Here is a 107590-nt window from a genome sequence, read left to right as displayed (position 1 = left end):
ACAAGGTGGTGGCCAGCACCGGGTCGTCCTTGGGCGCCGGCGGCAGCGGCGCGCAGGACAACAGTTTGAGCGTGGCGCGATGGGCGGTCTCGGCATCGACATGACGCACCAGCGGCCAGATCAGGGTTTTGTACAGGCTCATGATACGGGCTCCATGGCGCGCAGCGGCACGCTGTCCAGCGTTTCAAAGGCGAGCGCGGGATAGACGGTCTCGCGCATCAGGGATATGGCGCGCACCGCGAAGGGCAGATCGAGCGGAATGGCGGCGACCCGGGCCGCAAAATCTGCCGGCAGCCGGTCCGGCTGCGCATAGCGGGCGACGGTGATGTGAATCAGATCATATGTGTTGACGCCACCGGGTGGCGGCGGCACGCCGGCCGCCATGCGCCGGCGCAGATCCCAGACCGGTTCGGCCGGTTCGGCCATGGCGATCACGGCCGTCGGCATGGCCCGCAGCGCGGTGAAGCGCAGGGTGAAGGGGGCATGATCGGCGCACCACTGTTCCAGCGTGGCCCGCGAAACCGCCGCGACGGTTGTCCAGAAGGCATCCTTGTCGAAATTACTGCGCACCGGCGCCATGCTGTAGAGCGACAGATGCAGCGTATCCGGCGGCGGCAGATGCAGCGGCGCGGCACCGCCGGCGGCGGCGGCCAGCGCAGCGGTAACCGGCGCGATGGCGGCCTGTGTCGCCGCATCGGCGAGGGCGAACAGCGTGTAGGAGATCGCCGGCCGGTTCCACAGCGGATCGGCGACGAAGCCGTTCATCACGCCAGCTCCGGGAAGACATGACGGCCGGTGGCCGGATCGAGCGGCAGTTTTTCGACGCGATGGACCGCTGCAACGGGAAGCGGCCCATAGAGATGGGGGAAGAGATCGTCGTTGCGCGATTTTTCCCATTTCAGCGGCGCCGTCAGCACCGCGGTATCGACGGCGAGCAGCAGCAGGCCGGCCAGGCCAGCATAATGCTTCGCGGCCGTGTCGGCCGCCTGCTGCGCCGTGGAGAAATGTATGAAGCCGTCGCGGATATCATGGGCCGTGCCGGTAAAAGCGCCGGCCGCCTGTGCCGCCGCCCAGTCGGATTCGGTGATGATGCGATAGATCGTGGTCATCGGCATGGGATAGCAGAAGCATTTATGCCCGTCACCCGCGGGCTTGACCCGCGGGTCCCATTTTTGAATGGGATGCCCGGGTCAAGCCCGGGCATGACAGGGAAAGTGTTCACTTCGTCCGCCTCGCGGTTTTCTCGAAGCTGCGCAGACCCGCCATGCCGAGCATGGCCAGCACCAGTTCGAACAGGCTGTCGGTCTGGATCGCCGGCGGCTGCAGGCCCGGCGACCACAGCGCCGCCGCCCAGAGGAACAGCGGATGGCCGATATAGGCCCAGCCCACGGCAGCCGCACAGATCCAGCCGACCGCAGGCCGCCAGCCGGCGACGAAAACCGAACGATGCGTCGCCTCGATCTTGTTCAATTCGTGCTCGAACTGACGCACGAAGGACTGTTCAATCGTGGGCGTCATATGACGCTCCTTTCGTCACGGTTTCACATGCCGCGGTGAAGCGGCGGTTCGTGCGGCCTGCAGCGTTCTCCGGCCATCGGACCGGGCGCCGTCGCCGCCGCGTCATCCGGCCGCCAGGATTACGCCTGAGCGGTTGTCGGAGACGGGAATGGCTGGGCCGGCATCTGCGATGCGTGCAGCGCTGCACGCTGTCGCGAGCGCCAGCGGCCCGCGATCAACCCGGATAAAGCCTCCTGAAGCCTTCAGTGACCTTGCTGAGGATTTCGGGGTCGCGATTCTTCCAGTAACGCGGGTCGCGCATCAGCCCGACCAGCTGATCTTCGCTGAGTGCGGCATCGCCGCCGCGCTCGGCCTGGTTCAGTTTCGGATCGCCGTTCTGCATCATCGCCTCCAGGGCGAGGACGCCTTCGTAGGACGACGCGAGCGCCTGGAAGACCGGCGCCGGCAGGTTGCGGCTGCCCCAGGCCTCCAGCACACGGGCGGTTTCGGCATAGCGCTCCGGACTGCCATAGCGCTGCACCAGCTTGTCGCGTTCGGCACGGCCGCGGAATTCGCCGGCCAGCCGGTGCAGCTGCGGCGCCACATGATCGCAGGCCAGGTCGTAGACCAGCTGGGCCTGGGCCGGGGTGAAGCCAGCTTCATGCAGGCGGCGGTTGACATCTGCGTCGGGCCAGACGGCAGGATCCTTCAGCGCGATCTGGTAGGCGTCCGGCGTTTCCGGTACGCCGAGCGCGCGGCGGAAACGCAGATGGGCTTCATCGTCGTCATCGTCGCCGGGCACGGCGACGAGGCCTGCCAGCTTCTGCTCCAGCGCACGATAGGATTTCAGCAGCAGGTCGACGCGCAATTCGCCGCTTTGCGGATCGCGGAATTTCTCCGGGATGGCCCAGGAGTCGTTCGCGGCGCCATCATCGTTGCCGGCTTCGCCATTCAGCAGACTTGTCGTCATATCCAGTCCTTTCCGTTGATCCCGAAATGTTCCGAAGCGGCACCGGTCAGGCGCCAAGCTGGCCGCGCGCCACCAGTTGCGCGATGTAGGCGGCGAGATGACGCTGGCCTTCCAGATGTCGCAGTTCGGCATCGCCGATATCGGGCGCCGGCCGCCGGTCGATGGTGATGCGGCGCAGATGACCAAGCACCCGCTCGCCATCCAGGCCACGGAAGCAGCGCGCAAAGGCCGCCGTCAGATCGCCGTTCATCGGTTCGTTGATGCTGTCGCTCATGTCTCGGCTCCGTTTGCGCTGGCCAGCTGCGGCAGCAGTTGCGCCAGTTGTGTCGGCAGCGCGGCAACAGGCCCCGCCTCGCCGGCTTCGATCAGGAATTCACCGGGCACACCAAGCGTGCGGCCGAGCCAGCGCACCACGCTTAACGCGTCGACGGCCTGCTGCGCCGCCGGCCCGAGCATCTGCAGCTGCTGCAGCCAGCTCAGCACGCCTTGCACATCGCCCTGGGCCTGCAGGCGCGCCAGCGGCGACTGCTGCACCAGCGTCACCTCGCGGCCATCGAGTGCAAAAGGCGGGATCTCCCCGCGACGCTGCAGGATCGCCAGGCTGCGCTGGACAAGCGGGAACAGTAGTTCCGCCTGAAGCCGGCCAAAGGTGGCGCCAAGCTGGCGCGCCATCGCCGCCGAGCGTTCCAGCACTTCGGTGGCGGTCATGCGCGGCCCGTCGATCTGGCCGAGACTGTCGGCCAGCAAAGCATGGCGAATGCGGCTGCGCAGATCGTCGAGCACCAGTTGCGAGATATCGAAGCGACCGGGCGCGGCCAGCGGCGTCAGGCCCGAAGACCCGACCGCCTTGGGGATGATCGCGCCCGGCACCAGCTTCACATTGGCCGGATTGAGCACGCCGTCATCGTCGGCCTGCCAGATGCCGGTCACGGCGATCGACGCGTTTTTCAAGACAAGCTCCACGACTTTATTCGCGGTCTTGATATCGGGCAGCGCTTTCATCACCGGCGAGCGGCCATAGGTTTCGCCCGGCGCCTTCAGCCAGCGGAAGGCGATGAAGGGCGCATAATCGAAACGGCCGCGCGTGAGCAGGCTGGCCTGATCGTCGAGCGCGATGTCTTCGAGCAGAGCGGCAAAGACATAGCCATGCATCGGCGTCGGCGCGGGCAGCAGACAGTCCAGCACCGCCAGCCGCGCTTCGGGGTCGCGCTGGCGCCGCGCCGCGAACCAGGCCTGCCGTTCCAGCGCCGGATAACGCAGGGCCAGATGGTCCAGGCTGTAGTCTTGGCGCCGGAAGACCGTATCGAGCCGACCGCCGATGCCTTCTTCCAGCACTAGATCGTTCAGCGGCACCGCGGAGAAGCGGAAGGCGCTGACCTCACCGAGCGCTGCTTCCTCGCAGGCCAGACAGGCGGTGCCGGCCACCACCAGATCAAGAAACGCCTGATGAAGCTCGACACTGAGATTTGATTTGTCGAATTGCGCCTGCAGCAGGGCGGCAGCTTTATCGAGTTCCGCAGCCATGGCGCCATGCTCGGCTTCCGGCACATCGCGGCCCGGCTGGAAGGCAAACCAGCGCGACCATGGCGGCGTCAGTTGGGATAACAGGGCTGCGGCAAGCTGCTCGGCGGCATCGGCGGCCGTGGCATCGAACAGCCGCTCGTTCACGCGGCCGCCACCGGTATTGAAACCGGCCGCCGTGCCGGGACGACGCAGCGGCAGCGCATAGTCGTAGCAATCCTGCCACAGGGCATCCCAGCTGCTGCGCTGGCTGCGCGCGCGACTGTGACGGCGGCGCAGCGCCTGCGGATCGAGCAGGGTCTGCAAGGGATCGACGGTGGCGCCGGCTGTGGAGACAGGAGTGATCGACATGCGGCTCACTCGCCCAGCAGGCGTTTCGCGGCGGCGGGGGCGCCGCCGGCGACGTTGTCGTCCAGGCCGCGCCAGGAGGTGGCGATGGTTTCGCCCTGGGACCGGCGACGGCGCTCGCGCGCGGCGCGTTCGGCGATCTCGGCCTCGCTTTCACTCGGCGGCGGCGGGGCCGGGATGGGCGGCGGCGGCGGCGGTGACGGCGAAGAGAAAATCCCACCCATGTTGCAGGCCTTTCGCTGGCTGGCACCGGTCCATATCGGCGCCAAGTTGCTTAAATGTTCTTTCTGGAGTCAAAATAGAACGAAACAAATCCATAATCAAGGGATATTTTCCGCAACTCAAGAAAAAGTTCCCACGGTGTTCTGATGGACCAGCAGTGCAGCCCAATCAGGCGCTTGACCGTCTCGACACAGGAGAACGGCAGCGGCGGTGCCAGCCGGCGCGGCGGATCCAGCACCGGCACGGTCAGCGCGCACTGGCCGCGCGCCCGCAGATGCGCGGCCAGGTCGGCCTGCGGCGACCAGCCGGAAAAGCTTCGGATTTCAAGGCGATGAGAGAGCGGATCGATTCCGATCCAGCCATCATCCAGGGCCAGATAGGCGAGGCAGTGACGGAAGCCGGGCTTGAGCCGGCGCAGCTTGGGCAGCCGGGTCTCCTCGAGGAAAACCACCACGGCACGGTGGCCTGCGGTTGGCCCTGTCGCAGACGACACGAGTGCCGGACGGGCCATTTTCGCCCGATTTTCCGCAATTTGTTTCATATCCAACCCTGCTACGATAGGAACAGAACAAAAATTCTCGTTTCTTTAGACCCTTATATTCCTATATTGTTCTCATGTCAAATAGGTTTAGTGAGAATATTCCTGTAGCCAAAACCCTGAATTTACAAGACTATCGTCCCATGCTGACTCACCGGGCAATATGGGCCGCTATTGACGGCTTGGCCGAACGTTACGGCCTGACTGCGTCCGGACTCGCCCGCAAGGCCGGGCTGGATCCGACCACCTTCAACCGCTCGAAACGCACCTCTCGCGATGGCAAGCAGCGCTGGCCGTCCACTGAATCGATCGCCAAGGTGATCGAGGCCACCGGCGCCAGCGTGCCGGAATTCATGGACCTGCTGATCGAGACCGGCGGTGTGGCCCGCAGCACGCAGCGCGTGCCGCTGATCGGCCTGGCCCAGGCCGGCAAGGACGGTTTCTTCGACGATGCCGGCTTCCCGATCGGTGAGGGCTGGGAAAAGGTGCCCTTCCCCGAACTGGGCGACAGCCAGGCCTATGCCCTGGAGATCAGCGGCGACAGCATGCTGCCGGTTTATCGCGACGGCGACATCGTGATTGTCTCGCCGGCCGCCAGCGTGCGTCGCGGCGATCGCGTGATCGCCAAGACCGTGCAGGGCGAAGTCATGTGCAAGATGCTGGCGCGCCGCACGCTGACCCGCATCGAACTCGCCTCCTTCAATCCCGAATTCCCCGAGCGCGCCTTCGACGTGCAGGACATCGCCTGGATCGCCCGCATCATCTGGGCCGCGCAGTAATCCATGTCGGATTCTCTGGCAGCCGCACTCGGCCGGCTGCCGGCGCTGGTCGCCGGCGGCGGTTTCGCCTGGTGGTTCGAGAACGGCCGGCTGGAAAAAATCTCCGCCGATGCCGCTGCCCGCCGCGTCCGTGCCACGCCGCCGCTGCTGGTGCATGGCAGGGCGACTGCCACGCGGCTAGGTGTCGAACCCTTCCCGGCCTATGACCTGCTTGATCTCTTCGCCTTCGTACGGCCGGCGCGATTCTGCCTGCCGACACCCCATGGCCTGCTGGCGCGCCTCGAGCTTGACGCCGCCGACGATGAGGAAGCCGCCCAGTATCTGCACCATGCCGCGCAGACCCTGCTGGAAGAATTGCCGAAGCAGCAGCCGCGTGCGCTGAAGCGCAGCGCACGTCTCGCGCAGACACTGCAAAAAGCCGGCTGGCCCTGGGCCATCTATCTGCTCACCGCGCTGGGGCCCGAAGCTTCCAGCGTGCCGGCCGGCGGTTTCGGCGGCCTCGACATCTGGCAGGAACTGCCCGAATGGGTGGATTACGCGCCGCCGCCGCCACCGGATACGCAGACGGTGTCGCCGATGGAGGCGCGCGAGCGTCTGGCCCGCCTGCTGGGTACGACATCGGAGCTGCGCGAGACCCAGGCCGATTATGCCGCCACCACCGCGCAGGCTTTCGCGCCGCGCGAAATGATCGGCATGCCGGAAACCGTGCTGGCCGAAGCCGGCACCGGCATCGGCAAGACGCTGGGCTATATCGCACCCGCCAGTGTCTGGGCCGAGAAGAATGGCGGCACCGTCTGGCTCTCCACCTATACCAAGAACCTGCAGCGCCAACTGGATCGCGAACTCGACCGTCTGTTTTCCGATCCGGCCGAGAAGGCCGCCAAAGTGGTGGTGCGCAAGGGCCGCGAGAATTATCTCTGCCTGCTGAATCTGGAGGATGCGAGCCAGGGCGGCGTCGCGCGGCCCCAGGATATCGTGCCGCTCAGCCTGATCGCGCGCTGGGCCGGCGCCACCCGCGACGGCGACCTGGCTGGCGGCGATTTTCCCGCCTGGGCCGTCGACCTGCATGGCCGCAACCGCACGCTGGGACTGACCGATCAGCGTGGCGAATGCATTCATGCCGGCTGTCCGCATTACCGCAAATGCTTCATCGAGCGCAGCGTACGCAAATCGCGCAAGGCCGAGATGGTGATCGCCAACCACGCCCTGGTGATGATCCAGGCCGCGATGGGCGAGGATGAGTCGCAGAAGCCGCTGCGCTATGTCTTCGACGAAGGCCACCACCTGTTCGAAGCCGCCGACGGCGCTTTCGCCGCCCATCTGACCGGTATGGAAGGCGTCGACCTGCGGCGTTGGCTGCGTGGGCCGGAAGGCGGACGCCGCAGCCGCGCCCGCGGCCTGGCCAACCGCATCGGCGACCTGGTGGCGCAGGACGACCGCGGCAAGGCCATGCTGGATGCCATCGTCGAGGCCGCGCGCTGCCTGCCCGGCGAGGGCTGGCTGGCGCGTCTGGCCGAGGGTAATGCCAATGGCAGTGGCGAAAAGTTTCTGGCCAAAACACGCCAGCAGATACTGGCGCGTAGCGCCCAGCCGGACAGCCCCTATGGCCTGGAATGCCCGACGCGCGAGCCGGTCGAGGGCCTGATAGATGCCGCGCTGACCTTTGCCCATGGCATCGAACGTCTGCTTGAGCCGCTGAACGGCCTGAGCAAATCCTTAAGCGACATGCTGGCCGATGAAACCGCCGAACTGGACACGGCGACGCGCAGCCGCATGGAAGGCGCCGTGCGCGGCCTGCTGCGACGCAAGCTGACGCTGGATGCCTGGCGCAGCATGCTGCTCGACCTGCAGACCGAAACGCCATCGACCTTCGTCGACTGGTTCGGCCTGGAGCGCATCGACGGCCGCGATCTCGATCTCGGCCTCTATCGCCATTACCTCGACCCGATGCAGCCTTTCGCTGCCGCTGTGCTGAAACCGGCCCATGGCGTCGCCATCACATCGGCGACCTTGCGCGATATCGCGCCGATGAAAACCGATGCGGCGCCGGAAGCCGCCTGGGCCAGTGCCGAGATCCGCAGCGGCGCGCGCCATCTGCCGCAACCGGCCCGCCGTGCCGCCTTCCCCTCGCCCTTCGACTATGCCGGCCGCACCCGCGTGCTGGTAGTGACCGACGTGCGGCGCGATGCCATGGACCAGGTGGCCGCCGCCTATCGCGAACTCTTCTTGGCCTCCGGCGGCGGCGGCCTGGGGTTGTTCACCGCGATCTTCCGCCTGCGCGCCGTGCAGAAGCGCGTCCTGCGGCCGCTGGCCGAAGCCGGCCTTCCGTTATACGCACAGCATGTCGATCCGCTGGATAACGCCACGCTGGTCGACATCTTCCGCGCCGAGGAAAACGCCTGCCTGCTGGGCACGGACGCGATGCGCGATGGTGTCGATGTGCCGGGCGCGTCCTTGCGCCTGGTCGTCTTCGACCGCGTGCCCTGGCCGCGGCCCGACCTGCTGCACAAGGCGCGCAAGGCGGCTTTCGGCGGCCAGGCCTATGACGATCTGTTGACCCGCCTGAAGCTGAAGCAGGCCTATGGGCGACTTTTGCGGCGTGCTGACGATTACGGCGTCTTTGTTGTGCTGGACGCGCAGCTGCCCTCCCGTCTCCTCTCTGCTTTTCCGGCCAGCGTCGATGTACGCCGCGTCGGAATCAGGGACGCCGTGGCGGAAACGGCGAGCTTCCTCACATCGATGCGCGCCGGCACTGGCGAAGCGCAAAATCTCGCCTAAACTGGCAGCCATCCTTTCGCCGCATTCGGCCGCTAGTCGAAGCGCTCCCCGTTCCGAAGGCTTGTTCCGCATGTCGACCATCACGCCCCAGAATGCCCTGATCTATGCCATGGTCATTGCCGCCGTGGCCGACGGGAAGCTGAAAGACTCCGAAATCAACGCCATCGACGTGGCGGTGCGGCATCTGCCGATCTTCCGCGGCTACGGTCTCGACGCCATGCAGGTGGCCGTGGGCGACTGCGTGGCGCTGCTGGATCAGGAAGACGGCGTCGATGCGGTGCTCGGCCTGGTCAAGGAGGCCCTGCCGGCCGACTGGGTGGAAACCGCCTATGCGCTGGCCTGCGATATCGTCGCGGTCGACGGTCATGGCCGTCAGGAAGAACTGCGCTGGCTGGAAATGCTGCGTCACGAACTCGGCGTCGAGCGCCTGCATGCCGCTGCCATCGAGCGCGGCGCCGGCGTGCGCTACAAGCGCCTGCCGCACTAAAAATTCCGGAGACTATTCGGCGGCGGTCTGTAGCGCTGCCGTCGCCAGCGCGCTGCCCTGCGGCACGATCAGCGGAATGGCTTTCGCGCTGATCCGGGTCGCGGCTGGCAGCACAGCGGCAATATCGCCATCGGCCTGCACCGGTTCGCCGGCCTTGCCATGGATGACAATCTCGCGTCCACGCACCAGCTCGATTTCCGGCAGCTTCTGCAGCAGGCCAAGGGTCATCGCCGTTGTCGCGCGCAGCGCGCCGATGCGGCCGCCCATGCGGAACAGGCAGACCTCGAAGGCCGGATCGTCCAGCCGCGCATTGGGCGAGCAGATAAATTTCCCGCCGTAGAAATGGCCCTTGGCGATCACCGCCGAGGCGCAGTCGTAATCCTTGCCATCGATCGTCAGGCGATATCCCGGAACCTCGTACTGCACGAGCTGGCGTAAGGATTCGATCACATAGGAGGCCTTGCCGAGCCAGCGCTTCAGCTTCGGCGGCAGCTTGGCCACCACATGGGCGTCGAAGCCGACGCCGGCCATGATGGTGAAGAGCCTGTCATTCACAAAGCCCGGCCAGATCATGGTCTGCGGTCCATGCAGCACCGCCTGCATCACGCTGGGCGGATCGAGCGGCAGGCCGATTTCCATCGCCAGCACATTGGCAGTGCCCAGCGGAAAAATCCCGAGCGGCGCGCTGCGCTCCGGCAGACCATTGGCCACTTCGCCAATCGTGCCGTCGCCGCCGGCCGCCACCACCGCATCGTATTTCTCGGCATGGCCATCGGCGGCAAAGAGTTCGGCATCGCCACGTTTGCCGGTGGGCCGGAATTCGACCGCACAGCCGGCATCTTCCAGCAGGTCGAGATAGGCCTCCAGGCGATGGCGTTTCCGCCGCCCGGCCGTCGGGTTGTAGATCACCAGCAGACGGCGACGATAGGACGCAGGGACGGAGGAGCCGGACATGGCGGCCCGGATAGCAGATTTTCCGCCCGGGCGTCAGCCATGGTTTTGTGACAGTCGGGGCCGTGGCCCGGTCAGCAGCGCATACCAGAATATGCTAAGCCGGATGCATGACATGGTATGCGATTCGGCTCCTGCCGCTGCTCCTCCTTATACTGGCGACACCGGCCCGGGCCGCCGAACCGGCGCTCCTGCCAGCCGTGCTGGACGGCGACACCATCAAGATCGCCGGGGTGAACTACCGCCTGCATGGCATCGACGCTCCCGAAAAAGCCCAAATCTGCCAAAGGGATGGCCATGACTGGCTGTGCGGCCAGGAGGCGGCGGCCTATCTGCGCGGCCTGATCCGCGGCCGGGCCGTCACCTGCGCAGAGAAGGACCGCGACCGCTATGGCCGGGTGGTGGCCATCTGCTATGCCGGCGGGGACGACCTCAACCGGGCCATGGTGCGGGCCGGTCTGGCCTGGGCCTATACGGCTTACGCCCCGGATTACGCCGATGCCGAGCTGGAGGCCCAGATATTAAGGAATGGCATCTGGGCCCCCACGGCCACCGCCCAGCCGGCCTGGGACTGGCGGCGCGACAGACGGCAAAAACCGGCCCGAATCCGGGGTTGACAGCCCCTTGGCCCCGGCTATAGTGCGCCCCTCGAATTCAGGCGGTGCCGGACGGCCGGCGCTGCCGCTTTCTTATGGAATATCAAGATGTTCGCAGTGATCAAGACCGGCGGTAAGCAGTACAAGGTGGCAGCGGGCGACGTGCTCGAGGTCGAACTGGTGGCTGGCGAAGCCGGTGCCAAGATCGAATTCAACCAGGTTCTCGCCATCGGCAACGGCGCCGACGTCAAGCTCGGCAAGACGCTGAGCGGCGCCAAGGTCATCGCCGAAGTGGTCGGTCCGACCCGTGGCCCGAAGCTGGTCATCTTCAAGAAGCGCCGCCGTCAAAATTCGCGTCGCAAGAACGGTCATCGCCAGCATTACACTGCGGTGAAGATCCTCGAGATCGCCGCCTAAGCGCGCGCTGAACAGTTTAAGGAGACAGTTCCATGGCACATAAGAAAGCTGGCGGCTCTTCCCGCAACGGTCGCGACTCAGAGTCCAAGCGCCTCGGCGTCAAGAAGTACGGCAGCGAAGCCGTTGTCGCCGGCAACATCATCGTCCGCCAGCGCGGCACCAAGGTGCATCCGGGCAAGAATGTTGGCATCGGCAAGGATCACACCCTGTTCGCCACCGCCGATGGCAAGGTCAAGTTCCACGAGGGCAAGGGCAGCCGCTCGTATGTTTCGGTGCTCCCGCCGGAGGCGTAAGTAGACGCGCCTTTCCCGCAAGCATCACAATCGATCAAGGGGAATGGCGCAGGCCATTCCCCTTTTTCTTTGCCCTTACTGACAGACCGATATCCAGATGAAGTTCCTCGACCAGGCCAAGGTCTATATCGAAAGCGGACAGGGCGGCCCCGGCTCCGTCAGCTTCCGCCGCGAGAAGTTCATCGAATATGGTGGACCTGACGGCGGCAATGGCGGCAAGGGCGGCGATGTCTGGGTCGAATGCGTCGATGGCCTCAACACGCTGATCGACTATCGCTACCAGCAGCATTTCCGCGCCGCGCGCGGTGGCCATGGTTCCGGCCGCCAGCGCTCGGGTGCCAATTCCGATGACGTGATCCTGAAGGTGCCGAAGGGCACGCAGGTTCTGGCCGAGGATAACGAGACCCTGATCGCCGATCTGACCGAGATCGGCCAGAGAGTATTGCTGTGCAAGGGCGGCGATGGCGGTTTCGGCAACGAACATTTCAAATCGGCCACCAACCGCGCGCCGCGCCGCGCCGATCCCGGCTGGCCCGGTGAGGAAAAGTGGGTCTGGCTGCGTCTGAAACTGATCGCCGATGCCGGCCTGGTCGGCCTGCCCAATGCCGGCAAATCGACCTTCCTGAGCCGTGTCAGCCGCGCCAAGCCCAAGGTTGCCGATTATCCCTTCACCACACTGAAGCCGCAGCTCGGCGTGGTGAAATCGAACGACCGCGAATTCGTGCTGGCGGATCTGCCCGGCCTGATCGAAGGCGCCGCCGACGGTGCCGGCCTCGGCCATCGCTTCCTCGGCCATGTCGAACGCTGCGCGGTGATCCTGCACATGCTGGACGGCACCGCTGAAGATCCGGTGAAGGACTGGAAGCTGATCCGCAAGGAGCTGAAGGTCTATGGCGCAGACCTCGACAAGAAGCTGGAGATCATCGGTCTGAACAAGATCGATGCGATCCCGGCTGATGAACTGAAAGACAAGATCGCCAAGCTGAAACGCGCCGCGAAACGCCCGGTGCTGGCGCTTTCGGGCGTCACCGGCGAAGGCGTGCAGGTGGTGAGCGACGCACTCTATGCCATCATCGCCGAAGCGCGCGCGGCCGAGAAAGCGCGGATCGAGCTCGAGGCCGGCGAGGATGAGTAACGGCCTCGGCAAGGCCAATCTTCTTGAGGAGAGCCGGCGCATAGTCATCAAGGTCGGCTCGTCGCTGCTGGTCGATGCCGAGAAGAACACGCTGCGCGATGCATGGCTGACCGCCCTGGTCGAGGACATCGCGAAACTGCGCGCCGATGGAAAAGAAGTGCTGGTCGTCTCGTCGGGCGCCATTGCGCTCGGCCGGCGCATTCTCGGCCTCGAGGCGAAAGCCATGCGACTGGAGGAAAGCCAGGCTGCAGCCGCAGCCGGCCAGATCCGGCTGTCATCCGCCTGGCAGGACGCGCTGGCAAAACACAATCTGAAGACGGCGCAGCTGCTGCTGACGCTGGGCGACACGGAATCGCGCCGGCATTACCTGAATGCCCGCGAGACCGTGAACACGCTGCTGAAACTCGGCGTCGTGCCGGTGGTGAACGAGAACGACACCGTGGCCACTGCCGAAATCCGCTTCGGCGACAACGATCGCCTGGCCGCCCGCGTGGCCCAGATGATTTCGGCCGATTGCCTGGTGCTGCTGTCGGACATCGACGGACTCTACACCGCCGATCCCGGCCTCGACGCGAATGCGAAATTCCTCACCGAGATCGAGGCGATCACACCGGAGATCGAAGCCATGGCCGGCGTGTCGCGTTCCGGCCTCGGCCGCGGCGGCATGATCACCAAGATCGTCGCCGCCAAGATCGCAGTCGGCGCCGGCTGTGCCATGGTGATCGCCAACGGCAAACACCTGCATCCGGTGCAGAGCATACGCGACGGCGGACGCTGCACCTGGTTCCATGCCCATTCGACGCCGGCTGCCGCGCGCAAGCAGTGGATCGCCGGCCATCTCAATCCGCAGGGCACGCTGACGCTGGATGACGGCGCGGTGAAAGCGCTGCGGTCCGGCCGCTCGCTGCTCCCCGCCGGCGTCACCGCTGTCGACGGCCGTTTCCAGCGCGGCGATCTGGTCCGCGTCTGCACCCGCGACGGCACCGAGATCGCTGTTGGACTTTCGGCTTATGCCGATGAAGATGCCCGTCGCATCAAAGGCCACAAATCCGGCGACATTGAAGAGATTCTCGGCTACCGTGGCCGCGACGAAATGATCCATCGTGACGAGTTGGTACTGCGATGAACGTCCAGAGTTCTATCTCATCTGACAGCACGGCCCTGATGGCCGAGATCGGTCGTGCGGCGAAAGCGGCCGCCGCGATCCTGAGCACCGCCAACACGGCGCAGAAGAATGGCGCACTGCTGCATGCCGCCAAGGCACTGCGCGCCAGCGAGGCCGCCATCCTGGCCGCGAATGCGGAAGATGTGGCGGCTGGCAAAGCCAAGGGCCTGACGCCGGCCCTGCTCGATCGCCTGACCCTGAGCGCCAAGAGCATTGCCGGCATCGCGCAGGGCCTGGAAGAAATCGCGGCGCTGGCCGATCCCGTGGGCGATGTGATCGCCTGCTGGACCCGGCCCAACGGCCTCAAGATCGAACGCGTGCGCACGCCGCTGGGCGTGATCGGCGTGATCTATGAAAGCCGGCCCAATGTGACCGCCGATGCCGGTGGCCTGTGCCTGAAAGCCGGTAATGCCTGCGTGCTGCGCGGCGGCTCGGAAAGCTACAAATCCAGCAAGGCGATCCATGCCTGCCTGGTCGAAGGCCTGCGGCAGGCTGGCTTGCCCGAGGCGGCGATTCAGCTGGCGCCCACCACCGACCGCGCCTTCGTCGGCGCCATGCTGGCTGCGCCGGAGTATCTCGATGTGATCGTGCCGCGCGGCGGCAAGTCGCTGGTGGCACGCGTGCAATCCGAGAGCCGCGTGCCGGTCTTCGCCCATCTCGATGGCAATGTGCATATCTATGTCGAGCACAGCATCGAACTGGTGATGGCCGAACAGATCGTGCTGAACGCCAAGCTGCGCCGCACCTATGTCTGCGGCGCTGCCGAGACGCTGCTGATTGAGCGTGCTGCCGTCGCTACGCATCTTAACCGCCTGGTGCAGGCTCTGCTGGATGCCGGCTGCGAAGTGCGCGGCGATGCCGATGTGCAACTCGCCGATCCGCGCGTGAAACCGGCCACCGAGGCCGACTGGGCAACGGAATATCTGGATGCCATTATCGCCGTGAAGGTGGTGGAGGGCATTGACGACGCCATTGCCCATATCAGCACCTATGGCTCGCATCATACCGACGCCATCCTGACACAGGACGCGCAAAACGCCGCGCAGTTCATGAGCCGGCTCGACAGCGCCATCCTGCTGCATAATGCCTCGACGCAGTTCGCCGATGGCGGCGAGTTCGGCATGGGCGCCGAGATCGGCATCGCCACTGGCAAGATGCATGCGCGCGGCCCGGTCGGCGTGGAGCAGCTCACCACCTTCAAATATCTGGTGCATGGCACCGGCCAGATCCGGCCCGGTTGATCGAGCAATCCGGCGGGCGCGGCGCATGATCCCTCCTCTTGGTTCGCGCCAGCGCCTGCGCATCGGCCTGCTCGGCGGCTCGTTCAATCCCGCCCATGCCGCCCATCGCGAGATCAGCCTGACGGCACTGCACCGGCTGAAGCTGGATCAGATCTGGTGGCTGGTCAGTCCGCAGAATCCCCTGAAAAGCCGCAGCGGCATGGCGCCCCTGGGCAAGCGCCTGGCCCAGGCTCGGGCCACCGCCGCCCATCCCGCCATCCGGGTCACCGCCATCGAGGATACTCTGGGTACGCGCTATACCGCCGACACCCTGCGACGCCTGCGGCTGCATTATCCGATGGCGCAGTTCGTCTGGCTGATGGGCGCCGACAACCTGGCGCAGTTCCACCACTGGCGCGACTGGCAGGATATTGCCGGGCAGATGCCGATCGCAGTCCTCGACCGGCCGGGTTACAACCTGACCGCGCCGCAGAACCCGGCCGGACAGTGGCTGTCCCGCTTCCGCGTCCCGCGCCACCAGGCCGTCGCCCTGGCCGCCATGCCGGCGCCGGCCTTCCTGCTGCTGAAATCCAAGCTCAACCCCTTGAGTGCGACGGCGCTGCGGGCGAAGAATAGACAATAGGGAGAACGGCCATGAACAGCTATCTCGTGTCTTACGACTACGGCTCTGCCGGCCTCTGGGCCATCGTGAAAGCCCCGGACAAGGCGAGTATCGCCAAGCGCTTCCCCAAGGTCGACATCATGGAAGACAAGCCGGTCTCGATGACCGCAGTGGAATACGGCAAGCTCATCACCTACGACCTCAATGGCACGCTGCCGCAATGGCTGGCGGAGCTTGAGGTGAAGTAACCCTTACGAGACCTTGATGACCACCTTGCCGGTGGTCTTGCGCGACAGCAGCGCCTGCATCGCCTGCGGCACCTGGTCGAGCGCAAATGTACCCGAGACATGGGGCTTCAGGCGGCCCTGTTCGTAGAGCGCCAGCAAGGCGGCAAAGTTGGCGCGATTCTTCTCCGGCTCGCGCGCGGCAAACGCACCCCAGAAAACGCCGACGATGCTGCAGCCCTTGATGAGCGCCAGATTGGCCGGCGCTTCCGGGATGCGGCCCGAGGCAAAACCGATCACCAGCAGACGACCATCCCAGTTGATGCAGCGCAACGACTGGTCGAAGGCATCACCGCCGACCGCGTCATAGATCACATCGGCGCCGTTGCCACCGGTGAGTTCCTTCACGCGGTCCTTGATGCTTTCGGTGCTGTAGTTGATGACATGGGCGGCGCCATACTCTTTCACGATGGCGGCCTTCTCGTCGGAGCCGACCGTGCCGATCACGGTGGCGCCGAGTTCGCGGCCGAGTTCCACGGCATTCAGGCCGACGCCGCCGGCAGCACCATGCACCAGCAGCACCTCGCCCTTTTTCATGCGGCCGCGATCGACCAGTGCATGATAGGTCGTGCCGTAGGTGATGGGAAAACCGGCGGCTGTCTCATACGGCATGCTGGCCGGAATCTTGAACACATTCCCGGCCGGACACTGCACCTGCTCGCCGAAAGCGCCGCTGCCGGTGGTGGCCATGACGCGGTCGCCGGCTTTCAGGTCGCTGACCTTCTCGCCCACAGCCACAACCTCGCCGGCGCATTCCATGCCGGGCGCAAAGGGGAAGCTCGGCTTGAACTGGTATTTGCCGGCGATCATCAGCGTGTCGGGGAAATTCAGGCCGGCGGCATGCACCTTGATGCGCACCTCTTTCGGGCCGAGCGCCGGCAGCGTCAGATCGTCGAGCACCAGGCTCTCCGGGCCGCCCCAGGCCTTGCACACCATCGCCTTCACAGTGATTGCCGACATTGCTGAACGCTCCCTGGCTTTATTATTCTTATGCTGCAGATACAGAAATGGCGCCGATGTGAACCGGCGCCATTTGCAATCGCTGTGGTCTTACTTCGGCGACATGACCATGGTCATCTGCCGGCCTTCCATCTTGGGCGTCTGCTCCATCTTGGCCTTTTCGCCAAGATCGTCGCGCACGCGATCAAGCAGTTTCATGCCGAGTTCCTGGTGGGCCATTTCACGGCCGCGGAAGCGCAGCGTCACCTTGACCTTGTCGCCTTCCTCGAGGAAGCGCACCATCGCCCGCATCTTCACGTCATAGTCATGCGTGTCGATCATCGGGCGCAGCTTGATCTCTTTGAGTTCGATGATCTTCTGCTTCTTGCGCGCCTCGGCGGCCTTCTTCTGCTCCTCGTACTTGTACTTGCCAAAGTCGAGGATCTTGCAGACGGGCGGATCGGCGGTGGGCGAAATCTCGCAGAGATCGAGGCCGGCTTCTTCAGCCAGACGCAGCGCTTCGCGGATCTGGACCACACCGCGGTTCTCGCCTTCGGCGTCGATCAGGCGCACCTGGGGGACGTCGATCTCGTGATTAATACGCGGGCCGTCGGATTTCGGGGCCTGCTGGGTATTCATTGGGGGACGGGCTATGACGCGCTCCTAAAGTAGTTACAACAAAATCAGTAGGTTAAGGCGAATGCAGCTAGGGTCAGCCCTGGGGCATCCGTGCCTCGGCCGACAATCTAGCAATCGCCTCGGCCAACGCAATGGTTTCCTGCTGCTCCGTGCCCAGACGCCGCAGCGTCACGGTGCCCTGTTCGGCTTCCTTTTTGCCGACCACCAGGATCACCGGCACCTTGGCCAGGCTGAGCTCGCGGATCTTGTAGTTGATCTTCTCGTTACGCAGGTCGGTATCGACCCGCAGGCCGGCGGCATCGAGCTGGTCGGCCACCTGCTGGGCGTAAGCATCGCAATCCGAGACGATCGGCGCGACCACGGCCTGTAAGGGAGCCATCCAAAGCGGGAGACGGCCGGCATACTGTTCCAGCAGGATGCCGATGAAGCGCTCGAAGCTGCCCAGGATCGCGCGATGCAGCATCACCGGACGATGGCGGGCGCCATCAGCGCCAACGTAATCCGCATCCAGGCGCTCGGGCAGCACGAAATCGACCTGCAGGGTGCCGCACTGCCAGTCGCGGCCGATGGTGTCGCGCAGCACAAATTCCAGCTTCGGGCCATAGAAGGCGCCCTCGCCGGGATTCAGCGTGTAGTCGAGGCCCGATGCGACGCAGGCATCCTTCAGCGCATTCTCGGCCTTGTCCCAGGTCTCGTCCGAGCCGGCGCGCTTGGCCGGGCGGTCGGAGAACTTCACCTTGATCTCGGTGAAGCCCATGTCCTTGTAGATCGATTGCAACAGGTCGCAGAAGATCTTGCTCTCCGAGATGATCTGGTCCTCGGTGCAGAAGATATGCGCGTCGTCCTGGGTGAAGTTGCGCACGCGCATGATGCCATGCAGCGCGCCGCCCGGCTCGAAGCGGTGGCAGGAGCCGAACTCGGCCATACGCAGCGGCAGGTCGCGGTAGCTCTTGAGGCCCTGGTTGAAAATCTGCACATGGCAGGGGCAGTTCATCGGCTTCAGCGCGAAGATGCGCGCGTCCGGATCGGCCGCATACTCGCGCAGGCCCTCTTCATTCTCCGCGATATACATGCTTTCGCGGAACTTCTCCCAGTGACCCGAGGCCTCCCACAGCTTGCGGTCGACCAGCTGCGGCGTCTTCACTTCCAGATACTTCGCCTTTTCCAGGCGCTGGCGCATGTAGCGTTCCAGAGTCCGATACAGCGTCCAGCCCTTGGGATGCCAGAACACCATGCCGGCGGCTTCTTCCTGCTGATGGAAGAGACCCATTTCCTTGCCAAGACGGCGATGGTCGCGCTTCTCGGCCTCTTCCAGCCGCTTCAGATAGGCGTCGAGTTCCTTCTGGTCGCGCCAGGCGGTGGCATAGACGCGCTGCAGCTGGCGATTGTTGGCATCGCCGCGCCAGTAGGCGCCCGAGACCTTCATCACCTTGAACACCGGCGGCAGCTTGCCGGTGGAGGGCAGATGCGGCCCCATGCAGAGGTCGAGCCAGCTGTCGCCCTGGCGATAGACCGAAATGGCTTCGCCGCGCTTGGCAATTTCCGCCACCCATTCGGCCTTGTAGGTCTCGCCGATGGACGTGAAATAATCGACGGCCTTCTGCGGTTCCCATTCCTCGCGGCTGATCGGCAGGTCGCGCTTGACGATCTCGGCCATGCGCTGCTCGATCTTGCCGAAGTCTTCCGGCGTGAAGGGCTCGTCGCGCACGAAGTCGTAATAGAAGCCGTCGTCGGTCGACGGCCCGAAGGTGATCTGGGTGCCGGGGAACAGCTCCTGCACCGCCTGCGCCATCACATGGGCGCCGTCATGGCGGATCAGCTCGAGCAGCTCGGCCTCGTTCTTGTCCTTCAGCGTCACGATCTCGAGCTTCACGTCGCGCGTGATCGGCGTCTTCAGGTCCTTGAGCACGCCATCCAGGCGGATGGCCAGCGCCGCCTTGGCCAGGCCGGCGCCGATGCTGGCCGCCACATCCGCGCCGGTGCTGCCGGCCGTGTAAGTTCGCACGCTGCCATCGGGCAGGGTGACGCGGACTTCGGCAGCAGAAAGGGCAGAGCTGGACATGATTTAGCGGACCTCCAAGGGGGCGCAGCCTAGCCGCCCCACTCCCCCTGTCAAGCCAGCGCCCCGGTCGATTCCGGGCCGATTCCGGGCAGGCAAACCGGGCATTGCCGCTTTCGGCGGCAGGGTGGCCCGGCCTGCGGAATCCCCGCGGCGGAATTCGCTGGGCCGGCCGGCCGAACCATGCTGGCATAGCCTTCGCATAACCGGACGGGGAAACCGTCATAACAGGGGGCTTAATCATGCGTATCCGATCCATTCTGGCTGCCACGCTGGCCGTCACCGGCCTGGCCGCCGTCAGCCTTGGCGCACCGGCGGCTTTCGCCGGCGCCACCTTCGATGCCGTCAAGGCCAAGGGCTTCGTGCAATGCGGCGTGAACGGCAGTGTCGCCGGCTTCTCGGCGCCGAACAGCCAGGGCCTGTGGACCGGCATCGATGTCGATATGTGCCGCGCCGTGGCCGCCGCCGTCTTCGGCGATTCCAGCAAGATCAAATACACCGCGCTAACGGCGCAGCAGCGCTTTGTCGCCCTGCAGTCGGGCGAGATCGACGTGCTGACCCGCAACGTGACGCAGACCCTGCTACGCGACGCCTCGCTCGGCCTGCGCGAAGCCGGAGTGAATTTCTATGATGGCCAGGGCTTCATCGTGAACAAGAAGCTGGGCGTGAAGTCGGCGAAGGAACTGAACGGCTCGACCATCTGCGTGCAGCCCGGCACCACCACCGAGCTGAACCTCTCGGATTACTTCCGCAAGTCCAACATGACCTTCAAGGCGGTGGTGATCGAAAAGGTGGACGAGAATATCGCCGCCTTCAGCTCCGGCCGTTGCGACGTTTACACCACCGATGCCTCGCAGCTCGCCGCCGTGCGCGTCACCGCACTGAGCCCGCCGGATGATTACATCATCCTGCCCGAGCGTATTTCCAAGGAGCCGCTCGGCCCCATGGTGCGCCAGGGCGACGACCAGTGGTACCAGGTGGTGAAATGGGCGCTGCTGGCGCTGAAGGAAGCCGAGGAACTCGGCATCACCCAGCAGAATGTCGACGAGATGCTGAAAAGCGAGGATCCGGTGATCAAGCGCTTCCTCGGCGTCACGCCGGGCTATGGCAAGGCGCTTGGCCTCGATGAGAAATGGGCTTACTGGATCGTCAAGCAGATCGGCAATTACGGCGAGAGCTTCGAGCGCAACCTGGGCAAGGGCAGCCCGGTCAAGCTGGAACGCGGCCTCAACGACCTGTGGACCAAGGGCGGCCTGATGTACGCCATCCCGCTGCGGTAAGATCCGCGTCGCTGTGCCGTCGCGTCAGGCCTTTTTCTCCTGCGCGGCGGCCAGTTCGGCATCCTTCGCCCGTATCCGCGCCAGCGCCGGGCGCTGGGCGAAGCGCTCGATATAGGTCTTGATCAGCGGTGTCACCGGCACAATGCCAAAGCCGGTGGTCCAGGTCAGCGCCATGCCCCACAGGATATCCAGCGCGGTGAAGCGCTTGCCCAGCATATAGGGCCCCTGCGAGAGCTGCTCGTTCAGCGTCTTCATCACCAGGTCGTAATCGCCATAGGGGCTCATGCCCGGCGGCGCCGGTTCGCGCTTCAGCGCGCGGTCGACCAGCGCCGGCTCGAAACACGAGCCATAATAGGCCATCCAGCGCAGGTAAGGCCCGCGGTCGGGATCGTCGAAGGCCGGTGCCAGACCGGCCTCGGCGAACAGGTCGGCCAGATAGATGAAGATCGCCACCTGTTCGGTGATCAGCGCATCGCCATGGCGGATCGCCGGCACCTTGCCCATCGGATTGACGCCGAGATAGGCGGGCTGGCGGTTCTCGCCGGCCTTGAGGTTCACCACCTGCAGATCGTAGGTGGCACCCAGCTCTTCCAGCAGCAGCAGCACGCCGGCCGAACGGCTGTTGGTCGCATGGAACAGCGTCAGCTTGCGCCTGTCATTCACGGATCTGTCAGGCATGGCGAACCTCTCAACCGTGATCGGGGAACAGCAGCCTCGTATAGACGCGGATATAGGCGTCGCACATCGCGTCGATGGTGAAGCGCTCCGACACATGACGGCGCGCCCGTTCGGCGATGGCGACGCGGCGCGTCGGTGTCAGCTTGAGCGCCTCGTCCAGCGCATCGGCCAGCGCATCGGGATCGGATGGCGGCACCAGCCAGCCGGTCTCGCCCGGCAGCACAGTTTCGCGCGAGCCGCCGTGATCGGTGGCCACCACCGGCTTGCCCATCGCCTGCGCCTCGACGGCGACGCGGCCGAAACCTTCGGGGAAGGTGGAGGCCGAAACCACCACATCGGCCAGCATATAGGCAGCCGGCATGTCCTTGCCGTCACCCGGCATGCGCACGCAGCGATCGAGGCCGAGCTGCACGATCAGACCCTCAAGGTCGGCACGATAGCCTTCGCGCCCCTGGGTATCGCCGAGCAACACCGCGGTGAAATCCTGTTTGCCCTCATGGCGCTCAGCCAGCTTGGCCAGCGCGCGCAACAGCACAGTATGGCCCTTCCAGCGCGTCAGCCGGCCGGGCAGCAGGATCACCGGGCGGCCGTCAACCAGGCGCCACTGCTGCTGCAGGTTGGACAGGCGTTCGGGATAGATGCGGCCGGGATCGAATTTCGCCAGATCGATACCGCGCGGAATGGTGACCAGACGGGCGCGCGGCACGCCGAAGGCCTTGTTGGCGTAGTCGGCGACGAAATCGGAAATCGCCACCACCATGTCGCCCTTGGCCATCGGCCCGGCCCAGAACTTGCGGAACCAGCTATGCGACTTGTAGGCATTGTGGAAGGTGGTCACCAGCGGCACGCCGCAGCGCTGCGCCGCCAGCCGCGCCGACCAGGCCGGCGCGCGCGAACGCACATGCACCAGATCGACCGGCAGGCTGCGGATCAGCGCTTCCAGCTTCGCGGCATTCTTGCGGATGGTGAAGGGATTCTTGCTGGCGACCGGCAGGGTGATGTGTTTGGCCCCGGCGCGCTCCAGCTCGCGCACCATCGGCCCGCCAGCCGAAACCACATAGGAGACCCAGCCGGCCCTGGCCAGCGCCTTGGCAGTATCCACGGTACCGCGTTCGACGCCGCCGGTGACCAGCGCCGGCAGCACCTGCATCACGGCGGGCGGTCTTCCCGGGTTATGGGTATTCAGGGTAGAAAGGGGGGTGTCTGGCATTGCGGCTGAAAGACTCGAGGCAGGCCACTATAGGCCGCCTGCCGGGTAGCGCAAAGCCGGGCCTGTGGCAAGTGAGCGGGGGGCGGGCATGCCTGCATTTGGCAGATTTGCACTATGTGTCCTGGTTTCGAGCCTCGCGGTGGCGACGGCCGCGGCGCAGACGACCGGCAAGAATCCCTCCCATGCCGACATCCTGCGCGGTTTCGATGCCGCCGCCTTCTGGGCCAGCCGCGAGGATGTCGATTACGGCGGCACCTACAATCCCACTGGCATGGTGATCAAGTGGCAACGGCCGATCCGCTACCGGGTCGAGGGCCTGCAGTACAATGCCGACGCGATCAAGGTGGCGGTCGACGCCCTGACCCGCATGGGCGGGATTGCCGGCATCAATGTGCAGGAGGCCAAGACCGAAGCCGAAGCCAACTTCACCTTCGTCTTCCGCGACGTCGCTGTATTCACGATGCCGAACGGTCGGCGCGCCGGCTGTTACAAGACGCCGAGCTACAATGCGTTGAGCGGCCAGATGGCCAAGGCGGTGCTGCAGGTCAACCTGTCCTTCAAAGGACTGGAACATTGCATCATTCATGAGACGCTGCACGGCTTCGGCCTGCTGAACCATCCGCACAAGCTTCACTCGGTGCTGAGTTACTACACCACCAGCTTCGTCCATGACCTGACCGAAGCGGATATCGTGATGCTGCAGACTCTGTACGATCCACGCATGAAAGCAACGAGTTCGCGGCTGGCTGGCCTGATCCTGGCGGACGGGATCATCGAGGAAAAACGCCGCGCCCTGAATCCTGCCGCGCCGCCCAAGACGGACTCCACGGCGATTTTCCAGGCCGCCTTCGCCGATCTGGAAAAGACGGCCGCCACCGGCAATGTGCGCGCGCACCTCTATCTGGCCGAAGCCTATCGCTTCGGTCTCGTCGTGCCGCAGGACGGGGCGAAGATGCAGCAGAGCATCGACCGTGCGGCCGCCCTGCCCGAGATCGCCCAGCGCTTCGACGTCGCCTATGCCCTGGCCGCCGGCCAGTTTGTGCCTCAGGACGAAAGCCGTGCGGCGGCACTGTATCGCCGCAATGCCGAGACCGGCCATATCGTGTCGCAGAACAATCTCGCGGTGCTGCTGCGGGACGGCAAGGGCGTGACACAGGATCTGCAGGAGGCCCTGATGTGGTTCACCATCGCCGCCGGCAAGGATTACAGCCTGGCCGAACGCAACCGCCAGAGATTGCTGCCGCAGATTTCCGAAGAGGATCATGCTGCCGCGACCCGGCGCGCGGCAGCATGGAAACCCGGACCATAAGCCGCTAGATAAGACGGCATGAGCGGATACGCCATGGGGCAAAGACTGCAGTGATGCGGCATATCAGGGTTCTGGCCCGGTTCGTCATATTGGCAGGCGGCCTGTGGATCGGCGCCGTCGGCATTGTCGCGGCGCGCACCCCTGCGCCATCCCCGACGCCGTCCCATGAGGATATCCTGCGTGGCTTCGATGCCAGCGCGCTGTCGGCCAGCCGGGAGGATACCGCCTATGGCGGCAGTTACGATCCGGTCGGCATGATCGTCAAATGGCAGAAGCCGATCGTCTACCGGATCGAAGGCCTGCGCTCGCGGCCGGATGCCATTACCCTCGCCATCGCCACACTGAGACAGCAGGCCGCGTTGGCCGGCGTCGAAGTCCGCCCGGCCGCCGCACCCAGTGAAGCCAACTACACCATCACCTTCCGCAATGTCGCCGCATTCAATATCGGTGACCGCAAGGCGATCTGCTACGCGACTTATAATTTCGATACCATCGGCCATATGCAGTGGGCCGCGCTGCAGATCAATCTGGCGGCGCCCAGCCTGGAACGCTGCGTGCGGCACGAGGTTCTGCACAGTTTCGGCCTGCTGAACCATCCGCATCGCCTGCATTCGGTTATGAGCTATCAGACCGGCGACCAGGTTGCCGATCTCACCGAGGCCGATCTGGTGCTGCTGCGCAGCCTGTATGATGCGCGCATAACCCCGGCCATGTCGCGGCTGGCGGCCCTGGTGACGGTCGACGGCCTGATCGAAGCCAACCGCCGTGCCCTCAATCCGGCGGCGCCGCCAAAGACCGATTCCGCCCCGGTGCTGCGCGATGTGATCGCCGATCTGGAGCAGGCCGCGGGCGGCGGCAACGTGCGCGCGATGATGTATCTCGCCGAAGCGGCCTGGCAGGGTTATGGCATGCCGAAGAATCCCGCCCGCATGACGGCCCTGATCGACCGCGCCGCGACGACCCGGGATGTGGTGTCGCGCTTCGATCTGGCTTTTGCCTTGGCCAGCGGCCGTTATGTGCCCAAGGATGAAGCCCGCAGCGCGGCCCTGTACCGGCGCAATGCCGAGGCTGGCCATACGGTTTCGCAGAGCAATTTCGCCCTGATGCTGGTCAATGGCGTCGGTGTGCCGGTGGACCACACCGCGGCGCTAATGTGGTTCACGCTGGCCGCCCGCGGCAACAACGCCATGGCCGAACGCGGTCGCCGGTTGCTGACGCAAAGCCTGCCGCCGGAGCAGCGACAGGAGGCCGCCCGGCGCGTGGCGGCATGGAAACCGACGCCATAAGCCGCTAGATAAGACGGCATGACCGAAACCCAGTTCCTGACCCGCCCTGACGGTACCCGGCTCGCCTATGCCGCCACGCCGGCCCGTGACGCCGGCGGCCCCGGAATCCTGTTCTGCGGCGGCTTCCGCTCCGACATGACCGGCAGCAAGGCGCTGGCACTGGAAGCCGCCGCAAAGGCGCGTGGCGCCGGCTTCGTGCGCTTCGACTATTTCGGCCATGGCCAGTCCGATGGCGCCTTCCTCGACGGCAGTATCGGTCGCTGGAAAGAAGACACCCTGGCGGTGCTCAAGACCCTGTGCAGCGGGCCGCAGATGATCGTCGGCTCCAGCATGGGCGGCTGGCTCGCCACGCTGGCGGCGCTGGCACTGCCCGACAAGGTCGCGGGGCTGGTGCTGATTGCGCCGGCGCTGGACTTCACCGAAGACCTGATGTGGGCCGGCATGAGCGAGGCGCAGCGCGCCGCGATCCTGCGCGATGGTGTGCTGCGCGAACCTTCGCAGTATTCCGACCAGCCTTACGAATATACGCTGAAGCTGATCACCGAAGGCCGCGACCACATGATCCTGAAGGCCGGCATCAGCTTCGACAAGCCGGTGCGCATCCTGCAGGGCATGGCCGACCCGGATGTGCCCTACCAGCATGCGGTGAAAACCGTGGCCGCCTTCCAGGGCGCCGATACGCGGCTGACCCTGATCCGCGATGGCGATCACCGGCTGTCGCGCCCGCAGGACCTGGCCTTGCTGATCGACACGGTGTGGAGCCTGCTGTGAGCGATGTGGTCATCGAGACCGTGCGGCTGCGGCTGCGTCCGCTGCAGCTTGAAGATGCCGTCGCCGTCTCGACGCTGATGACACCGAATGTCAGCCGCTGGGTCGCCACCTGGCCCAGCCCCTACAGCATCGAGGCCGCAACCCAACGCCTCACCCGCGCCATCGCCGGCAACACAGAGGGCACCGCCTTCAGCCGCGTACCCGAGCGCAAATCAGATCATGCCATGATGGGCTGGTACGGCATCGCCGTGATCGATGCAGCCGAGCGCATCGGCAGCATGGGCTACTGGCTGGGCGAGGCCTTTCATGGCCAGGGCTACCTGTCGGAATCGCTGGCACCGTTTGTGGCGGCGGCGATCTCTGCCCTGCAACTGAAGCATCTCGATGCCGGCGCGCAGGTCGACAATCTGGCGTCGCGCCGGGCGCTGGAGCGCCTGGGCATGCGCTTCACCGAAGAACGCATGGACCAGACGCCGATCCGCCCCGATCCCGAACTGGTCGCCTTCTACAGGCTGGACTGCAGCGCCTTCCGCGTCTAGCGCGTCTTGAAGAAGCTGACCATCTGAGCCAATCGCTGGGCCTGCTGCGCCAGCGATTGCGCTGCCGCCGTGGTCTCCTCCACCAGCGCGGCATTGCGCTGGGTCATTTCGTCCATCTGGCCCACAGCGGTGTTGATCTGATCGAGGCCGGTGGCCTGCTCGCGCGAGGCTGCGGCGATCTCTGCCACAATGTCCGTCACTTTCTTCACGGCACCAACGATTTCGGTGAGACTGCCGCCGGCCTGGTTAACCAGAGCCGCACCAGTCTTCACCTGGGCATTCGATGTGGTGATCAGCGCCTTGATGTCTTTCGAGGCATTGGCCGAACGCTGGGCCAGGGCACGCACTTCCTGCGCCACCACGGCGAAGCCCTTGCCGGCCTCGCCCGCACGCGCCGCTTCCACCGAAGCATTCAAGGCGAGCAAGTTGGTCTGGAAGGCAATCTCGTCGATCAGGCCGACGATGTCGGCGATCTTGCGGGCGCTTTCCTCGATCTGCGTCACCGCCGTCACCGCATTGGCCACCACATTGCCGCCCTTCTCCGCGGTATCGCGGGCCGCTGTCGCCAGCTGGTTGGCGGCCGAGGCATTGTCAGCATTCTGCTTCACCGTGGTGGTGATCTCATGCATCGATGCGGCGGTTTCTTCGATGGAGGCAGCCTGCGACTCGGTGCGCTGTGCCAGATCCTGGCTGCCTGTGGAGATTTCCGAAGAAGCCGCATGCACGGCACCGGCCGTCTGCGTCAGTTCGCCGGCAAATTCGCGCAGACGGCCCGCCGTGCCGTTGACGCTGGACTTCAGCGCCCCGAACACGCCGCTGTAGTTGCCTTGTACGTTGCGGGTCAGGTCGCCGCCCGCCATCGCGCCCATCACATCGGCCAGTTCGCCGGTCATGGTCTGCAAGGTGGCGGCCAGACGGTTGAGGTCCTTGCTGGTAGTGAGGAAGAAACCGTCCTTGCCAGATTCAGAAATGCGGCCGCTGAGATCACCCTCTGACACCTTGCCGACCAGATCGGCGATCTCGATGCCCGCCGCCCGTTCACGCGCTTCGCGCTCGGCACGGCGGCGTTCGTTTTCCTCGCGCTGGCGGGCGATGTCAGCCTCGGCCTGCTCACGGGCGATCATGTTGTCCTTGAACACCTGCAGCGCGGTCGCCATGGCGGCGATTTCGTCACGGCCCGTCGCCTGCGGCACGGCGGCGGTCAGGTCGCCGCCGGACAGTTGGGTCATCGCGCCGGTCATGCGACCAAGCGGCGATGAAACTTTGGTGATGATGATCCAGACCGTCATTGCCACCACCGCGGCGGCGACGGCAAGCAGCATCTGCATGATCACCAGGAAACCCTCATAGGCGATCTCAGCGGCGGCATATTCCGCTTTCGCCGCCACCAGCTGCACCGAGATCAGGTCGCCGATCGCCCCGGTCACCGCATCGATGGCCGGGTACATTTCCTGTTCGACGAAGGTGACCAGCGCCGCCTTGTCATTGGCGCTAACGATGGCCTGCAGTTTGTCGACGGCGCGGTCGGCGGGCGTAAACAGCCCGCGCGCCTTCTCCACCAGACGAGCCTCGTCGGCAGTCAGCTGGGTTGCGGTATAGACCTGCCATTTCTGCTTGATAAGGACGCGCGCCTTGGCGATTTCGGCCAGGCCGGTTTGCGGCGGCACCGTGCCGGCACGCATCTTGTGCGAGAGATCGACGATTTGTACCGCATAGGCGTCGGAAATGTCCTTGAGGTCACTAAGCGGAACGACGCGGTCGGCATAGATACTCGCCATGGCCGCTTCGGTGCGGCGCAGCGCCAGATAGCCGGCCACCGCGATGACCACAATCACCAGCAACATGGCCAGGATGCTGAGAATCAGCCGCAAACGGATTGTCATGTCCCACCCCAAACAGATTGTTTGCACGCGAAACTAGTTTCACTTCGCGACACTTATATGTCTAAAGAACAGAAAACCGGGCCGACTGGCTATGGCACTCTTGGATCGGTACGGGGAGGTTACCGAATTTCAATATCCGCCAGCGCCTTCAGCCCTTCGCGGTAGGTTGGGTATTTCAGCGTGACGCCGAGATCGCGCTTGATCTTGTCATTCCGCACCCGACGGCAGTCGGCATAGAAGCTGGCCGCCATCGGCGACAGTTTCGCCTCGGCGAACGGCACTTCCGGTGGCGGCTCGATCCCCAGCAGCCCGGCGGCATAGGCGATCACCTCCTGCGGCGGCGCCGGCTCATCGTCGGCCAGATTATAGATCGCGCCGGGATCGGGATGGCGCATGGAGGCGCGCAGGGTTTGGGCAATATCCTCCACATGGATACGGCAAAAGACATGGCCGGGCTTGATGACCCGGTGCGCCGTGCCGTTGCGCAGGCCTTCGAGCTGGTTGCGCTTCGGCCCGTAGATGCCGGCGAGCCGGAACACATGCACCGGCACGCCGCGGGTCCGGTGCAGGTCGAGCCAGGCGGCCTCGGCTTCGGCGCGACGTTTGCTGCGCGCCTGCGTCGGGTTGACCGGCGAGGCTTCATCCACCCAGCCGCCCTGCGTATCGCCATAGACGCCGGTGGTGGAGAGATAGCCGAGCCATTTCAGATGCGGCAGTTTGGCGATAGCGGCGGCATGCCAGCGCAGTACCGCGTCGGCTTCCTCTTCTGCAGGTACGGAAATCAGCATATGCGTGGCGGGCGTCAGCACCGAGGCGTCGCTCAGCGGCGTCACGCCGTCGAAGACATGGGCATCGTAACCGGCGGCGGCGAGATTGGCGGCCTTCTCCAGGCTGCGGCTGGTACCGATGACGCCCCAGCCCTCGCGGCGCAACTCGGCCGCCAGCACACGGGCGCTGAAGCCCAGACCGAAACAGAACAGCGTCGCCATCCCAGGAATCCCATGCCTTGATTTTGCCACGGCCGAGCGCCACTCTGCCGCGCCATGATCGCATTCCGCAAGATAGGGCTTCTGACGGCATTCGCCAGTGTCATGGCCATGACAGGCGCGCTGCAGGCGCAGCCCTCGCCCTCGCGCGTGCTGGAAGACCAGAATTACCAGGACTGCCTCAGCCTGATGCGGCGTAATCCGGAAGAAGGTTTCGCCCAGGCGCAGACCTGGCAGGCGACCGGTGGCGGCCTGCCGGCGGCCCATTGCGCCGCCCTGGCGCTGGTGGAGATGAAGCATTACGGCGATGCCGCCGACCGGCTGGAACAGCTGCTGCCGCAGGCCGAGAAGCAGGCGCCGCATCTTTCGGTGGCGCTGCTCGACCAGGCCGCCAATGCCTGGCTGCTGGCCGACCAGCCGGACCGCGCAAAGAAGCTGCTGGATATCGCACTCAAAGTGGTGCCCGACACGCCCGACCTGCTGATCGATCGCGCCATGGCCCATGCGGCGCTGCAGGACTATACCGCGGCGCGCACCGATCTCGATCGCGCGCTGGTCGTGGCGCCGCTGCGCGAGGATGCCATGGCGCTGCGCGCCGCCGCCCGCCGCCAGACCGGCGATCCGGCCGGCGCGCTGCAGGATGCCGAAGCCGCATTAGCCATCGAACCGCGCATGCCGGAGGCTTTGCTGGAGCGCGGCATTCTGCGCGCCGATGCCGGCGACAAGCGTGGCGCGCGGGCCGATCTGCTGCAGGTCCGCCTGCTCGCGCCCGATACCGCCGCCGCGGTTACGGCCGGACAGTATATCGAGAAGATCGACGTCAGGCAGTAAGGCGCCGCAAGGCCTGCGCCGCCTGTTCGCGCACGACGGCGGCTGAATCCTGCGACAGGCGCTGCAGCACCGGCAGCACCGCCGCATCGCCGCTGTTGCCCAGCGCAACGCAGACATTGCGTACGAACCGGTCGCGTCCGATGCGCTTGACCGCCGTGGTGCTGAAGCGGGCGCGGAAACTTTCATCATCCAGCCCGGCCAGATCGAGCAGCGTCGGTGCGTCCAGTTCGCTGCGCGGCTGCAGGCTGATCTCCTGCGCGGTGCTGGCGAACTTGTTCCACGGGCAGACGGCGAGGCAGTCGTCGCAGCCATAGATGCGGTTGCCCATCACATCGGCGAATTCAGGCGTGATCACGCCATCGTATTCGATGGTGAGATAGGAAATGCAGCGCCGCGCATCGAGCTGGTAGGGCGCCGGAAAGGCTTTGGTCGGGCAGATGTCGAGGCAGTTGGAGCAGGTGCCGCAGTGATCGGCTTCGGCCGCGTCGGGCGCGATGTCCAATGTCGTCAGAATCAATCCCAGAAACAGCCAGGAGCCGAAGTCGCGCGACACTAAATTCGTATGCTTGCCCTGCCAGCCGATGCCGGCGGCGGCCGACAGCGGCTTTTCCATCAGCGGCGCGGTATCGACGAAGACCTTCACGTCGCGGCCGGCCTCGCGATGCAGCCAGCCGGCCAGACTCTTCAGCTTCTTCTTGACCACCAGATGGTAGTCGCGGCCCTGCGCATAAACCGAGATCGCAGCGCGGTCCCTGCGCGCCAGAACCTCGAGCGGATTGCGGTCCGGTCCGTAATTCAGGCCCAGGGCAATGATGCCGCGCGCCTCGGGCCAGAGCGCATTGGGATGGCGGCGGCGCTCGGCCTTGTCTTCCAGCCAGAGCATTTCGCCATGGCGCTTGAGCGCCATGAATTCATCCAGCCGCTGGGCCAGCTCGGGTCCGATGCGGTCGGCGCTGGTGAAGCCGACCGCATCGAATCCTTCGGCCAGGGCGCGCTCACGGATGCGCGCCTTGATATCCGTCTCAGTCGGCGAGCGCGGCAATGATCGCGATCTCGACGCGGTAGTCCGGGCCGGCCAGCTTGGCCTCGGTGGTGGCACGGGCCGGCGTGTTGCCCGGCGACACCCAGGCATCCCAGGCGCTGTTCATCTCGGCAAACGTGCCCATGTTGCTGAGCCAGATGGTGGCCGAGAGGATGCGGGTCTTGTCGGTGCCGGCTTCCTTCAGCAGCTTGTCGATCTGGCCGAGGATCTGCTCGGTCTGGCCCTTGGTGTCGGCCTTGTTGTCGGCAGCCACCTGGCCGGCGAGATACACGGTCTTGCCATGCACCACGGCCTGGCTCATGCGGGGACCGACTTCGATGCGACGGATGCTCATATTCGATAGTCTCCTAAAGGGTTCAGAAATCCAGATCGGCGTAATGCTTGGGCGGCGGCAGGCCGGGAATGTGATCGGCCAGCAGCGGCCGGAACGAGGGCCGCGACTTCACCCGCGCATACCAGTCATGGGCGCCGGGATAATCAGCCCAGGGCACGTCGCCGAGATAATCGACGCAGCTCAAATGCGCGGCGGCGGCGATATCGGCGAGGCTGAAATCGTCGCCGGCCAGCCAGTTGCGCCGCTCGGTGAGCCAGGCGATGTAATCCAGATGGATCTTCATATTCTGGTGCGCGATGCGGATCACGGCGGATTCCGGATGGCCGCCGCCGAGGAAGCGCTTCATCACCTTCTCGAAGACCAGCGGCTGGCTGACCTCGGGGCCGAATTTGTGGTCCCACCAGGCGACCAGGCGGCGGGTCTCGGCGCGGCCGGGCGGATCGAAGCCGAGCAGCATCTTGTTCGGGTAGACCTCGTCGAGGTATTCGCAGATCGCCTGGCTGTCGGCCAGCACGCGGCCGTCATGCTCGATCAGCACCGGGCCTTCGCCGCTCGGGTCCATGGCGAGGAATTCGTCGCGCCGCTCCCAGACCTTCTCGACCTCGAGATCGAATTCCAGGCCCTTTTCCTTGAGCAGAACACGGACTTTGCGGGACTGGGGCGACAGCCAGAGATGGTACAGCTTGCGCATGGGCGCGGAGTTTAGTCGTATTCGCCCAAGCGAAAAAGATTCCGGCCATAAAGAATTGGGAAAAAACGCCAAATGCCAGAGCAGCAAAGCAGCAAAATCACCATCTGGGGCCGCATCACCTCGCTGAATGTGCAGAAGGTGCTGTGGGCCGCCGACGCCCTGGGCCTGGCGTATGACCGCATCGACTGGGGCGGCGCCTTCGGCGGCACCGATGCGCCAGAGTTCCGTGCGATGAACCCCAACGGCCTGATCCCGGTGCTGCGCGACACCGACGGCAGCGTGCATTGGGAAAGCAACAGCATCCTGCGCTATCTCGGCGCGCGGTACGGCAGCGAAACCGCGCTGTGGCCGGCCGATCCGGCGCTGCGCAGCCAGGCCGACCGCTGGATGGACTGGACGCTGACCCTGCTGGACAAGCCGATGGTCGTGCTGCTGCTGGGCCTGATCCGCGAGCCGGCCAAGGCCGACCTGAACGAGTTGAGCAAGGCGGAAGCCCTGCTTACCGATTACTGGACCCGGCTGGATGCCCATCTGGCGACCCGGCCCTATGTCGCCGGCGACCGCCTGACCCTGGGCGACATCCCGGCCGGCTGCCAGTTGCAGCGCTGGACCGGTTTCCCGCTCACCCGGCCGCATCTGCCGCATCTGCTGGCCTGGCACGAGCGGCTGAAAGCCGAGCCGGGCTACCAGCGGCATATCATGATCCCGCTGACCTGACGGGCAGGCCTGGTTCCGGCCAAGTCGGTCCGGTTCAGGGCCAATTGGAGGCCAGTTCGGGCCGGTTGAAGACCAGTTCCGGCCCATTGAGAGCCAGTTCTAGCCAATTGGAGGCCAGTTAAGGCCAGTTCTGACCCGGATTTTCGCCCCAAAAGCCCGGATTTGTGCGAGTTCCGGGATTTTGACCCGCTTTTCTGCATCAAACACCCGGTTTTTGCCAAAAGCGCACGCCAGCGTAAACAGCCCTTCACCATGTCTGGCGGGGAAATCCCGGCATTCCGATTCACGATGGACAGCAGCACAGAAAAGAACAATAATAGAACATACTGCCGGGTTTTTCAAGCCCGCGCGCCTGTCTTCGATGCCCGGGAGCTGCCATGCCGCTTGCCATCCGCCCCCTGACCCCCGAGCTGTGGCCGGCGCTGGAAGACCTGTTCGGCCCGAACGGCGCCTGCAACGGCTGCTGGTGCATGTATCCGCGTATCGGCGCGGACTACCGCAAGCGGCCGCGCGACAGGAACAAGGCCGACCTGTGCAGGATCGTGAAAACCGGTCCGCCGCCCGGCCTGCTGGCCTTTGACGGCGATCTCGCCGTGGGCTGGTGCCAGCTGACGCCGCGCGCAGCGCTGACCTGGTTCGACGCATCCTCGCGCATGAAGCGCGTGGACGACGCGCCGGTCTGGGCGATCTCGTGCTTTTTCATCCGCAAGGGCCATCGCCGCACAGGCGTGACATCGGCGCTGATCGCCGCCGCCGTGACGGCCGCGCGCCAGGCGAAGGCCCCGGCCCTGGAAGCCTATCCGGTGGATGCGGAGCAAAGCCGCAGCACGTCCTATACCGGCTATGCCAGCAGCTTCCTGCGCGCCGGCTTCACCGAAGTGGCGCGGCCATCGCCATCGCGGCCGATGATGCGGCATATGCTGAAGACGGCTGCAGCGAAGCGCAAAACCGGATAAGCAGCCCTCATGATCGCTGCCTGCCCCTGCGACTCCAACCTGGCCTTCACCGCCTGCTGCGCGCCGTTTCTGGCCGGCGCGCCGGCGCCCACGGCGCTGGCGCTGATGCGCTCGCGCTATACCGCTTACGCCCGCGGCGATTTCGCATATCTGGCACGCACGCTGACGCCGGAGCATCGCGGCGGTTTCGATCCGGCGGAGATGCAGGCCAGCGCCGCGCAGACCGAATGGCTCGGCCTGGAGATTCTCGACACGGTGGCTGGCGGCACGAACGATGCGGAAGGCATCGTGGCCTTCGCCGCGCGCTTCAGGGCACAGGGCCAGGTCCGCGTGCTGCAGGAACGCTCGCGCTTTCGCCGCGAGGCCAGCGAAGCCAGGCGCTGGGTCTATGTCGACGGCGATGTCGAGACGCAGCCAGCGAAAAAGACCGGCCGCAACGATCCCTGCCCCTGCGGCTCAGGCAGGAAGTTCAAGCAGTGCTGTGGCAGGGCATGAGACGTTTTATCTTTGGTCCGTCACGTATTCCGCTTCTGCGCGCGCAGCGTCGGCAAACCAATTCCCGTTGAATCGAAGCCGCCATCCACCGCCAAAACTTGTCCGGTGATGTAACCGGCCTGGTCGCCGCAGAGGAAGCAGATCGCGTTCGCCAGTTCGCTCTCCAGGCCATAGCGGTTGAGCGGAATATGGTCGTGATAGTCGGCGCGGATTTCCGGCGTGTGCACGCCTTTCGCCATCGCCGTATCCACCGGGCCCGGCGCCACCGCATTGACGCGGATGCCGTATTGCCCGAGTTCGGCCGCCTGCTGCTTGGTCAGATGCGCCAGCCCGGCCTTGCTGGTGCCATAGGCGACGCGCAGCGTGGACGCCCGCAGGCCCGAGATCGAGGTGATATTCACAATGGCGCCGCCGCCCGCATCGCGCATGATCGGCGCCACGGCCTGGGTCATCAGAAACGGCCCGGTGAGATTGACCGCCATGACACGGCTCCAGTCCTCCAGCGTCACCTCGAGGATCGGCTTGAACACGGCGATGCCGGCATTGTTGACCAGCGCATCGATGCGGCCGAAATGTTTGTGCGCGGCCTGCACGGCGCCCTGCACCGCCTTTGGATCGGACACATCGGCGATGAGTGCCAGGGTGGCATCGGGCGCGCCGAGATCCTTCACGGCGGCCTGCAGCGTATCGTCCAGGATATCGAGCAGCGCCACGCGCCAGCCATCGGCGAGAAAGCGTTTTGCCGCCGCCAGGCCAAGACCGCGCGCCGCGCCGGTGATGAGCGCGACGCGGGATGCGCCTGCTGTCGTCTGCGATGGACCTGTCACGCCGCTCTCCCCGCTCTCGTTTCTTGCTTGGGGCGAGCTTAGCGCGCGGAGGACCGCGCCGGCCAGTCTCCAGGGCTATGGGAACAAGAGCGGCAGGAGGCCTAGTCCTTGCCGTGCTTCTGCGCGCGATCGCGTGCTGCCAGCAGCGACTGGATGCGGCGATGCACCTCGACGGGCTCGTAGGGCTTGCCCAGCGACGGCCCCTCCTCGCAGAGTTCGCCCGCGGCTTCCGCCTTCTTCTCGCCGCCCGAAGTGATGATCACCTCGATGCCCGGCCGGTTGGCCCGCACCCAGCGCGCCAGGCCGAAACCGTCCATCTCGCCCGGCATCCGCACATCGGTGAAGACCACGTCGATCTGCGCGCCGTTTTCAAACAGCTGGATCGCCTCGCGGGCATTGCCGGCCTCGATCACGGTGTATTCGCAGTCCCGCAGATACTGGGCGATCGCCATGCGCACCAGAACCTCGTCTTCAACCACGAGTACGACGGCAGCAGGGGACTCCGCCGGCGGGCGTTTGTCGGGGGCCGGGGTCATGGGCAATCCTCTCGCGGGCATGGCAACCGTAAGCCGAAGGGAACCCCTGTATGACGGAATGGTTCCGCTCTGGGGATGGACCGCCGTCCGCGTCGTCAAAACCGCCAATTTCGCCGTCTTTGCTGGGCTGCCTCTGTACTTTTTGCGGTTTCTCTGCTCTGACAGGCTATCCGCAATAACCGAGACTCACTGCCACATGGCCTTTAAAGAAACCAGCCTGCTCGACCGCATGGATGCCGCGGCAAAAGCCCGCCAGGCCCTGCTCGAAAAAGCCCAAGCCAACGACCCGACCCGCGATCCCGGATTTGCCGCCCGCCAGGCCGCCCGCGCCGCCGCCAATGCCGAGCGCGAAAAAGCCACTGCCGAGCGCCGCGCCAAGAAGCAGGCCGAAGCCGCCGCCAAGGCGGTCGCCGATGCCGAAAAGCGCCGCCTGGCTGCCGAAGCCAAGGCCGTGGCCGATGCCGCCGCCGCCGAAGCGAAAAAGCCGGTGGTGCGCAGCGAAGCCGAACTGAAGGCGGCGCGCGACGCGCGCTATGCCGCCCGCAAGGCGCGCCAGCGCTGATGCCGACCCGCTGATCTCCCGCGCGGGAGATCAGCCTTCCTTTTCATGAGATGCAGTAGCGACCGTCCGCGGCCGCAGGCCCGACCTGCGGCGTTGACCTCGTCCTGCCGCGGCCTATGCTCGTCGGTGGTCTCCAAGGGAGGAACCCCATGACATATAAAACCGTCGCCACGCTCGCCGCTGCTGCGCTGCTCAGTCTCAGCCTGGCCCTGCCCGCCATCGCCCAGACGGCGACCCCCGCCACCCCGCCAGCCAAGGCCGACAAGGGCACGGCCAAAAAAGCAGAGAAGACCGACAAGGCCGCCAAGCAGAAAGCCGAAAAGACACCGGCCAAGGGCATGGAGCAGGGTCAGAAGAAGGGCATGGACAAGGGCCAGAAGAAAGGCATCGAAAAGCGCAGCTGAAGCCCTGCACCGGCAGCGGCGGTCAGGCTGCCGCTTCCGCCAGCGCCATCATGAAGGGCGGCAAGGGCCGCGCCTGACTCAGCAGCCAGCGTCCCATCGCGCCGGCCACCTGTCGCACGGCCGGCCGCACGCCCATGCGATGGCGCCAGTCAGCCAGCCGCGGGGCGAAGTTGTCATCGATCGGCGCCCCCATGCGATGACCGAAAATCTGCGCCATGAAAAACGCGATATCGGCATAGGTGTAATCCGCGCCCGCAAGCCAGGGCCGGCCATCGGACAGCAGACCCTCCATCTGCGCGTAATACGCGGCGCAGGCAGCACGCGCCGCAACGGCCGCGGGATCGTCGGGGATCTGCTGCAGGCCCATCAGGCGGATGACGGCTGGGAAATACACCTCATCCGATTCATGCTCCAGCCGCCGCGCCCGTGCGCGCGCCGCGATGGCGCGCGGCCAGAGCGCCGCCTGCGGCTTCAGGTCTTCCAGATACTCGAAAATCTGGGTGCTGTCGTAGAGTTCGAGATCGCCATGAACCAGCACCGGCACCTGGCGTTTTGGATTGATGCGCAGCACCGCCGGATGCTTGGGCTCGTAGAGGGCCTTCATCTCGAAGGGCACCATCACCAGATCGAAGGCGGTGGCCTTTTCATGCAGCGCGATCTGCACTTTCGCGCCGAACATGCTCAAAGGCCCGGAATACAGCGTGATATCGCTCATGGTCATCTCACCCGCGTAAAATCCATCACCCAGTTGCATTCCCAGCTGATACCGTTGTCGCGCGAGTAATCCTGCGCCCAGACCGGCGCGATCTCGTTCACCGTCCAGCGATAGCGCACCTTCACGGCAAAGCCTTCATCGGTGTCGTCGCCGAGGAACACACCGCGGCGGATGCCGTCGGCGCCGGTCTCGAAGCGTCCGGCCACCGGCGGCTGCAGCAGGCCGTTGGAACTGCTGACCCACCAGATGCGCCAGGCGGCGGCGTTGATGTCGTAGAGCCGCATGGTGAGGCCGGAAAAGCCGCGCGACGGGAAATGAATCTCCTCGATATTGGAAATGCCATCCAGATATCCGCCGCACTGGCTGCGGCCCTCGAAGACCTCCCAGCTTTGCGGATCATCCTGGTCGAGGCCGGCGAAGCGCTGCTTCAGGCGGCGGTTCACCAGGGTCCAGCGGCCGTAGAGAAAATCGAAATCGGCGCGGCCGCTGCTGACGACCGTGCCGCCAACCACGGGCGCGTCGTTGCCATTGGCGATACGGCCGGCGATGGCGAGATGCGGATAGGACATGGCCTGTGCTTTCATCAGATGAGTCATGGCTTCAGCCCCGTGAATTCAGCCCGCGCGCTTGGCATAGCCCATCGCCTCGACGATCAGGCCATCGCGCACGCGCATGATGTTGACGCCGCGCAGGGCCTCGGTGGCGGCCGGCCCGAAGACATAGCGCCAGCGGATCACCGCGCGTTCGCCGGCGACGAACACCTCCTCCTGCTCGAAATGGCTGTGCGTCTCGGCCGCCAGGCCCTGCCAGTTGGCCAGCGCCGCATCGCGACCATAGAGCAGCGCGCCGTCCGGGGCCGGGGTTATGGCTTCAATGACGCAGGCCTCGGCCACCAGGGGGGCGATGGCGGCGGGATCGCGCTCGTGGAAGGCGCGGTTGAAACGGTCGATCACCGCCGCCGTCTGCTGCGAGACAGGGTCGGGGGAGGCCAGAACGGCGGCGGTGAAGACGCCCAGAGTCCGAGAAGACTGGGGGGCGGGTGAAGACTGGGGGGCGGCGGGGGTCATGTCGTTCATGGCGGAGGCTCCCTTTTCTTTATGGGCCGCAGCCTAGTCTCCTATTCCTGACAGCCAGTGTCAGGTATTTCGGCTATACTCGAAAAATGCGTGCGAGCCGGCTGATCTCGATCCTGATGCTGCTGCAGACCCGCGGCCGGATGACGGCCGAGGCGCTGGCGGGGGAATTCGAGGTCTCGGTGCGCACCATCTACCGCGATGTGGATCACCTGAGCGCTGCCGGCGTGCCGATCTATGCCGATCGTGGTCCGAGCGGCGGCTTCGCGCTGCTGGATGGCTATCGCACCAAGCTGACCGGTATGACGCCGGCCGAGGCCGAGACGCTGTTCCTGGCCGGATTACCCGGCCCCGCCGCCGAACTGGGCCTGGCCGAGATCATGGCCACCGCTCAGTTGAAGCTGCTCGCGGCCCTGCCGCCGGCGCTGCAGCAGCAGGCCGAGCGCGTGGCAGCGCGCTTCCATCTCGATCCGCTCGGCTGGTTCCGCGACAGCGACGCGGAGGCGACGACGCATTTGCGCGCGCTGGCCGATGCGGTGTGGAACAGCAAGCGCATCCGCATGACCTATAAGAGCTGGCAGAAACTGAGCGAGCGCGAATTGCTGCCGCGCGGCCTGATCCTGAAATCGGGCCAGTGGTATCTGGCCGGCCAGACTATCGAGAAGAAAGGCAGCAAAGAGAGTGCCGGCGCCATGCGCTCTTTCCGCGTCGGCGGCATCCAGGCGCTGACTGTGCTCGGCACGGATGCCAGCCTGGCGCTGCCCAGGGATTTCGATCTGGCGGCCTGGTGGACGGAGTCGGCGAAACGCTTCGAGGCCGAGGTGTTCCGCGGCACGGCGGAGCTGCGCATCAGCCCGCGCGGCCTGCGCTGGCTGCGCAGCATCGCGCCGCCGATGCATGAGGCGGCCCTGCGCACGCTGCAGCCGGCCGATGCGGAAGGCTGGCACCGCGTCAGCATCCCGATCGAGGACACCAAATTCGCCGCCGGCCAGATGCTGCGGCTGGAGGCGGAGGCGGAAGTGCTGGAACCGGCGGAGTTGCGCGCCGCCGTGATCGGGCTGGTGCGGGATCTGGGCAAGATCTACGGATAGGCGCGAGCCTCCCGGCGCAGTGGCTGCAGACCGGGAGGGACGCCCGCGACGACATCTGGATGGGACGTTATCCCACGCGCGTCCCAAGGCCAGATGACGCGCACCGGCGCAAGGTCAAGCTGCGTTGTCGGTGGTCGATCAGCGGTTGGGACCGATGCCGTTATTCTGCGGCAGGCTGGTGCCCTGCGACGCCATCAACGCGAAGGTGACCAGCGCCGCCATCGGCAGAGGCTGGGACTGCGCCTGCGGTTTCTGCGGTTTCGCTCTGGTTTCCACCGGCATTTGCACGGCGGGCTGTACGACGGTAGCGGGGGCAGCGGGGGCAGCGGGCGCGGGTGGTTCACCGGCCGGCGCAGCAAGCGCAGGCAGCAGAAGCAGGCCAGAGAGCGCAACGCCTCTGAGCAGTACAAGACCGGTTTTCATGGCAGGCCACCCCGCAAGCGGTGAATGACCTGATGACAACCCGGGCGCCGCGCGAAGGTTCCGCGAGGCGCGACGGTATTTATTTCAGTTCGCCAACCGCTCGATGATCAGGTCCATCAGGGCGCGCAGACGCGGCAGGCGCCGCAGGTCGCGGTGATAGCCGATGTAATGGGGCCGGTCGGGCAGCGGTTCGCCGAGATCGAGCGCCACGATGCCCGGCGTCGCATCGCCCACCGGCCGCGGCAGCACGGTATAGCCCGCGCCCCAGGCGCACATCTGCGCCTGCACCGCCAGGTTGTTGCTGCTGAATCCGGCCATCGCATGAGGTAGCGCGCGCTGCAGCCACAGCACATCGGGCCGTCCGGCATAGGCTTCATGCATGGTGACGACACGCAGGCCGGCGCCATCGCCAAAGGCCGGCACCGCACTGCCGACGGGCGCGTAGAGTGCATAGGGCACCATGACCAGGCGACGCCCGATCACTTCGGGCTCGTCGAATGGCCGCATGCGTATCACCAGATCGGCCTCGCGGCGCGGCAGACTGTAAAGCCGCGCATCGGTCAGCAGTTCGACCTTGGTCTTCGGATAGCGCAGGCCGAATTCCGACAGCACCGGCGCCAGCATGTAGATGGCGAACCAGTCCAGCGTGGAAAGACGCAGCTGGCCGTCGATGTCATGGTCGCCGGCGGCGAGCTGGCGTTGCGCCGCCAGCGTCTCGGCCTCAATGCGTTCGGCATATTTCAGCAGCGTGCCCCCCTCGTCGGTCAGCACGAAGCCATCGGCGGTGCGCTGGAACAGCACATGGCCGAGCGCCGCCTCCAGCGCGCGCAGGCGGCGCCCCATGGTGGGCTGGGTCTGGCCGATTTTACGCGCCGCCGCACCCAGCGTGCCCGCGCGGGCAATCGCCAGAAAAATCCGCAGGTCGCTCCAGTCCAGGCCGGGAGTCATTCCATGCATTTATGCATGGGCATCGTGCAATATCAATAATTTCCAAACATCAATGGCGGGCGCATTCTCGGGCCAAGGACAACACGCACCCGGAAAGGACCTGCATCATGACCCGCCTGACCAACAAGACAGCCCTCATCACCGGCGGCACCAGCGGCATCGGCCTGGAGACCGCCCTGCAGTTCGTGGCCGAGGGCGCCCGCGTCGCCGTCACCGGCACCAATCCCGCCACCATCGAAGCGGCCCGCGCCGCTTTGGGCCCCGGCGTGCTGATCCTGCGCGCCGATGCCGGCGATGTGGCCGGCCAGCAGGACATCGCCCGTCAGGTGCAGCTGGCCTTCGGCAAGCTCGACATCCTGTTCGTCAATGCCGGCGTTGCCGACTTCCGCCCGGTCGAACAATGGGACGAAGCCGGTTTCGACCGCTCGGTCGCGATCAATCTCAAAGGACCATTCTTCCTGGTGCAGGCGCTGCTGCCGGTCTTTGCCGCAACAGCCTCCATCGTGCTCAACACCTCGATCAACGCCCGCATCGGCATGCCGAATTCCAGCGTCTATGCCGCCAGCAAGGCGGGCCTGATCGCGATGGCGCGTACGCTGTCGGGCGAATTGATCGGCCGCGGCATCCGCGTGAATGCCGTCAGCCCCGGCCCCATCTCGACGCCGCTCTATGGTAAGCTCGGCCTTTCCGAGGCCGATCTGAAAGGCATGGCCGACGGCATCCTGCAGCAAATCCCCGCCAGGCGCTTCGGCGCCGCCTCCGAGATCGCCAAGGCCGTGGTCTTCCTTGCCTCGGACGAGTCCGCCTTCACGGTCGGCAGCGAACTCGTCATCGACGGCGGCATGAGCAATCTCTGAACCTTCCCCACAGATCAAAAAAAGGAATATCCCATGCGCCTTTCCATGCCGCGCCGCAGCCTGTTCACCGGCGCCCTTGCGCTTGCCGCCGCCAGCACCATCGCCATGCCGGCGCTGTCCGCCGACCAGGGCATCGCCTGGCCCAGGAGTTTCAAGGCGCAGACCATCGCCACCAACGGCACCACCATCCATCTGCGCGTCGGCGGCAAGGGGCCGGCCGCAGTGCTGCTGCACGGCTATGGCGAGACCGGCGACATGTGGGTGCCGCTGGCCGTCGAACTTTCGCGCGACCACACGGTGATCGTGCCCGACCTGCGTGGCCTCGGTCTGTCTGCGAAGCCGAAGACCGGCTTCGACAAGAAGACCCAGGCCCATGATGTGGCCGGCGTGCTGGATGCGCTGAAGGTATCCGACGCCGACCTCGTCACCCACGATATCGGCAACATGGTGGGCTATGCCTTCGCTGCCCAATATCCGCAACGCGTGAAGAAATTCGTGCTGATCGATGCGCCGGTGCCGGGCATCGGCCCGTGGGACGAAATCCTGAAACATCCGCTGCTGTGGCATTTCCGCTTCGGCGGGCCGGATATGGAGCGCCTGGTGAAGGGCCGCGAGCGCATCTACCTGGATCGTTTCTGGAACGAGTTCTCGGCCAACCCGAAGCGCTTCACCGAAACCGCGCGCCAGCATTACGCCAGGCTCTATGCGATGCCGGGCGCCATGCATGCCGGCTTTGCGCAGTTCGCCGCCTTCGACCAGGACGCCATCGACAACAAGGCGATGCTGGAAAAGAACGGCAGGCTGAAGATGCCGGTGCTGGCGCTGGGCGGCGAGAAGTCGTTTGGCGGCACCATGGCCGTGGTGATGCGGGCGACGGCCGATAACGTCACGGAAGGCGTGGTGCCCGACAGCGGCCACTGGATCATGGAAGAGAATCCGAAGGCGACCACCGCGATGGTCAGCGCCTTCCTGCGCCAGTAACCGTCAAAGACGAATACCAACCGCCGCCGGCGCCCGATCACGCGTCGGCGGTATCGTTTTCCCAGCCGCCATCTTTTGCGTTCAGCGTCCCGCGCGTGATCACGGCATCCTGCGGCATCACATCGGCGGCGGCGTAATCGGCCTTGTCCTTCAGTGCGGCATAGAGCGGCGTGAAATCGGGCCGCGTCGCTTCGAACAGCTCTTCAAAGCTTTTGATGACGAAATAGGTCTTCTGAAATGTGTCGATGCGGTAGCGCGTGCGCATCACCCGCATGAGATCGAAGCGCACACGGTTCGGTGCGTCCGCGTCGAGGCAGAAGACGCTTTCGGTCTTGGAGGAGAGAATGCCGCTGCCGTAGATGCGCAAGGAGCCGTCGGCCTGTTCGATCAGGCCGAATTCCACCGTGTACCAGTATAGCCGCGCCAGGTGATGCAACGCGTTCAGACCATTCGCCTTCAAACCACCCTTGCCATAGGCTTCCATGTAATCGGCGAAGACCGGATTCATCAGCAGCGGCACATGGCCGTAGATGTCATGGAAGCAATCCGGCTCCTGGATGTAATCGAGCTGCGCACGCTTGCGGATCCACCAGGTGACCGGGAAGCGCCGCGCCGCCAGATGGCTGAAGAACACATCGTCGGGCACCAGCCCCGGCACGCAGACGATGCGCCAGCCGGTCGCCTTCTCCAGCACATCCGAAAGCCGTTCGAAATCCGGAATGCCATCCGCGGCCATGCCCAACCCGGTCAGACCGTCGAGGAACTGCTGGCAGGCGCGACCGGGCAGCAGGGCCGCCTGGCGTTTGAACAGGTCGCGCCAGACCGCGTGATCCTCGGCCGTATAGCGATGCAGGGGCTGCGGATGGGTGAAATCGGCAGCGATCTCCAGGTCTCCATCGCTATTTGGGTCGATGTCGCGGACAGCCATGGCGGCCTCCCGGAAGGATGAATGTCTTCCGAGGATATCGCCGTTTTCACGCAATATCCGCGCGATATTCGGTTTATTTTCGTCATATGCGCAATCTTCTGGCATATTATTCCTGAAATTGCAGGAATCACGCATGACCCCGGATCTGGATGTTTTCGACCTGAAACTGCTCTCGGCCCTGCAGGGCGACGGCCGGCAGCCCAATGCAGCCCTGGCCGAGGCGGTGGGGCTCTCGGCCAGCCAGGTGAGCCGGCGGCTGTCGCGCCTGGAGGAGGACGGGGTGATCGCCGCCTATGCGGCGCTGCTGAATCCGGAAGCGGTCGGCCTCACGGTGATGGCCTTTTCCAATATCTCGCTGGAACGCCAGGCCGAGCAGATGGATGCGTTTGAATCAGCCGTGACGCGGTTTCCCGAAATCCAGGAATGCTATTCGGTGACCGGCGAGGCCGATTTCGTGCTGCGCATCGTGGCGAAGGATTTAAAAAGCTTCGCCGATTTTCTATCGCAGCATCTGCTGCGCGTGCCGGGCGTGCGCGCCGTGCGCAGCTCCATCGTGCTGCACACCATCAAGCGGACGACGGCGCTGCCGCTCACACCATAACCGTCATGCCAACGCGCAGCGGGGGCATCCACGTCTTGCTTTCAAAAAGAAGAATCGTGGATGCCACGCCCAAGGCGTGGCATGACGAGTGGATAGGTCTGCAGCGCTGGATGGCCGGGACAAGCCCGGCCATGACACTCGATCTTTGAAATTCTACTTGTTCAGAAACGCCGGCGTCGCCGACGAAATCAGCAGTTCGGTCAGGCCGGTCATGGCTTTCTGCACGCGGTCGAAGCCGACCGACTTCACGATCTTGGCCTCGTCCATATAGAGATCGCGGTTGATCTCAAGCTGCAGCGTATGGATGCCGGCATCGCGGCGCGCGTAATGCTGGGTGATATAGCCGCCGGCATAGGGCTTGTTGCGCGCCACGCCGAAACCGCAGGATTTCAGGTAATCCTCGACGCGATCGACCAGCCGGCCGGCGCAGGAGACGCCATGGAAATCGCCCAGCACCATATCGGCGCGGCGCATGCCGGCGTCGGGCATGTTGTTGCCGCCGACGCTGGGCATCGAATGGCAGTCGAGCAGCAGGGCCACGCCGTGATGCGCCTTGGCCTCGGTCAGCAGGGCCTCAAGCGCATCGTGATAGGGCCGCCAGCAGGTCTCGACCCGGCGTTCGGCTTCGGAAAACGGAATCTTGCCCTTGTAGATTTCCATGCCGCCGGCGACGACGCGGGCGATGGTGCCGAGCCCGGCGCCGATCTTGCTGCTGTCGGTGACCACATGCGGCGGCAGCGGCGTATCGAACATGCCGGGATCGAGTTCGTAGGCGGCGCGGTTGGGATCGCAATAGGCCCGCGGGAACAGCGCTTCCAGCAGCGGCGCGCCGAGCGACGGCCCCGCCTTGTAGAGATCGTGGATGAAGGCATCCTCGGAGCGGCGCAGCGACAGCGCGTCGAGCTGGCTGAAGGCCTTGAAGCTGGCCGGGTAGATATCGCCCGAATGGGGCGAGGACAGCACCAGGGCGCTGCGTCCGGCCACCGGCAAAGTCACCCGGATCGGCGGATCGTTGGGGAATTCCGGATCGGGCTGGAACCGGCGGGTTTTGAGCGTGGCGCTGCTTGTCATTCGGACCTGGAAAGCTGCCGGACGGGGAAATCCCGGGCCGGCCGGATACTGGGGCAACTGGCAGGAGAATATGGGGCATCCGGGCGGGACTTGCCAACCGGCGTCGCAGCCATTAAAAGCCAGCCGTCCGGTCGACCCCTGGACCCGACGGTTTTCCCTGAAGACCGGCGGTTGCGCGTAATGGGCGGTTAGCTCAGCGGTAGAGCACTACCTTGACATGGTAGGGGTCACAAGTTCGATCCTTGTACCGCCCACCACGCGCCGGCCCCGGCCCTGGCACTCACCCCTTGCTAGTCCTCGCACCGCTTTCTATAAACGCGGGCCACAGGCCTGACCGGGCTGTTTCGAGCCGGCGGTGAACAGGGGATTTTCCGATATGGCGCAGGATGTTGCCGCTGCCTTGATTGCGTTTCTGCGCCAGATGGACCCGAGCAACGCCAGCGATCCGCTGCTGACGCCCGAGGTCGACCTGATCGACGGTGGCTATATCGACAGCTTCGGCATGGTGGAGCTGATCGCCTTTGTGCTGTCGACCTGGAATGTCGATCTCTCCAGCGCCGATTTCTACGATGGCCAGATGCGCAAGGTCTCGGGCATCGCCGCCGCCATCCAGTCCAAGGCCGGCTGAGACCATGGCTGCCGCGCTGTTCCGGGTCAAATCCACCGTCGCCATCCCGGCGCATGGCCGCGACCTGGTGCGCTATGCCGCCGCCTATATCCACCCGTCCGTGCGCCGGGTCTGGATCGAGAATGAGGCCTGGTGGCTGGAAAGCGCCGAAGACCTGGGCCAGCAGCAGGTCGATGACGGCTTCGCCATCCTGTGCAAGCGCTTTGGCAATGTCGAACTGCCGCCGCTGATCCCCAGCTTCACCCTGCCGGCCCCGGACACGCTGACCAAAGCCGTGTCCGAGATCGATCCGGCCCTGTTCCAGCCGACCGCGCCGGGCCTGTTCATCCTGCGGCCGCCCTACAGCGACCTGATGCGCTTCCTCGACTGGACGCTGATGTGGCGTTTCGCCCGCGCCTTCAGCGCGCGCGACGAGATCTATCCGAACGTCATCCCGATCGAGCAGCTGGCGCTGACCCAGCATCTGCGCGCCTTCCCCGAGCATCTGCATTTCATCTCGCATCTGACCGAGGACCTGCAGGTGCTGGATGCCTTTGCCGCGCGGGCACGCGCCTCGGTGCAGAACACGCAGCCGGCGGCCGGCGAACTGGCGCCGGTGGCGCTCGTGCATAATCCCTCCACCTGCTACCACTGCTATGCCGCGCGCACCGGCACCCAGCTGGCCGGCAACGAGGCGGTGACGGCGGTGACGCGCTGCCACCGGTATGAATCGGCCAATCACAGCGATCCCGGCCGCCTGATGGAATTCACGCTGCGCGAGATCGTCTTCCTCGGCTCGGCCGATTACGTGCGCGAGACGCGCGAGACGTCGATGCGCATGATCCAGGACTGGGCCACCGCCTGGTCGCTCTATGGCGAGCTGCTGCCGGCCAACGATCCCTTCTTCACCGACGATTACGAAGCCAAGGCCGTGCACCAGCATCGCCTGGCGATGAAATACGAATACCGCGCCGTGCTGCCGGGCACCGGCAAGACCCTGGCGGTGCTGTCGTCGAACCTGCATTCCGCCACCTTCGGCAAGGCCTTCGATATCCGCGTCGACGGCATGCGCGCCAATACCGGCTGTCTCGGCTTCGGCCTCGAACGCCTGGCGATCGCCATCGTCATGCAGCATGGCCTCGATCCGGCCAAGTGGCCCGAAGGCCTGCGCCGCGATCATGCCGCCTGGCGCGCCGCCGACGCGCTGCAGCAGTAACGCCGCATGACCCTGCCGCATCTGCGTCCCGCCACGGCCGAGGACTGCGTAGCGATTGCCGGCTGGCTCAACGATCCCGCCACCAACGCCCTGCTGTCCTCCAACCTGCGCCAGGGTGGCATCACCGCGCAGGCGCTGACGCTCGGCCTGCGCCGGCGCGACCAGCAGTGGACGGTCTTCTCGGCCGACGCGGACACGGCGCCGCAAGGCCTGATCGCGCTGGACAGCATCGACAGCCATGACCGCATCGCCAATCTGTGGTTCGTGCTCGGCGATGTGACGGCGCGCGGGCGCGGCCTGACGCCAGCCGCCATCGAAGCCTTCTGCATGCACAATCCGGCACAGCTTCATGTGGTGACAGCCTGGATCGTCGAGGGCAACACGGCGTCCGTGCGCTGCCTGGAGAAAGCCGGCTTCCGCCATGTCGGCCGCGTCAAAGAAGGCGTGCGCATGGATGACGGCTGGCGCGACCGCATCCTGATGCAGCGCGTCCTGGAACAGGCCTGATGGATCTGCTGCTGCACACCGGCGGCATCCTGATCACGGCGGCGCTGGCCGCCGTGCTGCCAGCCTGGCCGCGCCGCCTGCTGCTGCTGCTGGCCGCCGCGCTGCTCTATGGCGCCATCGACTGGCGCTTCCCGCCGCTGCTGGCGGCGATCATTCTCGCCACCTGGCTGCTCGGTCTGTGGCTCGGCGCCAAGCCGCGCGGCATGGGCGGCATTCTGCTGGCTGTCGCCGCGGTGCTGTCGCCGCTCGCCGTCTACAAATACCTGCCGGTCTGGCTCGACGGCCTCGACCAGCTGCTGCCGGTCTCGGGGCTGAATTTCGGCGGCTATGGCGCCGTGCTGGTGCCGGTCGGCCTCAGCTTCTACAGCTTTGCCTGCTGCGGCTATCTGATCGACGTGCATCGCCGCAATTATCCGGCCGACCGCAACCTCGTGCGGCTGGCGTTGTTCGCCTCCTTCTATCCGACGCTGCTGTCGGGTCCGATCGAACGCTATCCGCAGCTGGCCAAGCCGCTGTGGGAGTTCCTGCGGCCGACGCCGGAGATGGTGCTGAACGGCCTGCTGCTGATCGCCTATGGCGTCTTCCTGAAAGAGGTGGTGGGCGACCGTCTCGGCGGCGTGGTGGACAGCGCCTACAATACCGGCGCTGCCGGCGGCTGGAGCAATGCGCTGGTCGCCTTTGCCGGTTTCGTGCTGCAGCTGCTGGCCGATTTCGGCGGCTATTCGATGATCGCGGTCGGCGCCGGCAACCTGTTCGGCGTGGCGCTGACGGTAAATTTCCGCCAGCCCTTCTTCGCCCAGACGCTGACCGATTTCTGGCAGCGCTGGCATATCTCGCTGACGCGCTGGATCGGCGACTATGTCTATCGCCCCACCGCGCTGCTGCTGGTCAAGCACACCAAATGGACGCGCTGGTGGAAGGAGGCCGTCGCCTCCTATGTCACCTGGATCACCATGGGCCTGTGGCATGGCGCCGAAGGCACCTATCTGCTGTTCGGCGCGCTGCAGGCCACGCTGATGCTGACACACAAGGCGCTGCCGGCCCTGCCGGGCGCACGCGATGCCGCCTGGCGCCGCAGCCTCAACATCGCCGCCACCATGATGGTGGTGGTGATCAGCTTCGGCATCATCCGCGCCGCCTCGCTCGGCCAGTATGGCGAGCTGCTCGGCGCGCTGGTGACGCTGGCGCCGGCCACCGCCAAGATCGACATCTCGCGCACCGCGCTGATCGGCGCCGTGCTGATGCTGGCGGTGGAAGCCGTGATTCATTTCCGCCCCGGCTTCCGCTTCACGTCTGTTACACTGCGCGCGGCACTGATCTTCGGCTTTGTGGTGGCCACGGTCCTGTTGGGAAATGACGATGCCCGGAATTTCATCTACTTCCGGTTCTGAGCCGATGCGTCCGACACTCAAGGGCCCGGCAACGCGGCGCCAGGTCGGCATCGCCATCGTCACGGTGGCGCTGGCGCTGGCGATCTGCGACCAGCTTTATGGCCTCGTCTTCGACCGGCTGTTCGCCGCCTCGTCCTTCAATCCGGCGGCGCGCGTGCAGAGGTCGGGTGCCGAGACCGTGATCCTCGGCGCGTCCGGCGCGCATTACGCCCTCGACCCCGTGGTGATCGGCGGCAAGACCTACAATGCCGCCGAAGACGGCCAGAGCGGTTATTACGTCGCCACGCTGCTGAACGTGCTGCCGGCTGGCAGCGTGCGCCGCGTGATCTACGGCTTCGACCCAGCCGATGTGATCAGCGGCCTCAACGGGCCGAATGTCAGTCACCTGGCGCGCTTCGCGCCCTTTGCCACGCTGGACCCGCAGTTCGAGGCCTGGGTGACCGGCGGCAAGCTACTGGCGCGGCTCAAGCTGCGCTCGGGCTTCTATCGCTATCGCGGCATCGGCGCGACCGCGTTGCGCGGCCTGCGCCAGCCGATGCAAGCTTCTGACACCGGTTTCCAGCCGCTGCAGGGCGCCATGGCGCGGCCGGTGTCGGATCCGATCACCGGCGGACCGGTCGCGCAGCCCTCGCCCTCGGGCCTCGCCATGCTGGAGGCCATCGCCACTGCCGTACGCCGTCACGATGCCGAACTGGTGGTGGTGATGACGCCGATGTATCGCTACGACCGCACGCGGCTGACGGAAATGCAGCCGGTCAACGATGCCATGCGGCAGAGTCTGGCCGGTGTGAAGAAACTCTGCGACCTCACCGCGCCCGACGATCCGCGCCTGGCGGATGTCTTCGATAATCACCAGTATTACCGCGATGGCGCCCATACCAATGGCCCCGGCGCCCAGGCCTATTCCGCCATCATCCGCGACCAGATCGCGGCGCGCTGCTTCCGCTAAGCTGCAGTCTTACGGCTTCGGCAGCGTGGCGAGATATTTTTCCACCACCGGACCCCAGGTCTTCGCGCCGTTGGTCCCAAAAAACAGGCCGTGGCCGTCCTTGCCCCAGGGACCGAGCGCGGTGAACTGCGCCTTGCCGCCGGCGGCGGTGAACTTGTCGTACATGGCTTTCGATAAGGCCGGCGCGAAGAAGGTGTCGTTTTCGGTATAGACCCAGAGCATCGGTTGCCGCGCCGTGGCGCCATAGCGGCCGGCCGCCTCCACCAGCGCGTCGGGCGTGCAGTTGGTGTTGGGCTTTTCTTCGGCCCAGCCGCCGCGGCCGCCGGCGAAATTGATCAGCCCGGCGATGCCCTGCGGATTGCGGCTGGCATAGGCGATGGTGGCCCAGCCGCCGGCCGACTGGCCGACCACCAGCGTGCGGCCCGGTTGCACGTAAGCAAGCGTCGTCACGTAACGCACGGCGGCATCGATATCGTCGGCACTGGCCAGGCCGGCATGATGGAAATTCGGCCGCGAGCAGCTGCCGTAATTCTCGACCCAGTCGCCGCCGGTCTCGCCATAGCCGCGGCGCAGCGGAAAGGCGACCACATAGCCGCGCTGCAGGAACCACTGCGCCACTTCCGACTCGCAGCTGGATGGCTTCATGGTCGGACGCAGGGAGGCCTTGGCCGGGGAACCATGGTTGATCACCGCCACCGGCGCCGGCGCATCGCCTGGCGGGCGGCAGCTGCGCAGCTGCAGCACCTGCTGTTTCTGCTGGCCTTCGACGAAGGACCAGATCCAGTGCAGCTGCATACGGGCGGGGCCGTCCGGGGCGGCCTGGGGTCCGATGGCGATGGTCTGCGCGCTGGCCGAGGCCGTCAGGACAGCCAGCAGCGGGATTACAACCAGGGCGTAGAGCAACGGGCGCATCGGCGGTCCCCCCTTTGCCGCGCAGTGCTATCACAGATGGCAGCCGGCGACCATTACGGGAATTGGATCGCCTCCTATTCGCCAAAAAACCCGGAAAACTGGGCTTTTTCATTCAGAAAAAATTAAGCATACTGATCCGACAGTGGGCAGGCAGGCCAAGGGTCAAAGGCCGAGCCATTGCGGGGAAGGTCACAGCATGGCGAGTGAAGCGGCAGCCGTTCCGGTGGGCAGCGTATTCATTGAACATTCGCGCTTTTTGCCCGGACCCGCGCGGGCGCGCTGGCGTGTCGAACGCATCGTCGCCCTGCCGAACCTGCCCGAGCATGCCGCCATCCGAAAACTGGAGTCCGGCGGCGAAGAGCGCCTGATTACCCTGCAGGCCCTGGTCCAGAGCGGCAAATACACCCGGGAAGTCGAAAATTCACACGCATAATCAAGATTTTAGGTTTTAGGAAACGAAACAGGGAATAGCATACGGCCCAATTCTCATCTAACGGGTCGTCTGAGCGGCCCGCCGGGGGCCGATCATGTTCCGTCATTCGCTCAACCGCCTGCTGCTGGCCATCATCCTGTTGCTGGGCACCGTCGGCCTCGTGGTCACCCTGGTGCAGATGCGCGATGCCCAGCTGGCCGCCGCCGAAAAGGGCAAGATCCTCGCCCTGGCCCGCGCCGACCGGCTGCTGTTCGATGGCGTCGCCAATTTCCGCGTGCAGCGCGGCCAGGCTCAGGCCGACATCCTCTCGCTGGATAATGGCCGCGCCGCGATGGAAACCATCAAGGCGGATTACGCCAGGCGCTATGCCAGCGTGCAGCAGGCCTTTGTCGGCCTCGACGTCCCCGACCAGGCGAAGCTGAAGGCCGCCATCGCCGAGCAATGGAGCATTGTGGACGGCAAATTCCCCAGCCTGCTGGCAGAAGGCGACAAGCCCAAGGCCAGCCGCGCCATCGCCAACACCAACGACTGGTACAATTCCACCACCGGGCTGATCAATGCGGTGAACGCCACCTCCGCCGTGGTGAGCAACGAAATCCGCATTCTCGATCCGCTGATCGCCGAGCTGGTGCAGGTGCGCCGCCTCGCCTGGCAGATCCGCGACCGCTATGGCATCCAGTGCTCGATCCAGCGCCAGAACATCAACACCAACAAGCCGCTCGACGACACCCAGCGCACCACGCTGCTGCGCAATCGCGGCATCGTGCAGGCCGGCTGGGAAGGCCTGGAGGACCAGATCAGCCGCAACGGCGTGATGCCGTCGATCCTGAAAGCCGTGCGCGATGCCAAGGCCGCTCATGACAAGGCGCAGGCCGGCATCGATGCGGTGGTCGCCAAGCTGGATGGCAGCGGCAACCCGGTGATGAGCCCGAACGACTGGAACGCGCTCTGCCAAGGGCCGTTCGAGCAGATCGTCGGGCTGGCCTATATCGCGCTGGATGAAGCGATCGCCTATGCCGACCGCGAACAGGATGCTGCCGAGCGTCGCCTGATGACTGCCGGCGCCGCCGTCGCCGTGGCGCTGCTGCTGGCGCTGGTGGGCATTGTGGTGCTGCGCCGCCGCTTTGCCGGCCCGGTGCATCGCCTGCTGGTTTCGGTCGACGCGCTGCGCCAGCGCGATTACCACACGCCGGTGCCGCCGGCGCAGAACCCGGATGAACTCGGCCGCATCACCACCGCACTGGAAGGCCTGCGCGAAAGTGCGGGCCAGGCCCAGCGCCTGGAAGCGGAAGAGCGCGATCGCGTCACCGCGCAGCAGCGCGCCCAGGACGAAGAGATGACCCGCAACGAGGCGATCAGTCGTGAGATCGCCGCCTTCTGCACGGCGATTGCCGCCGGCAAGATCGACAGCCGTATCGACGAGACGGGCAAGAGCGGCGTGTTCCTCGACCTGTCGCGGCAGATGAATGGTCTGGCCGCTACACTGGACAATGTGGTGGGCGAATTCACCGCGGTGATGGGTGGCATGGCGGAAGGCGAGGTGAACCGCCAGGTCAGCGGTGCCTATGACGGCGCCTTCGGCCGCCTGAAAGATGCCGCCAACCGCATGGCCCAGCGCCTGCGCGAGATCGCCGCCCAGCTGGGCGACAGCACCAACGCCGTGCATAACGCCTCGTCCGAACTGATGGCCGGCAACCAGGATCTGGCCAGCCGCACGGAAAGCCAGGCCGCCTCGATCGAGGAAACCGCCGCCTCCATGCACGAGATCACGGCAACCGTGAAACAGAATGCTGACAACGCCCAGGCCGCAAGCCAGCTCGCCACCATGGCGCGCGACACGGCGGAAAAGGGCGGCAGCGTGGTCGCCAATGCGGTCACCGCCGTGACGCAGATCGAGGACAGCGCCAGAAAGATTTCCGATATCATCGGCCTGATCGACGAGATCGCCTTCCAGACCAACTTGCTCGCCTTGAATGCTTCGGTGGAAGCGGCGCGTGCGGGCGAGGCTGGCAAGGGCTTTGCCGTGGTGGCGCAGGAAGTGCGGGCGCTGGCACAGCGCTCGGCCAATGCGTCGAAAGACATCAAGGGCCTCATCGCGACATCCAATGCGCAGGTGAAGACCGGTGCAACGCTGGTGAACCAGGCCGGATCGTCGCTGACCGAGATCGTCGCCGCCGTGAAGAAGGTGACCGATATCGTGGCCGAGATTGCCGCGGCCTCGCGCGAGCAGGCGACCGGGCTGGACCAGATCAACACCGCCGTCGGCCAGATGGATGAAATGACGCAACGCAATGCAGCACTGGTAGAAGAAAATACAGCCGTAACCCAGTCGATGGCAGATCAGGCCGCACGGCTGGCCGAGCTGGTGCGATTCTTCCGCATCTGAGACGACGCGGTAACCATAATGGGTTAATGCAGCGCCTTCGCCGCACCGCAGGATGATCCGTGCGCGGACCACACGCACAGGCCGGCGCCCATAGATGTTTCCTATCGCCTTATCAAAAAATCATTACCCGCAGATTTGATTTACTGATTTTATGACAGCGCTCGCCCTGCGGGCATGCTCCGTATCGTCTTGACCAGCGTCAATAATTTTGCCCCGAGGGACCTCATGCTGATCGGCCGCCTGCCGCTCGTCACCAAGATCACGCTTGTCGTGGCCACCCTGATTGTTCTCACGGCCGCCGCAGTTGGCGGCGCCGCCATCTGGCGCATCCGCGGCGAACTGGCCGAACAGGTGATCCAGCGCCAGAACAACAGCCTGCGCACCCTGGCCGTGCTGGTGCGCAAGAGCTTCCCCGATACCAAATTCGATATCGATGCCCAGGGCCGCGTCGGCCGCGTGACCATGACGACGATCCCGGATTTCGACAATCACGACATGATCGACGAGATCGGCAGGGTGACTGGCGAAACCGCCACCGTTTTCCGCTGGCAGGATGCCGAGCAGGACTTCTTCCGCAAGACCACCAATATCATCAATGCCGAAGGCAAGCGCGCGGTCGGCACGCCGCTGGGCAAGGGCAGTGCTGCCTATGGCCCGGTGACCCAGGGCCGCACCTATCTGGGCGAGGCGGTGATTCTGGGCAAACCCTATTACACCGTCTATCACCCGATTTATGACTCCGCCGGCAAGGTCAGCGGCATTCTCTATGCCGGCGTGCTGAAAGAGCGCATCGACGCGTTCGGCGATCATATCGCCATGAACCTGCTCGTCGCCGGCCTCATCGCCATCGTGATTGGCGGCGTGATCGCCGTGCTGCTGACCCGGATGCTGCTGCGGCCGCTGCCGAAGATCGCCGGCTGGACCGGCGAACTGGCTGACAACAACCTGCGCATCGAGATCGGCTATCTGGATCGCGGCGACGAGGTCGGCAAGCTGGCTCGCGCCGTCAACGCGCTGAAGCAGACCTCGGTCGGTGCGGCGCGCGCCGAAAGCGGCCTGGAGAATGTCACCGCCAATGTGATGATCGCCGACGAGGACAATGTCATCGTCTATTGCAACCGCGCAGTGATCGCCACGCTGAAGACGGCAGAATCCGACATCAAGCGCGACCTGCCGCATTTCAATGCGGAAGACCTGATCGGCAAGAAGATCGATATCTTCCACAAGAACCCGGCGCATCAGACCGCCATGCTGTCCAGGCTGAAGGACACCTACCGCACCCGCATCACGGTTGGCGGCCGCAGCTTCGACCTGATCGCCAATCCCGCCGTCAACAAGCGCGGCGAACGCGTCGGCACCGTGGTGGAATGGGCCGACCGCACCGAAGAGATCCGGCTTGGCAACGAGGTTGTGGAGCTGATCGAAGGCGCCACCGACAAGGGCTTTGCCGAGCGCGTCGATGTCAGCACCAAGAGCGGCTTCATCAAGGCGCTGGGTGAAGCGATCAACACCATGTCCGACAAATGTCAGGCGATGACCGGCGAGATCGCCACCGCGATCAGCGCCATGGCCGGCGGCGACCTGACCCACAAGCTGTCGCGCGACTATCCGGGCATCTTCGGCCAGCTGAAAACCGGCGCCACTGCGCTGTCGGAAAAGCTGCGCGATTTCGCCGGACAGCTGAACGATACGGCGCGCACCGTGCGCGATGCCTCGGGCGAAATCTCCAGCGGCAGCCAGGATCTGGCGAGCCGCACGGAAAGCCAGGCGGCCTCGATCGAGGAAACCGCAGCGTCGATGCATGAGATCACGACGACCGTGAAGCAGAATGCCGACAACGCCCAGGCCGCCAACCAGCTGGCGACAGCGGCGCGCGATACCGCCGAAAAGGGCGGCAGCGTGGTGGCCAATGCGGTGACGGCGGTGACGCAGATCGAGGAAAGCGCCCAGAAGATCAGCGACATCGTTGGCCTGATCGACGAGATCGCCTTCCAGACCAATCTGCTGGCGCTGAATGCCTCGGTCGAAGCGGCGCGCGCCGGCGAGGCCGGCAAAGGCTTCGCCGTCGTCGCCCAGGAAGTGCGCGCACTGGCCCAGCGTTCGGCCAATGCGTCGAAGGACATCAAGGCGCTGATCTCGACCTCGAATGCCCAGGTGAAAACCGGCGCGGCCCTGGTCAACCAGACCGGAGCCTCGCTGACCGAGATCGTCGGCGCGATCAAGAAGGTGTCGGATATCGTCGCCGAGATCGCTGCCGCCAGCCGCGAGCAGGCCAGCGGCCTGGAGCAGGTGAATACCGCCGTGGGCCAGATGGACGAGATGACCCAGCGCAACGGCGCCCTGGTCGAGGAAACCTCCGCTTCCGCCCAGGCGCTCGCCAACCAGGGCCGCCAGCTGGCCGAACTGGTCGGCTTCTTCAGACTGGGCGGCACCATGCCAGCCACCCCGTCAGCAGCTCCGTCGGCGGCCGCGAAACCCGCACCGGCCGTCGCGGCGCCCCCGGCAGCCGCAAAGCCGGCAGTGGTGAAGCCGGCTGCGGCAAAACCCGTCGCGGCCGCCAAGCCGGCACCGGCGGCCCCGCCGCCGAAACCAGCCGCAGCCCCCGCGCCCAAGCCGGCGTCGAAAGCGGCCGATGATGATGACTGGCAGGAGTTCTGAGCGCGGTTCCCGCCTGAACTCCAGACAAATGGCGCGGCACATTACCGTTTTTACAGTTTCGCCGCGCCGCGTCCGCCACTAGCTTCCCGGCCATGTCTTCCGGAGAGAAATATCTGCGCCCGATGCTGGATTCCGGCTCGTCGCGCGTGCTCAACCTGCTCGATCAGACGCTGCGGCTGCGCCAGAATGCCGCCAGGGCCGGCACGCAGGGCAATGGCGCGGCCCATGACGAGCCGCTGTTCTTCAAGAGCCGCAAGGCCAACAATCTGGTTCTGATCAAATACAGTCCCTCCATGCAGGAGCGCGACCAGCTCAGCGATGGCCGGCCGGTGCAGACCAAGCTGTATCTCGCCTTCAACGAACGCAACATTTACGAGGGTGGCAAGACCGTGCTGCTCTCCGATCCGCAGCTGGATCCGGTGATGGCCGAACATCTGGCCACTTCGCCGGAGCTGAATGCCGACCATTTCTATCACGACCGCAACCTGCTGGAGCTGATCGACGGCCTGCCCTCGCTCGATCCCTTCCTGATCCGCGACCGCCTGGAAATCGAGGCGATCCCGGTCAACGAGGCCTATCTGGAAATCCCGGCGGCCGAACTGGCGGCGATCAAGAGCTTCGTGCGCGAGAAGATGACGGCGGTGGCCGGCTTCGCCATGCAGGGCCAGGGCGACCAGAAGGATTCGACACTGGCCGTCGACCGCCTCACCCAGAAATTGTGGGAGGCCAAGGATGCCGAGGCGCTGCGTCCGGTGATCGAGGCCTTTCGCATCGATCCGGCCGACGCACCCGGCATCGTCTATGCATGGAAGGGCACGATCTATTTCGATTACGACTTCCATCGCAACGAGGCGAAGTGGAAGCGGGTCGGGGCCTGGCTGAGCGGCGGCGCCGAACCGCGCGATTCCGGCTACGGCAGCCAGCAGGCCGAGATCGCCCGCCTGCGCGACGAAGCCCAGCATGCGCGGTCGAAGACCTGGATGCAGGTGAGCGGCCTGCTGCAGCAGTATCACCAGAGTTTCGACGCCCTGTTCGTGAACAAGGAAAACGGCGGCGCCTTCATCGATTTCTTGAAGAAATCCAAGGATACCTTCTGGGCCCTGGGTGACGGCCTGTCGCGGCTCAGTCATTCCCACAATATCTGGGAGCGCTCGACCGAGCGGTTTCCGATGCGGAAACTGCCGAGCGGCAACCTGATCGACCTGCTGGACGGCATCCGTCGCATTCACGAGGCGTAAAAACGCCGTAGCGTTGTGCAAACGCTGCTCCCTTGTGCATGCAACCCTGCATCGCATAACCCCTAGGTATGCCTTAACCATGTTTTAGACAGCCTGCGGCACTCTGCCTGCGGATCAAGGGTTGCACGCCTCTTTGTGGCGGCGCACTCTAGTCATCAGTGGGGTATTCAGGGGGAGCGCAAGAATGCGTTTCGGCATCCGTCAGAAGTTATTGCTCGCTGTTGGCGTCATCGCCGCCATGGCGGTCGTCTCCAGTCTGGTTTCATTCGCCTTCTTCGGCCAGGTGCGCGGCGCCCTGAGCATGCTGACCGAGCGCAGCCTGCCGGCGGTGAGCAGCGCGCTGACGCTGGCCGCCCAGAGCGCCGATCTGGCCGCCTCGGCCCCGGCGCTCGCCTATGCCACCAATGATTCCGAACGCAGCACCGCCGGCGCCGTGCTGCAGGGCAAGCTGACCCAGATCGGCCGCACGCTGGCGCAGGTGAAGGCCAGCGACGCGCCGGCGGAAACCCGCGAGGAAGTCGAGCAGGCTTTCGCCCGCCTGTCGGACGCCATGGCCAGCATCGACACCGCCGTGAAGGAACGGCTGGTGCTGAACGGCAAGCGCCAGGCGCTGACCAAGACCATGACCGACAATCACGCCAACTTCCTGTTCCTGGCCCAGCCGGCGGTGGACCAGGCGGTGATGGACATGACGATGGAATTCGAGCTGGTGTCGCGCGCCACCGGCAGCGGCGCCTCGGAAATGATCCAGAGCATCCTCGACAAGCAGGTCGCCGGCAGCCGCGCCCTGCAGGACCTGGTGGCCAAGACCAATCTGAGCGTCGGCATGCTGGCGGTGGCCGCCCAGGCCGACAGCCTGGAAGCGGTGGAGCTTATCCAGGTCGACAACATCAACACCAAGGCCGAGATGCTGCGCACGCTCGACACCGTCGAAGCGATCTTCCCCAACAAGGAAATCGCCGAAATGGTCAGCGGCATCGCCAAGGTGAGCGAAGGCGAGAATGGTTTGTTCAGCGTGCGCCTGGCGGAACTGGCGGCCCAGCGCCAGGGCCTGTCGGCGCTCAGCGAAGGCCGTTCGGCGACGCTGGCGCTGGCCGATGCGGTCGACCAGTTGGTCGCCTCGGCCCGCGCCGATGCGGCGCGGTCGTCAAAGGCCTCGCTCTCGGCGATCGACATTGCACAGACGGTGATGGCGATCATCGCGGTCATCTGCCTGATTGCGGCCGCGGCGATCGGCTGGCTCTATGTCGGCCGCCGCGTCATCGATCCGATCGTGGCCACCACCGGCACCATGGACCGGCTGGCCAAACGCGACTGGAGCGCCGATGTGGTCGGCACCGAGCGCAGCGACGAGATCGGCGACATGGCGCGCGCCGTACAGGTATTCAAGGACCAGGGCCAGGAAGCCCAGGCGCTGCAGACGCAGATCGAAGCTGACCGCAGCCGCTTCGAGGCCGAACGCCAGGCCCAGGAAGCGCTGCTGAAAAGCGCGGTGGGCGATATCGTCAATGCCGCCAATGCCGGCCGGCTCAGCGAACGCATCGACACCAGCCGCATCGCTGGCGTGATGCAGGAGCTGGGCGGCGGCGTCAACCAGCTGCTCGGCACGGTGGAGCGCGCGCTCGGCGATCTCGGCACCATGCTGCACAAGCTGGCCGATGGCGATCTGACCCACCGCATCCGCAACCAGTATGAAGGCCTGTTCGCCCAGTTGACCGGCGATGCCAATCAGGTGAGCGAGCGGCTGGCCAGCACGATGGTGCAACTGAACACCGCGGCCGCCGCGGTGCGCGACGCGTCTGCGGAGATCTCGACGGGCAGCCAGGATCTGGCGAGCCGGACGGAGAGCCAGGCGGCGGCGCTGGAACAGACGGCCGCCTCGATGCATCAGGTGACGGCGACGGTGAAGCAGAATGCCGACAATGCCCAGGCGGCGAATCAGCTGGCCGGGGTGGCGCGCGACACGGCGGAGAAGGGCGGCGGGGTGGTGACCCAGGCGGTTGCGGCGATGGGCGAGATCGAGGGCAGCGCCCAGAAGATCAGCGATATCGTCGGCCTGATCGACGAGATCGCCTTCCAGACCAACCTGCTGGCGCTGAACGCATCGGTCGAAGCGGCAAGAGCCGGCGAGGCCGGCAAGGGCTTTGCCGTGGTGGCGCAGGAGGTGCGCACCCTGGCGCAGCGCTCGGCCGATGCCAGCAAGCAGATCAAGGGCCTGATCTCGGCCTCCAACGCGCAGGTGAAGTCCGGCGCGGCCCTGGTGAACCAGGCCGGCAGCTCGCTGACCGAGATCGTGACGGCGGTAAAGAAGGTGTCGGACATCGTGGCCGAGATCGCGGCGGCCAGTGCCGAGCAGTCGCGCGGTCTGGAAGAGGTCAACGGCGCGGTGGTCAACATGGACGAGATGACCCAGCGCAACGGCGCGCTGGTCGAGGAGACCAATGCCTCCGCCCAGGCCATGGCGAACCAGGCGCGGCAGCTGGCTGAACTGGTCGGGCATTTCCGCGTCGACGGCAACAGCGCCGCCAACGACAGCGACGCACCGGAAGAGATGAAAGACGCGGCGGACTAAATCATTCCGTCGTCATTCCCGCAAAAAAGCGGGAATGACAAAAAGAAATCAAAGCCCGGTAGCGATACCGGGCTTTTTTATGCGCTGCGCTTCTTCTCGGCGATGGGCGCCATCGCATCGGCCAGCGCCTGATTGCCCGCGCCGCCCAGACGCCGCAGATTGGCGATCACGCCATCGATATCGGCGAGCGGACGGTTCTGGCTCAGCTTGTCCTTGCCTTCGAGCCGCGCGATCGGAATCTCGATCCCGACAATGCCGCGCGCCATGCCTTCGAAATAACTCGCCGGCTCGTCATCCAGCTTCCAGCCATCGGGACCTTCGTAGATTTTCGACAGGCGATCGACAATGCCGCGCAGTACCGCCGGATCGCGCGTCACCGTCGCGGTGCCATAGGCATGCGCCACGCGGTAGTTCCAGGTCGGCACCGCCGGCTTCTTGGCATACCAGTTCGGCGAGACATAGCCATGCACGCCCTGGAAGATGCACAGCACCTCCTGGCCGTCGAGCAGGGCGGCCTGCGGGTTGGCGGCAGCCAGATGGCAGATCAGGGTGCCATGCTCGCCGGCGCCATGCTCGCCGGGCCGATTCAGCAGAAACGGCACATGGCTGCCGATCAGGCCCTCCTTGGTGGAGAGCAGCAGGCCGAAGGCATTCTGCTCGATCAGGTCGAAGACCGGGGCGGTGTCGCGCTGGGCGAAATGGGCAGGCACATACATGGGGGCATCCGGGCTGGCGGGCGGGTCACCCGAGCATCTACGGGGCGGGCGGCCCCGCCGCAACAGCAGAATTGCACCGAAATTGCCCCCGCGCGCCGGTGCAGCCAGCCCCGGCCCGCCAGATGGGTTATCAAATTTACACCCGCAGAAAGAGAAAAGCCTGCGCGACATTCATCATTCTACTGTAGATTATGCCGGCCATGGCCCTGGATGAATCCGCCCTGCCCTCCGCGACGACGTCCCGCGCCGCTCTGGCCGCAAAGGCCGAGCGGCCGCGGCTCATCAAGGCATCGCAGGAGCTGCGCCGCCGCGCGGTGAACCGCCAGAAGGGCCTGGAATTCACCCTGCCGCCAGATATGAAGCGGCGGCTGGAGGGCGTGATCGCCGCCGCCGTACCCGGATTTGAAGCCGAAATCCTCGGCCGGCTGGCGGAACTGCGCTACCTGCTGGCCGGGGTGGAAAAGGATGATTTCGCCCTGATCTTCCTGCTGCCGCAGCTGCGCGAGCTGGCCTTCGACATCAAGGGCATGGCCGGCACCTTCGGCTACCAGCTGCTGACCGACCTGGCCAAGGGCCTGCACGACTTCCTCAACCAGATCGACATGCCGACCGGCGCCGAGTTCCGGATCGTCGCCATCCATATCGATGCGATCTACCTGCTGCTGGCCCAGCGCATCACCGGCCAGGGCGGCGACCTGGAGCGGCAGCTGCTGATCAATCTCGGCTATGCGACCGAGAAGGTCGCCACGCACTGAGCGCGAGGAGACTGCGCGCCAGATGACGGCGCAGCCAGCGGGTTCAGTTGAGGTGGTTTTCCGGATTGATGTTGCGATCGACGGTGATCTTGATCTTGCCGAGGAAAATCTCGAACTGGTCGTAGCGCAGCTTCATGCCCGGCTTGTCGGCGACTTCCGATTCAAACAGGTAGTTGCAGTGATCGAGCGCATTGACGCAGAAACCCAGCGCCCAGAAATGGTCATTGGCATTCTGCAGGAATTTGCGGAAGGCCTCGGGCTTGTTCTCCAGGAATTGCGAATGACAGTCGCGGTAATTCTTGAAAATGCTGGCCGTGCTGGCGGTCAGAGCCTTCATCTGCTCGATCGTCGCCTTGCGGTTCATCTGATAGAGGTCTTTCAGATGACCGAACATGGCCAGATCGTAAGGCTCTGAATCCTTCGACTGCAGCCACCGGATCATCTCGGTGCTCTTGCGGATGTTTTCCGCGTATTTGTATTCGTAATAGGCGACGCCCTTCCAGGCGGTAAGGATGCGGTGGCTCTGCGACTTGTCGAGGCCGAAGGCCTCGATGAACATCGCCGCTTCCGGGCTCTGACTGTTCCACAGGCCGTTGATGAAATCGGCCAGCGAGCGCGACTTGCGCTTGATCACCTGTTCGGGGAAGGCCTTGGTGATGATCGGGAAGACATCGCGGGTTATGATGCTCTTGATGCTCAGCTCCTCGACCTTGTCGAGGCCGAGGAAATCGCCATCCACTTCCAGGTCGGCTTCCTCGAATTTCACCCGCATCAGGAAGGGATCGAGCGATGGGATATCGTCGATCAGGCTGAGCAGTTCGAGATCGCGCGCGGTTTCCGGCGTCACCGTCTCCAGATCGATGCCGATGAAATACCGCAGCTTGGCCGCGAAGTCGGCTTCGCGCAGATAGACGCCATGGCCGCCATCCTGCGGCATGACCGAATCATAGGGGAAATACAGACAGGTCTCGACCGGACGATCCTGCTTGTTCAGGCTCTCCCCGGCGACGAAATCGGCGATGTCCATTTCGAAATTCGGATACTTGAAAATGATCGCCTTGTTCAGACGCGCATTGTCGAAAAAATTGTTGTTCGCGCGCCGCGCCTTCTTGGGCACGTTGAAGACGACATTCGACCGGTCGGAGAGAATCTTCTCCAGCAGGGGCGAAATGTTCTTCCGGGTCCGTTTGGTCTTTTTCGTAAGCGTCATCGCGCTGCCCGATCCCACCATACCTACAATCCCCACGGGTGGCTGATCCTGACGCGGTCTCCCGACGGCGCCAGGCCAGTAAAGAATTATCGGCATACTGTCACGATTCCAAATTCTACTGAAAGTTATAGTTTGAAAATGTGTGCGATAGCGTTATTGCCCATTTTTAGGTCGTTTCAATCAGTGCGACACTGTCAAATCATCAAAACTGCAACCTAAAATAGATAAATCGGTCTCTGCCCATGAGGGAATGACCGTGCTAGGACTGAGTCTGATAATCAGACGGATCGTATGCAGCCCCCTCCGGACACCTCTTTGCCAGACGACCTGCAGGCCCTGCTGGTGATATGGCGCCGTCTGGCCGGCGGCCGGCGGTTTCCGGCCTGGGCCGAATTTCCGTCCGACAGCCTGGCCCCGTTAAGCGACCGCATCCATGTGATCGAGCAGCTGGAAGACGGCGACTTCTATTTCCATCGCTTCTCCCCGATCAGCGCCGCCCGCCTGGGCCATGACATGACCGGCCGCCGCCTGTCGGAAGTGATCCTCGACCTGCGCGCCTCGACCAGCACCAGCGGCTATCGCCGCTGCCTGACGCTGGCCCGCCCGATGACCGATACCGTGCCGGCCAATTTCAATGACGGCGCCCAGCACACCGCCTATGACCGGCTGCTGCTGCCCTTCGGGGTCGGCGAAAAGCCGGTGCTGCTGCTGGCCGCGCTGTATTTCCGCCCCGAGTAAGCTCACATCGCGCGGATCTGGCCGAGGAACCGGCGCACCTGCGCATCGAGTTGATCGGCCTGGCCGTTCAGGGCCGCCGCCGCATGGCTGACATCCCCGGCGGCCGTGCCGGCGGTGCCGGCGGCCGTGCTGATATCGCCGATCCCGTCCGACACGCTTTCAATGCCGATGGCCGCATCGTTGACGTTGGTGCTGATATCGGCGGTGGCACCGGCCTGCTCGGCCACGGCCTCGGCGATGCTGCCGACCTGCTGGTTCAGGGTTTCCGCCTGGGCGCCAATCGCCGTGATCGCCGTCGCGGTCTTTTCCGACGCCTGCTGGATGGCGCCGATCTGGTCGGCGATGCTTTTCGCCGCCTCCGCCGTCTTCTGCGCCAGGCTGCGCACCTCCTGCGCCACCACGGCAAAACCTTTGCCGGCCTCGCCGGCGCGCGCCGCCTCGACGCTGGCATTGAGCGAGAGCAGATTGGTCTGGAAGGCAACCGAGCGGATGAAGTCGATCACGTCGTCGATCTTGCGGTTGGCCTGGGCCAGTTCGCCGACCGTGATGCTGGCGCGCTGCGCTTCCGCCGCCACCTGGCTGCTGGCCTCGCGCGACGCCCTGGCCTGATGACGGATTTCGGCAATCGAGGCGTTGAGCTGCTCGGCCGCCGCGGCAACCGCCTGGGCATTGGCTGAAGACTGATGCGCCGCGCCGGCCACCGATTCCGCATTGGCATGCACGGCCTGGATCTCGCCAGCCATGGTGGCGGCATTGCCCTGCAGGCCGCGGGCCGCATCCTGCACCGCCATCACGATGTCCATCACCTCGGCCTCGAACTGGTCAGCCAGCCTGGTGCGCTCGTCGCGGGCGCGCGCTTCGGCGGCGGCGCGTTCTTCGGCGATCTGGCGTTCCAGGGCGACGGCGGTTTCGGCCTTCTGGCGCATGGCATCGCGCGCCGTGTTGATGATCTGCGCGCCGCGGCGGAAATCACCCGGCATGCCGCGCAGCAGGAAGGGTCGGAAATACTTGCCCTCGGCCGCATGCATCAACGAGGCGCCGGCCTCGCGGATGAAGGCATCGGTGCGGTCGAGCAGGCGGTTGAGCGACTGCAGCGCCGGCGCCAGGTCGCCATGACTTTCGGTATCGGCAATGCGGGCGTCCAGATCGCCGGCGGCGGCACGGTCGCAGACATCGGCAATGATATCGAGGGCGGCGCGATGGCGGCCGCCAAGAAAGAAGGTCATGACAAACTCCAGGCGTCAGGCGGCGAGAGAGAAAACGAATTCTTCGTAAGGCATGCCCCGGGCTGACAGCATCTGCTGCAACAGCGCGAAGCCGGCGGCCTGGCCCTGCTTGCGGTCGACATGCTTCGCTTCTTCTGCCAGCAGCTGCGCATACAGCGGAATCACCCTGTCCAGCACGGCGCGGTCGGGACGACGGCGGTTGGAGTGATAGCCGTCGATGGTTCCCTTCGCGTCGAAGCTCGGCGTGACATGGGCGAACACCCAGTAGTAATCGCCATTCCTGGCCATGTTTTTCACATAGGCGAAAATTTCGCGGCCATCGGCAATGGTCTGCCACAGCAGCTGGAACACGCAGCGCGGCATGTCGGGATGCCGCAGGATGCTGTGCGGCTGGCCGATCAGGTCATGCTCGGCATACAGGCCGATGCGGCAAAACACATCGTTGGCATAGAGGATGCGGCCCTTGAGATCGGTCTTGGAGACGATGATCTCCTCATCGCCGAACTGGCGTTCGGTTTTGGTGGGAACGGGATGCGGCATGGGAGAGGCTTTCGTTTTTTATCGAGGCGCGGCAAGTATGCCGCGCAGCGGCAGGACCGGTGAGAGACACGCGGTCACATGCGACGATCTGTCGAAATGCCATCGCCTCGCTGATTTAGCGAGTCACCACCGTCTGGCCGGACAAGACAGCGCAGAACAGCCGGCGGGCGAACGGACAGCGCGCAGGGGGAGCGGAGAAAGGATGGCGCGGGGGGAAAATGGTGCCGGCGGAGGGAATTGAACCCCCGACCTCGACTTTACGAAAGTCTTGCTCTACCCCTGAGCTACGCCGGCACGGCGGGCCCGGCCGGGTTGACCCCGGTGGGCAGCGCGCGGAAAATACGGCCCGACCGGCCGGTTGGCAAGCCGCAAAACCGGTCAAAACGACGACGGACAGCCAGATATTTATCCTGAATATCTGGCACTTGGCGGATATCCGGGGGGTTATCGCATTATGGCCGCGGCCTACACGCTTTACGGCAGTTTCCTGTCCTCGCCCACCTACAAGGTCGGGCTGATGCTCAGCCTGTGCGGCCTGCCCTTCGATTACCGCCATATCGACCTGGCCAAGGGGCAGCATAAAAGCCCCGAATTCCTGGCGATCAACCGCTACGGCCAGGTGCCGGCGATCCGCCATGACGGCCAGACCATGTGCCAGGCCAACACCATCCTGGAATACATCGCCGAGCAGAGCAGCCAGTTCGGCGGCGCCACGCCGGAAGAGCGTCAGCGCATCCGCGAATGGCTGGTCTGGGAAACCGACAGGCTGGAGCCAGGCATCAACCGCACGCGCTTCTTCGAGCGTTTCGCCAAGGCCGATCCGGCGGTGATGGAATATACCCGCAAACATGCCGATGCGGGCCTGACCGTGCTGAACGACCTGCTGGATGGCAAAAGCTTCCTGGTCGCCGAGCGGCCGACGATTGCCGATATCGGCGTCTACTGCATCGTCGCCTATATGGAAGAGGGTAAGTTCGATGTCTCTGCCTGGCCCCATGTGAAGGCCTGGGCCGACCGCATCGCCGCGCTGCCGGGTTTCAAGCCGCCCTACGAACTGCTGCCGCGCACCGACAAGGACGCGGCCTAGCCGTCCGGCTTATTCCGCCGCCTGCTGATACTGGTATTCGGACGCCGGCGTGTTGTTCTGCACGTCGCCGCGCAGGCTTTCCACCACGCGCTCCAGCTCGACCGCCTGCTCCTGCAGCTGCAGCGCGCCGGCACGGCTTTCCTCCACCATGGCAGCGTTGCGCTGGGTCATCTGGTCGATATTGGTGACGGCGGCATTGATCTGCTCCAGCGCCAGAGCCTGCTCGCGGCTGGCGCCGGCGATATCGCCGACGATGCCGCCAACACCGGAAATCGACTCGACGATCCGGCCGAGCGCCCCGGCCGCCTGGCTGACCAGCTCAGCCCCCTGACGCACCTCGCCATTGGACTTCTGGATCAGCGTCTTGATCTCCTTCGAGGCATTGGCCGAACGCCCTGCGAGGGCCCGCACTTCCTGCGCGACGACGGCAAAGCCCTTGCCGGCCTCGCCGGCGCGGGCCGCTTCCACGCTGGCATTCAGCGCCAGCAGATTGGTCTGGAAGGCGATCTCGTCGATCAGCGACATGATGGTGCCGATCTGCTCGGCCGAGCCCTGCATGGCGGTCATCGCGTCGGTCACCCGGGCCATGATGCGGCCGCCCTCGTTGGCGGCGTCGGTGGCCTCATGGGCGCGCTGGCTGGCTGTGCCGGCGCTTTCGGCGTTCTGGCGCACCGTCTGCGTCACCTCATGCATGGTGGCCGCAGTTTCTTCCACGGTCGCCGCCTGGCTTTCGGTGCGGCTGGCCAGATCCTGGCTGGCCGAGATGATCTCGGCCGATGCCGAGGAAATCGTGCCCGAAGCCGCCATGATCGAACGGATCGCCAGCGCCTGCGTCGTGATATCGGTGGCGAACTTCACCACCTTGTAGGGCTTTCCCATCAGATCGAGGATCGGATTGTAGCTGGCCTGAATCCAGATTTCGCGGCCGCCCTTGCCCAGGCGCTTGTACTGGCCGGCATCGTAGTCGCCGCGCCCGAGCTTGTCCCAGAACTGGCGATAGGCCGGCGCCGCGGCCTCGGCCGGATCGAGGAACATGCGGTGATGCTTGCCCTGCACCTCGGCCAGGCTGTAGCCCAGCGTGGCGAGGAAATTCGGATTGGCGGTGAGGATCTTGCCGTCGAGATCGAATTCGATCACCGCCATGGCTTTCGAGATGGCGGATATCTGGCCTTCGAAATTCGCATTCGCCTGTTTGCGCGCGGTGATGTCGGTGGCGTATTTCACCACCTTGAACGGCCGGCCGTTCATGTCGCGGATCGGATTGTAACTGGCCTGGATCCAGATCGCACGGCCACCCTTGGCGATCCGGCGATATTCGGCCGCATCGTATTCGCCGCGACCAAGCTTGTCCCAGAACTGCGCATAGGCCGGCGATGCGGCCTCGGCCGGATCGACAAAGATGCGGTGATGCTGGCCCCTGATCTCGTCCAGCGTATAGCCGACAGCGTCGCAGAAATTCTCGTTGGCGTTGAGGATATTGCCCTTGAGATCGAACTCGATCACCGCCATGACCTTCGAGATCGCGTCGATCTGGCCCTGGAAATTCGCCTGCTCCAGCTTCTGCGCGGAGATGTCGGTGGCGAATTTCACCACCCGGCTGACCTTGCCGAAAGCGTTGAGGATCGGATTGTAGCTGGCCTGGATCCAGATTTCGCGGCCGCCCTTGCCCAGCCGCTTGTATTGGGCGGCGTCATACTCGCCGCGCCCGAGCTTGGCCCAGAAGGCCCTGTATTCGGCGCTCTGCGCATAGGCCGGTTCGACGAACATGCGGTGATGCTGGCCCTTGATCTCGGCCAGGCTGTACCCCATGGCGGCGAGGAAATTCTCGTTGGCGTCGAGGATGATGCCGGTGGGATCGAATTCGATCCGCGCCATCGATTTGTCGATGGCCTGCACGAGGCCCGTTTTGCCCGCCAGAATGCCCATGGTTCGCTCCGCCCGGTTGGTCATGGCGGAGCTGCAGGGATTGCAGGATGGTCCGCTGTGCCAAGGTCACGCGCGGGCGCGGCGATTGCAGCTAACTTTCCGATAACGTGAATACACCTATATCTGCGACACCGGATTCTTCGCGGATTTTTGTCCGGATATTATATCGCCCGGCTGCCCAGCAGCGGCCGCGCCGGCGCCGCCAGCGGCGCGACACTGCCAAGCTCCGTGGGATCGAGCGTGTCGAAACTGCCGCAGACTGCACAGAGCGGCGCCCAGTCGGCGGCGCCGCTGCCGCAATGGCCGCATTGCCACAGCGCCGATGCGCCGGCCTGCGCCCGCCAGTGATCCGCCGCAGACGGATCACCATCGCCCTCTTCGGCGAGACGCGCGAGCAGGCGTGCCGCCCAGGAGCCGCCGGCCGAACCGGCCTGATTGAGAAAACCGCGCGCCGCCGTGAAGTCGCGGTTCTGCAGCGCGGTGGCCGCGAGCAGAAGCTGGCTCGCGGTTTCGCGCCGGCGCTCGGCGACAAAGGCTTCTGCCGCGCTCATGCGCTGGGCCGGCGCCGTCTCCTGCTGCAGCGCCAGCCAGCTGTCCGCAAAGGCTTCTGCCGGACGGCGGGCAAAGGCGCGGTGCAGATGGAAGCCGGCAGCTTCGCGGGCGGCATGGTGATCGGCGGCGCGCGCCATCAGCAGCGGCGGCGCCGGATGTTCGGGCAGCGCCTTGGCCGCGCGCTCGGCCCAGTGCCGCGCCATGCGTTTGTCGTCGCGACGGAGCGCCGTCTGCGCCTCGGCCATGTCGAGCCGCGCATTCAGCGCCGCTTGCATCTCTTTGGTGACGGCCTTCTTCCTGCGCGCCAGGTCCAGGCGCTGCCGCGCGCCGTCCCAGTCGCCGGCTTCCACCAGCAGGCGCAGTTCGGCCTCGGCGGCAAAGGGCGAGGACGGCCTTAAGCGAGACGCCCGCTGCGCCTGCTCGAGTGCGGCCTCGCGATCATTGCGGCGGCGCGCATCGGCCAGAAGCCCGCGGGTGCCGAGGAAGGCCGTGCCGGGATCGCGGCTGAGCAGTTGATAGGCTTTCAATGCCAGCGCCTCGTCGCCCTTCAGCTGCGCCGCATGGGCGATCAGCAGCCGTGTCAGCGCCGGATCGTCGAGCTGCTTCTCGGCTTTCGCCGCCAGCGCCATGGCGCGGTCGGGTTCGCCGGCCGCCACCGCCACCATGCCGGCGGCGAAATTGGCATAGCCGCGCGCCTGCTTTTTCAGGCGGCGCCGCTGCGGCAAAGCGGCGGCCCAGGCGAGCGCCCAGGTGATCAGGAATCCAACCAGCAGGATCAGGCCGAAGGCCAGCGCCAGCAGCGGCGCCGGCGCCTCGATCACATGATCGAACCAGGTGAGGCGGATGCGGCCGGGCTGGTCGGCGAGCCAGGCGGCAAAGCCGGCCACCGCCATCAGCGCGCCAAGAACGATACCGCCGCGGATCAGACGCAGCATGGTCAGCGGACCGCCAGATGTCCGCGCAGCGCTGCGCCATAGGCATCCAGCGCGGCATCCAGTTTCAGCCGCGCCTCGGCCTGCCCGCGCCAGTCTTGCAGCGGCGCGACCAGCGTCACGCCATCCAGCGCCGCCACCGCCGCCGCCAGATCGCCCTGCAGCAGCGCGGCCTGCGCGATATCAAGACGACCATCCACCGTGGCACTGTCCAGCGTGCCGACGCGGCGGACGCTGACCAGGTTGCTCAGCTTGTCGAGGCTGCGCTGCCACCAGCTTTTGTCTTCGCTCGCAGCCGCAGCCACCGGCGTTGCACGCTGCTGCTCGGCCAGCGCGGCATAGCGCGCAACCAATGCGACCGATGACGGCACGCTCTGTTCGGCAAAGGGCTGCAGCGTGGCGAAGGCGGTCTTCAGGCTGCCGCCCTGGCTTTCCGCATACTGGCCGAGCTGCGTCGCCTCGTTGACGAATTTCTCGCCGCGCCGGGCATGCTCGCGCAACTCGCTCCAGGCGATCAGCTGCAGCACCGGTTCGCGCACCAGATCGCGCAGGGCGGTGTTGCGCGCCTCGGCGAGGTCGTTGAGCTTGGCCTGCAGGTCACTGACCTGGCCCTGTAATGCTGCGCGCTGGCTCGCCGTCGCTTCGCTGGCCTGGCGCAGGGCCGCCAGCTGCTGTTCCAGGTCGCGCAGCTTCTGCGGATCGCCGGCATTGGCGGCCGGCAGCTGCTGCAGCCGTTCGAGGCTGGCGGTCAGCGCGGTCAGCCGCTGCTCGAAGGCGTCGACGCGCGGATCGGCCACCGCCATCGGTGCCGGGACTGCAACCGGTGCCGGAGCGGCAACGGGGATGCTGGATGCGGGACGCGCAGCCGGCGGCGGTGCGAGGCTGCGCCCGGCGATCAGGTCGTCGAGCCGGCCGGTCACAGTGAGCTGGTAGCCGATGGCGACGGCGACACTCAGCACCACGGCACCGAGGATATACAGCACCACGCGGACGGTGCGCGAGCGCGGCTTCTCCAGCGGCTCGACATCGGCGTCGATGATCTTTTCCTGTCCGGGCTTGTCGCTCATTCTAAAGATCCCGTTCTTACAGCAGGGTCAGCAGGTCATCTTCCGACGGCGTCGCCGCCACCGTGACGCGGCGCCAGGGCAGGTCCCGTACGGCCTCCGCCACATTGGCGCTGAGGCAGAGCGCCGCGCAAGCATCGGCGCCGGCGGCAATGCCGGCCGCCTGCGTCAGGGTAACAAATGTCGCCGCCGTGCGGGGAGAGAAAAACAGCACGCCGTCATAGCCTTTCGCGCCGAATCTGGCCCGCACCGCCTCTGGCAGGGCGATGGCGGTTTCGGCGTCATAAAGCACGCAGCGCCGCACGTCATAGCCATCAGCCTGCAGCATGGCCTGCAGATCGCCGGCCCGCGCCGAGCCGGCCGCATGCAGTAACGCGCCAGACGCAGCCGAGTGCCGGGCGCGCACGAGTTGCGCCAGCAGATCGACATTGCCGCCGGCCGCCTCCACCTGCGCAAAACCCGCGGCCTTCGCCGCCAGCGCGCTGGCCGGGCCGACCGCATAGACGGTGAAATCGCGCCGCGACGTGGCGTCGCAGAAGGCCCGCAGGCCATTCGCAGATGTGAACAGCAGCGCGGTGACGCCATCCAGCGGCAATGACACGTCATGCTTGCGCCGGATCGCCAGCAGCGGCGCGGCATCGACGCTGTGGCCGGCCGCCAGCAGCCGCTGGCGCAGCGCCTGCGATTCCGCTTCGGGCCGGGTCAGCAGCAGATGCACGCGATTATATCCGCCGGTCAGACATCGAAAAAGCCGGGTCCGATGCGGGCCTTGAGCTGGCCGCCGATATCCTGGCCGAGCGCCACGCCGTCGCGCGCATTGCCGCGCCCGTCCAGTTCGATCAGCTCCGTGCCATCGGGCCGGGCGATGGCGCCGCGCAGCCGCATGCCGACGCCGTCGAGTTCGGCTAATGCTGCGATCGGCGTGCGGCAGGAGCCATCGAGCACGGCGAGCAGGGCCCGCTCGGCTTCCACCCGCATGCGCGTCGGCGCATCGTCTAAAGGTTTCAGGAAGTCGAGCACCCGGGTATCGCCGGCCCGGCATTCGATGCCGATGGCGCCCTGGGCCACGGCGGGCAGCATCTCGTCGGTCTGCAGCACGCGCATGCCCGGCGGTGCGATTTTCAGCCGGTTCAGCCCGGCCATCGCCAGGAAGGTGGCAGCCACCATGCCCTCTTCGAGGCGACGCAGCCGCGTCTGCACATTGCCGCGGAAATTCACCACGCTGAGATCGGGCCGGCGCGCCAGCAAAAACGCTTTCCGTCGCAGCGACGAGGTGCCGACGGTGGCGCCCTGCGGCAGATCGGCCAGCGCCATCGGCGCCATGCTGAGCAGCACGTCGCGCACATCTTCGCGCGGCAGGTAGACAGCCATCATCAGACCGTCGGGCAGCTGCGTCGGCATGTCCTTCATCGAATGCACGGCCAGGTCGATCTCGTCGGCCAGCAGCGCCTCTTCGATTTCCTTGGTGAACAGCCCCTTGCCGCCGGCCTCGGATAGCGGCCGGTCCTGGATCCTGTCGCCGGTGGTCTTGATGATGCGGATGGCGATCTCGGCCTCGCGTAAGGCCGGATGGGCCCTGAGCAGGCGGTCGCGGGTTTCCTGGGCCTGGGCCAGCGCCAGCGGCGAGCCGCGCGTTCCAATGGTCAGCACGGGAAGACCGGGGTTCACTTGCTGGCTTGGCGTCATAATGCTAGGCCTACTCGCTCTGTATATACTGTAGCAACCACCACTTGGGACGGACCCGGCGATGCTTGTGCTCGGCATCGAAACCAGCTGCGACGAGACCGCCTGCGCCATCGTTCAGGACCATGGCCCGCGGGGCAGGGATGACCGTGCCGGCCGCGTTGTCAGTCATAGCCTGTTCTCGCAAATGAGGGAACACGCGCCCTATGGCGGCGTGGTGCCGGAAATCGCCAGCCGCGCCCATATCGAACATCTGGACGGCCTGGTGGCCGAGAGCCTGAAGACCGCTGGCCTGCGCCTGGCCGACCTGGACGCCATCGCCGCCACCGCCGGGCCGGGCCTGATCGGCGGCGTCATGGTCGGGCTGATGACGGCCAAGACGCTGGCCTATGCCGCCAACAAACCGCTCATCGCCGTGAACCATCTGGAAGGCCATGCGCTGTCGGTCCGGCTGTCGGACGACGTGCCGTTTCCCTATCTGCTGCTGCTGGTCTCCGGCGGCCATTGCCAGTTCCTGATCGTCGAGGGCGTCGGACAGTATAAACGCCTCGGCACGACGATTGATGACGCCGCGGGCGAGGCGTTCGACAAGACCGCCAAGCTGCTGGGTCTGGGCTATCCCGGCGGACCCGCCATCGAGCGGCTCGCGAAAAGCGGCGATGCGACACGCTTTGTCCTGCCCAAACCGCTGAAGGGCCGGCCCGGCTGCGACTTCAGCTTCTCCGGCCTCAAGACCGCCGTGCGGCTGGCGCTGGAAAGCTGTGGCGACGCCCCGACTGCAACAGACAAGGCCGATCTGGCCGCCAGCTTCCAGCAGACCGTGATGGATGTGGTGCTGGACCGCAGCCGCAATGCCATTCAGCTGTTCGACTCTGCCCATAGGGCTGCCGGCCGGCATTTCGTCGTCGCCGGCGGCGTCGCCGCCAATGCCGCCCTGCGCGCTGGTCTGGTCGATCTCTCGGCGCAACATGGCCTGCAGTTCATCGCGCCACCGATGGCGCTGTGCACCGATAACGGCGCCATGATCGCCTGGGCCGGGCTGGAGCGCTTCCGCCTCGGGATGATCGACGATCTGGAGGCGCCGGCGCGGGCACGCTGGCCGCTGGATGCCATGGCGGCGGCGAAGCCGTTTGCAGGAATAAAGGCATGATGAAGATTGGCGTCATCGGCGGCGGTGCCTGGGGCACCGCGCTCGCTGCGCTCTCGGCCGAACAGGGCGAGACGATCCTGTGGGCGCGCAACGCCGACGTGGTGGCGATGATCAATCGTGACCACGCCAATGCCGCCTATCTGCCCGATGTGACGCTGCCTCCTGCCCTGAAAGCCACCGGCGATCTGTCCGCTCTGCGCGATTGCAGCGCCCTGGTGCTGGCCGTGCCGGCGCAGAGCCTGCGTGAATTCGCCAAACAGATCGGCAGCGCGCTGCCCGGCCATGCGCCGCTGGTGATCGCCGCCAAGGGCATCGAGATCGGCAGCGGGCTGCTGCCTTCGGAAGTCATTGCATCGGCACTGCCAAGCCGGCCGATTGCCATTCTCACCGGGCCCAATTTTGCCGGCGAAGTGGCGCGCCGCCTGCCGGCTGCCGCCACGCTGGCCTGCACCGATGCGGCGCTGGGCGAGCGGCTGATGCAGCGGCTCGGCCGCCCGACCTTCCGGCCGTATCTGTCCGACGACGTGATCGGCGCGCAGATCGGCGGCGCCGTGAAGAATGTGCTGGCGATTGCCTGCGGCATCGTCATCGGCAAGGTGCTGGGCGACAATGCGCGCGCCGCGCTGATTACGCGCGGCCTCGCTGAAATGACACGCCTTGGCCTGGCCATGGGCGCCAGACGCGAAACGCTGATGGGGCTTTCAGGCCTCGGCGATCTGGTTCTGACCTGCTCGGGACCGCAGTCGCGCAATCTTTCGGTCGGCGTGGCGCTGGGCGAAGGCCGGACTTTGCGCGAGATCATGGCCGGCCGTCGCACCGTGGCCGAAGGCGTGCATACGGCGCAGGCCCTGCAGGTGCTGGCGCGCAAGCTGGATGTGGAACTGCCGATCTGCGCCGCCGTCGATGCCGTGCTGCATCACGGCGCCGGAATCGAGGAAATGCTGTTTGCGCTGCTGGCGCGTCCCTTCAAGGCTGAGGCTTGAGACATGAACTACTGGCTGATGAAATCCGAACCCTCCGCCTGGTCCTGGGACAGCCAGGTCAAGAAGAAGGTCGAGAGCTGGAACGGCGTGCGCAACTACCAGGCCGCCAACAACATGAAGGCGATGAAGCTGGGCGACCGCGCCTTTTTCTATCATTCGGTGGACGAGAAGCAGATCGTCGGCATCGTCGAGGTCTGCAAGCTGTATCACCCGGACCCGACCGACGAGACCGGCAAGTTCGGCATGGTGAGCGTGAAAGCCCTGCTTCCGTTAAAAACGCCTGTCACGCTCGCCCAGATCAAGGCCGAGCCGAAGCTGAAAGAACTGGCGCTGCTGCGGCAGTCGCGGCTGTCGGTCTCGCCTGTGGATGCAGCAAGCTGGAAGCTGATCTGTAAAATGGGCGGCGTCAGCGCGTAATGGTTATCGATTATCGTCGCTCTCGCGGAAGCGGGAGCCCAGTTTTGTCTCTGGCCCTGGATGCCCGCTTTCGCGGGCATGACGAAATTGGGTTGGGATCATGACCACTGCCCGCCCGAACCAGCCCGCCCCCGGCACCAGGCTGCTGCGCTTCGATGAACTGGAGGCAACCGACGCCAAGGGCTTCACCTGGGGCGAGGGCAAGGACCGCTTCCAGTGTTTCGTGGTGCGCTGGCAGGATGCCGTCTTCGGCTATGTCAACGAATGCCCGCATGTGCGCACCTCGCTGGACTGGCAACCCGACAAATTCTTCAACATGAAAAAGACGGCGCTGCAATGCGGCACCCATGGCGCCCTGTTCACCATCCATGACGGGCTCTGCTATATCGGCCCGTGCAAGAACAAGGCGATCCCGGCGTTTCCGGTAAAGCTCGATACGGACGGCTGGGTGGTGGTCGCTTAAAAGATTTGCGGCTGGAGTTGCGCGAGGGACGCCGCTCCAGCCGCTTTCAGCGACCGCAGGCAGGGTGGGAGGAGCTGCGGCAGCCGACTTGCGAATTTTTCGCCCGATGATTCCTGACGCCTAGCCGGCGCGGGCAATCACCCGGATGTCGCGACAGGCGTCGCAGACGCTGAGCAGGGCATCGCCCAGCAGAGATAACCCAAGTCCAGACAACACTGGGCGGTGCGATGGCTTGCGGCGGGACATCGATGTCTCCTTCCTCATCACAACACATCCTTGCGACGGCAAAGGCCGCCAGATCGTCACTTCGTCAGGATCAGCTTGCCGGCGGCCGTTATGCGCAGACGGTATTCCGCGCCGTTATGCACCAGCTCCACTTCCCGGCCGCCGCGGAAGATGCAGCGGCTGTCATACCGGGCGTTGCCGCCCTTGCCGAGATTGGTGGCGCGCAGCTCGGTGACCGTCGCGGTCTCGGCCTGCCGCGTCCGCGGACACTTGCTCTGGCTTTCCTGCATCAAGGTCAATTCCTGTCGGGCCAGCCCCGGCCCGTGCAAATGACTATAGGTCGCAATGACGCTGAATGCAAGTGAGAATAAGTCGCAAATTCTACCAAGCCCATGAAATTGTATGCCCGGACCAGTTAAGCCCGGCTTCTTTGGGCTCCGGACAGCAAAAACCCGCAGCCGTTGCCGGCCGCGGGTTTGCGCAAGCCCACCCTGAGCGGGCGGGTCAGATTTGAATGGGTCAGGCCGGCTCGGCGCTGCGCTGGCGCAGGCGGGCGGCCAGACGGCGGATTTCCGATTCCTGGACACCGTCGCGGCGCATCAGCAACTGGGTCATCGGATCGGCCAGCATCTCGTTGAGACCGGGCTCGTTGGTGTTCCAGCAGACCGTACTGCTGCGGATCAGGTGAATCGCAGTCGTGCGTGCGTCTTGCATGGGCCCCTCCTTCGGTTCTGTAAAACGTGCTGGCTTGCTCTGTGATCTATGGCGGGACTTTAATTGGACAAGCATGCTGGTGGTGTGACGAGAATAAGGTTTTTGTGTGATCCGGTGTTTGTGTGCGCCTGATTACAAATGCAGGCGCGTGCACTGCAACATCGCAGCGATGTGATGTTGTCAGATGCAATATGCTGCAGCCGTCACAGACCGCTGCAGTGCGCAACGGGCAGAATGGCGCAGACCGAGCCGGGAGATTGCGGACATGACGGGCAGGCAGACAGCGTGATCGGGTTCCTGGCGAAACGACCGCCGCGCACGCCGCTGGGTGAGCGGCTCAGCCGCTCCATCGCCGAGGAAGAAACCCGCGGCCGCCGCTTCGCCTTCCGCGCCCGCATCGTTGCCGTGCTGACCGTGATGCTCTGGCTGGTGCTGGCGATCGAGCCGCAGCGCCAGCTGTATTATCTCTCGGTCACCAGCGGCTTCCTGCTGCTCGGCCTGGTCCCGCATCTGCTGCACCGGCACCGCTATGCCGTGCCGATCCGCTTCGGCTTCATCCTGCTCGACGTCATCCTGATCACCGCGGTGGTGATCCTGCCGCCGCCCGGCATGATCGATTTCGGCTTTCCGATCCAGATGCGGGTGCGCGGCCCGGAATTCCTCTACCTGGTGCTGCTGATCGTCGGCGCGGCGCTGTCCTATTCACCGCTGCAGGTGATCTGGACCGGGCTGTGCGTCGTCGCGGTGTGGTCGATGGGCGTGGTGCTGGTGGCGATGCGGTCCGACACGCTGCCCTATACGCCGGGCGTCGAAGCCTCGCCGCAGGCGCTGCTGCAGTTCATCACCAACCCGTATTATGTCGGCTATTTCCAGCTGCTGAACCAGGTGGTGCTGACCGTCATCGCCACCGCATTACTGGCCGCCGCCGTGTGGCGTGCCCGCGCCCTGCTGCTGCGCCAGACCCGCGGCGAGATCGCGCGCGCCGCCCTGGCCCGCTATGTCTCGCCCGATGTGGCCGAGGGCATCCTGTCGAGCGAGCAGAATTTCGGCACGCCGACCAACCGCCGCGTCGCCCTTCTGTTCGCCGATATCGTCGGCTTCACCGGCCAGTCCGAACGCATGGCACCGGACCGCGTGGTGCGCTTCCTCAAGAGTTTCCACGAACGCGGCAGCGGCGTGGTGTTCCGCCATGGCGGCACGCTGGACAAATATCTGGGCGACGGCTTCCTCGCCACCTTCGGCACCCTGCATGAACAGGCGGATTCGGCTGCCCGCGCCATCCGCTGCGCCATCGACCTGCAGGCCGAGATCGAGCGCTGGAACACCAAGCGGCAGGCCCGCGGCGTGCCGCAGGTGCGGCTGTCGGTCGGCGTGCATTACGGCCCGGTCGTCGTCGGCAATTTCGGCAGCGACCAGCGCATGGAATTCACCGTGGTGGGCGACGCCGTCAATATCGCCAGCCGCCTGGAAGCCCTGACCCGGCTGCTCGACTGCAAGATCGCGGTCTCCGACGCGGCGCTGACGGAAGCCGCGCTGCATGACCAGACGCTGCCGCGCTTCGAATCCGCCGGCGACCGCCGCCTGGATGGCCGCGAACAGACCGTCTCGGTGCAGGTCTGGCCACCCCGGAGCTGATCAGCCCGCGTCGTGGAAGATGATGCCGAGCGTGTAGCGCGCGCCGCTGCGGATGCGGCTGACGCCATGGCGCATGGCCACCCGGTATGAGCCGCGCGCGCCATCTACCGGCCGGGTGTTGACGGCAAAGATCACCGCCTCGCCTTTTTTCAGCGGCACGACCTCGGCGCGGCTCTGGCTGCGCGGCTTGTTCTCGACCAGCACGAACTCGCCGCCGTCGAAGCCGTCGTTGAGCAGGATGGTGAGCTGCAGCGGAAACACCAGATCGCCATAGAGATCCTGGTGCAGGCGGTTGTAGTCGCCGGGGCCGTATTTGAGCAGCAGCGGCGTCGGGCGCGACTGCCCGGCGTCATGGCACAGCTTGATATAGTCGGCATGCACTGCCGGGAAGCGCGTGGCGACTGACATGCTTTCGGCCCAGCGGTTGGCCAGCGGCACCAGATGCGGATAGAGGCCGGTGCGCAATGTGGCGATCGCAGCGGGCAGCGGATATTTGAAATACTGGTATTCGCCCTGGCCGAAGCCGTGGCGCGCCATCACCACGCGGCTGCGGAACAGCGCCTGCTGTTCATAGGATTCGATCAGCGCGGCGCAGTCGTCAGCAGATAACAACGGCGCGCCTGTTGTGGCAAAGCCATCGGCATCCAGACTTTTAAGCAGCGCCGGCCAGTCGAGCTTGTTAATGCGGGAGGCAAGATCGGTCATGCCGCCATCCTAGCGACGCCGGCCGTCGGCGCGCTTCCCGTTTATTGCGGACCGAGTGCGGCGGCAAAGGCCGCCGTATCGGTATAGATGCGGTATTCGGCGATCTTGCTTCTGCCTGACTCATCTGGCTCGAAACGGAAGGCATTGGTCATGCTGACGCGCAGGTCTTTGCCCGAACGTTTGGCGCGCCAGTGGCCGCGGCCCAGCACCACCACCCAGTCGCCCTCGGATATCACCGCCTCCTGCGCCACCTCGATGATCTCGAGCGCATCGCGCACCTTGTCGAGGAAGCGCTTGTAGGCCTCGTAACCTTCGTGCACGCCGACCCAGGGCAGCAGGCCCGGCGGGCCGAAATAGCGCACGGTGATCCCCGGTGTCAGCAAACCTTCCAGCGTGCCGAAATCGCCGGTGCGCAACGCCGCGTAATAGCTGTCGAGAACCGCTTTGCTCATGTCACGCCGCCAGAAACGCCTTGTAGCTTTCGGCCAGCTCGGGCACCACCGCTTCGACAATCGTCTTGCCGTGTTCCTTGGTGGCCAGCGCCGGGTTGGAACCGATGCGGCCATCGGGGAAGCGGCGGCGATAGTCCATCGCATCGGTGAAGCCGCCATGGGGTGCGATGCGCGGCGTCATCTCCACGGTCTTCACCGCGTCGGGATAGGCATGGAAGGTGACCGAGACTTCGCTGGGCGTGGCATGGCTGCCTTCCTCGCCCGGAAACAGGCTGTTGGACAGGCGGCGCGCGCTCGGCGCTTCCCACCAGTTCTTGATGGCGCAGCGCAGCGCCGGCGTATTCGTCCCCGGCTGCGCGAGCGAGGCCTCGGCATAGATTTCGGAGAACGCCGCCGTCACGGTGGCGACATTGCCGCCATGGCCGTTGAGGAAAAAGAAGCGGTCGAAGCCGTGGCGGCTGAGACTGGCGACCGTGTCGCGGATCACCGCGATCAGGGTGGAGGGCCGCAAGGTCATCGAACCGGGGAAGCCCAGATGATGCTGGGCCATGCCGACATTGATGGTGGGCGCCACCAGGGCATCGGCGGCCTTGCCGACTTCGGCGGCAAAGACCTCGGCGCAGATCGCATCGGTGCCGACCAGGCCGTTGGGGCCATGCTGCTCGGTGGAGCCGATCGGGATGATGATCCCGGTGGAACGCTTCAGATAGGTTTCCACCTCGGCCCAGGTACTCAGATGCAGCTGCATGCCCGCCAGTCTCCCCATGTTAAGACCTTGAATAAAAAGGGCAGCGTGGCGGGAAGTCCAGCGCCGGGCCGGGGCAATCACGGCCACCGGTGCCGGAGGGCAGGCCCGTTGCGCTTCCTTCGGCTTCGCTGGCGTTCGTTTCGCTTCGATCCGCTTCCTTTGCGGTCCTTTTGCTTCGTTTGAGCCTCATTCCGCTTCGTCTGGCTTCGTTTCGCTTCCCTCGGCTTCGCGTTAACCGATTTCACCACCTCTGCGCGAAGCCGCCTGACCCGGCTCGGAATATAAGAACATAGTGTGAACTTTTGTCCGTTCAAGTCCGCCGCCGGGCATGAGCCGGCCGACGCCCGGAAACCGGACTCCTCGCTTGACGGCCCCCCCCTTATCCCTATGATGCGCCCGCCCTCCCCGCCTCCTCAGCGGGGGGATCGGCATTCCTTGCATGGACCGGGTCGTCGTGGCTGCCGTCCGACCATGCGCCGAATCAGGACTACACACAGAATGAGCAAGCGTCAGGAATCCAAGTACAAGATTAATCGCCGCCTGGGCGAAAACCTCTGGGGTCGCGCCAAGAGCCCGCTGAACAAGCGCGAATATCCGCCGGGTCAGCATGGTCAGAAGCGCAAGAAGCCGACTGACTACGGCACCCAGTTGATGGCCAAGCAGCGCCTCAAGGGCTACTACGGCAACATCACCGAGAAGCAGTTCCGTCGCGCCTTCGCGGAAGCGAACCGTCGTCGCGGCGATACCTCGGAGAACCTCATCGGCCTGCTCGAGCGTCGTCTCGACGCCGTGGTCTACCGCATGAAGGTGGTCGCCACCGTGTTCGCCGCCCGCCAGTTCATCAATCACGGCCATATCGCCGTGAACGGCAAGCGCGTCACCATCGCCAGCTACCAGATCCGCGTCGGTGACGTGATCGAAGTGCGCGGCGCCGCGAAGGAATACACCTTCGTGCTGGAAGCGCTGAAGTCGAGCGAGCGCGACATCCCCGACTATATCGAGATGGATGAAGGCAAGCTGAAGGCCACGTTCAAGCGTGTGCCGCTGCTCGCTGATGTCCCGTACCCGGTCAAGATGGACCCGGCCGTGGTCGTCGAGTTCTACTCGCGCTGATCCTTCGATCTTCGATCCGAAGACATCAAAGGCCGCTCTCACGAGCGGCCTTTTTTGTTGGATTTCTCACGACAAATGCATGGTAGAGTTGTGCGGATTTTACCGGGGACCCGATGAGTATCCGCGCGCGTCTGTATTTCGCCATCGCCCTGCTGGCTGGCGCGGTGGTGCTGGGCAGCGGCTTCAGCGTGCTGCTGCTGCGCACCGCCGATGCGCAGCTGGAGACCGTGCGCAACCGCGCCATCCGCCCCATCGTGCTGCTGGGCCAGGTGAAGGATGCCTATCAGGCCGACATCGTCGATACGGCGGTGAAGATCCGCAACGACCTGATCGGCTGGGAGCAGGCCGCCAACACCATCGACGAGGCGCGCGGCCGCATCGAGATCGCCTGGGAGAATTACAAGACCGACGTGGAGGATGCCGACGAGAGCCGCCGCACCGAGGACCTGGATATCCGCATCCAGGATTCCGGCGCCGCGATCACCCGGCTGCGCAGCGCCGTGCAGGCGCGCGATGTGCCGGCCGTCGGACGCTTTGTCGACGAGGTGATGTATCCCACCGTCGACCCGATCACCACGCGGCTGGGATCGCTGATCGAATACAAGATCGTTGCCTCCAACCGCACCCTGCGCCAGGCCGGCGCGACGCTCAGCCGTTTCCAGGAAGGCCTGGTGATCGTGCTGACCCTGGTGGGACTGAGCGCCGCCTTTGCCGTCTGGGTGACCCGCAACAAGGTGTCGCGCCCGCTGGCGCGCATGACCGATGCGATGACGGCGGTGGCCGATGGCGACCTGCAGCATCATATCCCCGGCACCGGCAAGCGCGACGAGATCGGCCAGCTGGCGCGCGCGCTCAAGGTGTTCCGCGATGCCGGCCGTGCCCTGCGCCTGGCGCAGGAACAGGCCGAGGCCGCGACGAAAGCGAAATCGGATTTCCTGGCCACCATGAGCCACGAGATCCGCACGCCGATGAACGGCGTGATGTCGATGGCCGAGATGCTGGAGCTGACGCGGCTGGATGTGGACCAGCAGCGCATGGCGAAGGTGATCCGCGAATCCGCCGGCGCGCTGCTGACGGTGATCAACGATATCCTCGATTTTTCCAAGATCGAGGCCGGCAAGCTGGATATCGAGACCATTCCCTTCTCGCTCGGCGATGTGGTGGATGGCATCGGCGAACTGCTGATCACGCGGGCCGATGACAAGGGCCTGGATCTGGCGATCGCCATCGATCCGCAGCTTGCCGACCGCCGGCTGGGCGATCCGACGCGCCTGCGCCAGGTTCTGCTCAACCTGGGCGGCAATGCGATCAAGTTCACCGAACGCGGCACGGTGAGCATCCATGTGCGCGCCGACACGGACGACCGACTGCGGTTCGAGATCCGCGATACCGGCATCGGCCTGACGCCGGAACAATGCGCCAGGCTGTTCAAGCCCTTCAGCCAGGCCGACAGCTCAACCGCGCGCAAGTTCGGCGGCACCGGGCTGGGACTTTCGATCTGTCATCGCCTCTGCGACATGATGGGCGGCCGTATCGGCGTCGACAGCATGCCGGGCGCGGGCTCGGTCTTCTGGTTCGAGCTGCCGTTGCCGGCGGAAGCCGGCAGCACGGCGCCGGCGCCGGCGGTCGACATTGCCGGCGGCCGCGTGCTGCTGGCGGGTCTGCCGCAGCCGCTGGCCGATGCGGCCACCAGCTATCTGCAGGCCGCCGGCCTGAGCATCAGTGCCATGGTCGACGATCTGCAGGCGGCAGCAAAACTGCCGCGCGACAGCTACGATCTGGTGCTGGTCGATGCGCGCTGCGAGGACCCGCCGAGGCTGGAGGCGCCGCATCTGCTGGGCGCCGGCACCGCCTGCATCCTGGCGGCCTCGCGCTACCTGGTCTCGACGCTGGATGCGGCGGACGCCGCGCAGTTCAGCGCCAGCCTGACCTATCCGCTGCACCGGGCCACCCTGTGGCGCGCGGTGGCGATGGCGCGCGGGCTGGCGGTGCCCGACCTGCCGGCCGCCACCGAACGCGAGGACATGGCCTTTGCGCCGCCGGATTTCGAGGTGGCGGCGGCGCGGGGTGCGATGATCCTGGTGGCGGAAGACAACCCGACCAACCAGATGGTGATCCGCCAGATGCTGTCGCGCATGGGCTTTGCCTGCGACATCGCGAAAGACGGTGCCGCGGCGCTGAAGCAGTATGAGCTGGAGCGCGGCAGCTATGGCCTGCTGCTGACCGACTTCCACATGCCGGAAATGGACGGCTTCGCGCTCACCGCCGCGATCCGCGCCGCGGAAGCCGCAGAGGGCCGGGCGCGTCTGCCGATCATCGCACTGACCGCCGATGCGCTGACCGGCACCGAGCAGAAATGCTTCGATGCCGGCATGGACGGCTATCTGACCAAGCCGATCGACAGCCGCGCCCTGGGGCGCCTGCTGGGGCAATGGCTGCCGCAGGCCCTGCCGCTGCGCCAGCCGGCACCGACCGAGAAACCGGACGCCGCGCCGGCTCAGGCCGCCGCGCCGGCGCTTGGCTGGGACAGCGATATCTTCGATCCGGCCAAGCTGGCCGAGAGTTTCGGCAGCTTCAACGCCATGGCGCGGCAGCTGCTGCAGGATTTCGTCGCCGATGCGCAGATCCGCATCGACGCGATCAACCATGCCGTCACGATCCCCGACATGGCCGAGGTGCGGCATCTGGCCCATGCGATGAAGGGCGGCGCGCTGACCATCGGCATCGGCCGGCTCGGCGCGCTGGCCTCCAACCTGCAGGATGCCTGCGACGACAACGATGCCGAGACCGTCGCGCTGATGGCCGAGCTGATGGCGCCGACGCTGGACGAACTGCGCGACCTGCTGCCCCAGATACTCAAAAGCTGAAAACGAGTCCGACCCCATGAGCGACGACAAAGCCCGCTACGACAAGATCCGCATCCTGGTGATCGAGGATGAATCCTATACCCGCATGATGATCGTCGGCCTGCTGCGGCAGATCGGTTTCCAGAATATCCACGAGGCCTCCGAAGGCGGACAGGGTTTCCGCGAGACCGTGCGCGTCCGGCCGCAGGTGGTGCTGTGCGACGTGCATATGGAACCGGTGGATGGCCTGGGCTATCTCACCAAGCTGCGCGGCTTTGCCAACGAGGGTCTGGCGCACACGCCGGTGATCTTCCTCACCGCCGACAAGCAGCAGGAGACCGTGGTGTCAGCCAAGCAGCTGAAGGTGGACGGCTATCTGGTCAAGCCGGTGGCGCTGGCGCTGCTCAAGCAGCGCATCGACGCGCTGCTGAAATTCCATGGATTGATTTAAAGCGGCCTACTCGGCGGCCTGTTTTGCGGTGGCGGCAGTCGACGGACGCGCGTCTTCCTGCTGCCAGCGCACCGCGATCTCGCTGATGCTGTCCAGCATCGGATTGAGTTCGGCGCCGCGCGCCGCCAGGCTGTAGGTCACCTGCGGCGGAATCGTCGCCTGGTAGTCGCGATGCACCAGGCGTGCCTCTTCCAGCATGCGCAGGCGCTCGGTCAGCACTTTCGCCGAGATGCCGCCGACCTCGCGCTTCAGCTCGCCGAAGCGGCGCGGCCCCTGGGTGCGCAGGATATACAGGATGTAGGTGGTCCATGGTCCCATCAGCAGCCGCAGCACCGCATCGATCGGACAGCCCATATGCTGCTCGCCGGCAGGTTTGACCGTCTTGATCGGCAGGCTGGTGCTCATGGCGCAAACTCCTGAAACTGTGACGGCGGTATGGTCAAACGCCTTTAGTCACTTTTAAGTACCTACTTTACTCAGGAAATCAAGGGGTCATATTAATGGTCACCTGAAGTAACCAACATGCTTCAGGTGACTTAGAAATTCCCTATTCCTGCAAGGACTTACTCCAATGACCCAGGTTGCCATCGTCTATCACAGCGGCTACGGCCATACCCAGAAACAGGCGGAAGCCGTGGCCGAGGGCGTTGCCCGGGTCAGCGGCGCCAAGGCCGTGCTGGTCCCGGTGGCCGAGGGTGAGGCGCGCATCGCCGAGATCACCGCCGCCGATGCCATCATCTTCGGCTCGCCCACCTATATGGGCAGCGTCTCCGGCCCGTTCAAAACCTTCATGGATTTCACCTCGCAGGTCTGGTACGGCCGCGGCTGGGCCAACAAGATCGCCGCCGGCTTCACCAACTCGGCCTCGCAGTCGGGCGACAAGTTCAACACGCTTGTTCAATTGACAACCTTCGCTGCACAACACGGCATGATCTGGGTCGGCCTCGACATCCTGCCGGGCAACAACAATTCCAAGGGCAGCGTGGAAGACCTCAATCGCCTGGGCAGCTTCCTCGGCGCCATGGCGCAGTCGAATGCCGATGAAGGCCCGGACAAGGGCCCGATCGCCAGCGACCTGGAAACCGCGCGTCGCCTCGGCGAACGCGTCGCCACCGTGACCAAGCAGTATGCCGGCGCCGCCAAGCGCGAGCTGGTGGACGCGTAACTACGCGCGGTCCCTCCATCACACAGATCGTCACCCCGGACTTGATCCGGGGTCCATCCCATCCTTCCGAGCATCGGAACATGCAGATGGACCCTCGGAATGAATCCGAGGGTGACGATCTTTCTTATGATTTCAGACTGACGGCTTCCACATCCAGCGACGGCAGGCTCTGGCCCGGCCAGTCGCGGCGGGTGAAGACCTGGGCCTTGTCGCGTGCGCTGCGCAGGGCGGCGAAATCGAGATCGGCACAGACCCAGCCCGGTTCGTTGAGCGTACCCTGCGCGACCACGCCGTCATCGGGCAGGCCGCGATCCGGCGCGGCATAGACGCCGGCCCAGCCGACATTCACATCCACCGAGGGCGACCAATCGGCATTGCCCACGGTCGGCGCCACCGCCGTGTAGACCTGGTTCTCCAGGGCGCGGGCCCTGGCACCGATGACGACGCGGTTGGCGCCAGCCAGCGTATCGGTGCAGCTCGGCGCCAGGATCAGGTCGGCGCCGGCGGCCGCCATCGCCTGGCCGATCAGCGGGAATTCGATGTCGTAGCAGACGGCGACGCCGAAGCGCAGGCGTTCGCCATTGACGCTGGCATCGAAAACATTCAGCGCCGCGCCGCCATCGATGATCCAGGATTCGCGCTCAAAGCGCGTCATCTGCCGCTTCTCCTGGAAGGCCACGGTGCCCGCTGGCGACAGCACATAGGCGCGGTTCCTGAACACGCTATCAACCCGCACCGGCATGCTGGGCGCGACGATATGCACGTCATGGGTTTTCGCCAGCGCCACCCAGGTGGCGACGAAGGCCTCGTGATAGTCCTGCAGGGCGGCAATCTGCCCGGTGAGATCCTGCTGCAGCACCGGCGACAGCAGCGATGTCAGCTCCATCGCGCCATATTCGGGAAACAGCAGCAGGCGCGCATCCTGCTGCACGGCGCGGTCGACCCAGGCTGCCGCATGGGCCTGCCAGTCGGCGAAGCGCGTGAAGGCGGTGATCGGATACTGCGCGCAGGCGAGGCGGATCATGACAGCCGCTTCATCCAGTAGACCATCGGCTTTTCGGTCTGCGCCGTATCGCCGATATCGAGCCATTTGAATCCGGAGACCAGCGCCGGCTGCTTGGCGTAGCCGCGTTTGGCCCAGAAGCCATCGAGCGGCACGTAATCCTTGGGCCGCAGCGGATGGTCGTCGGGCCGCTGCACCGCGCAGAAGCAGCAGATACTGTAGCCGTGACGGCGGGCGGCGGCCTCGCGCTGCGCGAAGAACTGCACGCCGATGCCATGGCCGCGATATTGGCTAAGCAGCACGGATTCGCCGAAATAGAAAATCTCCGCCGTGTTGAGGCCGGCAGCAACAAACGGCGCGCGCACATACGCGGCCTCTTCATCCAGCGCCAGCGCGGTGCTGGCGCCGACGATATTGTCGCCATCCGTCGCCACGATAATGGTGCCGGTTTTCGCCCTGGCATAGCGCTGCAGGTAGTCGCGCTCGTAGGCCATGTCACCGGCGTAGAGATAGGGCCAGGCGCGGAAGACCTCGATGCGCAGGCGGGCGAGATCGTCCAGCCGCACCCGCAGCTCGTCGCCTTCGAAACGGTGAACGTTCAGGTTGGCGTAGCAGACGGGCGAGGACGATTCCGTCATGCCAGCCTTAACCCGCGACCTGCTTCACCCAGTCGGTCATGTTGTAGGTGTTGGAGATGCGCGCGATCTTGCCGTCGACGATCTCGAAAAAGGCGCCGGCCGGCAGGGTGTAGCGCTGGCCTTCGGCTTCCGGCAGGCCCTCGTCGGATTCCAGATAGACGCCCAGCACGGTGAATTCGGCGGCCGCGCGGCTGCCATCCTGGTTGGTCATGACGAAGAGATCGACGATCTTTTCCTCGTAGCAGCGGTTCATGCGATCGAGGAATTTTCGGAAGGCGGCCTTGCCGGTCTCGCGGCTGCCCTGGTTGATGTCATGCGCCACATCGTCGGTCAGCAGCGCGAGGAAGCCTTCGACATCGCGCACGTTGAAGGCGTCGTAATAGCGCTGAATCAGGGCATTGGCGGCGGAATTGGTCATGATGGGTCCGAATACGAAAAAGGCGCGGCCAGTTTAGCTGGCCGCGCCCGGATTTTCTACGTCGCCCTGGTGATCAGGCCGCCTGGACGGCGATGCCCTTCTCGGTGAGATACTGCTGCAGCTCGCCGTTCTGGTACATCTCGCGCACGATGTCGCAGCCGCCGACGAACTCGCCCTTTACATAGAGCTGCGGGAAGGTCGGCCACTCGGAATATTCCTTCAGGTGGGTGCGGATCGCCGGATCGGCGAGAATGTCCACGCCCTTGAACTTCAGGCCGAGGCGCGACAGCACCTGCACGACGGTTGCCGAGAAGCCGCATTGCGGGAACACCGGGGTGCCCTTCATGAACAGCACGACATCGTTGCTGCCCACTTCCTCGCGGATACGCTCGAATGTCTGTTCTTTCTCGCTCATGACGCTGGTCCTTCGTCCAGAAATATCGTTCGGAATGTTACGGGGTCTGGGTGGTGAGCGCCAGCGCATGAAGCTGGCCGCCCATACGGCCCTTCAGCGCGGCGTAGACCATCTGGTGCTGCTGCACCCGGGTCTTGCCGGCAAAGGCGGTCGACACCACGGTGGCGGCGTAATGGTCGCCGTCGCCGCGCAGGTCCTGGATTTCCACCTGCGCATCCGGCAGGGCATCCTTGATCATCTTCTCGATTTCGGTGGCATCCATCGCCATCGCGGTATTCCTTTTTGGCCGATTTCTTACTTCTTACCGGCCATATAGCCCGGCAGCCAGCCCTCATGAGCCGACTTCAGCGCCGCGACCGATATGGTGCCCTGGCCGGCAAAGGTCAACGCGTCCCCGCCGGTGAGGCCGAGCTTGGCCACCGGGGCGCCGGCAGCTTCAGCCGCCGCGATCACGGCTTCCGCCTGGGCGGCCGGGCAGGTCAGCACATAGCGGGCCTGATCCTCGCCAAAACCGATCTCGAAGGCGTCGCCGCTGGGCAGTTTGACCTCGGCGCCGATGCCGGACGCCATGGCCATTTCGGCCAGCGCCACGGCCAGGCCGCCGTCGGAACAGTCATGCACGGCCGAGACCATGCCCTTGCCGATCAGCAGGCGCACTGCATCGCCATTGGTGCGCTCGGCCTTCAGGTCCACCGCCGGCGGCGGCCCGGCTTCCTGGCCGCAGATGTCGCGCAGGTAGACCGACTGGCCGAGATGGCCGTTGGTCTTGCCGACCAGCAGGATGGCTTCGCCCGGCAGCTTGAAGGCGAGCGTCGCCATCGTCGCCACGTCGTCCAGCACGCCGACGCCGCCGATGGCGGGGGTCGGCAGGATGCCCTTGCCGTTGGTCTCGTTGTAGAGCGACACGTTGCCCGAGACGACCGGATAATCCAGCGCCAGGCAGGCCTCGCGGATGCCTTCGACGGCGCCAACGAACTGCCCCATGATCTCGGGCCGCTCCGGGTTGCCGAAATTCATGTTGTCGGTGATCGCCAGCGGACGGCCACCAACGGCGGTGATGTTGCGCCAGGTTTCGGCCACCGCCTGCTTGCCGCCCTCGACCGGATCGGCAAACACATAGCGCGGCGTGCAGTCGGTGGTCATGGCCAGCGCCTTGGTGGCATGGCCCTCGACGCGCACGACAGCGGCATCGCCGCCGGGGATCTGCGCGGTGTCGCCGCGCACCAGATGATCATACTGCTCCCAGATCCAGCGGCGCGAGGCCATATCGGGCGCCGCAATCAGCTTGCCCAGCGCCTCGACAAACGGCAGCGGATGATTGACGCGGCCGAGCGGCTTCTGCGGCGGGGTCTTCACCCAGGGACGGTCATATTCCGGCGACGCCGCCGCCAGCGGGTCGATCGGCAGATCGCCGACCTGCTCGCCATTGAAGCGCAGCACCATGCGGCCAGTATCAGTGAGATGACCGATCACGGCGAAATCGAGTTCCCACTTTTTGAAGATCGCCTCGGCCTGCGGCTCGCTGCCCGGCTTGAGGATAATGAGCATGCGCTCCTGGCTTTCGGAGAGCATGAATTCAAACGGCGTCATGCCGGTTTCGCGGGCCGGCACCTTGTCGAGATCGATATTGATGCCCATGCCGCCCTTCGACGCCATCTCGAAGGATGACGAGGTGAGGCCGGCGGCGCCCATATCCTGGATGGCGACGATGGTGTCGGTGTCCATCAGCTCGAGGCAGGCTTCGATCAGCAGCTTCTCGGTGAAGGGGTCGCCGACCTGCACGGTGGGACGCTTTTCTTCCGAGTCATCGGTGAACTCGGCCGAGGCCATGGTGGCGCCATGGATGCCGTCGCGGCCGGTCTTGGAGCCGACATAGACGACCGGATTGCCGAGGCCGGCGGCGGCCGAATAGAAAATCTTGTCGGCCCTGGCCAGACCCACGGTCATCGCATTGACCAGGATGTTGCCGTTGTAGCTCGGGTGGAAATTCACCTCGCCGGCCACGGTGGGCACGCCGACGCAGTTGCCATAGCCGCCGATGCCATGCACCACGCCCGACACCAGATGGCGGGTTTTCGCATGATCGGGCGAGCCGAAGCGCAGCGCGTTCAGGTTGGCAACGGGCCGTGCGCCCATGGTGAAGACATCGCGCAGGATGCCGCCGACGCCGGTCGCCGCGCCCTGGTAGGGCTCGATGAAGGAGGGATGGTTGTGGCTTTCCATCTTGAAGATGGCGGCATCGCCGTCGCCGATATCGATGACGCCGGCATTCTCGCCGGGGCCGCAGATCACCCAGGGGGCTTTCGTGGGCAGGGTCTTGAGCCACTTCTTCGATGACTTGTAGGAGCAGTGCTCCGACCACATCACCGAGAAGATGCCGAGTTCGACCTGGTTGGGCACACGGCCCATGATCTCCAGCACCAGATCGTATTCGGCCTTGCTCAGGCCCATCAGGTCGTTCGGATACTGCACGGCCTTCTTCGCTTCACTCACGACAGCGACTCCGCAATCGATTCAAACAGGCCAAGGCCGTCGGTGCCGCCGCAGACCGGGTCGGTGGCATTTTCCGGATGCGGCATCAGGCCGAGCACATTCTTTTTGGCATTGTAGATGCCGGCGATATTGGCGACCGAACCGTTGAGGTTGGTCTCCGGCGCGACCGTGCCGAGGCTGTCGGCATAGCGGAAGGCGATGCGGTCGGCATCCTCCAGCTTTTTCACCGTATCGGCATCCAGCGTGTAGTTGCCGTCATGATGGGCGACGGCGACGCGGATGGTCTGGCCCTGGCGGTATTTCTTCGTGAACTCGCTCGCCGTGGTCTCGACCCGCAGGTCGACCTGGCGGCAGATGAACTGCAGGCCGGCATTGGTCATCAGCGCGCCTGGGAGAAGGCCCGCTTCACAGGCAATCTGAAAGCCGTTGCACACGGCCAGCACGCGGGTGCCGCTGTCTGCGCGCTTCTTCACCTCGCGCATGATCGGCGAATTCGCCGCCATGGCGCCGCAGCGCAGATAGTCGCCATAGGAAAAGCCGCCCGGCAGCACGATCAGGTCGATGTCTTTCGGCAATTCGCTGTCGCCATGCCAGACATCAATCGGCGGCCTGCCGCCGTTGACCTTGGTCAGCGCCATGCGCATGTCGCGCTCGCGGTTCGATCCGGGGAAGGTGATCAGCGCTGCTTTCATTCTCACTCCTGGGCCGGCCGTGCGGGGATCACTGCCGGGCCTTTGGCTGGGTCACGGATTGCACGATGACGCCGTCTTCGGTGCGTCGCATCTGGTAAAGCATGTCGCGGGTGCCGGAAATCGGCGTCCGGCGGCTTTCATCGCTGTAGCCGGCGCTGATGCGCACCACGATGCCGTATTCGCCGGCGCGGGCGCCCGGCCAGGTATCGAGCGGCTCATACTTGTAGGGTTTCAGGCTGCCCTTGTCGGCGCGGAACTGCATTTCATAGCTGATGGTGTTGCGGTCGAAATGTCCGCGCAGCACCTTCTCGATGGCGGGCCAGTCGGCCTTCACCGCCTGCAAAGATGGCGGCGGACCCGCCGCCGATGTCACGTCGCTGTCCAGCGAAGCGGTATAGGTGCGGTGCTCCGAGACTTCGCTGACGCTGTAGGCGGTCGCATTCGAGGTCAGGCGATAGCGCATGATGCGGTTCGGCGCGGCCACCCGCCGGTTGGTATCCAGCGTCTGCGCCGACACCCGCACGATCAGGTCGAGATAACCGGGATCGTCGGCGCGGACGGCCAGCAGGGTCCAGTCGTTGATCCTGGTGCTGCCCGGCGAGGCGAACATCAGGCTGTCGTAGAACGCGAAGTCGCGGGCGGCATGCTGCTTCAGCGCCGGCAGAATCTGCGGCCATTCCGCCTGCACCTGTTCCAGCAGCATGACGCTGCTGGTTTCACCCGCCGCATCGGGCGCCGTCGCAACCTGCGGCGCCGGGCGGGCCGTGCCATAGACAATCTCGTTGACGGCGGTGCGGCCGAGATCCTCGCCGGCGGTCTGCAGTTCCGGATTGAAATATTCGCAGCGCCGCATCTGCTCGCCGGCCGGTGTCATCGCCTTGACGACCAGCAGGCCGATCAGGCCGCTTTCGATCACCACCTGGGCCGGATGCAGCGCCTGGCAATTGACGCCGTATTCGTTCACCCGCAGATACCAGGTCTCGCCGGCCTGCAATTCGCGCTGCTGGTTGGCGCGCGGTGTCTTGTCGGCCAGCAGGCCGGCCCGGATCGCATCGGCCTCATGGCGGCCCGGCGCGACATCCACCAGGCTGATCTGGTTCGGCCCGTTGAGCCGGCCGACATCCGCGCCATTCACCCGCACGCTATGCGCGATGACCGGACGATAGGTGGGGGCGGTGTAGACCACGATGCGGGCCTTGTCGGCCGGCAATGCGGTCAGGCTGGTGGGTTGCGGCACAGCGGCGCAGCCGGCCAGCAGCAGCATTACTGCCGCTGCGCCCGGTCCTGCGTGATGCGCTGCAGCCCCCATGCGGTTCAGCCCACCAGCTCGACCGTGTAATTCTCGATCACGGTGTTGGCCAGCAGCTTCTGCGCCATCTCCTTCACCGCGGCCTCGATCTCGGGCTTCGGCTTCGACGCCAGCGCGCCGTTCAGCTCGAGTTCGATCAGCTTGCCCTGGCGCACTTCGCCGACATCGGCAAAACCGAGCGAATGCAAAGCCTGGCCGATGGCGCGGCCCTGGGGATCGAGCACGCCGTTCTTCAGGCTGACATGGACGCGGGCTTTCATCGGATCATCTTTCCCTTGGTCTCAAAAAGCAGCGGCGGCCTTTAGCAGGGCCGCCGCGGTATTCTCACGGCGCTTTTTCTGGTGCGCCACTTTACTGCATCGTATCGGGACCCTTGATGTCTCGCGGACCGCCTTCGGGGAGAATCCCCAGGCGCCGCGCGACTTCCTGGTAGGCCTCGGCCACATTGCCGAGATCGCGGCGGAAGCGGTCCTTGTCCATCTTCTCGTTGGTCTTCAGATCCCAGAGACGGGCAGAGTCCGGGCTGATCTCGTCGGCCAGGATGATGCGCATCTCGTCATTCTGCCACCAGCGGCCGAATTCGAGCTTGAAGTCGACCAGGCGGATGCCGATGCCGAGGAACAGGCCAGAGAGGAAATCGTTGATGCGCAGCGCGAGGTGCATCAGCTCGTCCACTTCCTGGGGCGTGGCCCAGCCGAAGCAGGTGATGTGCTCTTCCGAAACCAGCGGATCGCCCAGCTCGTCGTTCTTGTAATAGAACTCGACGATGCTGCGCGGCAGCATGGTGCCTTCAGCAACACCCAGACGCGTGGCCAGCGAGCCGGCGGCGACATTGCGCACGACGACTTCCAGCGGAACAATTTCCACTTCCTTGATCAGCTGCTCGCGCATGTTGAGGCGGCGGACGAAATGGGTCGGGATGCCGACCTCGCCCAGACGCGTCATCAGATACTCGGAAATGCGGTTATTCAGGACACCCTTGCCGGTGATGGTGCCCTTCTTCTTGTTATTGAACGCGGTCGCGTCGTCTTTGAAATACTGTACCAGAGTGCCCGGCTCGGGACCCTCGAAGAGGACCTTCGCCTTGCCCTCGTAAACCTGTCTGCGGCGCGTCATGGCACACCTGTCCGGCTATAGGGAAAGCTCGGCCCCTAGATACCGCAAGGGGGATCGTATCGCAATCCGCCGGGGGCGGTTTTCAGCCAGGAAAATCGCCAAGGTTGCGGGTGTGAAATGGCGGTTTTCTGAAATTAAAAGGGTAATCGGGTCCGGGGCTTGCAGCCGGCCCTCCGGCTCCACAATATAATGGCGTTGCTTACCGTCCGTGACCGAGGATTACCATGACCACCTTCGACGACCGCAAAGACGCCTTCGAGAAGAAGCATGCCCATGACGAGGAGCTGGCGTTCAAGGCCGTGGCCCGCCGCAACAAGCTGCTGGGCCTGTGGGTTGCCGGTCAGATCGGCCTGAGCGGCGCCGAAGCCGACGCCTATGCCAAGGATGTGGTGGCAGCCGATTTCGAGGAAGCCGGCGACGCCGACGTGATCCGCAAGGTGCAGGCCGACCTGAAGGCCAAGGGCGTTGAGGTCTCCGACCATCGCCTGACCGCCAAGCTGGCCGAACTGCTGGACGAGGCCAAGAAGCAGCTTTCGGCCTAAACGGCTGATTTCAATACATTTTACCTGACACGCAGGGTCGCCATCATGCCGGCGACCTGATGCTCCAGGATATGACAATGCAGCATCCAGTGGCCCTTGTTGTCGGCCACCAGGGCGAGCTGCGCCTTTTCCTGCGGCTGCAGCAGCACGGTGTCATGCCAGGGCCGGCCGGCCTGCGTCAGGACCCGGAAGACATGGCCGTGCAGGTGGATCGGATGCGGCCAGGATGTGTCGTTGCTGACCTCGAAAACGTAAGTCTTTCCGTGCTTTAGGTCGAAAAGCGGGTTGTGGCCCAGATGGTCGGAATGATCCGCCATGGCCTGGCCGTTCAGGCTCCAGGCGATCTGGTGTTTCTGGAAGGCATCGCGCATGTCGATGCGTTTTCCCCCATCCACCTGCATCTGCGACGGCACGCCCATGCCGCCGCCCAGCACCAGCGGCAGGCGCTCGGCATTCTTCAGGTCGGGTTCGCGCACCGGATTGGGCGCGAGCGCCGCGACAGCGGGACGCTCGTTCTTCTGCCCGCTCGCATCGCCATAGGCCAGATCGGTGAGACGGTGTTCGCGGCCCTGCAGGTCGCGGTCGAACACGGTGTAGCGTTTCCCGGCTTCGCCATCGGCATCGATGATGAGATCGGCGCGCATGCCGGGCCCGAGGATGACGCGGTCGTCCTTGCCCAGCGGACGCGGCACATCGAGCGGATGGCCGTCGAGCGCGATCAGCCAGGGCGCATGATCGGCAAAGCGCAGATCGAAGATGCGCGCATTCGCGGTGTTGACCAGACGCAGGCGAAGGCGCTCGCCAGACGTAACGGCGAAGGGCTGCACGAGACGGCCATTGTTCAGCGCGACATTGCCGAGCCGCCCGGCATGGGTGAGATCCATCGGATGGCGGAAGTCGTCGGTGATCTGCGCGTCTTTATCCAGACGGAAATCACTTAAGACCCAGGCGACATCGCGGTCGACCGCCGGCGGATTCGGTTCATCGACAATGAGCAGGCCGTAGAGGCCGCGACCGACCTGCTCCGGGTTGCCGGCATGGGGGTGATACCAGAAGGTGCCGGCATCCTGGCAGATGAAGTCGTAGTTGAAGGTCGCGCCGGGCTTCACCGGTTTCTGCGTCAGGCCCGGCACGCCGTCCATCGCATTGGGCAGGCGGATGCCGTGCCAGTGGATCGTCGTGTCCTGCGTCAGTCTGTTCTCCAGCGTCACGCGCAGGCGGTCGTTCTGCTTCAGGCGCAGCACCGGACCGGGCAGGCTGTTGTTGTAGGCCCACACACCAGTGGGGCGCTGGCCCGGCATCACCGGCAGTGCCGTCGCCGCCGGCGTCAGGCGAAGATCCAGCGTGGCGGCGGATGCCGCTTTCGGCAGCGCGACAAAGGCGACAGCGGCATAAGACGCAGTGAGAAAAGCGCGGCGTGACAGCATGGCGGACTCCTGTTGCGGAGCGGACTTTAGCCCTGCTTCAGAGACCCTGCACCTTACCACATGGCAAGGCTTGAGATGCTCACGCCTTGTCCGGCCGCAGCGCCAGCCACAGGCCGGCGACCAGCACGACAAGGCCAGCCAGCAGCGGCAGGGTCAGCGGCTCGGCCAGCAGCAGGGCGCCGAGCAGGGCGGCGGTGATCGGGCTCAGGCCGAGGAAGGCCGTGGCCCGCGTCGGCGAGGTATGGCGCAGGGCCCAGAGCCAGCCGAAATAACCGATGCCGCTGCTCAACCCGATGAACAGCACCGCCAGCCAGCCTTTCGGGCTGTAGCCCGACCAGCCGGTGAAGGCGCCTTCGCCGATCGCCAGAATGCCGAGGAAGGCGACGCTGGCCAGCATCGAAAAGGCGCCGACGCTGAGGGTGGGATAGCGCTGCAGATAGGGCTTGAACAGGACACTGCAGAAGGCGCCGCAGAATGCGGCCAGCAGTACGGCGGCCTCGCCGATCCAGTGTTCGGCGCTGGAGGCATCGAAGACCTTCTCGCCCAGCGCCAGGCCGACGCCGCAGATGGTGAGCAGCACGCCGGCGCTCTTGGCCAGCGTCAGGCGTTCGCGGCCGAGCAGGGCCGCGAGGATCATGGTGATGAGCGGGAAGCTGGAGAACAGCAGGGCGGCGCGCGCCGCGGTGATATACGACAGGCTGTAATTGATCAGCGCGATCAGGATGCCGAACTGCACGATGCCCAGCGCGGCAATCGGTGTCACATCGCGCCAGGCGAAGCGCATCGGAATCCGCTGCAGATACAGCGCCGGCAGCAGGCAGAGCGCGCCGATGCTGTAGCGGAACATCGCCAGGGTCGCCGGACCGCTTTCGCCAACCACATAGCGGGTGGCAACCAGCGCCGCGCCGATCTGCACACCGACCGCGGCGGCGACAGCGATCGGCTGCCAGCTTTTCATGACGGCGAGACTTTCACAGTTTGAGATCCCAGGTTTCGCCGATGAGCTGCTGGCCGAAGCTGGGATGCGGTTCGCTATGGGTCAGCCTGAAACCGGCCTTCACATAGATGGCGCGGGCGGCCGTCAGCACGCTGTTGGTCCACAACGTCATTTTCTTGTAGCCCTGCGCGCGCGCAAAGGCGATGCAGGCGCCGACCAGACGATGGCCCAGGCCGATGCCGCGCGCCTTCGGGTCGATGATGACCAGACGCAGTTTGGCCACCGTGGCGGATTTGCGCACCACCACCGCCGAGCCGACCGGTTCGCCATTCATCTCGGCGATGAAACAGACTTCGTTCTCGGGGTCGTAGTCTTTCAGGAACTGCACGGCGATTTCGGCCACCAGGGCCTCAAAGCTGCTGTCCCAGCCGTATTCTTCCGCATAGAGCCGGCCATGGGCGGCGACGATCCAGCCCATGTCGCCGGGGCGGTGCCGGCGCAGGGTCACGACCGGGGTTTCAGGTTTGGTCTTTTCAGGCGCATCGTCGCCGAGCAGCCGCGTGATCGTGCCCATGGCATCGACCAGCTGGCGGCGCGCCGCCGGCGGCAGGGGTTCGAGCAGCGGACTCAGCACCCGGCGCGAGACATCCTCCTGCGGCGCGAAGGCCCGGCGGCCGGCGGCGGTGAGTCTGAGCAGGCTCTGGCGCGCATCTTCGGGCGCCGGCTTGCGGATGACAAAGCCCTGCTTTTCGAAACCGCGCAGCATGCGGCTCAGGTAGCCGGCATCCAGGCCGAGATCGCGTCCCAGATCGCTGGCGGTGACGCGGTCGCGATGCGCCAGCTCGTAGAGCACGCGCGTCTCGGCCAGCGAAAAGGGATCGTAGAGTTTGCTGCCTTCCAGCAGGCCGATCTTCTGGGTGTAGAAGCGGTTGAAGCGACGCATCGCCTCGACCTCGTGGCCGGGATCGTTGGCTGGCTGATGACGCCGGGATGCGGATTTCTGTGCGGCGCCCGGGCTTTGCGCAGCGGCGGAGGATTTCGACATGAGGCGCCCGCTCCCTGCCGGGCGGCGCCACTGTGCCGGCAATACTTGACTTAGTCAACTATTGATCAAGGCCCTGCAGGGCGGCGAGGTAATTTTCGCGCCAATGCGTGACGGTATTGGACCGCAGCACGGCCATCATCGCCTCCCAGCGCTGGCGCCGTTCGTCCAGCGGCATGCTGAGCGCCCGGTGCAGGGCATCGGCGATATGCTCGGTGTCGTAGGGATTGACGATCAGCGCGCCCTTCAGCTCGCGCGCCGCGCCGGCGAAGCGCGACAGCACCAGCACGCCGGGATCGTCGGGATCCTGAGCGGCGACATATTCCTTGGCCACCAGGTTCATGCCGTCGCGCAGCGGCGTGATCAGGCCGACCTTGGCATGGCGGTAGAAGCCGGCCAGGGAATTGCGGGAAAACGACTTATTGAGATACCGCACCGGCACCCAGTCGAACTCGGCGAATTTGCCGTTGATGCGACCGGTCAGGCCATCCAGTTCGCTGCGCAGCTTGCGATACTGCGCCACCTCGCCGCGCGAGATCGGCGCGATCTGCATGAAGGTCACCTTGCCGCGATGCTCGGCGCGGTTGGCCAGCAGATGGTGGAAGGCCTCGAAACGCTGCGGGATGCCCTTGGAGTAATCCAGGCGGTCGACACCGATCACCATCCGGCGGCCAGCCAGACTGTCGACCAGGCGACGGGTCTCTTCGCTGCTGGCTTCCTTGGCCGCGATGGTGGCGAAGTCTTCGGTGTCGATGCCGATGGGAAAGGCGCCGACCCGCAGCTCGCGGCCGTAAGCGGCCACGCGGCCATCGTCGCCGACCGTGCCATTGGCTTCATGCAGGATGTATTCGGTCAGCGCCCGCACGTCGCTCTGGGTCTGGAAACCAACCAGATCGTAGGCACAGAGATCGCGCACCAGCCGCTCATGGCCCGGCAACGCCGCCAGCACCTCGGGCGCCGGGAAGGGAATATGCAGGAAGAAGCCGATGCGATTGGTGACGCCGCGCCGGCGCAGTTCGGCCGCCAGCGGGATGAAGTGGTAATCGTGAATCCAGATCACGTCATCGGGCTTGAGCAGCGGCACCAGCTGTTCGGCGAAGCGCGCATTCACCGCCAGATAGGCGTCCCAGGACGAGCGGTGGAAATCGATCAGGCCGAGACGGTAATGGCACAGCGGCCACAGCGTGGCATTGGCGAATTCGAGATAGAAACCCTTGTGCTCGGCCGGCGAGAGATCGAGCACGGCATAGTTCACCCGGCCCTGGCTGGCGCGGCGCGGCGTCTCGGACGGCGCATCCGCCACCTCGCCACTCCAGCCGAACCACAGGCCGCCATGCTGCTGCAGCGACTCTTTCAATGCCACCGCCAGGCCACCGGCGCGGCCCAGGCGTTCACGCGGCATGGCAACGCGGTTCGAAACGATTACGAGCCGCGCCAAAACGCCTCCTCCCAGCTTTTGGACAGTCGCATGGCGCAAACGATCAATCCAACCATCGAGTAGGTCTGCGGGAAATTGCCCCATAGCTCACCTGTCTGCGTATCCAGGTCTTCCGAGAGAAGGCCCAGGTGGTTGCGGGAGGCCAGCAGGCCCTCGAAAATCTCGCGCGCCTCGTCACGGCGGCCGACGGCGGCCAGCGCATCGACATACCAGAAGGTGCAGATCGAGAAGGCATTGTGCGGCAGGCCGAAATCGTCGGGCGCCACATAGCGCATCAGATGGCTGCCGCGTTTCAGATGCCTGCCGATGGCATCGACGGTGCCGAGAAACCGCGGATCGTCGGCGGCCACGAAGCCGATTTCCTGCAGCAGCAGCAAAGAGGCATCGAGGTCACTGCCGTTGAAACTCTCGACGAAGCTGTTCAGTTCCGGATTCCAGGCCTGCTCGATGATCGCCTTGCGGATGCGGTCGGCATGGTCGCGCCAGTAGGCGGCGCGGTCGGGTAGCTCCAGCACGCCGGCGATCCGGGCGAGCCGGCGGCAGGCCGCCCAGCACATGGCCGCCGAATGGGTATGCACGCGCGCCCGGCCGCGAAATTCCCACAGGCCGGCATCGGGCGTGAGCGCCAGGCCGGCCGCCATTTCGCCCAGGCCTTCGAGCTGACGGAACAGCGCGACATCGCCCTGGCGGGGCAGGCGGCGGTCGAAGAACATCTGCGCCACCGCCAGCACAATGGAGCCATAGGTATCGTTCTGGCGCTGCGAAAACGCGGCATTGCCGTGCCGCACCGGGCCCATGCCGCGATAGCCCGTCAGGCCGGGCATGGTGCGCTCTTCCAGCGAAGTGGCCGGATTGAGCCCATAGACCGGCTGCAGTTCGGCGCCGGGATTGAGCGCCACGGTCGTCGTGATATAGCGGAGGAAATCCTCCATCGTCTTGGTGGCGCCCAGACGATTGAGCGCCTGCACGACGAAGTAGGAATCGCGCAGCCAGCAATAGCGGTAGTCCCAGTTGCGCGGCGTATCGGCGGCTTCCGGGATCGAGGTGGTGAGCGCCGCCAGGATCGCGCCGGTTTCCTCATAGGCGCATAATTTAAGCGTGATGGCGGCGCGGATCACTGCTTCCTGCCACTCGAACGGCACCGAGAGATAGCGCACCCATTCGACCCAGTATTCCACCGTGCGCTCCTGGAACTCGCGGGCCATATGGGTGAGCGAAGCCGTGAAGCTTTCGTCGGGACCGAGCAGCAGGGTGACCGGATTGGTAAGCACGAATTCGCTTTCCGCCTCGATGAAGGCGATCGGCGCATCGGTGGTGAGCCGCAGCGCCGCGCCGGGCGCGGTGAAGCGGATATGGTTGGAGCCGAGCGTGCGGCTCGGCTGTGTCACGCCGTAATCGAACAGCGGGCGGCAGCGGATGCGCAGGACGGGCGTGCCGCTGACCGGTTCGACGCGGCGGAACAGCATGGCCGGACGGTAGGTGCGGTCATACTGTTTGAAGCGCGGGCAGAAATCGGTGATGCGGATCGAAGCGCCATTCTTGTCGGTCAGCGTGGTGACCAGCACGGCGGTATTTTCGATATAGCGCTGGTCGGTCGAGACCATGTCGCGCAAGGCGATGCTGAAGACGCCGTCGTCTTCCAGCTTGGGCTGCAGCAGGTCGCAGAAGACGGGATCGCCATCCAGCCGTGGCGCGCAATGCCAGACAATGCGGGCCTCGCGGTCGATCAGCGCGGCGATCACCGAGTTGCCGATGACGCCAAGATTGAGGTTGCGCCGGTTTTCCGTCATGCCGACCTCTGTGGCGCGGGCTGCGCCTTGACGAAATCCGACAGCCAGCCGCGCACGGCGGCGGGCGCGATGAAGCCCGGGCGCTCGGCGCGGCGCAGCGCCAGCGGACCGACGGCGAGCGAAAAGCCGCCATGCTGCTCGACGGCGCGGAAGCCGTCTTCATCCGTGCGGTCGTCGCCGACGAAAACCGGAATGCGGTCGGCAAAGGCCGGCTGCTGCAGGAAGCGCTCGACCGCCGTGCCCTTGGACTGGGTGGCGTCCTTGATCTCCCAGACGAACTTGCCCGGCATCAGCATCAGGCCTTCCAGACCCGCCATCGCCTGAGCCAGCCGCGCGCCGATCTCGGGGCCAAGCGCCGGCGCATGACGATAATGCACGGCCAGTGCATGGCTCTTGCGCTCGACCACGATGCCGGGATGCAGGCTGCCGAGATGGGCCGCCGCCTCATGCAGGCCGGCGGGCAGCGGCTGCTCGACCACGGGCTGGGCATTGGCGCTGGGGGTCGGCCGCCATTCGCTGCCATGCTGGCCCGAAGCGGCAAGGCGCAGCGGATCGAACAGCCTGTCGATGTTATCGATGGTGCGGCCCGAGATCAGCGCGAGCGCACCATCGAGCAGGCGCGCCGCGACCTGCAGATCGGCGCGCAGCTGATCCGAAACGGATACGTTCTCGGGCGAGTCAGCGATATCCAGCAAGGTGCCGTCGATATCGAGGAACAGCGCCCAGTTCGGTTGCGGCACGGGCGGCAACGGCAGGGCAGCCGCCTCCTGCGCCGCCGCAGGTGTGGTCTGGTCGGTCATCGCTCCGGCTTCCCCCCGCCCGGACGAACCGCGCGGGCAGGTGAAATGTTTGCCCGGTTTTCCCGGGAATACTCGGGAAAAGGAACGTGCGATGACCGTCCGGGTTCCTTAGGCGGGGAGCAGTTTTCCCCCCGCCGGCGGGCGCAGCGCCGCCGTCTGCAGGAAATCCAGCAGCAGCGGATTGACCAGATCGGGCTGCTGCATGGGCGCCATATGACGCCCGCCGGCGACTTCGCGGAAATCAGGGCGGGGCAGCAGGCGGCGCAGCTCGGTACTGACGCCGCGCGCGGCACAGGTGGTGTCGCTGCCGCACAGCAGCAGCAGTGGCATGGTCAGCGCGCTGAAATCCGGCCGCGCGTCATGGCGTTGCAGCAGTGCGCCGAATTCGGCCGCCACCTTGAGCATGCCGGCAGCGAGTGTAGCCTGCTGTGCATCGGGCAAAGATTCAAAAGCGCCCGGCGCGATCCAGTAGGCCAGGAAGACCGAGGCCGCGGTGCGCAGATCGCCGGCGCCGACCAGATCGACTATACCTTGCCCGATACCCGCGATCTCGCGCCAGGCCGTCTGTTCCGTGCTGTCGCGCAGCAGCGCGAACATCACCGGCTCATAGAGCGCCAGCGCAGCAATGCGCGCGGGATGCAGCAACGCCAGTTCCAGCGCCACGGCGCCGCCATAGGAATGGCCGATGACATGCAGCGGGCCATCAACCTGCTGCAGCAATGCACCGAGCATCTCCATCTCGGCCTGCAGGATCGAAGCAGGTTGAGATGGAGATGGCGGCAACGGCGTCCCGCCATAGCCGAACAGGTCTGGCGCAAGGATGCGCCAGCGCTCGCCCAGTTGCGCCATCAGCAGCCGCCATTGCCGGTGCGACGCGCCACTGGAATGCAACAGCAGCAGGTTGGGTGCGTCGCTGGCCGCGGGCGCGCTGTCGATATAATGCAGACGGCCGGTAGCGGTTTCGAGCATCGGCATGGCGTCAGCCCCGGAATTTGAAGCCGGGAATCAGGGCGGGCACGCGGGTGCGATAATCGCGGTACCGGTCGCCGAAGGCCGCGATCAGGTCGCGTTCCTCATAGGCGATGCCGATCAGGATATAGACGCTCATGCCGATGGCGAAGAGCAGGTGACCGACCGACATCAGCGGCGTGGCCCAGAAGATCAGCAGCCAGCCGGTATAGATCGGATGCCGCATGTAGCGATAAAGCCAGGACGTGCGGAATTCGTCGCTGGGCGACGGCAAGCCGCGCCAGCGACGCCAGGCCTGCGCCAGGCCGAAGAGTTCGAAATGGTCGATCATGAAGGTGCTGGCGACCAGCAGCAGCCAACCGAAACCATAGAGTGCCCAGAGCAGCGTGACGACGAGCGGATCGCTGGCCTGCCAGACGATGGCCGGCAGCGGCTGCCATAGCAGGATCAGCGGCACCAGCATCACGGACGACATCAGGACATAGAACGCACGCTCCAATGGCTGGGGCACCGTAGCGGTCAGCCACCGCTTGAAGGCCGGACGCGCCATCACGCTGTGCTGCAAACCGAACAGGGCGATCAGGCCGATATCGCCGGCGACGGCCTGCCAGGATGAGAGCGGCGGCCAGACCGTGGCGTCGATATGGATGGGCAACGGCAGCGGCAGTGCCGCGCCAACGAGAAATGCCGCGAGTGCAATGACAACCGCGCCGAAGCAGAGATAGGCGAAACCGGCGAATAGCAGACCAAACATGTGCAGACTCCTGAGAGCAAGGCGGGATAACGCCGGCACATATATCAATGCTATTGATAATATCAATAATGTTGATGGGTTAGTGCCGCCCCGGTCCGCCGCCGCACCCTGAACTGCTAGCCCTTTGAAATCCTTGGTGTATGCTGCGGTTCTCCCGCTTCGCTTCCGGACCCCGCCCCATGACGGCCAGTAAAAAAACCGCGAGCCCGCGCAAGACCCTGCTGAATCCCAAGACCCTGCTGAATCCGGCAGGCGGGTCCATCGATGAGACGATCGCGCTGTTCTATCTCGGCTACCGCGCCGGGGTGGCCGGGCCGGGCCGGGTGCTGGACAAGCTGGGCTTCGGCCGGCCGCATCACCGGATTCTCTACGTCGTGGCACGCCAGCCCGGCATCGCGATCGCCAACCTGATCGAAATGCTGGCGGTGTCGCGCCAGGCGCTGCACCGGCCGCTGCGCGACCTGGTCATGCAGGGCTATGTCACGCAGAAGGCGGCGCCGACCAATCGCCGGCTGGCGCTGCTGACGCTGACCACCAAGGGCACGACCCTGGAAAACAAGCTGACCGACCTGCAATACCAGGCCTTCGCCAAGGCTTTCGCCGCCGCCGGACCGGAAGCCGAGCAGCATTGGAAGGCGGTCATGCGTGCCCTGGCCGAGCAGGTTCGCCCGGCCTTCTCGGTCTAGGCAGCGTTTTCGCTCTGAACCTCAGGCCGCGGCGCGGTCGACCGACTGGGCGAAGTAGCGCAGGGCCAGCGGACTCTGCGGCCGGGCATGCAGGCGTTCGGCGCTGAGCGCGCGCAGCAGCGTGCGGTCGTTGGCGCGCCGCGCCGCCTCAATCAGGGTGAGATCAAGCAGGTCGCGCTGGGCATGGCTGCCGCCGAAGCGGCTGGCGATGGTGCGCACCGGACGCAGCAGGGCGATGCAGTCGCGATAGCGACCTTCGCCAAAAGCCACCAGCGCTTCCGCCACCGGCAGGCCGACCTGCGCACTCATCGCCGCGTTACTGATGCCGCTGGCATCGAAGGCGGCATAGCGGATGGTGTCGAGCTGCCGCTCGACCAGATCGCGGCGGCCGGCGCCGATGAAGGCGAGCAGGCCATGCATGTCGTTGAAGGCATAGAAACCGTCCTTCGACAGCGGTGCCCAGGCCTCGGCGATCTCGGTCCAGCGCTGCGCACCGACATCGACGCCGCGCAGATGCAGGCGCCACAGCATGGCCGAGGCATCGATCATGTCGAGCACGACGGCTGAATTGCTGCCGCGGATCACGGTGTCGTAAAGCGCCAGCACGTCGGCATGCTCGTCGCGTTCGAGATGCATCAGCGTCATATGCCACCAGTTATGGATGGCGAGCATGTTGTCGTTCGCCCAGTCGGCCTGGCGCTCGCGCGCCCAGCGGATGCCGTCATCGACGCGCGCCTGCATCTCCATCACATGCGCCACCGCATGATGGGCCCAGCCATCGCGCGGATTGAGAGCGCAGGCCTGGCGGCCGGTCTCCTCGGCGCGGCTGTAGTCGCCGGTTTCCTCCAGGCCGAAGGCGAGCATGCCGAGCACCGCATGATGGCCCGGCATCGCCGCGGTCCAGGCCGGCAGCACGCGCAGCACGCGGTCGCGCAGGTTGCGCGCATCGCCGCGGTAGTAATCGAGCAGATGGCCCATCTGCAGCGCCACGAGATCGCGCGGATGATCGAGCATGATGCGGTCGAAGAGTTCCGACGCCGCCTCGAACCGCCCCAGCACCCAGGCCTCGGCAGCCGCCAGATGGCCAAGCTCGCGCGCGGTCTGCGCCAGACCGCGCGCGGTTTCCAGGCCGCTGCGGGCCGGGGCGAGACCGGCGGCCTCCATGCCGGAGAGGAAAAGATGGGCGCGCAGCAGATGCGCCATGGCGAAATCCGGCGCCGCCGCAATCGCGGCCTCTGCGGTTTCCAGCGGGTTGCCGATATAGCCGTTGAACTGGGCCACGGCCTGTTCGTAAGGGCCGAGCGCGGCGGCATTGGCGCCGCTCAGGGGCTGGCCGTATTGATCCTTCAGCATGATTGGTCTCCGACTTCAAAACAGACTGGTCGGTATAGTTACGAAGGGGAGATCGCGTCAAGGTATACGCAGCCTGGCTGGAGCAACTCTAAATGAGGGTCCTTTTCTTTGATTTGTTTCATATATTTCAGTTACTGCCGAGAAACCTCACAGGCTTGTGAACCGACCAGGCGGTCTGTTACCTTAGATTTCAGGTCAGGAGATTGAATATGCCCCGCGACGGCACCGCCACCCGTACGGCCATCATGGATGCCGCCCAGGCGCTGATCCTGGAGACCGGCTATGCCGCCACGGCGGTGGATGCGGTGATCGCCCGGGCCGGCCTGACCAAGGGCGCCTTCTTCTACCATTTCAAGACCAAAAGCGATCTGGCGCTGGCGCTGGTGCAACGCGATGCAGCGCTGGATGCCGCGCATCTGGAACGCAATCTCGACCGCGCCGAAGCCTTAAGCCGCGACCCGCTGCAGCAGCTGCTGATCTGCATCGGACTCTATGAGGAGGAGATGGCGCAGCTGACCGCACCCTTCCCCGGCTGCCTCTACGCCTCCTTCATCTACGAGGCGCAGATGTTCGACGCGGCCACGCTGGACGTGCTGCGGCAGGTCTTCCGCAACTGGACGACGCGGATCGGCGGCAAGCTGGAAGCGGTGATGGCGCTGTATCCGCCGCGCCTGCCCGTGCAGGCGAAGACGCTGGCCGAGATGAGCCTGGTGCTGCCGGAAGGCGCCTTCATCCTGTCGAAGGTGCAGCGCGATTCCACCGTCATCGCGGCGCAGTGGCGGCATTACCGCAACTATCTCGAACTGCTGTTCGCACCCCAGCTGCCCGATCCCGCGTCTGTGAAATCCGACCCGCTGGACGCGGTGGCGCTGCCCGCCTAGTCTGCCGCCATGGCAGGGGGAAGCCCGCGTTTCGAGGACATCTACAGCCGGACCAAGCTGACGACCGGCCTGATCCTCTTTGTCTTCCTCACCACGCATCTGATCAATCACATGCTGGGCATCGTATCGCTGGGCGCGATGGATGGCGGCTCGGTGCTGTTCAAATTCATCTGGCGCAGCTGGCCGGGCACCGTGGTGCTCTATGCCGCCGCGATCCTGCATCCGCTGCTGGCACTGTATAACTGGCTGCGGCGCGGCCATTACCGCGGCATCGCCTGGCAGGGCTGGATGCAGATCAGCCTCGGCATCCTGGTGCCGCCGCTGGTGGTCGACCACATCGTCGGCACGCGCGCGCTGAATTCCGCCTTCGGCATGAACGACAGTTACGCCTATGTGCTGATCGTGCAGTTCGTACAGGAACCGCTGATCGGCCTGCGGCAGAATATCCTGATCCTGATCGCCTGGGGCCATGGCTGCATCGGTGTCTATTACTGGCTGCGGCTGAAGCCCTTCTTCGAGAAACTGTCGCCGCTGCTCTATGCGGTGGCGCTGGTGCTGCCGATGCTGGCCACCATGGGCTATCTCTCGGGCGGCCGCGCCGTGCTGCTGGCGATGCAGGAACCCGACTGGCTGGAGCAGTTCCGCGGCACGCTGAACTGGCCGGGCCAGATCGCCAACGACTTTGGCCGCAATGCCGTCGAGGTCGCATACCTGACCATGATCGCGCTGCTGGCCGCCGGCCTGCTCGGTCGCGGCATGATCGCCCTGCTGCAGCGCCGGCGCGGCAGCATCACCATCAGTTATCCCGATGGCCGCCGCTTCCGCGGCCAGGCCGGCGCCATCACCGTGCTGGAGGCGAGCCGCGCCATCGGCTATGCCCATGCCTCCGTCTGCGGTGGCCAGGGCCGCTGTTCGACCTGCCGCGTGCGCGTCACCGGACCCGGCGCCGAAACGCTTTCTCCAGCCGATGCCGCCGAGCAGAAAGTGCTCGACCGCATCCGCGCCACACCCGGCGTGCGGCTGGCCTGCCAGATTCG

At 65.3% G+C, this 107590-nt stretch carries 117 protein-coding genes and 2 tRNA genes (2 of these 119 cut by a window edge); 53 read left to right on the top strand and 66 right to left on the bottom strand.

Going from position 1 to position 107590, the window contains the following annotated elements; translation table 11 throughout:
• The 9 genes from AC1ROB_RS03770 to AC1ROB_RS03730 all read right to left on the bottom strand — a co-directional run.
• Positions 1–142 carry the beginning of a quinone-dependent dihydroorotate dehydrogenase gene (locus AC1ROB_RS03770; protein ID WP_492973646.1) on the bottom strand. 914 nt of this gene lie to the left of the window's left edge, so only the first 142 of its 1056 coding nucleotides appear in the window; it begins with the start codon at positions 140–142; its stop codon lies beyond the left edge, outside the window.
• Positions 139–765, bottom strand: coding sequence for a 2'-5' RNA ligase family protein (locus AC1ROB_RS03765; RefSeq protein ID WP_492973647.1), 627 nt, complete (start codon positions 763–765; stop codon positions 139–141). Before AC1ROB_RS03765 ends, AC1ROB_RS03770 begins: the two co-directional genes overlap by 4 nt.
• A complete protein-coding gene (locus AC1ROB_RS03760) occupies positions 765–1115 on the bottom strand; it encodes a DUF952 domain-containing protein (protein ID WP_492973648.1) in 351 nt (116 codons plus the stop codon). The genes AC1ROB_RS03765 and AC1ROB_RS03760 overlap by 1 nt, the downstream gene beginning before the upstream one ends.
• A 103-nt stretch (positions 1116–1218) precedes the next feature.
• Entirely contained in the window at positions 1219–1518 is a 300-nt protein-coding gene (locus AC1ROB_RS03755) for a 3TM-type holin (protein WP_493031389.1), read from the bottom strand.
• A gap of 214 nt (positions 1519–1732) precedes the next feature.
• The gene (locus AC1ROB_RS03750) at positions 1733–2467 is read right to left on the bottom strand and encodes a capsid assembly protein (protein ID WP_492973722.1); all 735 of its coding nucleotides are present in this window, start codon (positions 2465–2467) and stop codon (positions 1733–1735) included.
• Between the two features lie 46 nt (positions 2468–2513).
• Positions 2514–2741 (bottom strand): Bbp19 family protein, encoded by a 228-nt coding sequence (locus tag AC1ROB_RS03745; protein WP_492973723.1) that lies wholly within the window; start codon positions 2739–2741, stop codon positions 2514–2516.
• On the bottom strand, positions 2738–4339 hold the full coding sequence (locus AC1ROB_RS03740) for a portal protein (RefSeq protein WP_492973724.1): 1602 nt from the start codon (positions 4337–4339) through the stop codon (positions 2738–2740). Before AC1ROB_RS03740 ends, AC1ROB_RS03745 begins: the two co-directional genes overlap by 4 nt.
• A gap of 5 nt (positions 4340–4344) precedes the next feature.
• Complete coding sequence (locus AC1ROB_RS03735; RefSeq protein ID WP_492973725.1) at positions 4345–4560, bottom strand: hypothetical protein; 216 nt, start codon at positions 4558–4560, stop codon at positions 4345–4347.
• Between the two features lie 50 nt (positions 4561–4610).
• Positions 4611–5099 (bottom strand): hypothetical protein, encoded by a 489-nt coding sequence (locus AC1ROB_RS03730; protein ID WP_492973726.1) that lies wholly within the window; start codon positions 5097–5099, stop codon positions 4611–4613.
• A 140-nt stretch (positions 5100–5239) separates the two neighbouring features.
• Between AC1ROB_RS03730 and AC1ROB_RS03725 the strand changes: the two genes are divergently transcribed.
• The 3 genes from AC1ROB_RS03725 (at position 5240) to AC1ROB_RS03715 (ending at position 9140) form a co-directional block, all read left to right on the top strand.
• Positions 5240–5875 (top strand): S24 family peptidase, encoded by a 636-nt coding sequence (locus tag AC1ROB_RS03725; RefSeq protein ID WP_492973727.1) that lies wholly within the window; start codon positions 5240–5242, stop codon positions 5873–5875.
• Between the two features lie 3 nt (positions 5876–5878).
• Positions 5879–8653 (top strand): ATP-dependent DNA helicase, encoded by a 2775-nt coding sequence (locus tag AC1ROB_RS03720; protein ID WP_492973728.1) that lies wholly within the window; start codon positions 5879–5881, stop codon positions 8651–8653.
• 70 nt (positions 8654–8723) lie between these two features.
• The gene (locus AC1ROB_RS03715; protein ID WP_492973729.1) at positions 8724–9140 is read left to right on the top strand and encodes a tellurite resistance TerB family protein; all 417 of its coding nucleotides are present in this window, start codon (positions 8724–8726) and stop codon (positions 9138–9140) included.
• Positions 9141–9152: 12 nt separating this feature from the next.
• Here the strand turns inward: AC1ROB_RS03715 and AC1ROB_RS03710 are convergent, their stop codons facing one another.
• A complete protein-coding gene (locus tag AC1ROB_RS03710; RefSeq protein ID WP_492973730.1) occupies positions 9153–10094 on the bottom strand; it encodes a diacylglycerol/lipid kinase family protein in 942 nt (313 codons plus the stop codon).
• Positions 10095–10201: 107 nt separating this feature from the next.
• On the opposite strand from AC1ROB_RS03710, the gene AC1ROB_RS03705 reads away from it, so the two are divergent.
• The 8 genes from AC1ROB_RS03705 (at position 10202) to AC1ROB_RS03670 (ending at position 15787) form a co-directional block, all read left to right on the top strand.
• Entirely contained in the window at positions 10202–10708 is a 507-nt protein-coding gene (locus tag AC1ROB_RS03705; protein WP_492973731.1) for a thermonuclease family protein, read from the top strand.
• An 87-nt stretch (positions 10709–10795) separates the two neighbouring features.
• Positions 10796–11104, top strand: coding sequence for a 50S ribosomal protein L21 (rplU, locus tag AC1ROB_RS03700; RefSeq protein WP_492973732.1), 309 nt, complete (start codon positions 10796–10798; stop codon positions 11102–11104).
• Positions 11105–11136: 32 nt separating this feature from the next.
• Positions 11137–11397: a 50S ribosomal protein L27 gene (gene rpmA, locus AC1ROB_RS03695; protein WP_492973733.1), complete on the top strand. Its 261-nt coding sequence runs from the start codon at positions 11137–11139 to the stop codon at positions 11395–11397.
• A 97-nt stretch (positions 11398–11494) separates the two neighbouring features.
• A complete protein-coding gene (gene obgE, locus AC1ROB_RS03690; protein ID WP_492973734.1) occupies positions 11495–12532 on the top strand; it encodes a GTPase ObgE in 1038 nt (345 codons plus the stop codon).
• Positions 12525–13658 carry a glutamate 5-kinase gene (gene proB / locus AC1ROB_RS03685; RefSeq protein WP_492973735.1) on the top strand — a complete coding sequence of 378 codons (1134 nt, stop codon included), beginning with the start codon at positions 12525–12527 and terminating at the stop codon, positions 13656–13658. The genes obgE and proB overlap by 8 nt, the downstream gene beginning before the upstream one ends.
• Positions 13655–14938, top strand: coding sequence for a glutamate-5-semialdehyde dehydrogenase (locus AC1ROB_RS03680; protein WP_492973736.1), 1284 nt, complete (start codon positions 13655–13657; stop codon positions 14936–14938). The genes proB and AC1ROB_RS03680 overlap by 4 nt, the downstream gene beginning before the upstream one ends.
• A gap of 25 nt (positions 14939–14963) precedes the next feature.
• Complete coding sequence (locus AC1ROB_RS03675; RefSeq protein ID WP_492973737.1) at positions 14964–15560, top strand: nicotinate-nucleotide adenylyltransferase; 597 nt, start codon at positions 14964–14966, stop codon at positions 15558–15560.
• An 11-nt stretch (positions 15561–15571) separates the two neighbouring features.
• Positions 15572–15787 (top strand): hypothetical protein, encoded by a 216-nt coding sequence (locus AC1ROB_RS03670; protein WP_492973738.1) that lies wholly within the window; start codon positions 15572–15574, stop codon positions 15785–15787.
• A 3-nt stretch (positions 15788–15790) separates the two neighbouring features.
• Here AC1ROB_RS03670 and AC1ROB_RS03665 read toward each other — a convergent pair whose 3' ends face one another.
• The 3 genes from AC1ROB_RS03665 to thrS form a co-directional block, all read right to left on the bottom strand.
• The gene (locus AC1ROB_RS03665; protein ID WP_492973739.1) at positions 15791–16783 is read right to left on the bottom strand and encodes an NADPH:quinone oxidoreductase family protein; all 993 of its coding nucleotides are present in this window, start codon (positions 16781–16783) and stop codon (positions 15791–15793) included.
• A 90-nt stretch (positions 16784–16873) separates the two neighbouring features.
• Entirely contained in the window at positions 16874–17401 is a 528-nt protein-coding gene (gene infC, locus AC1ROB_RS03660) for a translation initiation factor IF-3 (protein WP_492973740.1), read from the bottom strand.
• 73 nt (positions 17402–17474) lie between these two features.
• Entirely contained in the window at positions 17475–19463 is a 1989-nt protein-coding gene (thrS, locus tag AC1ROB_RS03655; protein WP_492973741.1) for a threonine--tRNA ligase, read from the bottom strand.
• A 239-nt stretch (positions 19464–19702) separates the two neighbouring features.
• Here thrS and AC1ROB_RS03650 point away from each other — a divergent pair, with 239 nt between their 5' ends.
• Positions 19703–20740, top strand: a complete 1038-nt coding sequence (locus AC1ROB_RS03650; protein WP_492973742.1) for an amino acid ABC transporter substrate-binding protein — start codon at positions 19703–19705, stop codon at positions 20738–20740.
• A 24-nt stretch (positions 20741–20764) separates the two neighbouring features.
• Here the strand turns inward: AC1ROB_RS03650 and AC1ROB_RS03645 are convergent, their stop codons facing one another.
• Positions 20765–21418: a glutathione S-transferase family protein gene (locus AC1ROB_RS03645; RefSeq protein ID WP_492973743.1), complete on the bottom strand. Its 654-nt coding sequence runs from the start codon at positions 21416–21418 to the stop codon at positions 20765–20767.
• Between the two features lie 10 nt (positions 21419–21428).
• Positions 21429–22568, bottom strand: a complete 1140-nt coding sequence (locus AC1ROB_RS03640) for a glycosyltransferase family 4 protein (protein ID WP_492973783.1) — start codon at positions 22566–22568, stop codon at positions 21429–21431.
• Positions 22569–22716: 148 nt separating this feature from the next.
• On the opposite strand from AC1ROB_RS03640, the gene AC1ROB_RS03635 reads away from it, so the two are divergent.
• The 4 genes from AC1ROB_RS03635 to AC1ROB_RS03620 are packed head-to-tail and all read left to right on the top strand — an operon-like array spanning position 22717 to position 26533.
• The gene (locus tag AC1ROB_RS03635; RefSeq protein ID WP_492973744.1) at positions 22717–23937 is read left to right on the top strand and encodes a DUF2927 domain-containing protein; all 1221 of its coding nucleotides are present in this window, start codon (positions 22717–22719) and stop codon (positions 23935–23937) included.
• Between the two features lie 53 nt (positions 23938–23990).
• Positions 23991–25223, top strand: a complete 1233-nt coding sequence (locus AC1ROB_RS03630) for a DUF2927 domain-containing protein (protein WP_492973745.1) — start codon at positions 23991–23993, stop codon at positions 25221–25223.
• An 18-nt stretch (positions 25224–25241) separates the two neighbouring features.
• Positions 25242–25994 (top strand): alpha/beta hydrolase family protein, encoded by a 753-nt coding sequence (locus AC1ROB_RS03625; protein ID WP_492973746.1) that lies wholly within the window; start codon positions 25242–25244, stop codon positions 25992–25994.
• Positions 25991–26533 carry a GNAT family N-acetyltransferase gene (locus AC1ROB_RS03620; protein WP_492973747.1) on the top strand — a complete coding sequence of 181 codons (543 nt, stop codon included), beginning with the start codon at positions 25991–25993 and terminating at the stop codon, positions 26531–26533. Before AC1ROB_RS03625 ends, AC1ROB_RS03620 begins: the two co-directional genes overlap by 4 nt.
• Here the strand turns inward: AC1ROB_RS03620 and AC1ROB_RS03615 are convergent.
• Both AC1ROB_RS03615 and AC1ROB_RS03610 read right to left on the bottom strand, forming a co-directional pair.
• Entirely contained in the window at positions 26530–28416 is a 1887-nt protein-coding gene (locus tag AC1ROB_RS03615) for a methyl-accepting chemotaxis protein (protein ID WP_492973748.1), read from the bottom strand. The genes AC1ROB_RS03620 and AC1ROB_RS03615 overlap by 4 nt on opposite strands.
• Positions 28417–28535: 119 nt before the next feature.
• Complete coding sequence (locus AC1ROB_RS03610; protein ID WP_492973749.1) at positions 28536–29405, bottom strand: SDR family oxidoreductase; 870 nt, start codon at positions 29403–29405, stop codon at positions 28536–28538.
• Positions 29406–29507: 102 nt separating this feature from the next.
• On the opposite strand from AC1ROB_RS03610, the gene AC1ROB_RS03605 reads away from it, so the two are divergent.
• On the top strand, positions 29508–30233 hold the full coding sequence (locus AC1ROB_RS03605; RefSeq protein WP_492973750.1) for a tetratricopeptide repeat protein: 726 nt from the start codon (positions 29508–29510) through the stop codon (positions 30231–30233).
• Here AC1ROB_RS03605 and queG read toward each other — a convergent pair.
• The 3 genes from queG to AC1ROB_RS03590 are packed head-to-tail and all read right to left on the bottom strand — an operon-like array spanning position 30223 to position 32300.
• Positions 30223–31275: a tRNA epoxyqueuosine(34) reductase QueG gene (gene queG, locus AC1ROB_RS03600; RefSeq protein ID WP_492973751.1), complete on the bottom strand. Its 1053-nt coding sequence runs from the start codon at positions 31273–31275 to the stop codon at positions 30223–30225. The genes AC1ROB_RS03605 and queG overlap by 11 nt on opposite strands.
• Positions 31256–31609, bottom strand: a complete 354-nt coding sequence (locus AC1ROB_RS03595) for a RidA family protein (protein WP_492973752.1) — start codon at positions 31607–31609, stop codon at positions 31256–31258. Before AC1ROB_RS03595 ends, queG begins: the two co-directional genes overlap by 20 nt.
• Before the next feature lie 22 nt (positions 31610–31631).
• Positions 31632–32300, bottom strand: a complete 669-nt coding sequence (locus tag AC1ROB_RS03590) for a glutathione S-transferase family protein (RefSeq protein ID WP_492973753.1) — start codon at positions 32298–32300, stop codon at positions 31632–31634.
• A gap of 72 nt (positions 32301–32372) precedes the next feature.
• Here AC1ROB_RS03590 and AC1ROB_RS03585 point away from each other — a divergent pair, with 72 nt between their 5' ends.
• The 3 genes from AC1ROB_RS03585 to AC1ROB_RS03575 all read left to right on the top strand — a co-directional run bounded on the left by AC1ROB_RS03585 (position 32373) and on the right by AC1ROB_RS03575 (position 34468).
• Positions 32373–33017: a glutathione S-transferase family protein gene (locus AC1ROB_RS03585; protein ID WP_492973754.1), complete on the top strand. Its 645-nt coding sequence runs from the start codon at positions 32373–32375 to the stop codon at positions 33015–33017.
• 377 nt (positions 33018–33394) lie between these two features.
• Complete coding sequence (locus AC1ROB_RS03580; protein ID WP_492973755.1) at positions 33395–33973, top strand: GNAT family N-acetyltransferase; 579 nt, start codon at positions 33395–33397, stop codon at positions 33971–33973.
• 9 nt (positions 33974–33982) lie between these two features.
• Positions 33983–34468 (top strand): YchJ family protein, encoded by a 486-nt coding sequence (locus AC1ROB_RS03575; protein WP_492973756.1) that lies wholly within the window; start codon positions 33983–33985, stop codon positions 34466–34468.
• A gap of 20 nt (positions 34469–34488) precedes the next feature.
• Here the strand turns inward: AC1ROB_RS03575 and AC1ROB_RS03570 are convergent, their stop codons facing one another.
• Together AC1ROB_RS03570 and AC1ROB_RS03565 are read right to left on the bottom strand one after the other, a co-directional pair.
• A complete protein-coding gene (locus tag AC1ROB_RS03570; RefSeq protein ID WP_492973757.1) occupies positions 34489–35295 on the bottom strand; it encodes an SDR family NAD(P)-dependent oxidoreductase in 807 nt (268 codons plus the stop codon).
• A 101-nt stretch (positions 35296–35396) separates the two neighbouring features.
• Positions 35397–35831 (bottom strand): response regulator, encoded by a 435-nt coding sequence (locus AC1ROB_RS03565; RefSeq protein ID WP_492973758.1) that lies wholly within the window; start codon positions 35829–35831, stop codon positions 35397–35399.
• Positions 35832–36027: 196 nt separating this feature from the next.
• On the opposite strand from AC1ROB_RS03565, the gene AC1ROB_RS03560 reads away from it, so the two are divergent.
• Together AC1ROB_RS03560 and AC1ROB_RS03555 are read left to right on the top strand one after the other, a co-directional pair.
• Positions 36028–36393: a DUF6481 family protein gene (locus tag AC1ROB_RS03560; RefSeq protein WP_492973759.1), complete on the top strand. Its 366-nt coding sequence runs from the start codon at positions 36028–36030 to the stop codon at positions 36391–36393.
• Positions 36394–36542: 149 nt separating this feature from the next.
• Complete coding sequence (locus tag AC1ROB_RS03555) at positions 36543–36797, top strand: hypothetical protein (RefSeq protein ID WP_492973760.1); 255 nt, start codon at positions 36543–36545, stop codon at positions 36795–36797.
• A 22-nt stretch (positions 36798–36819) separates the two neighbouring features.
• Here AC1ROB_RS03555 and AC1ROB_RS03550 read toward each other — a convergent pair whose 3' ends face one another.
• Genes AC1ROB_RS03550 through AC1ROB_RS03540 form a run of 3 tightly spaced genes read right to left on the bottom strand, consistent with a single transcriptional unit; the run spans position 36820 to position 38588 of the window.
• On the bottom strand, positions 36820–37512 hold the full coding sequence (locus AC1ROB_RS03550) for a glutathione S-transferase family protein (RefSeq protein WP_492973761.1): 693 nt from the start codon (positions 37510–37512) through the stop codon (positions 36820–36822).
• A 2-nt stretch (positions 37513–37514) separates the two neighbouring features.
• Positions 37515–38096, bottom strand: coding sequence for a hypothetical protein (locus AC1ROB_RS03545; protein ID WP_493031386.1), 582 nt, complete (start codon positions 38094–38096; stop codon positions 37515–37517).
• 30 nt (positions 38097–38126) lie between these two features.
• Positions 38127–38588 carry a nuclear transport factor 2 family protein gene (locus AC1ROB_RS03540; protein WP_492973763.1) on the bottom strand — a complete coding sequence of 154 codons (462 nt, stop codon included), beginning with the start codon at positions 38586–38588 and terminating at the stop codon, positions 38127–38129.
• Between the two features lie 86 nt (positions 38589–38674).
• Between AC1ROB_RS03540 and AC1ROB_RS03535 the strand changes: the two genes are divergently transcribed.
• Positions 38675–39676, top strand: coding sequence for a helix-turn-helix transcriptional regulator (locus AC1ROB_RS03535; protein WP_492973764.1), 1002 nt, complete (start codon positions 38675–38677; stop codon positions 39674–39676).
• 138 nt (positions 39677–39814) lie between these two features.
• Here AC1ROB_RS03535 and AC1ROB_RS03530 read toward each other — a convergent pair whose 3' ends face one another.
• Both AC1ROB_RS03530 and AC1ROB_RS03525 read right to left on the bottom strand, forming a co-directional pair.
• The gene (locus tag AC1ROB_RS03530) at positions 39815–39952 is read right to left on the bottom strand and encodes a hypothetical protein (RefSeq protein ID WP_492973765.1); all 138 of its coding nucleotides are present in this window, start codon (positions 39950–39952) and stop codon (positions 39815–39817) included.
• A 231-nt stretch (positions 39953–40183) separates the two neighbouring features.
• Entirely contained in the window at positions 40184–41047 is an 864-nt protein-coding gene (locus tag AC1ROB_RS03525; RefSeq protein ID WP_492973766.1) for a LysR family transcriptional regulator, read from the bottom strand.
• A 107-nt stretch (positions 41048–41154) separates the two neighbouring features.
• Here AC1ROB_RS03525 and AC1ROB_RS03520 point away from each other — a divergent pair, with 107 nt between their 5' ends.
• The gene (locus tag AC1ROB_RS03520) at positions 41155–41904 is read left to right on the top strand and encodes an SDR family oxidoreductase (RefSeq protein WP_492973767.1); all 750 of its coding nucleotides are present in this window, start codon (positions 41155–41157) and stop codon (positions 41902–41904) included.
• 33 nt (positions 41905–41937) lie between these two features.
• Positions 41938–42885: an alpha/beta fold hydrolase gene (locus tag AC1ROB_RS03515; RefSeq protein WP_492973768.1), complete on the top strand. Its 948-nt coding sequence runs from the start codon at positions 41938–41940 to the stop codon at positions 42883–42885.
• Positions 42886–42922: 37 nt separating this feature from the next.
• On the opposite strand, the gene phhA is transcribed toward AC1ROB_RS03515, so the two are convergent.
• Positions 42923–43813, bottom strand: a complete 891-nt coding sequence (phhA, locus tag AC1ROB_RS03510; protein ID WP_492973769.1) for a phenylalanine 4-monooxygenase — start codon at positions 43811–43813, stop codon at positions 42923–42925.
• A 133-nt stretch (positions 43814–43946) separates the two neighbouring features.
• Between phhA and AC1ROB_RS03505 the strand changes: the two genes are divergently transcribed.
• On the top strand, positions 43947–44414 hold the full coding sequence (locus tag AC1ROB_RS03505) for an Lrp/AsnC family transcriptional regulator (protein ID WP_492973770.1): 468 nt from the start codon (positions 43947–43949) through the stop codon (positions 44412–44414).
• A gap of 153 nt (positions 44415–44567) precedes the next feature.
• Here the strand turns inward: AC1ROB_RS03505 and AC1ROB_RS03500 are convergent, their stop codons facing one another.
• Positions 44568–45485: an N-formylglutamate amidohydrolase gene (locus AC1ROB_RS03500; RefSeq protein ID WP_492973771.1), complete on the bottom strand. Its 918-nt coding sequence runs from the start codon at positions 45483–45485 to the stop codon at positions 44568–44570.
• Between the two features lie 182 nt (positions 45486–45667).
• On the opposite strand from AC1ROB_RS03500, the gene AC1ROB_RS03495 reads away from it, so the two are divergent.
• The 6 genes from AC1ROB_RS03495 to AC1ROB_RS03470 all read left to right on the top strand — a co-directional run bounded on the left by AC1ROB_RS03495 (position 45668) and on the right by AC1ROB_RS03470 (position 50155).
• A tRNA-Val gene (locus AC1ROB_RS03495) sits at positions 45668–45742 on the top strand.
• A gap of 119 nt (positions 45743–45861) precedes the next feature.
• Positions 45862–46113 (top strand): hypothetical protein, encoded by a 252-nt coding sequence (locus AC1ROB_RS03490; protein WP_492973772.1) that lies wholly within the window; start codon positions 45862–45864, stop codon positions 46111–46113.
• Positions 46114–46117: 4 nt separating this feature from the next.
• Complete coding sequence (locus AC1ROB_RS03485) at positions 46118–47308, top strand: class-II aminoacyl-tRNA synthetase family protein (RefSeq protein WP_492973773.1); 1191 nt, start codon at positions 46118–46120, stop codon at positions 47306–47308.
• Positions 47309–47314: 6 nt separating this feature from the next.
• Positions 47315–47815 (top strand): GNAT family N-acetyltransferase, encoded by a 501-nt coding sequence (locus AC1ROB_RS03480; protein WP_492973774.1) that lies wholly within the window; start codon positions 47315–47317, stop codon positions 47813–47815.
• A complete protein-coding gene (locus AC1ROB_RS03475) occupies positions 47815–49206 on the top strand; it encodes an MBOAT family O-acyltransferase (RefSeq protein WP_492973775.1) in 1392 nt (463 codons plus the stop codon). The genes AC1ROB_RS03480 and AC1ROB_RS03475 overlap by 1 nt, the downstream gene beginning before the upstream one ends.
• A 4-nt stretch (positions 49207–49210) precedes the next feature.
• Positions 49211–50155, top strand: coding sequence for a hypothetical protein (locus AC1ROB_RS03470; protein WP_492973776.1), 945 nt, complete (start codon positions 49211–49213; stop codon positions 50153–50155).
• Between the two features lie 9 nt (positions 50156–50164).
• Here the strand turns inward: AC1ROB_RS03470 and AC1ROB_RS03465 are convergent, their stop codons facing one another.
• Entirely contained in the window at positions 50165–51067 is a 903-nt protein-coding gene (locus AC1ROB_RS03465; RefSeq protein WP_492973777.1) for an alpha/beta hydrolase family protein, read from the bottom strand.
• A gap of 196 nt (positions 51068–51263) precedes the next feature.
• On the opposite strand from AC1ROB_RS03465, the gene AC1ROB_RS03460 reads away from it, so the two are divergent.
• The 5 genes from AC1ROB_RS03460 (at position 51264) to AC1ROB_RS03440 (ending at position 60354) form a co-directional block, all read left to right on the top strand.
• Complete coding sequence (locus tag AC1ROB_RS03460) at positions 51264–51500, top strand: hypothetical protein (RefSeq protein WP_492973778.1); 237 nt, start codon at positions 51264–51266, stop codon at positions 51498–51500.
• 94 nt (positions 51501–51594) lie between these two features.
• Entirely contained in the window at positions 51595–53886 is a 2292-nt protein-coding gene (locus tag AC1ROB_RS03455; protein ID WP_492973779.1) for a methyl-accepting chemotaxis protein, read from the top strand.
• Between the two features lie 225 nt (positions 53887–54111).
• A complete protein-coding gene (locus AC1ROB_RS03450; RefSeq protein WP_492973780.1) occupies positions 54112–56544 on the top strand; it encodes a methyl-accepting chemotaxis protein in 2433 nt (810 codons plus the stop codon).
• A 92-nt stretch (positions 56545–56636) separates the two neighbouring features.
• A complete protein-coding gene (locus AC1ROB_RS03445; RefSeq protein ID WP_492973781.1) occupies positions 56637–57782 on the top strand; it encodes a hypothetical protein in 1146 nt (381 codons plus the stop codon).
• Between the two features lie 184 nt (positions 57783–57966).
• Entirely contained in the window at positions 57967–60354 is a 2388-nt protein-coding gene (locus tag AC1ROB_RS03440) for a methyl-accepting chemotaxis protein (RefSeq protein ID WP_493031384.1), read from the top strand.
• 77 nt (positions 60355–60431) lie between these two features.
• Here the strand turns inward: AC1ROB_RS03440 and AC1ROB_RS03435 are convergent, their stop codons facing one another.
• Positions 60432–61070, bottom strand: coding sequence for an FMN-binding negative transcriptional regulator (locus AC1ROB_RS03435; RefSeq protein ID WP_492973718.1), 639 nt, complete (start codon positions 61068–61070; stop codon positions 60432–60434).
• Positions 61071–61270: 200 nt separating this feature from the next.
• On the opposite strand from AC1ROB_RS03435, the gene AC1ROB_RS03430 reads away from it, so the two are divergent.
• The gene (locus AC1ROB_RS03430; protein WP_492973717.1) at positions 61271–61825 is read left to right on the top strand and encodes a hypothetical protein; all 555 of its coding nucleotides are present in this window, start codon (positions 61271–61273) and stop codon (positions 61823–61825) included.
• A 43-nt stretch (positions 61826–61868) separates the two neighbouring features.
• On the opposite strand, the gene AC1ROB_RS03425 is transcribed toward AC1ROB_RS03430, so the two are convergent.
• Entirely contained in the window at positions 61869–63035 is a 1167-nt protein-coding gene (locus tag AC1ROB_RS03425; protein ID WP_492973716.1) for a hypothetical protein, read from the bottom strand.
• A gap of 291 nt (positions 63036–63326) precedes the next feature.
• Here AC1ROB_RS03425 and AC1ROB_RS03420 point away from each other — a divergent pair, with 291 nt between their 5' ends.
• The gene (locus AC1ROB_RS03420; RefSeq protein WP_492973715.1) at positions 63327–63773 is read left to right on the top strand and encodes a PAS domain-containing protein; all 447 of its coding nucleotides are present in this window, start codon (positions 63327–63329) and stop codon (positions 63771–63773) included.
• Positions 63774–63775: 2 nt separating this feature from the next.
• Here the strand turns inward: AC1ROB_RS03420 and AC1ROB_RS03415 are convergent, their stop codons facing one another.
• From AC1ROB_RS03415 to AC1ROB_RS03405, 3 genes are all read right to left on the bottom strand, one after another.
• Positions 63776–64999, bottom strand: coding sequence for a methyl-accepting chemotaxis protein (locus tag AC1ROB_RS03415; protein ID WP_492973714.1), 1224 nt, complete (start codon positions 64997–64999; stop codon positions 63776–63778).
• A 15-nt stretch (positions 65000–65014) separates the two neighbouring features.
• Positions 65015–65539, bottom strand: a complete 525-nt coding sequence (locus AC1ROB_RS03410) for a PAS domain-containing protein (RefSeq protein ID WP_492973713.1) — start codon at positions 65537–65539, stop codon at positions 65015–65017.
• Between the two features lie 219 nt (positions 65540–65758).
• Positions 65759–65833: transfer RNA gene (locus AC1ROB_RS03405), tRNA-Thr, on the bottom strand.
• Between the two features lie 160 nt (positions 65834–65993).
• Between AC1ROB_RS03405 and AC1ROB_RS03400 the strand changes: the two genes are divergently transcribed.
• Entirely contained in the window at positions 65994–66626 is a 633-nt protein-coding gene (locus AC1ROB_RS03400; protein ID WP_492973712.1) for a glutathione S-transferase family protein, read from the top strand.
• Positions 66627–66635: 9 nt separating this feature from the next.
• Here AC1ROB_RS03400 and AC1ROB_RS03395 read toward each other — a convergent pair whose 3' ends face one another.
• From AC1ROB_RS03395 to hemC, 5 genes are all read right to left on the bottom strand, one after another.
• Positions 66636–68552, bottom strand: a complete 1917-nt coding sequence (locus AC1ROB_RS03395; protein WP_493031381.1) for a methyl-accepting chemotaxis protein — start codon at positions 68550–68552, stop codon at positions 66636–66638.
• A 161-nt stretch (positions 68553–68713) separates the two neighbouring features.
• Positions 68714–70039 carry a heme biosynthesis HemY N-terminal domain-containing protein gene (locus AC1ROB_RS03390; RefSeq protein ID WP_492973711.1) on the bottom strand — a complete coding sequence of 442 codons (1326 nt, stop codon included), beginning with the start codon at positions 70037–70039 and terminating at the stop codon, positions 68714–68716.
• A 2-nt stretch (positions 70040–70041) separates the two neighbouring features.
• Positions 70042–71103: a COG4223 family protein gene (locus AC1ROB_RS03385; protein WP_492973710.1), complete on the bottom strand. Its 1062-nt coding sequence runs from the start codon at positions 71101–71103 to the stop codon at positions 70042–70044.
• 16 nt (positions 71104–71119) lie between these two features.
• Positions 71120–71818: a uroporphyrinogen-III synthase gene (locus tag AC1ROB_RS03380; protein ID WP_492973709.1), complete on the bottom strand. Its 699-nt coding sequence runs from the start codon at positions 71816–71818 to the stop codon at positions 71120–71122.
• A gap of 17 nt (positions 71819–71835) precedes the next feature.
• Positions 71836–72750, bottom strand: a complete 915-nt coding sequence (gene hemC, locus AC1ROB_RS03375) for a hydroxymethylbilane synthase (RefSeq protein ID WP_492973708.1) — start codon at positions 72748–72750, stop codon at positions 71836–71838.
• 97 nt (positions 72751–72847) lie between these two features.
• On the opposite strand from hemC, the gene tsaD reads away from it, so the two are divergent.
• The 4 genes from tsaD to AC1ROB_RS03355 all read left to right on the top strand — a co-directional run bounded on the left by tsaD (position 72848) and on the right by AC1ROB_RS03355 (position 75796).
• Positions 72848–73933, top strand: coding sequence for a tRNA (adenosine(37)-N6)-threonylcarbamoyltransferase complex transferase subunit TsaD (tsaD, locus tag AC1ROB_RS03370; protein ID WP_492973707.1), 1086 nt, complete (start codon positions 72848–72850; stop codon positions 73931–73933).
• Positions 73930–74916, top strand: coding sequence for an NAD(P)H-dependent glycerol-3-phosphate dehydrogenase (locus AC1ROB_RS03365; RefSeq protein ID WP_492973706.1), 987 nt, complete (start codon positions 73930–73932; stop codon positions 74914–74916). The genes tsaD and AC1ROB_RS03365 overlap by 4 nt, the downstream gene beginning before the upstream one ends.
• A gap of 3 nt (positions 74917–74919) precedes the next feature.
• Positions 74920–75333, top strand: coding sequence for an EVE domain-containing protein (locus tag AC1ROB_RS03360; protein WP_492973705.1), 414 nt, complete (start codon positions 74920–74922; stop codon positions 75331–75333).
• A gap of 100 nt (positions 75334–75433) precedes the next feature.
• On the top strand, positions 75434–75796 hold the full coding sequence (locus AC1ROB_RS03355) for a Rieske (2Fe-2S) protein (protein WP_492973704.1): 363 nt from the start codon (positions 75434–75436) through the stop codon (positions 75794–75796).
• 120 nt (positions 75797–75916) lie between these two features.
• Here AC1ROB_RS03355 and AC1ROB_RS03350 read toward each other — a convergent pair whose 3' ends face one another.
• The 3 genes from AC1ROB_RS03350 to AC1ROB_RS03340 all read right to left on the bottom strand — a co-directional run bounded on the left by AC1ROB_RS03350 (position 75917) and on the right by AC1ROB_RS03340 (position 76735).
• A complete protein-coding gene (locus AC1ROB_RS03350; RefSeq protein ID WP_492973703.1) occupies positions 75917–76042 on the bottom strand; it encodes a hypothetical protein in 126 nt (41 codons plus the stop codon).
• A 56-nt stretch (positions 76043–76098) separates the two neighbouring features.
• A complete protein-coding gene (hemP, locus tag AC1ROB_RS03345) occupies positions 76099–76311 on the bottom strand; it encodes a hemin uptake protein HemP (protein WP_492973721.1) in 213 nt (70 codons plus the stop codon).
• A gap of 229 nt (positions 76312–76540) precedes the next feature.
• A complete protein-coding gene (locus tag AC1ROB_RS03340) occupies positions 76541–76735 on the bottom strand; it encodes a hypothetical protein (RefSeq protein ID WP_492973702.1) in 195 nt (64 codons plus the stop codon).
• Positions 76736–77020: 285 nt separating this feature from the next.
• Here AC1ROB_RS03340 and AC1ROB_RS03335 point away from each other — a divergent pair, with 285 nt between their 5' ends.
• Positions 77021–78370 (top strand): adenylate/guanylate cyclase domain-containing protein, encoded by a 1350-nt coding sequence (locus AC1ROB_RS03335; RefSeq protein WP_492973701.1) that lies wholly within the window; start codon positions 77021–77023, stop codon positions 78368–78370.
• Here the strand turns inward: AC1ROB_RS03335 and AC1ROB_RS03330 are convergent, their stop codons facing one another.
• The 3 genes from AC1ROB_RS03330 to AC1ROB_RS03320 are packed head-to-tail and all read right to left on the bottom strand — an operon-like array spanning position 78371 to position 80275.
• Entirely contained in the window at positions 78371–79075 is a 705-nt protein-coding gene (locus AC1ROB_RS03330; protein ID WP_492973700.1) for a 2OG-Fe(II) oxygenase, read from the bottom strand.
• 41 nt (positions 79076–79116) lie between these two features.
• Complete coding sequence (locus AC1ROB_RS03325) at positions 79117–79527, bottom strand: nuclear transport factor 2 family protein (protein ID WP_492973699.1); 411 nt, start codon at positions 79525–79527, stop codon at positions 79117–79119.
• 1 nt (position 79528) lies between these two features.
• Positions 79529–80275, bottom strand: a complete 747-nt coding sequence (locus tag AC1ROB_RS03320; protein WP_492973698.1) for a creatininase family protein — start codon at positions 80273–80275, stop codon at positions 79529–79531.
• 498 nt (positions 80276–80773) lie between these two features.
• Here AC1ROB_RS03320 and rpsD point away from each other — a divergent pair, with 498 nt between their 5' ends.
• The 3 genes from rpsD to AC1ROB_RS03305 all read left to right on the top strand — a co-directional run bounded on the left by rpsD (position 80774) and on the right by AC1ROB_RS03305 (position 84685).
• On the top strand, positions 80774–81388 hold the full coding sequence (gene rpsD, locus AC1ROB_RS03315) for a 30S ribosomal protein S4 (protein ID WP_492973697.1): 615 nt from the start codon (positions 80774–80776) through the stop codon (positions 81386–81388).
• Positions 81389–81501: 113 nt separating this feature from the next.
• A complete protein-coding gene (locus tag AC1ROB_RS03310) occupies positions 81502–84255 on the top strand; it encodes a hybrid sensor histidine kinase/response regulator (protein ID WP_492973696.1) in 2754 nt (917 codons plus the stop codon).
• Positions 84256–84271: 16 nt separating this feature from the next.
• The gene (locus AC1ROB_RS03305; protein WP_492973695.1) at positions 84272–84685 is read left to right on the top strand and encodes a response regulator; all 414 of its coding nucleotides are present in this window, start codon (positions 84272–84274) and stop codon (positions 84683–84685) included.
• A gap of 6 nt (positions 84686–84691) precedes the next feature.
• Here the strand turns inward: AC1ROB_RS03305 and AC1ROB_RS03300 are convergent, their stop codons facing one another.
• The gene (locus AC1ROB_RS03300) at positions 84692–85090 is read right to left on the bottom strand and encodes a winged helix-turn-helix transcriptional regulator (protein WP_492973694.1); all 399 of its coding nucleotides are present in this window, start codon (positions 85088–85090) and stop codon (positions 84692–84694) included.
• Between the two features lie 166 nt (positions 85091–85256).
• On the opposite strand from AC1ROB_RS03300, the gene AC1ROB_RS03295 reads away from it, so the two are divergent.
• Complete coding sequence (locus AC1ROB_RS03295; RefSeq protein ID WP_492973693.1) at positions 85257–85850, top strand: flavodoxin family protein; 594 nt, start codon at positions 85257–85259, stop codon at positions 85848–85850.
• A gap of 124 nt (positions 85851–85974) precedes the next feature.
• Here AC1ROB_RS03295 and AC1ROB_RS03290 read toward each other — a convergent pair whose 3' ends face one another.
• From AC1ROB_RS03290 to purC, 10 genes are all read right to left on the bottom strand, one after another.
• A complete protein-coding gene (locus tag AC1ROB_RS03290; RefSeq protein WP_492973692.1) occupies positions 85975–86874 on the bottom strand; it encodes a carbon-nitrogen hydrolase family protein in 900 nt (299 codons plus the stop codon).
• On the bottom strand, positions 86871–87491 hold the full coding sequence (locus AC1ROB_RS03285) for a GNAT family N-acetyltransferase (protein WP_492973691.1): 621 nt from the start codon (positions 87489–87491) through the stop codon (positions 86871–86873). The genes AC1ROB_RS03290 and AC1ROB_RS03285 overlap by 4 nt, the downstream gene beginning before the upstream one ends.
• A gap of 7 nt (positions 87492–87498) precedes the next feature.
• Positions 87499–87909, bottom strand: a complete 411-nt coding sequence (locus tag AC1ROB_RS03280; RefSeq protein WP_492973690.1) for a ketosteroid isomerase-related protein — start codon at positions 87907–87909, stop codon at positions 87499–87501.
• Positions 87910–87982: 73 nt separating this feature from the next.
• Entirely contained in the window at positions 87983–88324 is a 342-nt protein-coding gene (gene grxD, locus AC1ROB_RS03275) for a Grx4 family monothiol glutaredoxin (RefSeq protein WP_492973689.1), read from the bottom strand.
• Positions 88325–88361: 37 nt separating this feature from the next.
• Positions 88362–88592 carry a BolA family protein gene (locus AC1ROB_RS03270; RefSeq protein ID WP_492973688.1) on the bottom strand — a complete coding sequence of 77 codons (231 nt, stop codon included), beginning with the start codon at positions 88590–88592 and terminating at the stop codon, positions 88362–88364.
• A 26-nt stretch (positions 88593–88618) separates the two neighbouring features.
• Positions 88619–90775 (bottom strand): phosphoribosylformylglycinamidine synthase subunit PurL, encoded by a 2157-nt coding sequence (gene purL / locus AC1ROB_RS03265; RefSeq protein ID WP_492973720.1) that lies wholly within the window; start codon positions 90773–90775, stop codon positions 88619–88621.
• A 38-nt stretch (positions 90776–90813) separates the two neighbouring features.
• The gene (purQ, locus tag AC1ROB_RS03260; RefSeq protein ID WP_492973687.1) at positions 90814–91509 is read right to left on the bottom strand and encodes a phosphoribosylformylglycinamidine synthase subunit PurQ; all 696 of its coding nucleotides are present in this window, start codon (positions 91507–91509) and stop codon (positions 90814–90816) included.
• Between the two features lie 28 nt (positions 91510–91537).
• Positions 91538–92773, bottom strand: a complete 1236-nt coding sequence (locus tag AC1ROB_RS03255; RefSeq protein ID WP_492973686.1) for a hypothetical protein — start codon at positions 92771–92773, stop codon at positions 91538–91540.
• Between the two features lie 50 nt (positions 92774–92823).
• Positions 92824–93078 carry a phosphoribosylformylglycinamidine synthase subunit PurS gene (purS, locus tag AC1ROB_RS03250; RefSeq protein ID WP_492973685.1) on the bottom strand — a complete coding sequence of 85 codons (255 nt, stop codon included), beginning with the start codon at positions 93076–93078 and terminating at the stop codon, positions 92824–92826.
• A 91-nt stretch (positions 93079–93169) separates the two neighbouring features.
• The gene (gene purC / locus AC1ROB_RS03245) at positions 93170–93934 is read right to left on the bottom strand and encodes a phosphoribosylaminoimidazolesuccinocarboxamide synthase (protein ID WP_492973684.1); all 765 of its coding nucleotides are present in this window, start codon (positions 93932–93934) and stop codon (positions 93170–93172) included.
• Between the two features lie 224 nt (positions 93935–94158).
• Here purC and AC1ROB_RS03240 point away from each other — a divergent pair, with 224 nt between their 5' ends.
• Positions 94159–94476: a DUF1476 domain-containing protein gene (locus AC1ROB_RS03240; RefSeq protein ID WP_492973683.1), complete on the top strand. Its 318-nt coding sequence runs from the start codon at positions 94159–94161 to the stop codon at positions 94474–94476.
• A gap of 20 nt (positions 94477–94496) precedes the next feature.
• Here the strand turns inward: AC1ROB_RS03240 and AC1ROB_RS03235 are convergent, their stop codons facing one another.
• The 8 genes from AC1ROB_RS03235 to AC1ROB_RS03200 all read right to left on the bottom strand — a co-directional run bounded on the left by AC1ROB_RS03235 (position 94497) and on the right by AC1ROB_RS03200 (position 103633).
• On the bottom strand, positions 94497–95903 hold the full coding sequence (locus tag AC1ROB_RS03235) for a multicopper oxidase family protein (RefSeq protein ID WP_492973682.1): 1407 nt from the start codon (positions 95901–95903) through the stop codon (positions 94497–94499).
• A 79-nt stretch (positions 95904–95982) separates the two neighbouring features.
• Positions 95983–96861: a DMT family transporter gene (locus tag AC1ROB_RS03230; RefSeq protein ID WP_492973681.1), complete on the bottom strand. Its 879-nt coding sequence runs from the start codon at positions 96859–96861 to the stop codon at positions 95983–95985.
• A gap of 13 nt (positions 96862–96874) precedes the next feature.
• Entirely contained in the window at positions 96875–97885 is a 1011-nt protein-coding gene (locus AC1ROB_RS03225; RefSeq protein WP_492973680.1) for a bifunctional helix-turn-helix transcriptional regulator/GNAT family N-acetyltransferase, read from the bottom strand.
• Between the two features lie 58 nt (positions 97886–97943).
• A complete protein-coding gene (otsA, locus tag AC1ROB_RS03220) occupies positions 97944–99320 on the bottom strand; it encodes an alpha,alpha-trehalose-phosphate synthase (UDP-forming) (RefSeq protein WP_492973679.1) in 1377 nt (458 codons plus the stop codon).
• Complete coding sequence (locus AC1ROB_RS03215; RefSeq protein WP_492973678.1) at positions 99305–101110, bottom strand: glycoside hydrolase family 15 protein; 1806 nt, start codon at positions 101108–101110, stop codon at positions 99305–99307. Before AC1ROB_RS03215 ends, otsA begins: the two co-directional genes overlap by 16 nt.
• Entirely contained in the window at positions 101107–101910 is an 804-nt protein-coding gene (gene otsB, locus AC1ROB_RS03210; protein ID WP_492973677.1) for a trehalose-phosphatase, read from the bottom strand. The genes AC1ROB_RS03215 and otsB overlap by 4 nt, the downstream gene beginning before the upstream one ends.
• A 108-nt stretch (positions 101911–102018) precedes the next feature.
• Positions 102019–102885, bottom strand: coding sequence for an alpha/beta fold hydrolase (locus AC1ROB_RS03205; RefSeq protein ID WP_492973676.1), 867 nt, complete (start codon positions 102883–102885; stop codon positions 102019–102021).
• Between the two features lie 4 nt (positions 102886–102889).
• Positions 102890–103633 carry a methyltransferase family protein gene (locus tag AC1ROB_RS03200; RefSeq protein ID WP_492973675.1) on the bottom strand — a complete coding sequence of 248 codons (744 nt, stop codon included), beginning with the start codon at positions 103631–103633 and terminating at the stop codon, positions 102890–102892.
• A gap of 179 nt (positions 103634–103812) precedes the next feature.
• Here AC1ROB_RS03200 and AC1ROB_RS03195 point away from each other — a divergent pair, with 179 nt between their 5' ends.
• Positions 103813–104319, top strand: coding sequence for a MarR family transcriptional regulator (locus tag AC1ROB_RS03195; protein ID WP_492973674.1), 507 nt, complete (start codon positions 103813–103815; stop codon positions 104317–104319).
• Positions 104320–104340: 21 nt separating this feature from the next.
• Here AC1ROB_RS03195 and AC1ROB_RS03190 read toward each other — a convergent pair whose 3' ends face one another.
• Positions 104341–105672: a tetratricopeptide repeat protein gene (locus tag AC1ROB_RS03190; RefSeq protein ID WP_492973673.1), complete on the bottom strand. Its 1332-nt coding sequence runs from the start codon at positions 105670–105672 to the stop codon at positions 104341–104343.
• A 209-nt stretch (positions 105673–105881) separates the two neighbouring features.
• On the opposite strand from AC1ROB_RS03190, the gene AC1ROB_RS03185 reads away from it, so the two are divergent.
• Together AC1ROB_RS03185 and AC1ROB_RS03180 are read left to right on the top strand one after the other, a co-directional pair.
• Positions 105882–106553, top strand: coding sequence for a TetR/AcrR family transcriptional regulator (locus tag AC1ROB_RS03185; RefSeq protein ID WP_492973672.1), 672 nt, complete (start codon positions 105882–105884; stop codon positions 106551–106553).
• A 9-nt stretch (positions 106554–106562) separates the two neighbouring features.
• A protein-coding gene (locus AC1ROB_RS03180) for an adenylate/guanylate cyclase domain-containing protein (RefSeq protein WP_492973671.1) crosses the window boundary here: on the top strand, positions 106563–107590 show its 5' portion. 679 nt of this gene lie beyond the right edge of the window; the window shows 1028 of its 1707 coding nt (coding positions 1–1028); its start codon is at positions 106563–106565; the stop codon falls past the right edge of the window.

The sequence above is a fragment of the Ferrovibrio sp. GW821-FHT12F09 genome (genome assembly GCF_058806775.1).
Note: the sequence above shows the minus strand (reverse complement) of the source record. Positions and strands in the feature narration are given on the sequence as shown.

What these genes read in the sequence shown, in the direction of transcription:
- AC1ROB_RS03765 (WP_492973647.1), bottom strand. Translation starts at nt 765, where the DNA reads ATGAACGGCTTCGTCGCCGATCCGCTGTGGAACCGGCCGGCGATCTCC.
- AC1ROB_RS03760 (WP_492973648.1), bottom strand. Translation starts at nt 1,115, where the DNA reads ATGCCGATGACCACGATCTATCGCATCATCACCGAATCCGACTGGGCG.
- AC1ROB_RS03755 (WP_493031389.1), bottom strand. Translation starts at nt 1,518, where the DNA reads ATGACGCCCACGATTGAACAGTCCTTCGTGCGTCAGTTCGAGCACGAA.
- AC1ROB_RS03750 (WP_492973722.1), bottom strand. Translation starts at nt 2,467, where the DNA reads ATGACGACAAGTCTGCTGAATGGCGAAGCCGGCAACGATGATGGCGCC.
- AC1ROB_RS03745 (WP_492973723.1), bottom strand. Translation starts at nt 2,741, where the DNA reads ATGAGCGACAGCATCAACGAACCGATGAACGGCGATCTGACGGCGGCC.
- AC1ROB_RS03740 (WP_492973724.1), bottom strand. Translation starts at nt 4,339, where the DNA reads ATGTCGATCACTCCTGTCTCCACAGCCGGCGCCACCGTCGATCCCTTG.
- AC1ROB_RS03735 (WP_492973725.1), bottom strand. Translation starts at nt 4,560, where the DNA reads ATGGGTGGGATTTTCTCTTCGCCGTCACCGCCGCCGCCGCCGCCCATC.
- AC1ROB_RS03730 (WP_492973726.1), bottom strand. Translation starts at nt 5,099, where the DNA reads ATGAAACAAATTGCGGAAAATCGGGCGAAAATGGCCCGTCCGGCACTC.
- AC1ROB_RS03725 (WP_492973727.1), top strand. Translation starts at nt 5,240, where the DNA reads ATGCTGACTCACCGGGCAATATGGGCCGCTATTGACGGCTTGGCCGAA.
- AC1ROB_RS03720 (WP_492973728.1), top strand. Translation starts at nt 5,879, where the DNA reads ATGTCGGATTCTCTGGCAGCCGCACTCGGCCGGCTGCCGGCGCTGGTC.
- AC1ROB_RS03715 (WP_492973729.1), top strand. Translation starts at nt 8,724, where the DNA reads ATGTCGACCATCACGCCCCAGAATGCCCTGATCTATGCCATGGTCATT.
- AC1ROB_RS03710 (WP_492973730.1), bottom strand. Translation starts at nt 10,094, where the DNA reads ATGTCCGGCTCCTCCGTCCCTGCGTCCTATCGTCGCCGTCTGCTGGTG.
- AC1ROB_RS03705 (WP_492973731.1), top strand. Translation starts at nt 10,202, where the DNA reads ATGACATGGTATGCGATTCGGCTCCTGCCGCTGCTCCTCCTTATACTG.
- rplU (WP_492973732.1), top strand. Translation starts at nt 10,796, where the DNA reads ATGTTCGCAGTGATCAAGACCGGCGGTAAGCAGTACAAGGTGGCAGCG.
- rpmA (WP_492973733.1), top strand. Translation starts at nt 11,137, where the DNA reads ATGGCACATAAGAAAGCTGGCGGCTCTTCCCGCAACGGTCGCGACTCA.
- obgE (WP_492973734.1), top strand. Translation starts at nt 11,495, where the DNA reads ATGAAGTTCCTCGACCAGGCCAAGGTCTATATCGAAAGCGGACAGGGC.
- proB (WP_492973735.1), top strand. Translation starts at nt 12,525, where the DNA reads ATGAGTAACGGCCTCGGCAAGGCCAATCTTCTTGAGGAGAGCCGGCGC.
- AC1ROB_RS03680 (WP_492973736.1), top strand. Translation starts at nt 13,655, where the DNA reads ATGAACGTCCAGAGTTCTATCTCATCTGACAGCACGGCCCTGATGGCC.
- AC1ROB_RS03675 (WP_492973737.1), top strand. Translation starts at nt 14,964, where the DNA reads ATGATCCCTCCTCTTGGTTCGCGCCAGCGCCTGCGCATCGGCCTGCTC.
- AC1ROB_RS03670 (WP_492973738.1), top strand. Translation starts at nt 15,572, where the DNA reads ATGAACAGCTATCTCGTGTCTTACGACTACGGCTCTGCCGGCCTCTGG.
- AC1ROB_RS03665 (WP_492973739.1), bottom strand. Translation starts at nt 16,783, where the DNA reads ATGTCGGCAATCACTGTGAAGGCGATGGTGTGCAAGGCCTGGGGCGGC.
- infC (WP_492973740.1), bottom strand. Translation starts at nt 17,401, where the DNA reads ATGAATACCCAGCAGGCCCCGAAATCCGACGGCCCGCGTATTAATCAC.
- thrS (WP_492973741.1), bottom strand. Translation starts at nt 19,463, where the DNA reads ATGTCCAGCTCTGCCCTTTCTGCTGCCGAAGTCCGCGTCACCCTGCCC.
- AC1ROB_RS03650 (WP_492973742.1), top strand. Translation starts at nt 19,703, where the DNA reads ATGCGTATCCGATCCATTCTGGCTGCCACGCTGGCCGTCACCGGCCTG.
- AC1ROB_RS03645 (WP_492973743.1), bottom strand. Translation starts at nt 21,418, where the DNA reads ATGCCTGACAGATCCGTGAATGACAGGCGCAAGCTGACGCTGTTCCAT.
- AC1ROB_RS03640 (WP_492973783.1), bottom strand. Translation starts at nt 22,568, where the DNA reads ATGCAGGTGCTGCCGGCGCTGGTCACCGGCGGCGTCGAACGCGGTACC.
- AC1ROB_RS03635 (WP_492973744.1), top strand. Translation starts at nt 22,717, where the DNA reads ATGCCTGCATTTGGCAGATTTGCACTATGTGTCCTGGTTTCGAGCCTC.
- AC1ROB_RS03630 (WP_492973745.1), top strand. Translation starts at nt 23,991, where the DNA reads ATGCGGCATATCAGGGTTCTGGCCCGGTTCGTCATATTGGCAGGCGGC.
- AC1ROB_RS03625 (WP_492973746.1), top strand. Translation starts at nt 25,242, where the DNA reads ATGACCGAAACCCAGTTCCTGACCCGCCCTGACGGTACCCGGCTCGCC.
- AC1ROB_RS03615 (WP_492973748.1), bottom strand. Translation starts at nt 28,416, where the DNA reads ATGACAATCCGTTTGCGGCTGATTCTCAGCATCCTGGCCATGTTGCTG.
- AC1ROB_RS03610 (WP_492973749.1), bottom strand. Translation starts at nt 29,405, where the DNA reads ATGGCGACGCTGTTCTGTTTCGGTCTGGGCTTCAGCGCCCGTGTGCTG.
- AC1ROB_RS03605 (WP_492973750.1), top strand. Translation starts at nt 29,508, where the DNA reads ATGGCCATGACAGGCGCGCTGCAGGCGCAGCCCTCGCCCTCGCGCGTG.
- AC1ROB_RS03595 (WP_492973752.1), bottom strand. Translation starts at nt 31,609, where the DNA reads ATGAGCATCCGTCGCATCGAAGTCGGTCCCCGCATGAGCCAGGCCGTG.
- AC1ROB_RS03590 (WP_492973753.1), bottom strand. Translation starts at nt 32,300, where the DNA reads ATGCGCAAGCTGTACCATCTCTGGCTGTCGCCCCAGTCCCGCAAAGTC.
- AC1ROB_RS03585 (WP_492973754.1), top strand. Translation starts at nt 32,373, where the DNA reads ATGCCAGAGCAGCAAAGCAGCAAAATCACCATCTGGGGCCGCATCACC.
- AC1ROB_RS03580 (WP_492973755.1), top strand. Translation starts at nt 33,395, where the DNA reads ATGCCGCTTGCCATCCGCCCCCTGACCCCCGAGCTGTGGCCGGCGCTG.
- AC1ROB_RS03575 (WP_492973756.1), top strand. Translation starts at nt 33,983, where the DNA reads ATGATCGCTGCCTGCCCCTGCGACTCCAACCTGGCCTTCACCGCCTGC.
- AC1ROB_RS03565 (WP_492973758.1), bottom strand. Translation starts at nt 35,831, where the DNA reads ATGACCCCGGCCCCCGACAAACGCCCGCCGGCGGAGTCCCCTGCTGCC.
- AC1ROB_RS03560 (WP_492973759.1), top strand. Translation starts at nt 36,028, where the DNA reads ATGGCCTTTAAAGAAACCAGCCTGCTCGACCGCATGGATGCCGCGGCA.
- AC1ROB_RS03555 (WP_492973760.1), top strand. Translation starts at nt 36,543, where the DNA reads ATGACATATAAAACCGTCGCCACGCTCGCCGCTGCTGCGCTGCTCAGT.
- AC1ROB_RS03550 (WP_492973761.1), bottom strand. Translation starts at nt 37,512, where the DNA reads ATGAGCGATATCACGCTGTATTCCGGGCCTTTGAGCATGTTCGGCGCG.
- AC1ROB_RS03545 (WP_493031386.1), bottom strand. Translation starts at nt 38,096, where the DNA reads ATGAAAGCACAGGCCATGTCCTATCCGCATCTCGCCATCGCCGGCCGT.
- AC1ROB_RS03540 (WP_492973763.1), bottom strand. Translation starts at nt 38,588, where the DNA reads ATGAACGACATGACCCCCGCCGCCCCCCAGTCTTCACCCGCCCCCCAG.
- AC1ROB_RS03535 (WP_492973764.1), top strand. Translation starts at nt 38,675, where the DNA reads ATGCGTGCGAGCCGGCTGATCTCGATCCTGATGCTGCTGCAGACCCGC.
- AC1ROB_RS03525 (WP_492973766.1), bottom strand. Translation starts at nt 41,047, where the DNA reads ATGACTCCCGGCCTGGACTGGAGCGACCTGCGGATTTTTCTGGCGATT.
- AC1ROB_RS03520 (WP_492973767.1), top strand. Translation starts at nt 41,155, where the DNA reads ATGACCCGCCTGACCAACAAGACAGCCCTCATCACCGGCGGCACCAGC.
- AC1ROB_RS03515 (WP_492973768.1), top strand. Translation starts at nt 41,938, where the DNA reads ATGCGCCTTTCCATGCCGCGCCGCAGCCTGTTCACCGGCGCCCTTGCG.
- phhA (WP_492973769.1), bottom strand. Translation starts at nt 43,813, where the DNA reads ATGGCTGTCCGCGACATCGACCCAAATAGCGATGGAGACCTGGAGATC.
- AC1ROB_RS03505 (WP_492973770.1), top strand. Translation starts at nt 43,947, where the DNA reads ATGACCCCGGATCTGGATGTTTTCGACCTGAAACTGCTCTCGGCCCTG.
- AC1ROB_RS03500 (WP_492973771.1), bottom strand. Translation starts at nt 45,485, where the DNA reads ATGACAAGCAGCGCCACGCTCAAAACCCGCCGGTTCCAGCCCGATCCG.
- AC1ROB_RS03490 (WP_492973772.1), top strand. Translation starts at nt 45,862, where the DNA reads ATGGCGCAGGATGTTGCCGCTGCCTTGATTGCGTTTCTGCGCCAGATG.
- AC1ROB_RS03485 (WP_492973773.1), top strand. Translation starts at nt 46,118, where the DNA reads ATGGCTGCCGCGCTGTTCCGGGTCAAATCCACCGTCGCCATCCCGGCG.
- AC1ROB_RS03480 (WP_492973774.1), top strand. Translation starts at nt 47,315, where the DNA reads ATGACCCTGCCGCATCTGCGTCCCGCCACGGCCGAGGACTGCGTAGCG.
- AC1ROB_RS03475 (WP_492973775.1), top strand. Translation starts at nt 47,815, where the DNA reads ATGGATCTGCTGCTGCACACCGGCGGCATCCTGATCACGGCGGCGCTG.
- AC1ROB_RS03470 (WP_492973776.1), top strand. Translation starts at nt 49,211, where the DNA reads ATGCGTCCGACACTCAAGGGCCCGGCAACGCGGCGCCAGGTCGGCATC.
- AC1ROB_RS03465 (WP_492973777.1), bottom strand. Translation starts at nt 51,067, where the DNA reads ATGCGCCCGTTGCTCTACGCCCTGGTTGTAATCCCGCTGCTGGCTGTC.
- AC1ROB_RS03460 (WP_492973778.1), top strand. Translation starts at nt 51,264, where the DNA reads ATGGCGAGTGAAGCGGCAGCCGTTCCGGTGGGCAGCGTATTCATTGAA.
- AC1ROB_RS03455 (WP_492973779.1), top strand. Translation starts at nt 51,595, where the DNA reads ATGTTCCGTCATTCGCTCAACCGCCTGCTGCTGGCCATCATCCTGTTG.
- AC1ROB_RS03450 (WP_492973780.1), top strand. Translation starts at nt 54,112, where the DNA reads ATGCTGATCGGCCGCCTGCCGCTCGTCACCAAGATCACGCTTGTCGTG.
- AC1ROB_RS03445 (WP_492973781.1), top strand. Translation starts at nt 56,637, where the DNA reads ATGTCTTCCGGAGAGAAATATCTGCGCCCGATGCTGGATTCCGGCTCG.
- AC1ROB_RS03440 (WP_493031384.1), top strand. Translation starts at nt 57,967, where the DNA reads ATGCGTTTCGGCATCCGTCAGAAGTTATTGCTCGCTGTTGGCGTCATC.
- AC1ROB_RS03435 (WP_492973718.1), bottom strand. Translation starts at nt 61,070, where the DNA reads ATGTATGTGCCTGCCCATTTCGCCCAGCGCGACACCGCCCCGGTCTTC.
- AC1ROB_RS03430 (WP_492973717.1), top strand. Translation starts at nt 61,271, where the DNA reads ATGGCCCTGGATGAATCCGCCCTGCCCTCCGCGACGACGTCCCGCGCC.
- AC1ROB_RS03425 (WP_492973716.1), bottom strand. Translation starts at nt 63,035, where the DNA reads ATGACGCTTACGAAAAAGACCAAACGGACCCGGAAGAACATTTCGCCC.
- AC1ROB_RS03420 (WP_492973715.1), top strand. Translation starts at nt 63,327, where the DNA reads ATGCAGCCCCCTCCGGACACCTCTTTGCCAGACGACCTGCAGGCCCTG.
- AC1ROB_RS03415 (WP_492973714.1), bottom strand. Translation starts at nt 64,999, where the DNA reads ATGACCTTCTTTCTTGGCGGCCGCCATCGCGCCGCCCTCGATATCATT.
- AC1ROB_RS03410 (WP_492973713.1), bottom strand. Translation starts at nt 65,539, where the DNA reads ATGCCGCATCCCGTTCCCACCAAAACCGAACGCCAGTTCGGCGATGAG.
- AC1ROB_RS03400 (WP_492973712.1), top strand. Translation starts at nt 65,994, where the DNA reads ATGGCCGCGGCCTACACGCTTTACGGCAGTTTCCTGTCCTCGCCCACC.
- AC1ROB_RS03395 (WP_493031381.1), bottom strand. Translation starts at nt 68,552, where the DNA reads ATGGGCATTCTGGCGGGCAAAACGGGCCTCGTGCAGGCCATCGACAAA.
- AC1ROB_RS03390 (WP_492973711.1), bottom strand. Translation starts at nt 70,039, where the DNA reads ATGCTGCGTCTGATCCGCGGCGGTATCGTTCTTGGCGCGCTGATGGCG.
- AC1ROB_RS03385 (WP_492973710.1), bottom strand. Translation starts at nt 71,103, where the DNA reads ATGAGCGACAAGCCCGGACAGGAAAAGATCATCGACGCCGATGTCGAG.
- tsaD (WP_492973707.1), top strand. Translation starts at nt 72,848, where the DNA reads ATGCTTGTGCTCGGCATCGAAACCAGCTGCGACGAGACCGCCTGCGCC.
- AC1ROB_RS03365 (WP_492973706.1), top strand. Translation starts at nt 73,930, where the DNA reads ATGATGAAGATTGGCGTCATCGGCGGCGGTGCCTGGGGCACCGCGCTC.
- AC1ROB_RS03360 (WP_492973705.1), top strand. Translation starts at nt 74,920, where the DNA reads ATGAACTACTGGCTGATGAAATCCGAACCCTCCGCCTGGTCCTGGGAC.
- AC1ROB_RS03355 (WP_492973704.1), top strand. Translation starts at nt 75,434, where the DNA reads ATGACCACTGCCCGCCCGAACCAGCCCGCCCCCGGCACCAGGCTGCTG.
- AC1ROB_RS03350 (WP_492973703.1), bottom strand. Translation starts at nt 76,042, where the DNA reads ATGTCCCGCCGCAAGCCATCGCACCGCCCAGTGTTGTCTGGACTTGGG.
- hemP (WP_492973721.1), bottom strand. Translation starts at nt 76,311, where the DNA reads ATGCAGGAAAGCCAGAGCAAGTGTCCGCGGACGCGGCAGGCCGAGACC.
- AC1ROB_RS03340 (WP_492973702.1), bottom strand. Translation starts at nt 76,735, where the DNA reads ATGCAAGACGCACGCACGACTGCGATTCACCTGATCCGCAGCAGTACG.
- AC1ROB_RS03330 (WP_492973700.1), bottom strand. Translation starts at nt 79,075, where the DNA reads ATGACCGATCTTGCCTCCCGCATTAACAAGCTCGACTGGCCGGCGCTG.
- AC1ROB_RS03325 (WP_492973699.1), bottom strand. Translation starts at nt 79,527, where the DNA reads ATGAGCAAAGCGGTTCTCGACAGCTATTACGCGGCGTTGCGCACCGGC.
- AC1ROB_RS03320 (WP_492973698.1), bottom strand. Translation starts at nt 80,275, where the DNA reads ATGCAGCTGCATCTGAGTACCTGGGCCGAGGTGGAAACCTATCTGAAG.
- rpsD (WP_492973697.1), top strand. Translation starts at nt 80,774, where the DNA reads ATGAGCAAGCGTCAGGAATCCAAGTACAAGATTAATCGCCGCCTGGGC.
- AC1ROB_RS03310 (WP_492973696.1), top strand. Translation starts at nt 81,502, where the DNA reads ATGAGTATCCGCGCGCGTCTGTATTTCGCCATCGCCCTGCTGGCTGGC.
- AC1ROB_RS03305 (WP_492973695.1), top strand. Translation starts at nt 84,272, where the DNA reads ATGAGCGACGACAAAGCCCGCTACGACAAGATCCGCATCCTGGTGATC.
- AC1ROB_RS03300 (WP_492973694.1), bottom strand. Translation starts at nt 85,090, where the DNA reads ATGAGCACCAGCCTGCCGATCAAGACGGTCAAACCTGCCGGCGAGCAG.
- AC1ROB_RS03295 (WP_492973693.1), top strand. Translation starts at nt 85,257, where the DNA reads ATGACCCAGGTTGCCATCGTCTATCACAGCGGCTACGGCCATACCCAG.
- AC1ROB_RS03290 (WP_492973692.1), bottom strand. Translation starts at nt 86,874, where the DNA reads ATGATCCGCCTCGCCTGCGCGCAGTATCCGATCACCGCCTTCACGCGC.
- AC1ROB_RS03285 (WP_492973691.1), bottom strand. Translation starts at nt 87,491, where the DNA reads ATGACGGAATCGTCCTCGCCCGTCTGCTACGCCAACCTGAACGTTCAC.
- AC1ROB_RS03280 (WP_492973690.1), bottom strand. Translation starts at nt 87,909, where the DNA reads ATGACCAATTCCGCCGCCAATGCCCTGATTCAGCGCTATTACGACGCC.
- grxD (WP_492973689.1), bottom strand. Translation starts at nt 88,324, where the DNA reads ATGAGCGAGAAAGAACAGACATTCGAGCGTATCCGCGAGGAAGTGGGC.
- AC1ROB_RS03270 (WP_492973688.1), bottom strand. Translation starts at nt 88,592, where the DNA reads ATGGCGATGGATGCCACCGAAATCGAGAAGATGATCAAGGATGCCCTG.
- purL (WP_492973720.1), bottom strand. Translation starts at nt 90,775, where the DNA reads ATGGGCCTGAGCAAGGCCGAATACGATCTGGTGCTGGAGATCATGGGC.
- purQ (WP_492973687.1), bottom strand. Translation starts at nt 91,509, where the DNA reads ATGAAAGCAGCGCTGATCACCTTCCCCGGATCGAACCGCGAGCGCGAC.
- AC1ROB_RS03255 (WP_492973686.1), bottom strand. Translation starts at nt 92,773, where the DNA reads ATGCTGCTGCTGGCCGGCTGCGCCGCTGTGCCGCAACCCACCAGCCTG.
- purS (WP_492973685.1), bottom strand. Translation starts at nt 93,078, where the DNA reads ATGAAAGCCCGCGTCCATGTCAGCCTGAAGAACGGCGTGCTCGATCCC.
- purC (WP_492973684.1), bottom strand. Translation starts at nt 93,934, where the DNA reads ATGACGCGCCGCAGACAGGTTTACGAGGGCAAGGCGAAGGTCCTCTTC.
- AC1ROB_RS03240 (WP_492973683.1), top strand. Translation starts at nt 94,159, where the DNA reads ATGACCACCTTCGACGACCGCAAAGACGCCTTCGAGAAGAAGCATGCC.
- AC1ROB_RS03235 (WP_492973682.1), bottom strand. Translation starts at nt 95,903, where the DNA reads ATGCTGTCACGCCGCGCTTTTCTCACTGCGTCTTATGCCGCTGTCGCC.
- AC1ROB_RS03230 (WP_492973681.1), bottom strand. Translation starts at nt 96,861, where the DNA reads ATGAAAAGCTGGCAGCCGATCGCTGTCGCCGCCGCGGTCGGTGTGCAG.
- AC1ROB_RS03225 (WP_492973680.1), bottom strand. Translation starts at nt 97,885, where the DNA reads ATGTCGAAATCCTCCGCCGCTGCGCAAAGCCCGGGCGCCGCACAGAAA.
- AC1ROB_RS03215 (WP_492973678.1), bottom strand. Translation starts at nt 101,110, where the DNA reads ATGACGGAAAACCGGCGCAACCTCAATCTTGGCGTCATCGGCAACTCG.
- otsB (WP_492973677.1), bottom strand. Translation starts at nt 101,910, where the DNA reads ATGACCGACCAGACCACACCTGCGGCGGCGCAGGAGGCGGCTGCCCTG.
- AC1ROB_RS03205 (WP_492973676.1), bottom strand. Translation starts at nt 102,885, where the DNA reads ATGCCGATGCTCGAAACCGCTACCGGCCGTCTGCATTATATCGACAGC.
- AC1ROB_RS03200 (WP_492973675.1), bottom strand. Translation starts at nt 103,633, where the DNA reads ATGTTTGGTCTGCTATTCGCCGGTTTCGCCTATCTCTGCTTCGGCGCG.
- AC1ROB_RS03195 (WP_492973674.1), top strand. Translation starts at nt 103,813, where the DNA reads ATGACGGCCAGTAAAAAAACCGCGAGCCCGCGCAAGACCCTGCTGAAT.
- AC1ROB_RS03190 (WP_492973673.1), bottom strand. Translation starts at nt 105,672, where the DNA reads ATGCTGAAGGATCAATACGGCCAGCCCCTGAGCGGCGCCAATGCCGCC.
- AC1ROB_RS03185 (WP_492973672.1), top strand. Translation starts at nt 105,882, where the DNA reads ATGCCCCGCGACGGCACCGCCACCCGTACGGCCATCATGGATGCCGCC.